Source organism: Fusibacter sp. A1 (assembly GCF_004125825.1).
Lineage (GTDB): Bacteria > Bacillota > Clostridia > Peptostreptococcales > Acidaminobacteraceae > QQWI01.
In genome coordinates this window covers 57,672-173,014 of the sequence record NZ_QQWI01000009.1, presented here as the reverse complement: position 1 = coordinate 173,014, position 115,343 = coordinate 57,672, and the positions used below count along the sequence as shown (strand labels likewise).

The window sequence follows — 115,343 nt, the reverse complement described above, 5'->3', positions numbered from 1 at the left end:
TCGACTTAAAGGACTGACGGGGCGACAAGGGGTGATCATTCCTCATCAAAATGTGAAGAACCTCTTGTTGGCAGAAGATGTGATAGAAGCTGTAAAAGCAGGCATGTTCCATATCTACGCCGTAGAAAGCATAGATGAAGGTATTGAGATTCTTACGGGAGTACCAGCTGGCAAAGCGACCAGCACCGGTGGATTTACCAGAGGAAGCATTCACTACAGAGTAAATCAAAGGATCAAACAACTTGCAAAGCCGATCAGAAAACGAGAGAGCGACGTGGAGAAGAAAGACTCAAAAGAACAGGAGAAGGAAGCGCCTGTAAAGAAAACTAAAAAGACAAATCAATAGACAAATCAATCAAAACAGAATCTGTCTAAGTTGCTTCGCGGTCATGCCCCCCTTCTGCTGTCAGCAGGGGGGCTTTTATTTGACGCATAGGTGCAGTATCCAATTGTCAATCGCCTTCAACAAGTGTTATACTGACTCTGGAAGGTGATTATATGAGTTATCGAATTTTAGTGGTTGAAGATGAAAAAGACATCAATGAACTTGTGAAAATGCATTTAGAGAAGGCAGGATTTGTCATCGATCAGGCATTTGATGGAGCTGATGCGGTGAACATGAGTCGGGAAACGGAATACGACATGTTCCTATTGGATTACATGCTCCCCTATATGAACGGTGTGGAAATTCTCAAGCGTATTCGAAAACACTCCGTTGCTCCTGTCTTGTTTTTGACGGCCAGGACTGAGGAATCTGCGAAAGTGGAAGCCTTCGGACACGGTGCCGACGACTATATAGAAAAGCCTTTTAGCGCCGTTGAGCTTGTTTACAGGGTGAAGGCGAGCATGAGAAGGTATACAGATTACCAAATGCCCAAAGAGCAAGTAACCTATCAGAACGGTTGCTTCACATTGCATCCTGAGTCCTATCTGCTATTCAAAGAAGGAAAAGAGATACAACTCAATCCAAAAGCCTTTAAACTGATGGAAATGCTGATGTCGTCACCCGGCAGGATCTTTACGAAAGAGCAGATCTACAAGCAGGTGTGGGATGAGGACTATTTGACCGATTCGAACACCATCATGGTTCACATCAGTCAGTTAAGGGAAAAAATAGAAGAGAACCCAAAAAAACCGAATTATATTGTCACGATCAAGGGACTGGGATATAGGATGGAGCAATTATAATGCTTAAAGAACGGTTTAAAACTCGAATTGCAACGAATTTGACAGGATATGTTTTGGGCTTGATGGTGGCAGTACTTTTAACGCTTGTCATCATGGTCGTGTCTGTCGTCAACATCATCGACCAAAGGATCTATACCCATAAGGGCTACAATATGGATACGATACTCAAGGACTACATCGATGAGGGGATGGATGTCGCTCTTCGCAATACGAACGGACTTGTGGAATATATCGAGTTTCTAAACGAGGATAAGAGGGTCAAGGACGAAGCTGGGAGTCCTCATGCGTTCGGATACCAGTATTCTCAAAAGGAATACGATGACTTGTTCAAGAATTATACCGAGTTTATCACCTACCATCCATTCAAGGATAAGGACGACCTGTTCGTGGTTTATGGACCGGACCTGATCGCTCCGCCCTTTATCATCGACATCATCATCTACCATTTCATCGTTTTCATCGCGGTGACAGCGGTACTGATGCTGCTGTTGACGTATTACTTGAAGTTGCATTTCGTCCATCCGATCCTGCTGATGAAAGAAGCGGTAGAAGGGATATCTGCCGGAACAGACGTCTCTGAGATTCCATTCTCATCTTCAAACGAACTTGAAGTTCTGAAGATATCGATCATAGACATGGGGCAAACGATCAATAAGCAGGTCAGTCAGCTGCAAGAAGCCGAGACTGAACGCAAGCGGATGGTGCTGAGCATGTCCCACGACATCAGAACGCCGCTTACGAATATTGCCGGTTATGCAGAAACCCTGATCAACGAACATTCCTTGTCGCCGCAGATGAAGAAGAATGCGGTCAACGTGATTCATAGCAACGCCATGCTTGCGAACGATCTGGTCAACGACCTGTTCGACTTTGCAAAATACGACAGCGAGCAGCTGGCGGTCGAAAACCGATCGCACGATGTTGCCGGTGTCTTGAGAAACACCCTTATCCAGTATTATCCCGATATCGAAGGGAGCCAAAAGCAGATTGAAGTGTTGCTTCCAGACGACGAGTGCCATGCGGTATTCGACGTGTCCCTTTTCAAGCGGCTGATCTCGAATCTTATCTCCAATGCGATCAGGTATTCAAGCGACGGCGGGACCATCACGGTCGAGCTTACTGAGCTCGACGAGACGGTTGAGATCATGGTGCAGGACGAGGGTCCCGGTATTCCAGATAGCATAAAATCGGACTTGTTCAAGCCTTTTGTCATCGGCGACGAAGCCAGATCCAAAGGTGCGGGAACAGGCCTGGGACTCACGATCGTAAAGAGACTTGTTGATAGGCTGTGTGGAACGCTCACATGGGATGAGACATATACAAGTGGGGTCAGATGGCTGATTTCATTAAATAAGGAACCGATAAAACAAGAGTCCTTCTGATTCTTGTTTTATCGGTTTTTTGGTATCGGACTGATATACCTAAAGAAGACCAATTATTTTGTAGCATCTGCCTTTGAATTTAAGTATACTGATTGTTAATAGTGTCGGGGCCAGACCTTGTGCAGGCCCCGACAAAGTATAAATTCGGATAGGTTGGTGATTTCATGAAGCGTTTCTTAGAGTTGTTCAAAGAAAAGATTGTCGTGCTAGATGGTGCGATGGGTACGATGATTCAGCAGTACAATTTACAGGAAGAAGATTATCGAAAAGTAGCATATGAGGACCATGAAGTGCCACTCAAAGGAAACCACGACGTCCTTGTAAAAACCAGACCCGATGTGATAGAAGCGATCCACAGAGCCTATTACAAGGCAGGCGCCGACATCGTGGAGACCAACACCTTCAATGCGAATCGGATCTCGCAGGCGGATTATCATCTGGAGCACGATGTCTATGAGATCAACGTTCAGGCTGTGAGAGTCGCCAGAAAGGCCGCTGAATCCATCGATACGGACAGGCCTCTGTTTGTTGCAGGAGCCATTGGGCCGACAAATAAGACGCTTTCGATCTCGCCCAAAGTGGAGGATCCCGGATTCAGGTCCATAGATTTTGATGAGATGGTCAGCGCATATGAAGAGCAGGCATTGGCCCTTATCGACGGAGGTGTGGACGCATTTTTGATAGAAACCGTCTTCGACTCCCTGAACGCGCGTGCGGCACTGGTAGCGATAGAGAACGCTTTGTCTGCAAAAAAACTGGATCTACCAGTCCTCTTGTCGGGCACCTTGACGGACAAGAGCGGCAGGAGCCTGACCGGTCAGACCATGGAGGCATTTTTCAAATCACTGGATCATCCCAGAGTCGTCGCTTTAGGACTAAACTGCTCTTTTGGAGCCAAGGAACTGGTCCCATATATCAAGGAACTTGCCCGAACCACTGAAAAGTACATCAGTGTCTATCCAAACGCCGGACTTCCGAATCAGTTCGGTGCCTATGACGAGCTTCCAGAAACCACGGTAGAGTTTTTAAAGGAGCTGGTCGGCGAGCAGGCGCTGAACATGGTAGGGGGATGCTGTGGCACGACACCTAGCCATATCGAGGCGATCGCGGACCTTGTCAGAGACGAGCGTCCAAGAGTGCCTGAAAAGCTGGATGAGCCGCTGATCCTAGCCGGTCTTGAGACGGTAGTCGTGGATCCCAGCAGAAATTATGTGAACGTGGGTGAAAGAACCAATGTCGCAGGATCAAAAAAATTCGCCAGACTGATCCGCGAAAAGAAATATACGGAGGCACTGGATGTCGCAAGGGAGCAAGTGGAGAACGGGGCTCAGGTCATCGACATCAACTTTGACGATGCGATGCTGGACGCCAAGGAAGAAATGGTCCATTTCTTAAGGCTTATCACGAGTGAGCCTGAAATAGCCAAAGTACCTGTGATGATAGACTCTTCGAAATGGGAAGTGCTTGAAGCAGGGCTTAAGGCGATACAGGGAAGGTCGATTGTGAATTCGATCAGTCTAAAAAACGGTGAGGCCGAGTTTATCGCTCAGGCGAGCATAATCAGGCAGTTCAATGCAGCTGTTGTCGTGATGGCATTTGATGAAAAAGGCCAAGCGGACTCCTATAAGAGAAAAATTGAGGTATGCGCCAGAGCCTATGAGATACTGACTGAAAAAGTTGGATTTGATCCAAAGGCGATCATCTTCGACCCCAATATCCTCGCCATAGCCACAGGCATCGAAGAACATGACAATTATGCGGTGGACTATATCGAAGCGACAAGATGGATCAAGGAGAATCTTTATGGAGCCAAGGTGAGCGGAGGGGTCAGCAACCTGTCCTTCTCGTTCAGGGGACTAAACCATGTCAGGGAAGCCATGCACGCTGTCTTTCTCTATCATGCGGTGAATGCCGGAATGGATATGGGAATTGTGAATCCTGGGATGCTCGAGCCCTATGACGAGATTGAAAAGAATCTTATCGAGATGGTCGAGGATGTGGTGCTCAATCGGAGCAAGGGAGCATTTGAAAAACTGCTTGAGTGGGCTCAAAACCATAAGGAAGACGCTAAATCGGGTGATGAGTCGGCAAGATTAGGCTGGCGGGAAGAAACCGTTGAAGAGCGGCTGAAGCATAGCCTGATCAAGGGTGTCACTCAATATTTGGACGAGGACCTACACGAACTCCTGGCGGCGGTGGATTCTCCGCTTGATATCATCGAGGGTCCGCTCATGTCTGGAATGCGTGTGGTCGGTGAGCGCTTCGGAGAAGGTAAAATGTTTCTCCCGCAAGTGGTGAAGACGGCGCGTGTCATGAAGCAAGCCGTATCCATCCTACAGCCCTACATCGAGGAAAGTCAGCAAAGCGAAGGGGCGCGTAAAGCCGGTAAGGTCTTGCTTGCGACGGTCAAGGGCGACGTGCACGACATCGGAAAGAATATCGTAGGTGTCATACTGGCATGCAACAATTTTGAGGTGATCGATCTTGGCATCATGGTTTCGGCAGAAGCGATCGTCGAAGCGGCATTGGAGCATAAGGTCGATATCATCGGACTTAGCGGACTGATCACTCCAAGCCTTGATGAAATGCGCCATATCATCTCGGAAGTCAGAAGGCACAACATGGACCTACCGATCATTATCGGTGGCGCCACGACATCAAAAGTTCATACTGCGGTGAGACTCGAACCGGAGTATCCCAAATACGTGTACCATGCGACAGACGCCTCCAAAACGGTGGCATATGCAAAAGAACTGATCAGCGATCGGCGTGATCTTTTCGCACAGGAACTTCATCTGCAGTACGAGACCCTAAGACAGACCTATTCGGAGATCAAGCGTCCCCTAGCGTCGTATGAGAAGACCCTTGAAGATGCGTTTCTGATGGATTATGAGGGATTCATACCACCGGTACCCAAAGTAAGTGAAGTGAGTGCGGTGAGCTATTCCATCAAAGAGCTTCGTGAAACCATCGACTGGACCTTCTTTTTCACCTCTTGGGGTATGCGCAAGAAGTATCCGGACATCTTAACAGACGACCATTATGGGCATGAAGCGATGAAGCTGTTCACAGATGCCAACAACATGCTCGATGAGTTCGAAAACGACGAGCGGCTGGTAACAAGAGGAGTGTTCAGCATCGCTCCTTGTAGCAGTAGTGAAGGAAAACTCATCATAAAGGATGCCAGTGGAGAACAGATCACCCAGTTCAATATCTTCAGGCAGCAGGAAGTCGGTTCTGAGCATAAGTCGCTTACGGATTATATCGCTCCCGAGAGTTCTGGAATCGTGGATTATGTCGGGATGTTCGCTGTGACCGCAGGCTACGGATTTGACGAGGTCTATCGGGAATGCAAGTCCGTAGGGGACGAATACAGGGCGATCATGACCAAGATGCTCGCTGACAGGATCGCGGAGAGTTTTGCTGAACGTCTACACCTTGATATCAGAAAAAAACATTGGGGCTTTGCAGTGGATGAAGCACTATCTGCAGAAGACCTCTTTAGGGGCAAGTACAGAAGTATCAGACCTGCGATAGGTTACCCATCGCTTCCGGACCATTCGGAGAAGGAGCAACTGTTCGAACTACTCGATGTGAAGAGACATACTGGTATGACACTGACCAGCTCATATATGATGCAGCCTGTGGCAAGCGTATGCGGTCTGATCTTCGCACATCCTCAGGCCAACTACTTTAACATCAGCAAGCTCGGCCAGGATCAGGTGCAGGCTTATGCGCATAGAAAAGAGGTTAGCCTGGAAATGATGAAGAGGTTGCTTGGGGGGTTTTTTTGAGGGTTGAGTGGTGATTGGTGATTAATGACTAGCGATCAGTGATTGAAGATTGAAGATTGAAGATAAGATAAAAGAGAAGGTCCCTGCCGGTGGCAGGGACCTTTTTGTTAGAAGAAGGTTAGGTTGGATTCTGTGGCGATGGCGTCGATGGGTTTGTCGTAGGATTCGACAGGGACCTGATCGATGACCTGCATGTCAAAGGCCAGAGCCATGACTCTTAGCTTGGACCTATCGGCCGTCTCTAGGAGCTTGTCGTAGAAACCGCCGCCATAACCTAGTCGGTAGCCCTTTAAGTCGAATGCGACTCCAGGTGACAGGATCAGGTCGATGTCGTCGATGCTTCTGACGCTCTCTTCGGTGACGATGGGCTCTAGGATTCCATAGCTGCTAAGGCGCATGTCAGACGTCAAGGAATGGATTTCGACGAGTGTGAGGGTATGGGTAGTGAAATCAACAACCGGCAGAACTACGCGTTTTCGGTGGACAAGCGCGTGCTCGATGAGGTATTCGGTTCTCACCTCATTCTTGTAATCCATATAGAGCATGACCGTGTCCGCATGCTTATACCATTCGCTTCGGATCACCGACTCGCAGATGCACCGGCTCTTATCGACTACCTCCTCATGGCTCAGGAGGTTTCTTTTTTGGATCATCTCTTTTCGTAAGTTAGATTTCATATTTGCTCCTCCTAGAAAACTAATATCTCTTTTCCATGACAAATTGCTTAATTTTCCTTCATTATAGCAAGTGTTGCGAGTATAATAAATAGAGTAACCCAAGAATTTGAGAATACAGGAGTGATACCTTGATAAGATTGATAGATGTATCGAAACTATATCCGAACGGCGTGGTGGCTTTGAATCACGTAAGCATAGATATTGAAAAGGGCGAGTTTGTCTTTTTAGTAGGTCAGAGCGGCGCGGGAAAATCCACATTTATGAAAATGCTATTGAAAGAAGAAGAGCCTTCTTCAGGCAAACTGATGCTTGATGGAGAAGATGTGACAAAGCTCCATAGAAGGCGTATCCCGTTTTTAAGAAGAAAGATGGGGGTCGTTTTCCAGGATTTTAGACTGCTTCCCAACAAGACGGTCTATGAAAACGTCGCCTATGCGATGGAGATCCTTGGCGAGAAGCCAAGGGAAATCAGAAGACATGTTCCTATGATCTTAAGTATGGTCGGACTTTCAGATAAGGCGAAGCACTACCCAAATCAGCTCTCAGGTGGAGAACAGCAGCGAGTGTCCATCGCAAGGGCCATGATCAACAACCCGCCTCTTCTGATCGCTGACGAGCCCACAGGAAACCTGGATCCGGATACGTCATGGGAAATCATGAAGCTGCTCAGGCAGATCAATCGCAGAGGGACTACGATTGTCATGGCGACCCACGATAAGGAAATTGTAGATACGATGCAAAAACGAGTGATCACCCTTGATAAAGGCAATCTGGTAAGAGACAACCATAAGGGGGGCTACGGTCATGAAATTTAGGAGCATCAGCTTTAGTTTTAGAGAAGCCTTTAAAAACCTGTGGAGAAACCGTTTGATGAGCGTCGCTTCCATTTCTTCTGTGATGGCGACCCTTTTGATTCTGGGACTGATCTTTATCCTGATCATCAACATCAACAGCTTTGTAGAGGGCGCGCAGGATCAGTTTGACGAGATAACCGTCTATCTGAAGGATGAACTGAGCGACAACGACATAAAAAAAACAGGTCAGGACCTGTCAAGCATCATTGGCGTGAAAGAGGTTTCCTATAAGTCCAAAGAAGAAGCCCTGAACCAGTGGCGTGAGGAGTGGGGCGACCAGGGATACCTTTTGGACGGACTTAACAACAATCCGCTGCCAAACGGCTATGTCGTGACACTTAAGGATATCGAGTATACGGACTCTGTGGTGGAGATCATCATGGATTTCGATGGAGTGGAAGAAGTCAAGTTCTACAAGGACATCATCGACAAGGTGCTTAGCGTATCGGAATTTATCAGGAATATCGGATTCGGGCTGATACTCGCACTACTTGCGATTTCGACCTTCATCATCACCAATACGATCAAGCTCGCGGTAAACGCGAGAAAGCGTGAAATCAACATCATGAAGTACGTGGGAGCTACCAACTGGTTCATCAGATGGCCCTTCCTGCTTGAAGGAACGATACTCGGCCTGATAGGCGCTGCGATTTCGGGCGGCATCATCTTCATCATCTACAGTTATATGTACAATTATTTCACCACCGAGTTCTATACGCTGATCGCATCGCATTTTGTTCCTGCGGAAGCGGTTCTTGAGGACTTGTTCGTGATCTTTGCGGTCCTTGGTATGGGGATCGGAGCGCTCGGATCGATGAACGCCATGCGTAAACATCTGAATGTGTAGGAGGATGCGATGAAAAAGTCGATAATCATAGCGCTGGTCGTCGCACTGCTGTTTGCGGGTGTGAACTCCTTTGCAAACTCGATCGATGATCAGATCAATAAGAACCAGCAGGAGCTCGATGACATTAAAAAGCGACTGAATGAGGGTGTTGAATCGCTCGATAGAAATGAAGGGCAGCAGACTGACATTGAGCGTGAGGTAAGTGCGCTCGAACGTGAAATAAGAGACAGAGAGGCGAAAATCGTCGTTCTCGAATCCGATATCGTCGATACCAAACTGGCGATTGAAGTGAAGGAAGTCGAACTGATCGAAGCCGAAAAAGAAGTGCAGTTTCAGAACGACCGAATGGAAAAACGGTTGAGGACGATGTATAAATCAGGTAACTTCGGTTATTTGGAAGTGATGCTTGGCGCTGCGGACTTTACCGATCTGCTCACTCGCGTCGATAAGATCCAGATGCTTCTCGATTACGACCAGGAAACGCTCCTGGCGCTGATCGAGGCGAGGGAGTTCGTCGTTCAAAGAAAAGAGGAGCTTGAAAACTACCGGCTCAAGCTTGAGGCGGACAAAGTAGAGGTTCAGCTTGAAAAGGTTAAACTGCAGGCGTCCGTGAATGTGCTCGAAGAGAAGAAGGTGCTTCTGCAGCAAGACCATAAGGCCCTGTCAAACCAGCTTAACGAACTGAACAAGGATGCCGACAAGATCACGAGCATTCTTAAGGACCTGGAGCTCAGAAAGAAATACGTCGGCGGAAAGATGATGTGGCCGCTCGACTTGAGCCATACAAGCATCAGTTCGCCATTCGGCGAGCGTATGCATCCGATCTTACTGACGCTTAAGCTGCACACCGGGATCGATGTCAGGGCTCCAAAAGGAGCGGCTGTCTATGCCGCCCAGTCAGGACAGGTCATTTATTCCGACTGGCTCGGAAGTTACGGCATGGCCGTGATGATCGACCATGGCGGCGGAATAATAACCCTATACGGTCACAACAGCGCCTTGCTTGTAAGCCCTGGAACGGAAGTCAAAAAAGGCGATGCTATTGCAAAAGTAGGAAGCACCGGCAGGTCGACGGGAAACCATCTGCACTTTGAAGTCAGGGTGGCAGGGGACTATGTCGATCCTTACGATTATGTGACCAACCCAAGCAATTAGATATAAAGGAGAATTTCACTTGAAGAAGAGTCTAAGAGTTGTATTACTGATCACGGTGATCGTGGCCGCAATGGTCACATCAAGCGTGTTGACACTTTATGCCCAGTTCAGCATGGGTGAGCGAAAAGTCGTTCTGACCAGCGAACTTGAAGAACTCAAGGCGGTCCAGGACAGGTATGCGAAAGCCGAACAGCTAAAGGCTTATATCGAGAGCAACTACTATCTGAGTACGCAGGATATCGATTTTGAAGAAGGCGTGATCGACGGAATCTTCAGCGCCCTCGATGATCCGTATTCAGTTTATTTCACGGTCGACGAGTTTAAGGCCTTCAATGAATCCACCTCTGGAAGCTACGGTGGAATAGGAATCGTCGTTGAACCTGGAAAAGACAATTACATCACTGTCGTATCCCCTATAGAGGATACGCCGGGTGAAGCGGCGGGTCTGATCACCGGAGATAAGATCTTGAAGGTGGACGGAGTGGAAGTTTTCGCCGAGACCATGGATGCCGCTATCAAGAGAATGAAGGGCGTGCCTGGGACAGATGTCATATTGACCATCTACCGTGAAGGCACAGAAACTTTCGATGTGCCGATCACTAGAGCGCAGATTGTCATCAAATCAGTGAAGTCAAGAATGCTCGATACAGAAGATCCTATCGGCTACCTAAGAATCACTTCTTTTGACGAAAAGGTCTTCACAGAATTTGTGAATCATTATAAAGCCTTGGAATCACAAAACATCAGAGGACTTGTGATCGACCTCAGAAACAATCCTGGTGGAAGCTTGTCCGAAGTCATAAAGATTGCGGACTATATCTTAGGTGAACAGGTGATCGTATCGACCAAAGACAACAAGGGACAGGAAGACTCGTTCGAATCTGACAGCGGCAAGATCGATCTGCCGATCACGGTACTCGTCAACGGCGGAAGCGCGTCAGCATCTGAGATATTGACTGGAGCGATCAAGGATTCTGAGTCTGGAACCGTGATCGGAACCCAGACATTCGGAAAAGGACTGGTGCAGACGGTCAGACCACTTAGGGACGGCGACGGCATCAAGCTTACCATAGCGCAGTACTTCACGCCCAACGGCGACTATATCCACGGCACAGGAATTGAGCCGAATATCATCCTTGAACAGGCTGAAGATTACGATGCCAAAGACGATGAGACGGATGTGCAACTGCAAGAAGCGATTCGCATTCTCTTGGATCAAATATAATAATCATTAAGATTTAGTAAGAATTCTTTACCTAAGGCTACTTAGTCAGTATACTGTGAGGAGGCGTTATTTCGGCGTCTTCTTTTTTTCATGAATAAGACCGGAAAATTGGGTATGAATAAAGCATTAGGTAAATTGTGATACAATATTATGAGAGCAAATAATGAATTTGCAGTGAGCACCTATGAAAGGACGACAGTATGATTATCCGTAAAGCGAATATATACGATACCAACGATATCGCACGAGTACACTATGATGTCTGGACAGATTTTTATGGAGACTTCGTATCTCCTGAATTCTTAGAGAAGCTGAGCTATGAAAACAGAAAGAAATTCTGGCTCAAGTATATCAATGAAGGCAGCATCGTTTATGTAATCGAGGAAAAAACAGGCGGAATCATCGGTTTCGCAGTGCCTCAGATCCATAAATCGAAGGCAGGTGAAAGTTACGGAGAGATCATCGCCCATTACGTCGCTGACAAGCATCAGCACAATGGCTATGGTAGCGCGCTACTTGTGGCTTGCGCCAAGTTCTTCAGAAAGAACCACCTGGATCAGATGAGAGTGTGGGTGCACAGGGATAACCCGTCAACCGAGTATTATAAAAAGTTCAAAGGTGTCGAAATGGACGCTAGACTCGATAGGATGGACAATAAGGATATCATCAAGCTCAACATCTCATGGCAGGATCTGGATACGTTTATCACAGAGCATGAGTTTGTTTTCGACAATATCATTAAAGAATATTAAATGAGTGATTAAAACATTTGGAGTTCTCTTCAGGTGTTTTTATTTTGTAGTTGTTTCATTTTAATGAGGAGGATAAGATGGATCGTGATTTAGCAATTAACCTTGTGAGGGTTACAGAGGCAGCAGCGCTTGCAGCAGCACGCTATTTGGGTCGTGGGGACAAAAATGCGGCTGACGGGGCGGCAGTGGACAGTATGAGAAAAATGTTCGATACACTTCATATCGACGGAGAAGTGGTAATCGGAGAAGGTGAGCTCGATGAAGCACCGATGCTTTACATCGGTGAGAAGATCGGGCGATCGGATATGGATTTTCCACAAGTGGATATCGCAGTGGACCCGATTGACGGAACCTCAGCCCTTGCAAAAGGTCTGGATGACTCGATAGCGGTAGTCGCACTCGCACCTAGAGGGAAACTGCTCAAAGCTCCTGACATGTACATGGACAAGTTGGCTGTGGGTCGTGAGGGGATCGGCGTATGCAGTCTTAATCTGACGGTTGAGGAAAACATCAAAAACCTTGCCAAAGCCAAGGGAAAAGCGATTGAAGACATGGTCGTCTCGACGATCGATAGGGAACGAAGCGACTACATCATAGAGGCGTGCAGAAACTTAGGTTGTCGGGTGAAGCTGTTTAAGGATGGCGATGTCGCAGCCGCACTGGCGACATGTTTTGACGATCAGAACGTGGATATGATGATCGCCAACGGAGGCGCACCGGAAGGGGTTGTCGCAGCTGCGGCGATTAAAGCCCTAGGTGGTTACTGCGAAGGAAGGCTGACGCCGATGAACGACGAAGAAAGAAAACGCTGCGTAGAGATGGATGCTCCCTACGATGTGGTTCTTACGATGGACGAGCTCGTATCCAGCGATGACATCTACTTCTGCGCCACAGGAATATCCGACTGCCAGATGGTCAGAGGAATCCACTATCAGGGAGACAACAAGGCGATCTCTCACTCGCTTGTGATCCGTGGCAAAACAGGCACGGTAAGATACGTAGAAGCACATCATAAATTGGATAAAAAACCGGAATATGCGCAAATCGAGAACATCTAATCATTTTTTAAGACAAAACCCGGTGATTCTTTGGTATAGTATAGATGATATCATCTAACATAGGAGGCGATTGTCTTGAATGCTAAAAATTTTCCTTATATAAGCGTGTTGCCAGCTGTAATCCTAGCCTTTATCGCATACAAATTCATCAACCAGATCGATGTGCTTTTAAACGGCATCTCATTTATCGTGTCCATACTGGTTCCGATCATATGGGCGGCCATCATCGCCTATCTTCTGAATCCGATGATGAAGGTTTTTGAAAAGCATTTTAAGATGAAGCGCACAGTGGCGATCCTTTGCGTCTATCTTTTGGTGATCTTCCTCCTGACGGGAGTCTTGACCATCATCATACCAAGGATTGTAAACAGTGTGTTTGAAATCGTTAAAGAGTTTCCGTCCTATGCAGAAACAGCGACGCTTTGGTATCAGAAGCGCCTGGTCGACATTCAGAGCCTCGAGAAACTGGCCAATACGTATAACCTCAGTCTGGAAAGCTTTTCAAATTTCGACTTTCAGGAACAGCTGCAGTCCTTGGCGGACAATCTGCAGACCTTCGCCCTGGGTCTTGGACAGGCGATCTTCGATTTCACCTCCGGTGTTTTCAAATTCATCATGGGGCTTGTGATCTCTGTGTACCTGCTTAAGGATAAGGAGAACTTCAACAAGGAGAGCAAACGGATGATGAGGGCCTACCTTGGACCAAGAAGAGCGGAGAGTCTCATCGAACTCGGACGGGAAATCGATTCTGTTTTGAGCAAATACCTGATAGGAAAAACCATCGATTCACTGATTATCGGCATGATCTGTTTTGCCGGACTGACCATACTCGGTGTTAAATATGCAGTGCTCTTGTCCTTCATCATAGGACTCACCAATATGATTCCGTTTTTCGGACCCTTCATCGGTGCGGTACCTGCGATCATACTCACCTTGTTCCATTCTCCGATCCAGGCACTTTGGGTGGCGATCTTCGTTCTCTTGCTGCAACAGCTTGACGGATACATCATCGGACCTAAAATACTTGGAGACAGCGTAGGCATGTCGCCGTTCTGGATCATTATCGCCATCATCGTAGGCGGCGGTCTGTTCGGTGTGATGGGAATGCTGCTCGGCGTACCCATGCTTGCTGTTGTCCGCAAGCTAAACGAAAAATATGTTACAAGAAAAATCAGTCAGCAGGATATAAACAACCTGTAAACATCTAAAGCCGTTCCGTTTGGGACGGCTTTTGCTTGTTTCCAGATAAATCAGGGTATAATAAACTATTGTAATTGACATATGATATCAAGAACGATAAAATTATATAAGCGAACAAACGTTCTGTAGGTTAAGAGGTGAAACAATGGATACGTTTAAATTAGTTTCGGATTTTGCACCGACAGGAGACCAGCCTGTAGCAATAGACGGACTTATCAATGGATTTAAGTCAGGAAACAAAAAGCAGACCCTACTTGGCGTCACAGGATCTGGTAAGACATTTTCTGTTGCGAATGTGATACAGGAACTTAAGGTTCCAACCTTGGTGATCGCCCATAACAAGACACTCGCAGCCCAGCTATGCAGTGAATTCAGGGAGTTCTTCCCGGATAATGCCGTCGAGTATTTCGTAAGCTATTATGACTATTATCAGCCCGAGGCTTACGTCGCGGCGTCGGATACCTTCATTGAAAAGGATTCTGCGATCAACGAGGAAATCGACAAGCTTCGGCACTCTGCCACAGCAAGTCTTTTTGAAAGAAAAGATGTGATCATCGTCGCGTCGGTATCGTGCATCTACGGACTCGGTAACCCGATCGACTACAACAGCATGGTCCTATCGCTTCGACCCGGAATGATCAAGACAAGAGACGAGATATTGACCAAGCTTGTGGATATCCAGTATGTGAGAAACGACATCAACTTCACCCGCTCGACGTTCAGGGTCAGAGGCGATGTGATCGAGATCATGCCTGCTGCCTCCTTTGATAAGGCGATCAGGATTGAAATGTTTGGCGATGAAATCGAGCGGATCGTAGAAGTGAACGCCTTGACAGGTGAGATATTAGGGGTTAGGAACCATGCTATCTTCTTTCCCGCATCGCACTATGTCACCCCTAAGGACAAGATAGAAGTCGCCATCGGCGAAATAGAAAGGGAGCTCGAGGAACAGATCGCCTTTTTCAAGAATGAAGGAAAACTGATTGAGGCGCAGCGTATCGAGCAGCGAACACGATATGACATTGAAATGCTAAGAGAAGTAGGCTTCTGCCAAGGAATAGAGAACTATTCGAGGGTCATGTCCTTAAGGCCTCCCGGCAGCAGACCCTATACGCTCATCGACTATTTCCCGGATGATTTTTTAGTGGTGATCGACGAGTCGCATGTATCCGTCCCGCAAATCAGAGGGATGTTTGGAGGCGACCAGTCAAGAAAGCGCAATCTGGTCGATTACGGATTCAGACTGCCGTCTGCTATGGACAACAGGCCCCTGAATTTTGACGAGTTCGACAGTCTTCTCGACAAGGTCCTCTACGTCAGCGCGACTCCGTCGGTATATGAGAAGGAACACTCCCAGCTGATCGTCGAGCAAGTCATCAGACCTACAGGACTGCTGGATCCTCCAGTGGAAGTAAGACCTGTCGAAGGTCAGATCGATGATCTGTTCAGCGAGATCACCGATAGGGTTTCTAAAAAGGAACGTGTGCTGGTGACCACACTCACCAAAAGGATGGCCGAGGACCTTACGGACTATCTCAAGGGACTTGACGTGAAAGTAAGATACATGCATTCCGACATCGATACGATGGAACGGATGGAAATCATCAGGGATCTCAGACTTGGTGTATTTGACGTGCTTGTCGGGATCAACCTCTTAAGAGAGGGGCTTGACCTACCTGAGGTTTCTCTTGTGGCTATCCTTGATGCCGACAAGGAAGGATTCCTGCGGTCAGAGACCAGCCTTGTCCAGACGATCGGACGGGCGGCCAGACATCTCAACGGTCGCGTCATCATGTACGCGGACAAGATCACCAATTCCATGAACCTGGCCCTTACTGAAACCGAGAGAAGACGGATCAGACAAGCCCGCTACAATCAGGAAAACGGCATCGAACCGAAGTCGATCAAGAAGAACGTGCGCGCGGTGATAGAAGCCACCAAAGCTTCAGAAGGCGACATCACCTACGACATCGGGCATGCCACAGGTCATATGACGATACCGAAAGATGAGATTGAAACGATGATCAGGCACTTGACCGATGAGATGATGAACGCTTCAAAAGCGCTGGAGTTTGAACGAGCAGCCGAGCTCCGCGATGAGATAAACGACTTAAAAGACATGCTTGAAAGCTAGAGGTTAGACATGATTAAACAATATATTGAAGTACGGGGTGCCAAAGAGCATAACCTGAAGAACATCAATGTGAAGATACCGAGAAACGAACTCGTCGTCATTACGGGGCTGAGCGGTTCTGGAAAATCTTCATTGGCTTTTGACACCATCTACGCCGAAGGGCAAAGAAGATATGTGGAGAGTCTTTCCGCCTATGCAAGACAGTTCTTAGGACAAATGGAAAAACCGGATGTGGAGTCCATCGAAGGATTGTCACCTGCGATCTCCATCGATCAGAAGACGACCAGTAAGAACCCAAGATCCACAGTAGGTACCGTAACAGAAATCTACGATTACTTCAGACTCCTATTTGCGAGAGTGGGAACGCCGCACTGTCCGATCTGTCATCAGGTGATCGAGCAACAGTCCGTAGACCAGATCGTGGACAGGATCATGGCGATGCCTGAACGTACGAAAATTCAGGTGATCGCTCCGATTGTCAGAGGAAAAAAAGGAGAACACAAAAAGGAACTCGAACGCATCAGAAAAGAAGGCTACGTCCGTGTACGCATCAACGGCGAGATCATGGAGATCGACAGTGACATCAGCCTCAACAAGACCAGAAAGCATACGATCGAAATCGTGATCGACAGGCTGATCATCAAGGAAGGCATTGAAAAAAGGCTGTCTGACTCGGTGGAGACTGCCTTAAGGGAATCTGACGGGCTATTGATCATCAACGAGATCGACAGCGTGGACCACACCTTCAACACTAGGTTCGCCTGCTCTGAACATGGAGTCGGTATCGATGAGATGGAACCGAGGATGTTTTCCTTCAACTCACCTTACGGCGCGTGTACCCAGTGCAAGGGTCTTGGACACCTTTTAAGCGTGGATCCGGACCTTGTAGTACCGGATAGGAAGCTGAGCATAAACGATGGCGCCATCGCACCTTTTGCAAACAGCGGAGACGGCACCTATTATCAGCAGCTGATCGAAAGCCTAGTAAAGCACCATAAGGGTTCCCTGGATAAACCCTACGATAAATTGCCGGATTCGCTTAGGCATGAGCTCTTGTTCGGTACCGACGGCAGAGAAATCGAGTTCACCTACGAGAGCAAGTTTGGCGGTGTGAGAACCTATAAGGCACCTTTTGAAGGCGTGGTCAACAATCTTGAGCGCCGCTACAAGGAGACCAACTCGGACTATATGCGAGGCAAGATCGAAGAGTACATGAGCCTGAATCCGTGTGAGGCCTGCCAGGGCCATAGGTTGAAAAAGGAAACACTGGCTGTGACGGTTGGCGGGCTTAATATTTCTGAGGTGACCGCCCTATCTGTCGAAGCCTGCCTTGATTTTTTTGAAAACTTAGAACTTGATCCGACCAAAACGATGATCGCTGAACTCATCCTGAAGGAAATTTTCGCAAGACTCAATTTTTTGATGAACGTCGGTCTCAGCTACCTGAACCTCTCACGTGCTTCAGGCACGCTTTCCGGGGGCGAATCGCAGCGTATTAGGCTTGCGACACAAATCGGGTCTGGACTATGCGGCGTACTTTACATTTTGGACGAACCCAGCATCGGACTTCATCAAAGAGACAATGAGAAGCTCTTAAAGACACTTCGAGAACTGACGGATGTGGGAAACACGCTGATCGTTGTAGAACATGACGAGGACACCATCAGGCGTGCGGATTATGTGATAGATATCGGTCCTGGAGCCGGAGAACACGGTGGTGAGATCATCGCCGAAGGAACCTTCGAAGAAATCCTTGCGAATGAGAACTCCATAACCGGCCAATATATCTCCGGCAAGAAGTTTATCCACGTACCTGATAAAAGAAGAAAAGGAAACGGACTCGCTATCGAGGTGCTCGGGGCGCGTGAGAACAACCTTAAAGGTGTGCATGCCACATTCCCGCTAGCGACCTTCACCGCTGTGACGGGTGTATCAGGCTCGGGGAAGAGTTCTCTGATCAATGAGATACTCTATAAGGGTGCTGCCTCAAGTCTTTACAGAACGCGCGTGAAACCTGGCAAACACGATAGCATTAAGGGACTTGAGCATATCGATAAAGTAATCGATATCGACCAGTCACCTATTGGACGGACACCAAGATCGAATCCTGCGACGTACACAGGTGTGTTCGACTTTATCAGAGACATCTATACCGCAGTGCCGGAAGCCAAAATCAGGGGTTATGCCAAAGGGCGATTCAGCTTTAATGTCAAAGGTGGAAGATGCGAGGCCTGCAAGGGCGACGGAATCTTAAAGATAGAGATGCACTTCCTACCCGATGTCTATGTGCCTTGCGACGTATGTAAAGGCAAACGCTACAACAGGGAGACGCTTCAGGTTAAATATAAGGGTAAGAACATTGCGGACGTTTTGGAGATGACCGTGGAAGAAAGCCTTACCTTCTTTGAGAACGTACCCAAGATAAGAAGGAAGATGGAGACTCTGAATGATGTAGGACTAGGTTATATCCGTCTAGGTCAGCCATCCACCCAGCTATCCGGAGGTGAAGCGCAGCGTATCAAGCTTGCGACAGAACTGAGCAAAAGAAGCACAGGCAAGACCCTGTATATCCTTGACGAACCTACGACCGGTCTTCATATGGCCGATGTCCATAATCTGATCCACGTTCTGGACCGTCTCGTCGAAGGCGGAAACACAGTCGTCGTGATCGAACATAATCTGGATGTGATCAAATCGGCCGACTACGTCATCGATATCGGTCCGGAGGGCGGCGACAAGGGTGGTCGAATCATCGCAACAGGAACACCTGAAGAAATAAGCGCGTTTGATCAATCCCACACAGGTTACTTCTTAAAAGCCTTACTCAAATAAATAAGTCGGGCTTTGTCGACGATTTAAAGCCAGGATTATAATTCCTGGCTTTTTATTTACCTTCACTATGGGTTATACTTATGCTAAGAGGAAAGGTGCGGACGATGAAAGACTTTAGTGAACAACTTAAAATGCTACCACAGCTTCCTGGCGTGTATATGATGAAAGACAAAGAAGGAAACATCATCTATGTGGGCAAGGCGAAAAATCTTAAAAATAGGGTCTCCTCCTACTTTAGGGGATTCAGCAGCCATATGCCCAAAACCCAGACGCTGGTGGTGAATATCGATGAGTATGAGTACATCATCACCGATTCCGAAGTCGAGGCGCTCATACTCGAATCGAATCTTATCAAGAAATACAAGCCAAGGTTCAACATACGCCTGAAGGATGACAAGGCATATCCATATATCAAGATCACCGCTGAAGATTATCCAAGAGTAATCAAAGTAAGAGCCATCAAAAAGGACAAGGCCAAATACTTCGGTCCCTATACGAGCGATTACGATGTGAACCAGACGATAGACGTCATTCAAAAGGTGTTTCCAATCAGGCAGTGCAACCGGGACATGACAAAGAAGAATCAACGACCCTGTCTCAACTATCATATCAAGCAATGTCTGGGACCATGTAAAGGGAACGTTCAAAAGGAAGAGTACGGAAAACTTGTGGAGGATATCAAACTATTTTTGACAGGAAAGGAAACCGAACTGCTCAAAAAGATAGAAAGCGAAATGCTGTCTGCCGCTAACAAACTCCAGTTTGAAAAAGCGGCCCAGTTGAGAAACCAACTTAAGATACTGACCCAGCTGACCATAAAGCAAAAGGTGACACAGACAAGCGGAATCGACCAGGATGTGATTTCAATCGCGAAAGTGGACGACAAGGCGTGTATCATGGTCTTCTTCGTTAGGGGAGGACTCCTGCTCAATAGGGAGAGGTTCATGTTCGACGATGTTCAGTTCGAGACGTCCTCACAGCTGCTTGAGCAGTTCATCCTACAGTTTTACGGCGGAACGGCTTTCATTCCAAAAGAGCTTCTTTTGCCAGAGCCCATAGCGGACCACAAGGTGTATGAGGAGTGGCTGAGTCAAAAGTCTGGAAAAAGGCTATATGTTCTCACTCCACAAAAGGGAGAAAAAAAGCAGCTGGTCGATCTTGTGACGACCAATGCCAAAGAGTATCTTGAAAAGCACTACGAAAACATCAAGGTCAAGGAACTGGCACAGTTGAAGGTCCTTACTGAAATGAGGAACCTTCTCGGACTGGGTGCGATGCCCTTAAGGCTGGAAGCGTATGACATATCCAATATCATGGGCGTCTTTTCCGTAGGCTCCATGGTGGTTTATGAAAAAGGCGACAAGAAGAAAAGCGACTACCGCAGGTTTAAGGTAAAAACTATTGAAGGACCCAATGATTACGGAAGCATGATGGAGGTTCTCTACAGACGATTTAAACGGGGACTTGACGAGCAAAAAGACGGTGCGTCAAGTCATCACAAGTTCGACAAGCTACCCGATGTGCTGCTCATAGACGGTGGCAAAGGGCATGTGAGTTCGGTGCTTGAAGTGATGAATGCCATGAAGGTGGATATCCCTGTCGTTGGAATGGTAAAGAATGAAAAACATAGGACGAATGCCTTGTATTATAACGGAGAGACTTATATACTGGATAAACATAGCGATCTGTACCGCCTGATCGCAGGCATTCAAGAAGAAGTGCATAGGTTTGCCATCAGCTACCATAGAAGTCTACGTGACAAAGCCATGTCGCAGTCGGTGCTGGACGATATCGAAGGCGTCGGGCCCAAAAGAAAACAAGCGCTCCTGAAGCATTTTAAGACGATAGACAAGATTAAAACCGCTTCCTATGAGGAACTCATCGCAGTGGAAGGTATCATTGACAAGACCGCGCTCGCAATCATCGATTATTTTAACGGAGGAAAGCAGTAAATGGATCAAAAATATGTTAGTCTGGATGAACTTATCAAAGACTTCAAACTGGAACAACTCAATCATGCGTCGACAAGAGAGATCAAGGTGACCTCACCTGAGCTTAATAGAATCGGTCTTCAGCTGACAGGATTTCTTGACTCTTTCGCCAATGAAAGACTACAGATCGTAGGTATGGTGGAGTGGAAATATATCGAACAGCTTGACGATCAGAGAAGAAGGAATGTGGTGGAGGACATCATGAAATTCGGTGTGCCGGGAATCATTTTCTCAAGAAACCTTCCGGTACAGAGTGAGTTCATCGAACTTGGAGACCAGTACAACATACCGATTTTCACGACTCCTAGAATCACGACGAACTTCGTGTCGGATCTTCTCAAATATATCGACAACAAGCTGGCTGAGTCGACGACGATCCACGGCGTATTGATCGACATTAACGGAGTCGGAACCCTCATACTGGGGAAAAGCGGGGTCGGTAAGTCAGAAACCGCTCTTGAGCTTGTAAAGCGTGGACACCGTTTTGTAGCTGATGACGCAATCGAAATCCATAAGGTGAGCGACAACACGCTCAACGGAAAATCACCTGACCTGATTAAGAACTTTATGGAGATTAGGGGTATAGGCATTGTCGATATGTCTAAGTTGTACGGTATAGGCTCTGTAAAGGATAACATGAACATCGACCTGATCGTTCAGATTGAAGAATGGTCGGCGCAATCGGATTACGACAGGTTAGGTCTTGACGAGAAATTCATGCAGATTTTGGACATCGACGTTCCAAAAATCACCTTGCCTGTCAAGCCGGGTAGAAACTTGGCTGTCATCCTAGAGGCCGCTGCAAGAAACCATTCGCTGAAACGAATGGGGTTCAATGCGGCTGCGGAACTGGATGCCAAGCTGCGTGAACTGCACACTGCCAAGTAAGTATTGCGGCATAATAAATTGAAGGACAACCGGAGTGGCCATTTGGCCACTTTTTTTATGTGAAACTTTGCTAAAGATTTTTCAAAGAAGAGAATAATTTTCACGATAAAGTTTTATGAAAACGTTTCCTTGAAGTCGTTGGAAATTCACGGTTTTAGCTAAAGTGCTAGATATATCTACGGTTGAAGGGGATTGTTAAAAAATATTTAAAGTACAGGTTAAAAAAAAATATGTTAAAATATAATTAATCTTCTGAATATACTGACTATTCGAACAAATAGAAACGAAAGCAGCGTATCAGAACTACCAGAGGGAGAGGTGTTTACAGTGGAAAAGGTGAAGTTGACGGTCAATGGACTGTCTGTTGAAGTACCGTCGGACGCAACGGTTCTTCACGCAGCAAGACAAGCGGGATTTGACATTCCAACACTTTGCTACATGAAAGACGTAAACGAAGTAGGGGCATGTAGGGTATGTCTAGTGGAAATCGAAGGAGCTAGAACGCTCCAGACTTCTTGCGTGACACCCGTTAGGGAAGGCATGCAGGTGAAGACGAATACCAAAAAGGTCCGTGAAGCGATCAAAGACACGGTGGAACTGATCTTGGCAAGCCACAACAGAGAATGTCTGTCGTGTTATCGTAATGGCACATGTGAGTTGCAAACGCTTACTGAAGAACTCGGTCTAGAAGATGTTGTTTTTCATGGCGAAAAGAAAGCGTACAAAATCGACGATCTGTCGCCGTCTATCGTTAGGGACTCAAGTAAATGCATCCTATGTGGTCGTTGTGTCAACACTTGTAAGGATGTGCAGACGATAGGTATTCTTGAATTTACCAATCGCGGGCATGAAACAATCATTGCCCCTGCGTTTGACAAGTCGCTAAAAGATGTACCGTGTATCTACTGCGGTCAATGTATCAACGTATGCCCGGTAGCGGCACTAAGAGAGAAAACGGATATCGAACGTGTTTGGGATGCGATTGAAGATCCGGATACTTATGTGATCGCCCAGACAGCGCCTGCTGTTCGTGCAGGACTCGGTGAGTCTTTCGGGCTTCCGATCGGCACAAGGGTGACTGGTAGAATGGTCACTGCGCTCAAACGGTTGGGTTTTGACAATGTGTTCGACACCAACTTCGCCGCGGACCTTACCATCCTTGAAGAAGGCACGGAACTTTTGACAAGAATAAAAACAGGCGGAACATTACCGATGATCACCTCGTGTTCTCCAGGCTGGATCAGGTTCTGCGAGTTCTATTATCCAGAGATGCTTGATCACTTGTCCACATGTAAATCACCTCATCAGATGTTCGGCGCCCTGCTTAAGACCTATTACGCGGATAAGATCGGAATCGATCCTAAAAAGATGTTTGTTGTTTCAATAATGCCTTGTACCTCCAAGAAGTCTGAAGCCGCAAGGCCTGAGATGGTAGTGGACGGAAATAGGGACGTCGATGCGGTATTGACGACACGCGAACTGGGTAAAATGATAAAACAGTCCCGCATGGACTTTGTAAATCTTCCCGATTCGGATTTCGATCCTACTCTTGGCGAGTACACAGGAGCCGCTGTAATCTTTGGAGCCACGGGCGGCGTGATGGAAGCTGCGCTCAGAACCGTAGCGGACGTGCTCACTGGAGAGGATTTAAACGAAATCGAGTATCATGACGTGCGTGGTACGGAAGGTTACAAGGAAGCAACCGTTAGAATCGGCGATCTCGACGTCAAGGCTGCTGTTGTGCACGGCACAGGAAATGCCAGAAGGCTTCTTGAAAAAATAAAATCCGGTGAAAAATCCGACTTGCACTTCATCGAGGTGATGGGTTGCGAAGGTGGTTGTGTGACCGGTGGGGGACAACCTCAAGTTAGCGCCAAGGTCAAGGAGATGATCGATGTCAAGTCAGAGCGTGCGAAAGCGCTTTACGAGGAAGACCTGATCATGCCGCAAAGAAAATCCCATAAGAATGAAACATTGATGAAGCTCTATGAGAACTTCCTTGAAAAACCGAATAGCCACAAATCGCATGAACTGCTTCATACGCATTATTATCGAAGGGACAAGTACCCCATTGATGCCAACGTATGCGGTTGTGACTGCGAAGAAAACAGGTAAGACCGACAAAGTCCCCATTCCATATAACTGGAATGGGGATTTTTATATTTTGTCGTATAGCCATTAGGGCCTAGGGTGTTGAGTACGGTTTGGCAATCTGCTATGATGAAGTTACTAAGAGACGATGGAGGTAGGTATGTACCATTTGGTCACAAAAGAAGAATATGGCGATTTGGCCAAGTTTTTATATGGTTCCCCTGAGCTCAATGTGAATTTCACCTCGCTGCTTATCACCCATGGATTTCTCAATCAGAGTATCACGACATGGGTGCGAAGTGCGGGCGGAAGGCTTACAGGAGCTTGCTCGATCTACGAGGGAGTCGCGTATGTGTTTGAGAGGGAAGGAATGGATCATGACCCGCTTTTAAGTCTTTTGATAGGACGCAAGCTAAGGGCGATCACAGGACCTTGCCACCTCATCACAGGATTAGCTGAAAAGATGGAGCATCAACGGGTGTGGATCACGCATCTGATGCGTCTTGACCATCTGAACGAACTTGGAGCGGTCGATTCGTGTCCGATCCAACCGCTCCAGCTTGAAGATATCGCAGGAAAGATACTCGTTCAGAATGACGCGTTCGAGTTGAAAATAGATCCCGAGGATGAAAAACAGCGCATGTTGTTTGATCTTAAACTGCTTAAGGGATATGTGGCCAAGATGGACGGGAAAGTCGTGGCCGCAGGCGAGTGGACATCTTCACATCCGATCTACGGCACCCTTGTTGGTATAGCCACGCTGCCTGAGTATCGGAGAAACCACTGTGCGCAGGCGATTTCGGTGCAGCTTTGCAAAGACATCATCAGTGCAGGTAAGACACCGGTTCTACGTTACGACAACCCTGCGGCAGGTCGCTTATACGAAAAAATCGGCTTCGTCTTTGTCGCCGACTATGCGGTGATGTTCTTTGACGAATAGACTGGAGAGGATTATTTATGAAATTTTTAGGGCTTCGTACGCTTAAATCAAGTATCGGTGTTGTGATGGCCATCTATGTTGCCACCATGCTCGGTCTTGATTTTCCGGTATCGGCTGGTTTGATCGCCATACTGAGCATTTTGGATACCAAGCGTCAAACGTGGATTGTTGCCGGAAAACGCGCATTGTCAGCGGTCATCGGTTTGTCGATCGCAGTGTCGGCATTCTGGATTTTCGGATTCCATATCTACACGCTCGGTATTTTCCTGATGCTCTTTATTCCGATCGTCAATTCGCTTAAGCTGAATGAAGGGACCATGACCAACATCGTCCTTGTTACGCATCTTTTGAGTTATGGTGAGATAACAGCCCACGCGCTGGTCAACGAATTCGCCCTGATGGGGATAGGGATAGCAAGCGGACTGCTTTTGAACATGCACATACCAAGCAAGGAAAACAAGGTAAGGACCAGTCAGCTCGAAATCGAAGAAAAGATAAAGAAAGTGCTTCAGGTCTTCGCGCTTGAACTGAAAAACGCCTGTGACTTAAGTGCCGGGGAAAATTCGCTGCAAGAACTGAGGCAGTCCCTTAGGGAAGGTAAGTCCTATGCCTACCAGTACATGAACAACTACTTTTTTATCGACAACAGCTACTATGTGGAATACATGGTCATGCGCAAACGACAGTATGATAGACTCAAAGCCATGTCATTGCATATAGACGGCGTGATTCTAACCCAGGATGCGGCAAAGGATGTGAGCGCTTTTACCGAACTCGTGGCATCTGGAATCAGGGAATGCAACACAGGAAAGGAGCTTTTAGAGCAGCTTGAAGTCCTACTCGACAAATATCGATTTGGCGAGCTTCCTCAGACCAGGCAGGCGTTTGAAGACAGGGCGAGGTTGTTCCTATTCATCAATGAGCTGCAGACCATGATACAGATCAAGGTCGAGTTTATGGAGGAATACGGAGATATCAAGTATTGCGACGCATAACAGAAAAAAACTAGGTGCTCATTAAATGAGACCTAGTTTTTACTTATCATCCTAATTGTATATACTCCTAAAAGTTAAACCTGTTTTCCACCACATTCCAGTCCACTAGCGACCAGAAGGCCTTTACGTAGTCAGCTCTTCTGTTTTGGTAGTTTAGGTAATAGGCATGTTCCCATACATCGATTCCAAGTAAGGGTAGATGTCCGTCTGAGATTGGATTGTCCTGATTGGGAGTACCGACGACCTCTAAGTTGCCGTCCGAAGTCTTAATCAGCCACGCCCAACCGCTACCGAACTGGCCCAGCGCCGCTTTTTCGAAGGCCGCCTGAAAAGCTTCAAAGCTTCCGAAAACTGCCACAATCGTAGAATACAGTTCGCCTGATGGTTTAGCTTGTCCATTTGGAGACATGGCGTCCCAGAAAAGGCTGTGGTTGAAGTGACCACCCGCATTGTTTCTAACCGTCCAGTATTTCTCTTGTGGAACGATTTCCAAATGCTTAAGCAAATCGGCAACGGGCATTTCCTTTAAGTCATCCAACGACTCGAGTGCTGCGTTCAAATTGTTTATGTAACCCTGATGATGTTTCGAATGGTGAATTTCCATGGTTCTTGCATCGATATGTGGTTCGAGAGCGTCATAGCTGTATTTTAATTTAGGTAATTGATGTGTCATGGTGTACCTCCTTGTGAGTCCTTATTCTATAGCCATTGCTGCCTATCTACTAATGAAAGTATATCATCATCGCTATTGATTATCAATATCATTTACAAGTGTTACGAAATATTAAGAAGTTTGAAAATGTGCTATATTCAGACTTTTCGAACGATAGGGATTGTTAGGCTTATACGTCTCCTAGCAGTGTGGTATAATAAATCTTGAATGCTTAATCATGTGCACGGCTTTAGCAAATTCTTATCGTTTCTAACTGAAAACGATTTTTTTACATCATGCTTGACAACGTTTTCACAGCGTAATCGCCCTATTTACATGCTTTAACTATTTGGTGTATGATATAATGGAAGAATATTGTTAATTCTTTAACTTTAACTTTGCTATTTGTAGCAAAACAAAGTCCATGTCAGGAGGACCACATGTTTTTAAGGGAAATCGCTGAACTACTTGAGTGTGAAGTGCTAACGGGAAAAGAGTCACTGGATCGTGATTATGAATACGCGTTCGGATCCGACTTGATGAGCGATGTGCTCGCATATGTCGAAGATGATACCATACTCATTACAGGTCTTGTAAATCATCAGGTAATACGAACGGCTGAAATGCTTGATTTAAAGGCAATCATTTTTATAAGGGGAAAAGAACCTACTGCAGATGTGGTCGCACTTGCAAATGATCACGAGATGACATTGCTGGCGACTAAATATACCATGTACACCGCATCCGGAATTTTGTATAGCAAAGGACTAAAAGGTATTTCGGTTTAAGTCACTGATAGAATAGGAGAATGGCATGCAAGAAAGCATGAAATATGAGTTTTCTGTCCCAACAATGGATTTTACTGTCGCTGGAGAAGCGTCAAGTAGCATAAAGAAAGTTCTTAGACAACTTGGTATTGATTCAGGGATTATTCGTAGGGTGGCGATTGCGACATACGAAGCAGAGATCAATATTGCTATCCATTCCAATGGTGGAAAAATCACTTGTCTGATATCGCCTGAATGGGTGAAAGTCATAGCAAAAGACAACGGTCCTGGAATTGAGAATATCGAACTTGCGATGACAAAAGGATTTTCGACGGCAACAAGTGAAATTAGGGAATTGGGATTCGGAGCAGGAATGGGATTACCCAACATGAAAAAATGCTCGGATGATTTTGAGATTACATCAGAGGTGGATGTATTTACACAGTTGGTGATGACACTTTATCTGTAAATACGATACTGAGGGAGAGTAGAGAATGAAAGCATATTGGCATTCGGTGTTTTTACACAAAGAAAAATGCACAGGCTGTACTAATTGCATGCACAAGTGCCCGACTCAGGCTATTCGCGTGATCGACGGAAAAGCGAAAATCATAGAGGAACGTTGTATCGATTGCGGTGAGTGCATCAAAGTGTGTCCTTTCCACGCGAAGGATGCCAAAACAGATGTCTTAAGCGATTTGGCAAACTACCGCTACAAAGTGGCGCTTCCCGCTACCTCTTTATATGGTCAGTTTCCGACAGAATACGATATGAATCGTGTGATGAACACATTCCTTCGACTGGGCTTTGATGAAGTATTCGACGTGTCTAGGGCTGCCGATATCATATCCGCCTACCTGAACGACTATGTCGATAACGCCGAAGAGGAAAGAAAACCTTTGATCTCCACTTATTGTCCGGCGGTCACAAGGCTGATCCAAATCAGATATCCGTCCCTAATCGACAATATCATTACGATCGAATCGCCTTCGGAAGTCGCTGCAAGACAGGCGCGACAGCTGGTGAAGGCAAAAACTGGCCTAAAGGACGAAGAAATCGGGATATTTCTTATTACCGAGTGTCCTGCCAAGGTTACCAGTATCTATAAGCCCCTAGGCCTGGATAAATCACAGATGACAGGTGCGGTCTCACTGAAGAGCATCTATCCGAGAATGCTGAAGCTCTATGACAGTATGACCGGCGACATGGTGGATATGCAAATGGGTAGCGGTGTAGGCATCGGCTGGGGAAGAGTCGGCGGTCAGTCCTATGCGGTTGATATCGATAACTATATCGCAGTCGACGGCATTGATGAAGTGACCAAAGTACTGGACAAAGTGGATCTTGAAATGCTCAGAGGTGTTGATTTCATCGAAGGCTATGCCTGCGTCACTGGTTGCTGCGGAGGACCGCTTAATGTGGAGAATCCTTTTATCGCAAAAAGCCGAATTAGAAAACAAGCGAAGAAGCCTCCGATTTTCTCCGATGAGGAACTAAAATCGATGTGCTCTTTTGAAAATATCGTTTGGACCAACAAGATTGAACCACATCAGATTCTAAAGCTTGATAAGGACTTTAAAAAGGCGATAGAAAAAATGACGAAGATAGAAGCCCTTCACAAATCGCTGCCTGGACTTGATTGTGGAGCATGTGGATCACCGACATGCAGATCTCTTGCAGAGGATGTCGTCTTAGGACGTGCGAAATTTGAAGACTGTATCGTAAGAAAGGGAGCAAAATGATCACATTACAAACACTGATAGATAACTTTGGATATAAGCTGTTGACTGACGGGGTGGATACTTCAAGAGAGATCAGATCTCTTGGATGTTGCGACCTTTTGAGCTGGGTGATGGCAAACGGCAAGGAGGATGAGGCTTGGATCACGGTTCAGACCCATACGAACATCTTGGCAGTTACTTCACTGCTTGATATGGCATGCATCATCATTCCTGAAGGGATTACAGTCGAAACAGCGACGCTTGAGAAGGCTAACGAGAAGAACATTCCGATCTTTTCGACCTCGGAGAGCCCTTATGCTATTTTTACAAGGTTTTATGAAAGTGGTCTGCGCTAGATGAAGGCAAGCTACGACCTGCACATACACAGCGCGCTGTCGCCTTGTGCGGAACCGGAGATGACGCCCAACAATATTGTGAACATGTCTGTGATCAAGGAACTTGATTTTATTGCGATCACAGACCACAACGCCATTGAAAATGTGCAGGCGGCACTTGAAGTTGCTGAGGAACTGCCTATCATAGTGGTTCCAGGAATAGAAGTTCAAACCAAGGAGGATGTTCACATCCTCTGTTTGTTTAAGGAGTTTTCTTCACTGAAATCATTTTATGAGGAACTGATATGTAACATTCAGAAAATCCCTCATGATACGAAAAAATTCGGGGATCAGAATATTTTAAATGCGGATGACCAAGTCATCGGAACGTTGACACACTCTCTTTATGCATCCATCCAATTGTCTGTGGATGAGATCATCGAACGCGCGATCGGATGCGGTGGCGGAGTGATTCCTTGTCATCTGGACCGCGCGTCATACAGTATGATTGCCAATCTAGGCTTCATCGCACCGGATCTTCCGATCAGGTCGGTGGAGTTCAGCCCGGCGTGTGATCCGATTGAGTTTACCAAAAGGCATCTGTATTTAAGAAAATATGAGATGCTTATCAATTCGGACGCCCATGAGCTGGTGAACATCTCAGAACCGGTGCACCATATCGATGTAGAGGAAAAAACGATAGAGGCCTTGTTTAAAGCCCTATTTGGAGGCAAATAGATGAAAGAACTCGCACTTCATATTCTAGATTTGGTGCAAAACTGCATCACGGCGGGAGCTGACAGGATCACGCTCGATATCAACGAGGATATGGAAGAGAACACATTGAGTATAAGAATCGAAGATAACGGATGTGGAATGGATGAGGAGACGCTCAAAAGGGTGATCGATCCGTTTTACACCACGAGAACCACAAGGTCTGTAGGACTCGGCGTGCCCATGTTCAAAGTTAATGCCGAAATGTGCGGCGGGGACTTCAATATCACGTCCCTTGTGGGCGCTGGAACAAAGGTGGATGCATGGTTCATGTATGACCATATCGACAGACCACCGCTTGGAGATATGCCCAATACGATTGTCGGAATCGTCTTATCGCTTGAATCAGCTGATTTGGACTATTTCCATACGAGAAACGGCAAGACCTTTTCGCTGTCGACAAGTGAAATGAGAGAAATGCTGGGTGAGGATGTCTCACTTTCAGAAGTGGATGTGTTGCAATGGGTAAAGGCCTATGTGACAGAGGGGTTGACTGAAATCGGGGTCGACAGCCAATGAAGAGGATAGGCGTATTCATCATCTTGATCACCATGGCGATCCTACTTTTTGTAAAAGGAATGCCCATGCAGGCGAATTTCTTTTTAGGAGCATTCGGCTTTGGGCTAGGAATCGTACTTATAGGAATATCCGGTGTCAAACACTTTGACGATATGTAAAAAACACGTGCGAAATCGCACGTGTTTTTTTGCATATGATTAGAGCTAAAGCGCATCAATCTTGGCAGCCATGATAAAATCCGATTCGGAAAGACCGTTGATCTTATGTGTGGTTAGATGAATAGACACATATCCCCACCCAAAACGAATATCGGGGTGATGACCCTGCTCTTCGGCTAAGTCGGCGATCTTGCAGACAAAATCGAAGGATTCTGCAAAGTTCTTGAATTCGATCATTCTTTTTAAAAGTTTATTCTGATCGACAATCCAGTCGTTATCGAGTTCAGGCAAATACCCTGCGATGTCCTCTTTTGAAAGCGGCGGGGTGCCTAAGCTGCACGGGATACATTTCTGATTTAATAACATGAAGTCAACCTCCTTTTTATCTTCTATACCCATGTGGAGTTAAAATCACCAATATGATATGATAGAACATGATTAGTTTTACTTAATATCAGATAGGGAGGCTTCTTATGAGTAAGTCGATTGAAGCATTTGAACGAATTAGATCCAGTTATGAGGCACTTGAAAAAATAGATTTGAGTCAGTTCAGCAAGGACGATACCGTATTGCTGATTACGGATATGATCAACGGCTTTGCGCATTTTGGCGCTTTGAGCAGTCCAAGAGTCTTAGCAATCGCTCAGCCGATTGCTGAGTTTGCCAAGTTATGTGAGGAAAAACAGATTGAAATACTGGCATTTGCCGACGCCCACACAGAAAAGTCACCAGAGTTCGGTTCTTACCCCACCCACTGCCTAAAAGGCACCGAGGAGAGTGAGATCGTACCGGAAATCGCAACTGCCGTTTCTTTTAAACGGATTGACAAGAATTCGACCAATGCCTATCTGGAACCTGAGTTCCAGAAGCTGCTTGAAGGGAATCCCAAGTGGAAGAACTTCATTGTCGTAGGCGATTGTACGGATATCTGCATCAACCAGCTGGCAATCACCTTAAAGACTCATTTCAACAGGTTGGATGAAAAGGTCAATGTGATTGTTCCAGTTGACCTTGTCGACACTTACGATTATGACCTGCATGAGGGTGACCTGCTTCATATCATGGGCCTTTATATGATGGAGCAAAATGGCGTACAACTGGTGAAGTGGGGATAAATGATGAAAAACTATAAAGATAATTTGACGCTGCTGACAGATTTCTATGAGCTGACCATGATGAACGGTTACATGCATCACGGCCTGGACGAGCAGATAGGATACTTCGACTACTTTTTCAGGACAATACCTGATGGAGGCGGATTCGCACTCACTTGCGGACTTGCACAGGTGATCGATTATATTAAGGCGCTCAAATTCACAAAGGAAGATATTGAATTTTTAAGAAGTAAGGACATGTTCGACGAGAAGTTCCTGAAGCGACTGGAAAGTTTTCGATTTAGCGGTGATATGTGGGCGATGCCGGAAGGGACGCCCGTGTTCCCTAATGAACCGATCATGGTTGTCAAGGGAACCATGTTCGAGGCGCAGCTGATCGAAACGGTAGTCCTGCTGCTGATGAACCACCAGAGCCTGATTTGCACCAAGGCAAGCAGAATCGTGAGGGCTGCAAAAGGCAAAGCCGTGCTCGAGTTCGGTGCGAGAAGAGCCCAAGGGGTCGATGCCGCAGTACTTGGGGCTAGAGCCGCATATATCGCAGGCTGCGTCGGATCATCCAACACGATGGCGGACAGGCATTTTGGCGTACCGTCTTCAGGAACGATGGCGCATAGCTGGGTCCAGCTTTTCGATTCGGAATATGAGTCCTTTAAGGCGTACACCGAGACCTATCCGGATGAATCGGTATTGCTAGTGGATACCTACGATGTCATCAAGTCGGGAGTGCCAAATGCCATAAGGGTATTTGATGAAGTGCTTGTCCCATTGAACAAAAGACCTCGTGGAATAAGGATAGACAGTGGTGATATCGCCTATCTTTCAAAACACGCGCGGGTATTGCTTGATGAGGCCGGTTACGAGGACTGCAAGATTTTCGCATCGAACTCGCTGGATGAGTATCTGATCAGGGACATGCATTTTCAAGGTGCCAAGCTGGATGCCTATGGAGTAGGCGAAAGACTGATCACGTCGAAGTCAAGTCCGGTATTCGGCGGTGTCTACAAGCTGGTGGGTGTTGAGAAAAAAGGCGAGATTATTCCTAAAATCAAACTCAGTGAGAATGTTGAAAAAATAACTACGCCCGCCTTTAAAAAGGTCTGGCGTCTGTTCGACAATCAGACCGATAGTCCTATCGCCGATGTCGTGACACTGGTAGATGAGCATATCGACGATACAAAGCCCTATGAGCTGTTCCATCCAGAATTCACATGGAAGAGGAAGGTTCTAAAAGATTTTTACGCAAAAGAGCTGCTGGTCCAGATCTTTAACGCTGGCGAATGCGTGTATGAGCCACCGACTATCGAAGAGGTAAGAAATTACTGTCTGACTCAGGTGGACAATCTGTGGGATGAAGTCAAGCGATTTGAAAATCCGCATAGGTATTACGTGGATTTGAGTCCTAATCTATGGACGCTAAAAAGAGAAATGATACAACAGGTCAAAACACAGCTGCATGCTTTAAGTGAAAGCGACAACTAGAATCGGAGGCATCATGCATTTACCAGAAAAATTCATCAGCCAAATGAAAGACGTGTTTGGCAACGATTTCGATGCTTACCTGGCCAGCTTCTCCTTACCGCGTGAAGCCGGCTTAAGAGTGAACCTGAATAAGATCACTCCAGAGGAGTTTGAGAAGATCTGTCCCTTTAAACTGGAGAGGATTCCATGGACCACGGACGGGTACTATGTGGACCCGGACCTACGACCGGCCAAGCACCCCTTTTACCATGCCGGACTCTATTACATGCAAGAGCCGAGCGCGATGGCGCCGGTGAATACGATGCACATAGAAAATGGAGAGCGCATCCTGGACTTATGCTCGGCTCCGGGGGGCAAAACACTGCAAATCGCAAACCGTGTCGGTGAATCAGGCCTTGTGGTATCCAACGATATCTCCGCGAGCCGTTTACGCGCTGTGGTAAAGAACATAGAACAGTTCGGACTTAAAAACGTCATTATCACTTCCGAGCAGGTGGATAAGCTGGCAAACCTTCAAAGGGAATTCTACGATAGGATCCTTGTTGACGCGCCGTGTTCGGGAGAAGGAATGTTTAGAAAAGATCCATCGATAGCCGCATCATGGTCCGAGGCGAGCAACGATGAATATCATGCGATTCAAAGCTCATTAGCTGAAGGTGTGCAGCCCATGTTAAAAGGTGGAGGCCAGTTTCTGTATTCGACGTGCACTTTTTCGCCTGTTGAAAACGAGTCTGTGATCGAAGGACTCTTGAATGCTCATTCAGAACTTACAATCGAGGACATCGACAGCGAGTATTTTGAAGACGGCATCGCAATCGGCGGCGACGAGCGCCTGAGGTCTGCTAAAAGACTGTATCCTTTCAAATTGCGTGGAGAAGGTCATTTTCTTGCCAGTCTCATCAAAGACGGAAGGCTTGAAGCAAATGTAAATCCACAGAAAGATCAACCCGCACCTGAAGAACTGCAGGCGTTTATGAAGGAAGTTCTACATGAACCGATTGTAGGTAGTTTCAGAGTGCATAACGACAAGATCCTATTAGATCCACAGGCGGTTCCGGACCTAAAGGGAATCCGCGTGCTAAGAAGAGGGTGGCTCCTTGGGGAGCTTGTCAAGGGACGGTTCGAGCCGGCACAGAGTTTTGCCATGGGACTAAAAAAAGAGTGGATAAAAAATACCATCACTTTTGGCTATGAGGAGATCGAGGTTGTAAAATACCTGAAATGCGAGACACTGCATGTCGATTATCCCAACGGCTGGTACGTTGTCTGCATGGGGGATTTTCCCCTAGGATGGGCTAAGGTTGTGAACGGTCAATTAAAAAACAAATATCCCGCTGCGTGGAGAATGGTGTAAGTGATTATGAGATTAGATAAATTTTTAAGCAATATGGGAATAGGCACTCGGACCGAAGTGAAAAAACAGCTCTTAAACGGTTGGGTTCGAGTAAACGGTATTGTCGAAACTAAAGGAAAAGCGCATATCGACCCTGAAAAGGACGTGATTCGCTTCGGAGACCAGGTTGTAGGCTATAAGCCCTTTATCTACATCATGCTGAATAAACCGCAAGGCTATATCAGTGCGACAGAAGACCGTTCAAAAGCGACAGTGCTGGATCTGATAGACGAATCCTACCTGCATTACGATCTTTTCCCTGCAGGCAGGCTTGATAGGGATACGGTGGGGCTGCTTCTCCTCACCAACGACGGTCAGCTCGCGCATAAGATGCTGTCTCCCAAATATCATGTGGGAAAAACCTATAAGGTCACTACGCGTGATCCTCTGACTATTGAGGATTTGGAGCAACTTGAAAAAGGCGTTGTGATCCCTGGGGAGTATTTGACAAAACCTGCGAAAGCCAAGCTTCAAGAAGGCGATCCCCATACCTTGTACCTGACAATCAGCGAAGGTAAGTACCACCAGGTAAAGGAGATGCTGATCGCCATAGATAATGAAGTGGTATTTTTGGAGCGAGTCACCTTCGGACCGCTTTCCTTAGATGCAGATCTCGAACGTGGAGAGAGCAGGGAGCTGAAGGAGGAGGAAATCATCGCCCTGATGGAAAGTGCGAAAGGGGTAAGCGATGAACAAGCTACTTAAAGGTGTCCTTTTAACGCTTTTAGCCATAGGCATTCTTGTCCTTAGCGCATGTGGCTCAAGTGAGACTGCAAACCAAAATGATGAATTGAAAATAGAGCCGTGGTCTGTGATGCTTGGGATCCGTTCTGAAGCAAATGGAATCGGCTATAAAACAGTAGTGATTAGTTATCAGGACGGCGAGTACGGACTGACCGACTATGATATGGGTCTTATGTATTTGTCGACAGGTCATATACAGCTGCTGCGCGGTTATGACGGAAGATCGACCGTGGAATCAAGAATCGAAAGCGGCCAGTACCTGACCAGCGACTGGTCGACGGTCGTATGGAATCGCTTGGGACAGGCACCGGGCCTAGTGGAGATACAAGCGGAAACGGGTGTATACACGAAACTTCAGTCCCATGAAACGATTGAGGCGGTTGTCGATGGCAGAGTATATTTAAGAGAAGACTACCATCTATCTAATTCGGATGGAAATGATATCATCGGTTATGATATCGTCTCATACGCATTGGAGGAGAAAAGAGGAAATCTTGTCGGCATACCGCTTAAGACCTTACTGGACGAGAATCAGGTGAGTCAGATCATGAGTGCGATCGATCTTGAAGAAGAGGCGATCAAGGGTACAAATGAAAGTGATTCTGGCATCGTCACAAAGGAGCTGCTTGCAAACAGGGAAGCATGGCTGCCAGTGCGAGTAAAGGGCGGCGTATTTGTCCAGGTGCCTGTGGATGAAGTGGTCACCTACAAGACCAGCGGAGAAACGACCAAACAAACGGATCATTACATCAACATAGGGGTCCAGCTTGACAAGGATACGAAGTCAGATGAATCTGTTGAAGACCTTCTTGATTATCTAGTGCTGGATGAGAACCTGACCATAGGCATCAACGATAAGTATCAGGTCGTAGTAAGGAGCCCAGAGGGAGATCGGGTGGTTTCCCAGATAGGTGCCTTTGAAAAAGTGCTGTATATGCAGTCGATAGACCCCAGCTTATATGAACTTGAGATCGCGCCCGAAATCGCGATAGCCAAAGGTTCGTGGGTGCTAAAGCATTCCGCATATAAAATGGTTGATGAAAGCAAGTTGAGTGCGCTGTCGCAAGAGGCGCTAAGCATAGCCAAAGCAGAAATACTGGCTAGACACGGTTTTACATTTGAGGATGAGGAGACGCAAACTTATTTTGACGGGCAGTCATGGTATAAGAAGCTGGCTTCGCCTACGGTGTTAAACAGCATTGAGAATGCAAATGTCATCGCCATAGAAAATGCGCTCCACGATAAGACGACAAAAGAAATCGATCTGGACTTTGATGGCGTCGTCGACCAAATCACCTTAAGAGGCCAAGGTGATGAATGGTTGCTCACCGTGAATGAAGATACCAAACCGATCAAAAGGGAATTGAATGAACATTCCTTGGTGATCGCCGACTTAGATGAGTCTGACGGAAGAATGGATATTCTGATTACGGTGTACGGACCGCTGCCCCAGGAGTATTTTACCCTTGTTTATCAAAAGGGCGAACTGGAGCTTGAGATGTTTGAATCCATTGAAGGAGTTTTCTACCACGATGAACGCGGTACGATCTGGCAGAGGCGTTTCTTACTGGATCCTTTTACGCATTTTGCGGAAATCGCTTGGCCGAGCGTGGAGGACAGACTGTTTAGAACTTCGTCGTTCCACAACGTGCTGTTGAGCTTTGATGCTTATACGACTCCTGACAAGACGGACCTTATCACGGTGCAAGCGGGACATTCGATAGAAATAATCGGTTCTGACGGTGTATCGACACTAGAGTTTACTACGCTTGAAGGATTAAAGGGATTTATCTACCTGGATCAAAGCGGAAAAATCAACGGTATCGAGATGCTTTTAGATGAAGTGTTAAGTAATATAAAGTGAGGAAACTATGAGAACATTGCATGTTATGGATTGCGGGCTGATGTCTTATGATAAGGCCCATGCTTTGCAGTTGGAAATTTTAAAAAAAGTGCAGGATGGTGAAATGCCTGATACGCTCATGCTAGTAGAGCATCCTCCTGTCATTACCATGGGAAGAAACGCGGTGGAAGGAAATGTGCTTTTCTCTGAAGACTTCTTACTGGAACAGGGAATTGAGCTTCGAACGATTGAACGTGGCGGTGACGCAACCTATCATGGACCGGGTCAACTGGTGGGTTATCCGATTTTTAACATTAAGGAAAGACATGGAAGAAGCATCAGGAGATTTGTCACGATTCTAGAGCAGGTCTTCATCGACTTTATGAAGGAACATCATGACATTACAGCGGAAAGAAACGAGATCAATGCGGGTGTGTGGATCGGTGATTCTAAAATATGTGCCTTGGGTCTTGCTGTAAAACGAGGTGTGACCTTCCATGGCTTCGCGTTCAATGTGAATCCCAACCTGGACCATTACGGCTACATCGTACCTTGCGGTCTTGTCGGCAAAAGCGTCACATCACTTGAGGCTTTGACCGGCCAGAAGCAGGACATGGATAATGTGAAGGGTGGAATCAAAGAGCTGTTTGTACGACTTTATGAGTTCGACGAAGCGATCGACGTGAAAAGCAGCTAAGTCGGTGTTGTTGAGTTGAAAAGTTAAAAAGTTTGCCCTACCCCTGCATTATTTTGTAGATCCATACGAAATAATGACAGGGGTTTAATTATGCTATTGACAAACTTATAGAAGGGGTGTAGAATCATGATATCTAATCCCGAGTTGTTTAATAGGAATTGCAATGAAAAAGGAAAGTAGTTATCATATGCTATCAAAGAGAGGGAAGCTTGCTGAGAATTCCCATAGTATGGATGATGAAGTGCCCTTTTGAGCACTGTACCGAATCAAGTAGGCTACAGCGGGCGCTCCCGTTACAGAGCACGCCAAGTGATAGCTAGAGTGGAACAGCAGAGCATATGCTTTGCCTCTATGTATGGGGCAAAGCTTTTTTAGTTGAAGGAGTGTTTTCATGACGAAGAAAGCATTACGTGAATTGATCGGAAATACGCCGGTTGTCGAGTTAAAAGGCGATTACGGCAATGAATATACAAAGATATTTGTCAAACTGGAAAAGTTCAATCTGGGCGGAAGCGTAAAGGACCGTGCCGCACTTGGCATGATCGAAGGTGCCTTGAACGAAGGTTTTTTAAGATCTGATGGTACGATTATCGAACCTACAAGTGGAAATACCGGAATTTCGATAGCCCTGATCGGTCAGCTGCTCGGACTCAAAGTAAAAATTGTCATGCCCGAAACCATGAGCAAAGAAAGAAGACAGTTCATAACCGCTTATGGCGCTGAGTTGATTCTGACTCCGGGTGACCAGGGCATGAAAGGTGCGATTGAAACTGCCAGAAGACTGGCAAGTGAAGACCATAGCTCCTTCGTACCCATGCAGTTCAGTAACCGTCACAACACCAGAATCCATTACGAAACGACAGGACCCGAAATTTTAAGTGCGGTTCCCGAGGTGACATGTTTTGTCGCTGGTGTTGGGTCTGGAGGAACGATTAGCGGTGTCGGCAAGTATTTGAAAGAATCTTTAAAAGAGGTTGAAGTAGTTGCTGTAGAACCGGCAGAATCCGCTGTTTTATCAGGAAGACAACCTGGAGCACATAAGATTCAAGGAATCGGTGCAGGATTCATTCCCGAAAACTTCGACCCGTCCGTAGTGGATAAGATCAAACAAGTATCCGATGAGCAGGCGGCTGCGACATGCAAACGGATCGCCAAAGAAAAAGGATTGCTGCTGGGTGTCTCATCTGGAGCGGCGATTTTTGCAGCAGAGCAACTAGCCAATGAGTCGAAAGACCCGATGACCATCGTCGTCTTGGCGCCGGATGGCGGTGAGCGATACCTGAGCTTGGGAATCTTTTAGGAGGTATGTATGTTTAAATCGATGAAAGCATATTTGGACAATGTCAAAATGAAAGATCCGGCAGCGAGATCCTATCTGGAGCTGTTGCTATTATATCCAACAGTCCACGCGGTCTTTTCCTATCGAATCTCGCATTTCCTATATGGTAAGAAGCTGTTCTTCCTAGCCCGTCTGATCTCGCAGCTAGCTAGACTCTTTACCGGTATTGAAATCCACCCTGGTGCTCAGATCGGAAAACAGCTGTTTATCGACCATGGCATGGGTGTCGTGATTGGCGAGACTACGGTGATAGGTGACCGTGTCACACTTTATCAGGCGGTCACCCTTGGCGGTACAGGCAAAGATATAGGAAAAAGACATCCTACCCTGGGCGACGACGTTGTGGTTGGTGCAGGAGCCAAGGTGCTTGGACCGATAATGATCGCTTCTGGCAGCAAAATCGGTGCCAACGCAGTGGTACTTAAGGACACGATCACGAACTCGACTGCTGTGGGCATACCTGCAAAAATATACAATAATAATTTTGAAGCGGTCGTACAGGTATTGAATAAAGACAATAAAAATATTAAAATAAATAATGATATGGTAATTTGAAATCAAGCTGTCTCGAGTAGGCAGCTTTTTACTTATGTGAGGATAAATCATGAAAAAAGTCATACTATTATTGGTCGCAATCCTTCTGGTAGGCTGCCAACCTTCAGGAACCAGTTTGGAAGGCCGTGTCATGGCATTTCAAGCCGCTGTTGCTGATGAGAGCAAAGATGTGTATCTGGAGATGTCCAAGGCCTTCAACGGACTAACTGATGACGAGATCACAGCCGTCATCGAAGAAGTTCCCTTTGAAGTAGTCTCTGAGTACACGGACAGGATCACTGAATCCCTCTCGCTTTTGGTACCGCACTGGAAGAGCTTTGATGGATTCAATATCAAATACCTGAAAAATAAAACGGTGCTTGAACAGAAAGAAACCGAAACGCTTGAATTCGACTCCTTTGAAATGACAGTCATCGTCGACGCGCCCACTTTGGAATCGCTCTATGAGGAGATACTCGACCAGCTCACCTTCGGCAACCGCCATGTAAAGGAAAACCTATATGTCGATGATGAGGACACTGTCGTCAGCTGGAGCTACCAAAACACAGCGCTCACTCTACAAAGTGCGGATGTTTTCGTGTTTGATTTTGAAACAGGAATCTATTATAAAATCAGATACGAGGATAAGGAGATCTCCTTTATTTCGGATAACAGGCATGAGCTGAAGTACGGCGCGGTATCGTTGGTTGAACTTGTAGGAACGACCTTGGAGTCGGATTTCATGGGACTGATTCCCCTAGAAATCGAATCGCCTGTCGAATTGACTTACGAGACAGCTGTGACATCAGGTTCTGAGGAAGGAACCATGATATACTATGCCGCATTCTCAGAGGACGGATATGTTCCTGTCGATGACGCCGCAGATAGGAAGGTTCAGGGAAGTCTGTTGATGAAATGGGTAATAGAAGAGGAGACAAGCAGCAGGATTTTTCTGCTCCTTAAATAAAAAAAATGGCTCACTTAGAGCCATTTTTTTGTTTGGTAATCATAGACCTTATGGTCGAGCAGGGGTAGGATGAACTGTCTGAACTTGTCGTCGAATGAATCATCGAGTCCAAGCGGGTTTCTGATGATATGCTCCAGTTCCTGTTCGAGCCTGACATATCGGTCTTTGGGTCTGCCTATTCTGGCCGAAGCCGATTCAAGCCAGGCCTCATACATTTTTGAGAGGTCTCTGATTCGACTGATCGCCTTTTCATCACTGGCATATAGGACAGACATGTGCGACAATAAAATAGTAACCGAATCGTATAGCGTAAACCAATCCTTGGTGAGATGATGCGGTGCTCGAGTGACAAGACCCGCATGATTCATGGCGGCAGTCAAATGTTCTGTAAATCGAGACTCGTAGTCGCCGACAGGCATGCCTGAAGGTCGGTCTTCGCGGTAGAGCGAAAGTATTTTCGAAGTCAGGTCCGGCTGATGCTGAGCTAGGACTTCGGCAAAATGGTCCTTGTTTTCTCCAGGTCTTAGTGTAAGCGAACCAGGTAGCACAAAACTGACACCCGCATCCTTGAGTCTCTTTAAAAAGGAGATCAAAGGTTGGTTTCGATCGTTCAAATAGGGAATGAAGGGCATTGCGGCCACTCCTACAGGAATACCTTCCTTGGTGAGCGTCTCGATGGCCTTAAGCCTGGCAGAAGCGCTGGATGCGCCAGGTTCCAACCAGCTTGTCAAGTTGTCGTCGTCGGTTGTAAGCGAAAACATCACCATCACCTTCTTATGCTGATGCCACGCCTTTAGGATGTCCAGGTCTTTGAGTATCAGATCGGACTTGGTGAGTACGACCGCCGCATGCTGCTTATGGTGGGGAAGAGCATTGATCAGGATGTTGCGCGTCAGATTGAACTTTTTTTCGATGGGTTGATACGCATCCGTATAACCGGAACCGATCATGATGGGTCCCTTTTCAGAGGCTGTCCTGATCTCGTCGACAAGCGAGTTCGCGCAGTCATAGCGCACAAACAGATCCTTGCCGAAGACTCCGTCGAAATAGTATTTCTCACTTCGACCGTCGCAGTAGGCGCAGTTATGTGAGCAGCCCGCATAGGGTGCTATCTTATATTTGGACATGAACCAGGTGTCCACGTCTTTTCTTTTATTCAGGTAACTTTTAGATTGAACCAATTGAATCATTATTTTCCCCTTTACAGCATCAGTAGCTTCATTTTAGCACATTAACCAATTGTTGACCAACGTGTTAGGAGGTACAAATGAAATACATCGACTTGCATTGCGATGCGATTATGAAAGCCTATTATAAGGGATACAGTTATGAGCGCAACGAGGGTCATGTTGATCTAGAGAAACTGATAAGCAGTGGATGTCTCATGCAGTTTTATGCGGTGTTTTTCAGCCTAGAAAATGTACCGTCCGCTTTTGAGCACTATCAGAAGATGAGCAATCATTTTCTTGCATTCTTAAAGGATAGGGAGGATATCGGACTCGTCAGGAACTACGGCGATATCAATCCGAATAGGGTGAATGCGGTTCTGACAGTAGAAGAAGGCGGAGTGCTTGAGGGTAACATTGATCATTTGAAAACCCTTTATGAGGATGGTGTCAGAAGCATCACGCTCACATGGAACTATGAAAATGAAATCGGATATCCAAGTAGCAAATTCATACATAGCGACAAGGGATTAAAAAAATTTGGAAAAGAAGTAGTGGAAGCGATGAACGAATATGGTATGATAATTGATGTGTCTCATTTATCAGATCAGGGAACCAAAGAGGTCTGCAAGCTATCCAAACAACCGATTATCGCAAGCCACTCCAACTCAAGGGCGCTCACACATCATGAGCGTAACCTGACAGACGAGCTGATTAGGGATATTGCGAATACGGGTGGTTTGGTCGGACTTAATTTTTATCCTCAGTTTGTAACCGGAACCGATCATATGGAACTTAAGGCTCTTGTTCGACACGCAGACCACATAAGGAACCAGGGCGGAATAGATACGCTTGCGATCGGATCTGATTTTGACGGCATTGGCGGAAACCTTGATATTAAAGACGCGAGTCAAATGTATAAACTCGCCGATGAACTCAAAAAATCCGGCTTTAGTAGGAATGAAATTGAAAAAGTGTTTCATAAGAACGCACTTCGTGTGTTTTATGAGGTGGTAGGTTAAGTAGGAGGAAGGCTATGGCAGTGTTCTTAAAGGCGTTTATGTTGATTTTCTTTGCTGAAATGGGTGATAAGACTCAAATTCTGGCGATGAGTCTGGCAGCAAAGTATCCACTGAGGAAAGTGGCGCTTGGAATAACAATTGGAGTCGTTGCAAACCACTCCTTAGCGATTCTTGTCGGTTACTTTCTGGGGCAGTGGTTTCCTGAGTTTTGGATGGGAATAGTCGCAGGACTCATGTTTATCGTTTTCGGACTCTTGTCGTTTAGAGTACAAGATGATGAGGAGGATGGCGAGAATAAAATCAAATTATCGATTGTGATGACCGTAGCTATGGCCTTCTTCTTAGGAGAACTCGGAGATAAGACCCAACTTACGGCAATCGCCCTTGCGACTGAAGGGGCTTTTCCTTTGATTGTTCTGTTAGGAACGGTCAGCGCCATGCTTGTGACAGCAGCGATTGGCATCGCCATAGGTCTTGTACTTGGCAAGAATGTTCCAGAGGTTCTGATTAAACTGGCATCTGGTGTGATATTCATCCTCTTTGGGGCATTTAAGCTGATAGAGGTGATACCGACGCTTCAAAGCATGGGAGTTCAGGCTCTGATGTTCGTACTACTCAGTCTGTTCAGTGGTGTTTTCTTACAACCGACCTATCAACTATGGAAAGACGGAGAGCTGTTGCCTATGCAGAAAATGGCAGCTCATCTGAAAGTGATAAAAAAGGAACTTTCAGAATTCAGTCAAGGAGCCTGCCTCGGTGAGGACAAATGCGGAAGGTGCGCGGGTGTGAATTGTGTGATAGGTCAGACAAAGTTGTTGATTGACGACTTGGAAAACAAGCGGTCCATCAGTTACAGTCTGGAACTCCTTGATCAAAGTCTGAAAAAGGGATTCAACACCACGCTGATCATCGGCGCATTGAATCAGATCCTTTTATATAGAAGGGAACATCCTGAAATTGTGGCAAGCAGGAGTAAGCAGTTCATGGAAATTCAAATGAGGTTTGAGTTGATCTTATTCGGCGAAAGTTCCCATACAGAATCAAGTGACGCATTTGCAGCATGGCTTAAATCAAGAAAAAAAGAAATTACAAATCGTATCATCGTATAGTAAATTGCAACTTCTTTTGTGAGGAGTTGCAATTTTTATTGCAAAAATTTGCGAAGTCGTCACGAATCTGCTATTCTAGAATAGAAAGATTTAGTGACAGGCACAATAACTTTCTATTCTATGGAGGTAGATCATGACTAGAGAAAAGAGATGTCATGTTCCAGGTGCTCTTTATTGGATTGAAGTGCAAGGGATAGCGGAGATACAGGCCTTCCCAGAAAAATCGGATTGTTGGTCCTATACTGATGATGTAATGACATATGCTCATAAATTCGGTGCCAAGGTACTTGCATTCTTAGTAGAAAGCAATTGCGCGCAGTTGTTGATCAGGGTAGGTGACGAAGCGCTTTCAAAGCCCATGCAGTGCATACAGCAGTCCTATTCGAGGAAGTTCAATAAGAAGTTCGATCGAAAAGGAGCGGTTTTCCAAACGAGATACCATTCAATGATGGTCAATCCCCAAATGGAGAAAGAAGCTGTATTATTAATGGCACAATTACCCATTATCGGTGACCTTAAAAATTCGATATGCTATCAAGGCTCGTTTTTCACTTTTTTGAAAGAAGGAACCGATTTGGATGTAACCAGTTATTTTGACAGTAGTATGTCATCGTTCAAAGCTCAGTTGACAGCCTTTCATAAGGAAATCATCAAAAGCTTAAACGCTATCGACAAGAACTCGTTTAAGTGGCACCCGGAAGCCGAATTGGAGCAGCAGCATGTCCAATTTATCGATATCGTAGACTTTTATGTAAAGGCTCAGAAAGTGGATATACAACTATTAAGGTCCAATACAAAACAAAAGCCATACTCCGATATCAGAAAAGCGATCATCCAGACCGCCCATCAGGAATCAAATAAAACACAATCTTTTATCGCCGATTATTTCAACATTTCGGAATCGACAGTGTCTAAGGTTGTACATGGTGATTACGTCGCGAATGACTATGTAAAGGCACTACTTGCATCATGGAAAAGGAGAGAAGCACATGACAACTTGGCAAGATAAATGGAAAGAAAACTATAACACGATAGACTCGTTAGCCAAGCTACAGACAACCGAAACTATCAAGGTACTAGAAGAAGTAGCTAAACGCCACCCCGTGAGCATTCCAGAGTATTACTTCAATCTGATCGACCAGGATGATCCCAATGATCCGATTAGACTACTCAGCTATCCCAGTCTCTTTGAAGCGGATCAGACAGGTGATTACGATACATCAGGTGAAAGCCAGAACACGAAGATGCCTGGTCTTCAGCACAAGTACGGTCCTACGGCCCTAGTGCTGACAACCAATGCATGCTTTATGTATTGCAGGCACTGTTTTAGAAAACGCATGGTCGGATACAGCAACGACGAGATCAGTAGAAGAATGAACGAAGCGATCGAGTATATCGATTCCCATCAAGAAATCAACAACGTCCTGCTCAGTGGCGGAGATTCGATGTGCATGTCCAATGAGCATATCAGAGCGTATCTGGAAAACTTATCTGGCATCGACCACTTGAGCTTCATACGCTTTGGTAGCCGTACGCCTGTTGTCTTTCCAGAAAGAATCTATGGTGACGATGAGCTACTGATGATGTTGAAGACCTATAATGAGAAAAAGAGAATTATCTTTATCACCCAGTTCAATCATCCCAATGAACTGACCGCAGAAGCAAAACTTAGCATCAAGGCGCTACAGGACATAGGCATCACGGTCAACAATCAGGCGGTTGTGCTTAAGAATATCAACGATAAACCGGAGATCATGGTTGAACTCTTGAACGGACTGACCGCGATGGGTGTCGATCCATATTATGTGTTCCACTGCAGACCAGTGAAAGCGGTAAAGGCAGGATTCCAACTTACACTAATAGAGACCTACAGGCTAATGGAAGCTACAAGACCTCATTTGAATGGTATCAGCAAGCGCTTCAGGCTGATCATGTCGCATATTCGCGGTAAAATCGAGATTATGGCTGCTGATGATGAGAACATGATCTTCAAGTTCCATCAGGCTAAAAGTGTAGAAGACAACGAGAAGGTCTTTATCAGAAAGATCGATTTCAATGGAAAATGGCTTGATGAGGATTTAGAGTTTATTAAATAGAAGTTGAGACAGGCAGGCGAAAGCCTGCCTTTATTATAGCGTTTAACTATTTCGCATATCGAAACAATATGATATACTTTGATTTAATAGAGATAGGAGAAATTATGGATAAGCGTGATTTAATACTTAAAGGGAATATCGGCAAGGCGATCTTGACCTTGGCGATACCGATAATGCTCAATAACCTGATACAGACTTTTTATAACTTGACAGACACGTATTTTGTCAGTAAGCTTGGAACCGTTGAAATGGCGAGCATGCAGTTTATCTGGCCGCTTATCTGGTTTATGATGAGCCTTGGCATGGGCCTTTCCATAGGGGGCGTGGCACTGATTTCACAATACTTTGGCGCAGGAAAATTCGTCAAGGCCAAGGAACATGCCGGTCAATTGATTACGATAGCCCTGATCGGCGGTACTGCCTTTGGACTGATAGGTGCGGTATTTTCTGATGTCATCGTAGCCTCAATGGGCGCCGAGGGAGAGCTGCTTGCATTATCGAGCACCTACTTAAGGATCATGTTCATAGGACTGCCCTCCGTTTTCTTATTCTTCGCATTTTCAGCGATAAAACAGGGCGAAGGAGACACGAAAACTCCGATGATCATCAGTGGATTGTCGGTAGTGCTTAACATCATCCTAGACCCCATCTTCATCTTCGGGTTCGGTTGGGGCATAGCTGGTGCTGCCATAGCGACAGTGCTTTCGAGGACCGTATTCTTAGCCGTGGCATGGGTGCTATTGTTTAAAAAACCGTCCGAGCATATGAAACTTGTCGCTCACGACCTGAAGCTTCAAGGACATATGGTAAAGTCTATCTTGAGTATCGGTATGCCTGCAGCAATCGGCCAGTCCATGACCTCGCTTGGCTTTGTGGTGCTCAACATGTTTCTACTTGGTTACGGAGAGGCGATACTCACAGCCTTTGCGATAGGAAACAGGATTAGTTCGCTGATCTTCATGCCCGCTGGCGGCATCGCCGGCGCCTTGACTGCGATCATCGGACAAAACATAGGCGCTGGTCAGATAAAAAGAGCGAATCAGGCGTTTTTAAAAAGCGTATGGTATTCTTCACTGATCATGGGAATAGGTGCCATCGTGATGTTCTTCTTTACAGAGCAGTCTGTGGAGATCTTCACAAAAGACCCTTATATCATAGAACAGAGCAGTTACTACCTTAAAATGATCTTAGTGACCATCCCCTTATTTGGGTTTTACAACTGCCTGATCGGATTATTCCAAGGATCGGGCCATACGATATCAGCAATGGTCATCATGATGGGCAGGTTATGGGGCTTAAGAATCCCTATGATACTCGTGATGCGAGCATTTGACTATAAAGAGGCCGTTGGCATATGGTATGCGATGATCCTATCAAATGTGATCATCGTTGTGATCGGACTTTTGATGTACCTGACAGGAAAGTGGAGAGAACCGGTTGTCAGTAAAAAAGAAGAAAGAATAAAGGCCGCGATTAAAGAAATCGGCTGATTTTTAATGAAAACACTTGCATGAAAGCGGACACTATGGTAAGATAATTCTTGTCCGTAACATGCCGAAGTGGTGGAACTGGCAGACGCGTTGGACTCAAAATCCAAAGCCTTTCGGGGCGTGCGGGTTCGATTCCCGCCTTCGGCACCAAAACAAAAAGAACTCATTCAACCGAATGAGTTCTTTTTGTTTTGGTGCGCCCCACGCCTGTATTTTTGTAGTACAAAATACGTTTAGTGGCTTAACCTCATTAAAGCAGTTACTCTCATTCAACCGAATGAGTTCTTTTTGTTTTGGTGCGACTGATCACAAAGTCCATTGAAAAGGTCATTGTCATATGAATGTTTTTAATTGATAGTCATTCTCAAATGCTTAATTATATGATATACTTTTATCATAGTTCTAGACATATTAAGATGGAGGCATTATGAATAATGTATGGTTTGCATTTGGTTTAACAATTTTTGCTGGTTTATCAACGGGTATTGGCAGTATGCTTGCTTTTTACACAAAACAAACTAACAAAAAATTTCTATCAGGATCTTTAGGTTTTTCAGCAGGTGTGATGATTTATGTATCTTTTATTGAGATTTTTCCAAAGGCAAAAGACTCACTCTCTATCGCTGTTGGACCAAGACTTGGTTATTTGTATACGACACTCGCTTTTTTTGCAGGTATCGCGCTCATCGCTTTAATTGATAAGTTCGTGCCATCATTTGAAAATCCCCATGAAATGATGGATGTCAATGATATGCAAAACGATGAAGGAAACAATAAAGCCCTTATGAGGATGGGTTTGTTTTCCGCACTCGCAATCGGTATACATAACTTCCCGGAGGGACTCGCAACTTTTATTGCGGCATTAGAAGACCCCGCACTTGGTGTCAGTATCGCTGTTGCTATCGCTATTCACAACATACCTGAAGGTATAGCCGTTTCTGTTCCAATCTATTTTGCAACAGGAGACAAAAAAAAGGCCTTCTTTTATTCTTTCTTATCAGGTCTTTCAGAACCTATTGGTGCCCTGCTGGGTTATTTCCTCCTTATGAGATATTTTAATGATATGATGTTTGGTTTAGTCTTTGCAAGCGTTGCAGGTATCATGGTCTATATCTCATTGGATGAGTTGCTACCAACTGCAGAAAAATACGGGCATCATCATATCGCCATCTGGGGCGTTATTTCTGGTATGGTTGTTATGGCTGCCAGCTTGCTATTGTTCGTTTAAGTAAAAAGTTCTATTGTTAAGAAGACGAGTAGATTATAATCGTAATAATCAAAATTCATCCTTTACCTCCACGCCATTCACTGATATAATCGTATAATACGATTTATGTAACCCTGTAGAGATTGGACATTTGTCCATTCCATAGATGGAGGTATGAATTGGATCCTATTACCCATGGCATGATCGGACTTGCAATTTCAACGTTTTCAGGAAAAGCCGTCAATCTGGACAACCCGATTGCGATAGGTTGCGCGCTAGGCGCGATGAGTCCTGACCTGGATACGATCACTCGTCTCTTTAAGGACGACGCATATTATCTTAAGCATCATCGAGGCGCGTCGCATTCGATTCCCATGTTGGCGGTGTTCTCAGTCGCTATCACGGCAGGCCTTTATTTCATCTTCCCTGGAATGGCCATTTGGCAAGTGCTGCTTTGGACCTTTATCGGCGCCTTGTCGCACACGGCATTTGATATCTTAAATTCTTACGGAGCCATGCTGCTTCGAAAAAAACGAAAGCTGAATCTTTTGACTTTATATGATCCGATCATCACAGGACTTGGAATTTGGCTGATCGCTCAAAGAAACGTAAGCGTATTGCTGAACGCCTCGCTGCTCGTGGTATTCGCCACTTATATGGTTTGGCGCTATTACATGAAGAAAAGGGCCGTATCGGATCTTGTGACCTTATATAATAAGGACTACCAGGTAAAAGAAGTGACTGTGCTGCCTTCACTGATGGCATTTTACAAGTGGGACTATATCGTAAAGACGAAAGACTATACCTTTGTAGGCAAGTACAATCAGCTAGTGAAACGCACAAAGCTGATCGAGCGGTTCGATGCTCAGGATGAAGATCTGAGGGCGATTTTCGATGACACTTCCTTAGGAGCCTATTTCAACGATTTCTCACCTAATCTTCACATCGTGCATCATGAGGATGAGGACCACTATAAGATGAGGATCATCGACCTCAGGTTTTATGTGAAAAACAGATTCCTCCACCATGCCACTCTCGAAGTGAAAAAAGAGTGCAAGGGTGTTGTGAAAAGTGAGTTGCATCCTTATAAACTAAATAAGAGAGTGAGTTTTACAGAAGCTAGTTAAAGTGCCCATCGGGCACTTTTTTTATTGTTTACCTTACTCGATTAAAAGGTATACATACAACAAAGGGGGAAATCCTATGGAAAATATAATATTTCAAGATGAAGATTTCGCAATTGTCGAGGTGGAAGAACATAAAAAAGGCAAGTACGTTAGGTATTTGCCAAGTGAAGGAAAATTTTCGGTTGTAGTTCCTTTTAAAAAGACAATGGGCAAATTTGTCTATTTGGCTAAACGGGAACTGGTTCTTGGCTGGGATAATCACCCTGACCTGTGCAGCATCAGCTTGCCGGTCAAGTATCAACCTGAGGTCAGTGCGGTACACGCACTTAAGGAGCTAACCGGCGTGGAGTTCAATCAGAAAGCGCTCATCCACCTGGGTGTCTGCGCTGCGTCTAAGAGAGCGGATGACACTTTCTATCTGTTTTCAATGGATTTAAGCCATTTTGAAGGCGAATTGGATGATTCCCTAATCTGGGTCGATGAAAAAACACTGGTCGAAGCGCTGGACGCTCAGCTGGTGACGGCGGTCGCCAGACTGAAATACATTGTATAGGATACTACCCGCATTTTTCATATTTAAAGCGGAGCCAGGCAGATGCCTGGCTCTTTGTAGGTTGAATGGCAAACCGGTGACGGACTAATCTGTTATAATGATAAAATATACGGGAACTTTTCGCAGACTACTTGCGTCAAAAGAATATAACCCAGTAAAAGAAGGGAGTGGCCACCTTGACAGATGCTGAAAAATTATTGCTTAAGCGAAGTCAACAAGGGGATGTGGTAGCGTTCGAACAACTCATCGCTAAACATCAGACCCTTGCCTATAACGTAGCTTACCGGATACTCGGTAACGAAGAAGATGCAAAAGACGCGACACAAGAAGCGCTAGTCAAAGTATTTAGAAACATCAATAAATTCAAAGGTGAGGCTAGTTTTGGAACATGGCTTTATCGGATTGTGGTAAATGCTTGCAATGACTACATAAGAAAACACAGAAAAGTCGTTACCTATTCCATGGATCATGATAAGGAAACAGAAGATGGCGCCGTGAAGATGGAACTTGCAGACGATGGACCGACACCTGAGTCGGCTCTTGAGGCGAAGGATCTGAAAGAGACCGTGCAAAAGGCGCTTGCAAAACTCCCGGAAGCCAATAGGATCGTCGTAGTGCTCAGGGACATTCAGGGATTCAGTTATGAGGAAATCGCTGAGATGATCGAGGTTCCTGTCGGAACGGTAAAATCAAGAATCAATCGAGGAAGAGACATGCTAAAGAAAATACTTATCAGTGATCAGACGTTCACGTTTGATCTGGCACGGTGAAAGGAGGCATAAGCGATGAAATGTAAATTGACAGAAGAGCAAATCAATGATTATCTCGATCATTTGTTGAATGAAGAAGAAGTGAAGCAAGTGGAAACACATCTCGCTGAATGTGATGATTGCCGTGAACTCGTAGAGACTGGTCAGATGGTGATGAAAGCGCTTAAGGAGCTTCCAATGAAGACGTTGCCAGAAGGATTTGAAAAATCATTACACGCAGAACTAGAAAAGGTAAGCAAAGAAATTAAAGAGACAAAATCGAAAGTAAGTCTTTACAGCAAGTTTAAAAACAACACAAAAACGTGGCAACGTGGATTATCCTATGCGGCTGCTGTATTCGTTGTCGGTTTTATCGGTCTTGGCACCTTGCCGGCACTGACTGGCGGTACTGATTTCAATATGGCAAAATCATCCAATGATGAGATGGACTACGCGATGGCAGAACCTGCCATGATGGACTCCGCTGCAGAAATGGAAAGCGGCGTATCGATCACCTTCAGTGAAGCGCCCATGGAAGAATCCTTCTTAAAAGACGCTGACGCATCCGACCGTGAGTATGGAGACGGTGGAGAGACGGTAACTTCAACATCCGAGACTAAAAGCGACATTCAAAACAGAAAACTGATCAAGTCTGGGCAGATTCAGCTCGAAGTGCTTGATTACGACCAGACCTTCGAAGCGATTACCCATCAGGCGAACTTGCTTGGCGGTTATGTGGAGAACAGTTACACCGGCTCTTACAGGGAATATTACAGGGGTGAGGAACAACAGCTCAAAGAAGGTTATATCGTCATCCGCATCCCTCAGGACTCGTTTGACAGCGCATTTACCGAAGTAGCAGGTCTTGGTGAGGTGATCAGCAAACAGCAAAGCGTCGAGGACATCACCAGCATGTACAGGGACACCATGAATGAAGTGAAAAACCTTGAGGTTCGTGAGACCGCACTACGAGAAATCATGAACAAGGCTGAAAACGTCACTGAAATCATCGAAGTGGAACGCGAACTCAGCAGAGTCAGAAACGACATCAACCGTCTCACTGGCAATCTGCAGGCGTGGGACCGTTTGGTATCTCTATCAAGTATCCACATAGGCATTAAAGAAGTAAAAGATCTTACTTCATTTGTAGAACCGGTGGACCCGACGGTCTTTACTAGAGCAAAAGAAGCCTTTATCAAATCGACCAATCGACTCGTCGAGTGGCTTGAGAATACCTTTGTAGGATTTATTGGCTTATTACCAATACTGCTTCCAGTAATCATCCTTGGTGCAGTAATCGCAGTAGTTCTGACTATTATCAGAAAAAGGAGGAAGTCTAAATGAAAAAAATATACCTAATCGCACTCACTATACTCCTTGTGGTCGGCCTAGTCGTCACCATCGACATGCTCGATCTTACCGGCGCTAAGATAAGTGCCGAAACAACGACTGACCAACTAAACATCGTATCGGTCGGCGGAGAAGGCGTCATTCTCGTCAAACCTGACTTGGCTTACATCAATGTTGGAGTACAGACAAGACACGAGGACGCATCTGCAGCGCAAGAAGAGAATAGGATGAAGATGACAGCTGTCATCGAAGCCCTAAAAGAAGCGGGAATCAAAGAAGCTGATCTTGTAACCACCAACTATAACATCTACCGCACCTATGACTATAATAAACCATTCATGGAAGGTCAGGAGCAACCGATGTTCTACCAAGTGGACAACTCTGTACGTATCACAATCAGAGACGTCGACACGGTGGGTGACATGATCGATGTGGCGTTCGCTGCAGAAGCCAACAACATCCATAACATCCAGTTCGACATCTCCAACCGCGCCGAGTATTATGACGACGCACTGGTACTGGCAATGAACAACGCCAAAGACAAGGCGACAGCCATTATGGGTACCTTCGGTGAAAAGCCTGACAAACCTCATCGAGTAGTAGAATCCATGTACACTTCCGCTCCTTATACAAACACCTATTATGAAGCGGCAGATATGAAAGCTTCAAGCACGCCCGTAGAAGCTGGAGAGCTTGCTATCAAGGCGAATCTGACAGTTGAATACAGTTATTAAACCAAAGTCCGCGCAAGCGGACTTTTTTATGCAATCAAGCATGTCAGGGCATCATCCATCATTAAAATGAATCGATTTTGTGTTACAATAGTACTACTAATGACTAACAGAAGGATGAATAGGAGTCAACTATGCAAAAGAGAGCATTGATCATAGACGGAAACAGCATCATCAATAGAGCCTTCTTCGGAATCAGAAACATGGCTACGCCAGACGGGTTCCCGACGAATGCCCTTTACGGATTTTTAAGCATCTACCAGAGCGTCTCAGCAGAGATCAAACCAAGCTATGTGGCGGTCGCCTTCGATTTGAAGGGGCCGACATTCAGACATAAGACCTTCGAAGCCTATAAGGCGGGGCGCAAAGGAATGCCCGACGAACTCAGAATGCAGATGCCTGTGCTTAAAGAAATACTTAAAGCCATGGGGATTGAAATACTCGAACTTCAGGGATTCGAGGCGGACGACCTGCTAGGTACCGCATCAAAATTTCTAGGAGAACACGGAGTGCACTCCTACGTGCTCACAGGTGATAAGGATGCCCTGCAGCTGGTGGATGAAACCACTTCGGTCTATTATCACGGAACAAAAAACAAGGTCATCTACAATCCCATGCTCGTCGAAGAGGACATGGGTGTGCCACCTAACAGGGTCATCGACCTGAAAGGCCTCATGGGGGACAGCTCGGACAACATTCCAGGTATCCCTAAGGTGGGGAAGGTGACAGCTAATAAACTGCTCGAAGAATTCGGTACGGTCGAGAACCTGATCAAGAACTCATCTGAGATCAAAAACGCCCGCATCAAAGGACTGGTGGAAGAACATGCGGAGCTGGCAGTGCTTTCTAAAAAGCTGGCGACCATCGTTCGTGAAGTGCCGGTCGAGATGGACCTAAGCGAGTTCGAGATCGCAGAACCCAACATGACAGAACTTGTAGCGCTCTTTCAAAAGTACAGCCTGCATAGTTTCTTGCAAAAGTTGGGTGTGGAGCACGCCCAGGAAATTTCGCATGTAACAGAGGCAGAAGACGCATTTTCAGTCGCACAGACGGCGGATGAAATCGACAGTTTCTTTAAACAGATCAACATCAACGAGGAGCTCTACCTGTCGATCCTTTACGATAAGGTGACCCTTGTAAACGACGAAATCAGCTACATCGGAATCGCCCGCAAAGACGGCGAGGGAATACTCGTTCACGGCGACCTGGTCAATGATGTGGTATTCGCACTCAACTCCCTTGCGCTTAGCGGTACCATAAAGCTTGCAGGGCATGACATTAAAAATGAGATGCTGATCCTTAGAAGATATGGAATCAACAACATAAAGCCCGTATTTGACGCGCAGATCGCCATGTACCTGGTGGATGCCAACCGTAAAAGCTACGAGCTCAACGACCTGACGCTCGATCTTTTGGGCAAATCGATGGCGACACAGGAGGATGTGCTCGGAAAAGGCGTCAAGAAGGTCACCTTCAAAGAGGCGGATTCAGAAAAAGCCTTGTCCTTCATCAACGAAAAGCTAAAGGCCGTGAAGGTCATTCATGAGATCCTACTGGATAGGATGCAGGAACTGGAACTGATCAAGCTCTTTGATGAAGTGGAAATGCCCCTTGTAGAAGTGCTGGTTGACATGGAATACGTCGGCTTCAACATCAAGCCCGAAGTGCTGGATGTGTTGGATGTCGAGCTTAACGAGCTGATCGCAAACCTACAGTCAGAAATCTACGAGGCAGCGGGAACAGAGTTCAACATCAACTCGCCAAAGCAACTGGGAGTCATTCTTTTTGAAACCCTGGGCCTACCGCCCATCAAAAAGACAAAAACCGGTTATTCCACAAGCCACGACGTGCTTGTCGAACTGATCACAAAACATAACATCATCGAAAAGATCATCGACTACAGAACCTATGCCAAACTGAAATCAACCTATATCGACGGCCTAAGAGCGGTGATCAACCCTATCACAGGACGCATCCACTCAAGCCTCAACCAGACGGTTGCGGCCACAGGAAGGCTATCAAGCACCGAACCCAACCTTCAGAACATACCGATTAGACTGGAGATGGGCAGAGAGCTTAGAAAAGTGTTCATCGCAAGTCAGGGTAACGTACTGGTGGACGCCGACTATTCGCAAATCGAACTGAGAGTGCTTGCGCACATGTCGAACGACCCTATGCTAAAAAAAGCCTACACAGAAAACATCGACATACACGCGCTCACCGCATCACAGGTGTTCGAGACACCACTTGACGAGGTGACACCCGATTTGAGAAGCAGGGCCAAAGAAGTCAACTTCGGAATCGTCTACGGCATGAGCGACTTTGGACTGTCAGAGACACTTAAGATCACAAGAAAAACGGCAAAAGAATATATCGAAAACTATTTTGCGAAATATCCTAACGTAAAAGGGTATATGAATGAATGTAAGGAGTTTTGTTCAAAGACAGGGTACTCCGAGACCATCCTAGGTCGAAAGCGATTCATCCCTGAAATCAAGAACAAGAACTTCAACATCAGACAATACGGAGAGCGTATGGCGATGAACACCCCGATACAAGGAAGCGCCGCAGACATCATCAAACTTGCGATGATCAAAGTCTACAACGCCTTAAAAGAATCGGGTCTTAAAAGCCAACTCATCCTACAGGTACACGATGAACTGATCATCGACACCAAAAAAGACGAAATAGAAAAAGTAGAGGCATTGCTCGAAAAATGTATGCTCGAAGCAGTCGAACTGTCAGTACCCCTGAGCATAGACATGCATACGGGAGACAGCTGGTTTGACGCGAAATAGAGGTGCTCAATGAAAATCATAGGACTCACAGGAGGAATCGCTTCCGGTAAATCCACGGCATCAAGGTATCTCGAACACTGCGGCATACCTATCATCGACGCCGACCTGATTGCAAGAGAAGTCGTACAACCTGGAAAGCCTGCCCTAAAGAAGATTGTGGATAGTTTCTCAGAAGACATCCTCTTACCCACAGGCGAACTCAACCGAAAAAAACTGGGTCAGATCGTGTTTTCTGACCCGGTAAAACTAAAAGAGCTGAACCAAATCGTACACCCCAGCATTCGCAGCGCTATCACCCAGCGCATCGTGCATTTCGAAGACGACCGCAGCTGCAAAGCCGTCATCATCGACGCCGCGCTTTTAATCGAAACCGGACTGCACGAGATGGTAGACGATGTTTGGCTCATGGTTGTGGATAAGCGGGTACAACTCGACCGCCTGATCTCAAGAAACAACCTAAGCGAAGAAGACGCCCAAAAGATGATTGTCACACAGCTGACCCTAGAAGAAAAAAAGAAACTCGCAAGAGTCTACATCGACAACAACAGAGGACTCGCAGACCTCTACCACCAACTCGATGAACTCGTTATCACCATCACTTAAATAAAGCTCCAGGAGGCGCATGTGACACCACGGACAAAATTCAGAACGCTCATACTATGCATGCTTCTCTTCGCACTCACAAGCGCAGGCTACCTAGGTATCAGATCCTACTACCCCATCGGCTACGAAGCATTCATCAAAGAATCCGCAAGCTACCACAAAGTAGACCCAGTGCTAATCGCAGCAGTAATCAGAACAGAAAGCCGCTTCAGAGAAGAAGTCGTCTCCTCAAAAGGCGCCCAAGGACTCATGCAGCTCACAGAAGCCACCGCAAAATGGGCCGCCGTACAAAATGGAATCGACCCAGAAACAATAAATATCCTAGACCCAAAAACCAACATCAACCTGGGTAGCTGGTACCTGTCCTACCTCATAAGGCTATACGACGGCGATATGGTAAAAGTCCTCAGCGGCTACAACGCAGGCACAGGCAACGTCAAAAAATGGCTATCCGACAAAACCTGCTCCAACGACGGCCAAACCCTAAGCAACATCCCGTTCGCAGAAACAGAAAACTACATTCAAAAGGTCCAAAAATTCGAACACTGGTACAGTTATCTGTATTCAGAAAAATTAGAATACAAAGACATTAGCGCATTACAAACCAAAAAATAAAAAACTATTGACAGCAAAGCCCGATGATTATATACTAATCATTGTGACGCGGATGTGGTGGAACGGCAGACACGCTACCTTGAGGGGGTAGTGCCTGTATGGGCGTGAGGGTTCAAATCCCTCCATCCGCACCAAAAAAAAGAAATGACTGATCTAACGATCAGTCATTTCTTTTTTTTGGTGCGGATGCTATGAATGTAGTTTATTCATAGATGCCCCGCGCCTGTTGGTTTGTATTGTAAACAACGTTTAGCAACTTAAATCTCTTAAATCAGTGTTCGCGGAATTATTCAGCATGAGCGAACGTACTATGTTCACGGGACCCCCACCGGACAGGATAACGTATTTTGTTATTCCGAAGAGGCGCCGCCGGAGGCCTTAAACCTAAGTATCTAACTCTTTCAACAACCTATCCTTCCTCAAAAACCTCACTAATCCGCAAAGCATACAATCATACCTCTATTCGCCCCCAAACCATCTCAAATCGTCAAAATTAAGTTGAGGCAAGGGTGGCAGATATATGGCTTTTGATAATTAATTTCGACTACATCCTGTCCAACATTCCCATCAGTGTCTATATTCGCATTAAATAGAACTCATTCTTTTATAATACGAACCCATACTTCATTTCTTCTAAGCATCGGAGGTGTAAATGGTGCATTGTAAAAGGCAAGCATATAATTTGACTGGGTTGTATAACCATTTTCTTTGATCCATTCACTGAGTTTCTTTTGCATTTTTATTTCTTTTTTTGTATTCGAAAAACCTGAATACTTTATTACACCAAATAATCCTTTATTGAACTTCCTCACAGATAAATTTGCATTATTTGGTTCTGGTATCTTGTCTCCGAATTTACTTGGAACGACAAAAGCCATTTTCTTTTTACCTTGAGATATTTCTTCAATTACTGGTACAGTCATTGAGATTTTTTCTTTTTCCTTATTATCACTCGAAATATAGCTAAACAAAGAACCAAAACCACTCTCAATTTCGGGGTCATTGTTATCATCATATTCGATGATAAAAAAATCGATGTACTCTCTAATTTCAAAGGGGTCATCATTTAAAATAACCTTATAATCAGGTGATTCATACTTACTCACTAAATCACTCCTTTAACATCCATTTTATTAAAGCTGGTTTAACAACACAATTAACTTATACCCAGTCAGTGTAATTCAATTATGATTTTTCTAGACATACGAATCAAGATGAACTTTCATTTCAGTCAATGATTTATTCTAAAAATATCGGACGAGCAAATGAACTTTAAACTACTTGAAGATAGGAATTTTTCTAAACCTATTTCAGGTCAAGCGGTTTCATCTTTTGGAAGCAATATGCAGCAATTTGCATTATCGCTATATGTGCTTCAACACACAAGCGTGTACACCACACCTTGGTGACAGTCACTGAGGTGGAGACCGGTTTTAGTACATTATAATTTTATCAAACCACTATATTTAATTAGGGTGTTAAGTCAGTCTTGATTTGAGTGACTGTCACCAAGATTTTTTTTAACCACTTTAACTTATCAGAATGATATTATCCAAGTACTGAAAACTGACAAAAATCAGCAACAGGTTAGAGGGGTACTTCTAATCCACAACTCCATGGGAATTGGAAATTACTAATATAATAATTTTAGCCGTTTTAATCCAATAAATAATGGGGTATAAAAAATATTTAAGTTGATTTTTAGGTTGTAACCATTGCAAATACACAATATTAGAGGAACCTTAACTAAACCTTAATTTTCTGAATTTTCTATATATAATATTTACAATACGGTAATTAATGGATAGAATAGGAATGCATCTAGCTTGTAAGTGAAATATGGGGTTTCACTAGTTGGGATGTAAAGAAACTTTAGGGGGAACGAATGTTTAAAATGAGTAAAAAAGTTTTAGTAGTGACATTAGCCATTATGATGATATTCAATATGTCATTTGTAAGTGCAATGGGTAACGACAAGCAAATGTCTATGGAAGAGTTTGCAGCCCGTTATGGTAATACGATCGATTTAACGGGAAAACTTGAGACTCTATCAAAAGATGAAGCATTCATCAAGAAAATTGAAGAGCAACTTAGAGCAGCTGCTGCGAACATTAACTTCGATGAGGAACCGGTTGCTGAAGAAGAAGCAGATGGTGAGTTTACAGAAAACTTTGGTTCAAAATTATTTGCTGTAGATTTTGACTTTACTACCTATCTTGCTGATTTCAAAACGTTCACTTTGAGAAGCATAGGCGACCATATTGAAATATGGGTTGCTAACGACTTAGGATTTGCTGAAGGTGATGAAAGACCTGCTCATGTTATTACTCAAGAGCAAGTTGATGAAATGAGAGATTCCTTTGAAAGTACAATTTATCCAAAGGACACTGAATTCTTTGGTACGCCTGATAGTCACATGGGCAGTAATGCAGTTTTATCCTATTGGGGTGACGTACCGGGAGACTATTATACTTCAGAAGATGGAAATGACAAAATCATCCTGCTTGTTGACAATGTAAAAGACGAGAATTATTTCGATAAGAATTATCCATTCTACGTTGCCGGTTTCTTCTGGGGAACACTTGAGCAATTAATGGATAGAAACATTATTACAATCGACTCTGCTCGTTGGGATAGAGACCTTGAAGATATCCAAGGTACTGTCGCGCATGAGTTCCAACATCTGATTCATAGGGATAACGATGGTTCGGAAGAAACTTTCATCAATGAAGGTATGTCTGACTTCGCTGAATACCTATGCTTAGGTAATCACCCAATGGGTCATGTCAATTACTTCTTAGACCACCCAGAAAACTCACTAGTAACTTGGGATGAGTATAAGAATGCTGGATTAAAGCCTGAAACTCTTTCGGACTATGGTCAAGCTTACCTATTGACACTTTATATGTATGAGCAATATGGCACTGAGTTTGTTAAAGCTCTTGCTACTGACGGTGAATACCAAGGAATTGCAGCAATTAACCATGTCCTAGATGAGTTTGGCACTGGTATTGACTTTGAAGAATTGTTCAGAAGATTCTCAGTTGCTGTAGCAGTTGACTACGAAGAGTCAGGTATTTATGGCTTTGAAACAATCGATGTAAGAGTTAACATGGAAGCTGCTCTTGAAGCTGATAAAGATGGCGTTCCAGCATGGGGGGCTGACTACAAAGTAATTAATCAGTTCAACAAGGTGGATAACATCGTTATGGATGGTATTGATTTCTTACCGATTCCACCTACTCCATGGCAAGTTGTAGCTGATCCTCTTGGTTCAGACAACAATGTATTCTGGGGGAACGAAGGTGATGATAAGTCAAACACTTTAGTTTTCGAAGCTGACTTAACAGGTCTTGACACTGCAACACTTAAGTTTGATAACTTCATCGATATTGAAATAGAATGGGACTTCGGTTTTGTTGAAATTTCTACAGATGGCCTGAACTGGACTACACTAACTAACGATAATACGACTAACGCAATTGATCCTGATGGTGCTTTGCCTATCAAGGAAAAACTAGCTGACGGTGAAGGTTTCTCTGGCTATTATGATGATTGGACAGTAGAGGAATTTGACTTGACTCCATATGCAGGGTCAAAAGTATACATCAACTTCCATTACATGACTGATGGTGCATACAATGACACTGGTTGGTTTATCGATAACATCGAAATTCCAGAAATCGGCTACATGAACACTAGTGATTCTACTGATGGTTTCATAACGCTTCTAGATCTCAATAAAATAGAAGTAAAGTACCAAGTAACTTTTATCAACGAGAAAAAAGCACTTGGCAAAGGCAATGAAAAATCTGAATACACTGTACTTAGCTTTGACCCAACGAATATCTCTGAAGCTGAAGCGATGATGCTTAAAGGTTTTGGTGAAGCGGGTAACACATACATGATCGTATGGTACGCTGCTCCTGAAAGAGTGACTACTCCAGTTGAATTTTCTTACGAAATCATTGAAAAATCAATGGCAGCTAAGAACAAAGGCAAAGGAAATTCTAAAAAGAAATAGTATTAAGTAAAAAAGGTTTCATTTAGATTTAAAATGGACCCAATAGAGTAGACACTTATAAAAAGTGCCTCTTTATTGGGTCTTTTTAGTAGAATTAAATCAAGGTGTACATCATGAGTAGATATTCTTATAAATTAGAGATTACGGCTAACGACTTGAAGCAACTTTAATTACTTTATATGTTATACTAGTGCAATCAGCTTTTAAATTGCAAATATGGAAGAATCTAAGATGGCGGTATTGCTAGGGGAAGGTGTTCACAATGATTAAAGTAAAAGAAGAGGAAAAGAAAAAGTATTTTCATATGTTTGAAGAGTTCACTCATAACATACCGGTTATCTATTCATCATTAGAAGGACAATATGATGGTAGCCTATACGTTGACGATGAAGTAGATCCAAAAATTGCAGTTCTGTTTACTCAATTTGCCTTTCATTTCATTGCAGGCGATTCGAGTGCTCAAAATGTAGTCGATCTTGTCGACGATATGATATTCAAGCAGTACCTTTATACTTCTAAAGAAAAAGAAGCAATCGTGTTTAGCCCAAGTCAAAGCTGGAATGGCGTGTTGGATGAAGTGTTTAAGAGACACAATGGCATAAGGGATGAGCGGGTTTTGTATAAGTTGGATAGGAAAAAGTTTTATGAAAGGTATGAAAATAGAAGCGAAAGTTTGAATACTGAGAAGAAGATCGCCTTAGAGAAAGAGAATGGGTCAAGTATCGAATATCCTATCTGCAGGGTTTTTGTAGAACAAACTTGTGTAAGCTTTTGTTCTGGATTCATGTTAGGTAACGGGCATGCTGAGATTGATGTTGCCACTGAAGAAGAGTATCGTGGTTTGGGATACGCAAAAGAGGCTGCGTTTTCATTGATTAATGAGTTGCTAAAGGATGATATCGAACCCAATTGGTGTTCGTGGGCATGTAAAGAAGGCTCAAGAAGATTGGCTGAATCACTAGGGTATGATTTTGCAGAAGAAATCCCCGCTCATATTTGGGTTGAGGATGAATGCGGTAAAATAGTTTGAGGAACATACAAATGGAAAGCGAGTTTTAGTAAATAACTTGAAACTCAGATAATTAATGCATATACTACCTATCACTCCCAACAGCAACATCATAAAGTAACTGATCAAGCAGAATCTGATCCTTAAAGACTTCTACAATCTGCGAAGGTGAAATCCTTCTGTTGTCTTTGATCCATTGGATAAGCAGGGCGACGGCGATGGCGGTTCGGACTTCGACAAAATAGTCAAAATAAGGAATGTCGACTTTGGGATAAAGGGCTTTTAGTTCTGAAATCATATGTTTAAAACCCTTGCTGATGATGTCTGTGCGATCGACTGCTATAAGGGTTTCGATAATCGCAAAGCGGCTACTCCAAAACTCCAAAAAAGGTTTGATGAAGGTTTCTTCGGGGGCATATCTCTTTTCGACAACTACCATATGATGCATATAGTCACCACATTTTTCGAAGCTTTTGTCACAGTGATACTGTAGAATGTCCTCGATGGAATCAAAACACCTGTAAAAGGAGGTTCTACCGATACCAGCCTGCTTGACCACATCTGAAACCGTGATGTGTGTCAGGCTTTTTTCTTTTATTAAGACAAGAAGAGCTTCATAGAGAAACTTGGCTGAATTTTTTGAGCGTTTGTCGTTTGAAATGTGGTACATAGTATCTCCTTGTGTTCCGTTTATGGCTATAAGATTGACTTTAGAAATAGTATACCATATATTGATTTTATGTTACATGTGTTCCGAAATTAAACTTATGGGAGGGTATTATGAAGTCTCAAGTAGCAATTGCTAAAGCGACAACCGCACAGGAAATGGTTAAGACGGCGCTTGACCTTTTAGGCGGTGTGGAAAAATGTATTCCAAGCGGCATGACCATTGTCTTAAAGCCAAATGCCGGACATGAAGGTGGCCCAGAAACCGCGATCAATACAAGCCCTGAGTTTCTACGTGCAGTCATTCAAGAAGTGAAAAAGACGAATCCTAAATCAATCATCATCGCAGAGGCGTCCGCTGTCGGATGTAAAACCATTGATTGCCTGGAATCAAGCGGCATTGCCAAAGTTGCACGAGAAGAAGGCGTTGATCAGCTGATTGACATTAAGAGCTATAAAAACCTAGTGACTCAAGCTGTGGATAATCCGACATGTAGCATTACCCATGTGGACTTGCCTGACTTTCTTTTAAATGAGGGCCATTATTTTATCAATCTACCGATTTTTAAATCGCATACTTCAATGGTCTTTAGTTGCGCCCTTAAAAACCTTAAGGGAGTGGTTCAAGACAAACACCACGTGGTGATGCATACCACAAATCTGGCAGGAGCTGTCGCGGACCTTGGATCGGTCGTTCAGCCCGATTTGACGATTGTTGATATGATCAATCCGATGGAGGGTTACGGTCCGCATGCTGGAACACCAATTCACATAGGGTGTGTGTTGGCTGGTAAAGACATGGTCGCACTCGATGCGACGGCTTGCAGGATTGCGGAACTACCAATTGAAAAAATCGACTATTTTGGTGCTGTTGCCAAAAGAGGCTTAGGTGTGTACAAGGAAGAGGAAATCGAAATTTTAGGCACACCCATAAAGGATGTGAAGAAGAAGCTGTGGATGCCATACCTTGAAGGCTTCGAAGCTTTTCCGGAGTATGACGTACATGTCGGCATGGCCTGTTCGACTTGTCAGGGACTTACATCATTCAATCTTGTGAGGATGAAGTCATTAGGGTATTATGAGAAGTGTGCCGGAACTCAGGTAATTGTTGGAAGCTACAAGGGGCGCAAGATTCCAGAAGGCGTGGATCTGGATCAACCCGTTCACCTGATGGGACGGTGCGCAATGGGATTAAAAGCTACAATTGAAGCAGAAGGTGGTACAGCCTACGCGACACCAGGCTGTCCACCGGTAGAACCACTGCTTTCGTGGAATATCATGGATGGCAAAGAGAACACAATCGGCAATCTTTATGGAGAGAAGAATCCGATCAAGAGACTTGGAGTCGCACTAAAACTGGTGCTTGCAAGGTTACGTATGAAGAAAGAGACCAAACCGTTTATGAACTGGTTGAAGAATCAAGAAAGATAAGATTGTGGTGGCACTTGCTAGAAAATGATATAATAGTAAGAAAGCAATCCGCTCATGATGATCAAAAAAAGGAGATCGAGTTATGGGATTCATAATCTTAGCTGCTGGCCTGTTTGCATTGATTTGCACAGTGATTAAACCGTCGTTTTATTGGGAGAGCAGAAAAGCAAAGAGGATGCGAAAGTTGATGGGGGATGGGATCACAACGGTGATATACCTTGTAATAGGTAGCGCGATCACGGTTGCCGGCCTACTTGAGATTTTTGGCGTCATCAACTTGAAGTAAACAAGAACATTCATACTTAAATCATAGTTTTTTAATAAATTAGACCTAATATATACGATATACTTAGTAAATATGTGTTAGGTGTATTTATATTTTTTGGAGGGTTTGATGAAAAAAGCTGTAGGATTAATTTTATGTGTAGTGCTGGTATTCGGTAATCTGGCATTTGCGGATTCTGGGATGAGCAAGCCGGTGGAAAAGAAAACCGAAACGATCGTAGTGGATGGTGTTACGAAGACCGTGACTGTAGTCTGGGCTGATTTAACGGATAAGAGTGTTCGAATCAATTCGGTCGCGGCGAAAGATAAGATCGGTCAGACCGCTCCTTTAAAAGAGATAGTGGATTCGGTCAACAGCGAGCAGGAGACCGCCTTAGCCGGTATCAACGGGACTTTTTTTAGCGCATACACCGATATGCAGGCGGAAGGTACAATCCTTAGCGATGGTGTTGTAGAGCATATCTCAAATAAAGGCTCGATGTTCACGGTTGACGGATCGAATCATGCGGATGTGATCGACGGCAGAATGTTTATTGAAGGCAGTACGCAAGACCAGTGGTTGTGGCCTTTCAACTGGTATGCCTGGAACATCAACCATTATTACGGAAGCGCCGATACGGTGATGCTATTTGATAAGGACTATGACGGTCCAAAACCAACTCACGATTTTACCGCTGTGAAAGTTGAAAAGGGAATTGTTACAGTCATTAGTGTAGGGGCTTTCGATATTCCAAGTGAAGGATTTTTGGTTTTGACGAAAAACCAAAATGTGCTGGATGTGTTTAAGTTGGGCTACACTGCGGATTATAGAATCAGATATGAAAATAGCGACAAGGAACTACTTAACTCCTATTTTGAGACGGTTAGAACGGGCGTCGGAGCCGGTCCTATTCTTGTTAAAGACGGAGTAATCATCGCTGATGCGAAATCAGAAGGATTCACCGAGACGAAGATCACTGAAAACAAAGCCGGCAGAAGTATCATCGGTGTACGGCAGGACGGTGTGGTAGGCATGGCGGTGCTGTCGAATGTTACAGTGCTGGAAGCTGCGGAAATTGCAAAGGCGCTTGGCATGGTCGATGCCATCAACCTTGATGGCGGTGGATCAAGCGCGCTTTATGCAAGTGGAAGCTATGTCGCAGGGCCTGGCCGCAATATCAGCAATGCGGTGGTTGTCAGCCAACTGAAACAGCCATTGATCACGATCATGCTCAACGATGCGCCGTTGTTTTTCGATGCGGAGCCATTTGTTGAAAAGTCGGTAAACAGAACGGTAGTCCCACTTAGAGGAATCGCCGAGGCCTTAGGCGCCCAGGTGGGATGGGACCCAGCGACATCATCGATTACCCTTACCCGTTACGGTACAGTCATTAAAATGAAAATGGGCAGTAACGAGCTTGACGTGAACGGTGAGATCACCATCATGGATATGCCGGTGACAAAGCGCCTTGGTAGATCCTTTGTACCGGTTCGCGTGATCACCGATCTGTTTGGCGGTGAAGTGGGGTGGGATGCGACCACGAAAACGGTATCGCTTAAGATCGAGCTTGTCGAAGACGTTCTGGCATCTGCCAACAGCGACTTCAATTCTAAAAATTACACGGCGGCAAAGCAGACTTACGAAAAGGTTTTAGATCTTGATTCCAATCAGATTACCGCAATCAAGAACTTGGCGTATATCCACAATGTGGTGGATAAGAACTATGCCCGTGCGATAGGATATTACGAAAAGGCACGAACTTTTGATAAAAATGATTCTGCCACTTTAGGTGGTCTGGCGTGGACCTATTACTCGAACACCGACTACACCAAGGCGATCGAGGCGTTTACTTCGTTAAACGAACTGACTCCGGATGCTGCGACCGGTTATTACGGAATTGCTCTTTGCTACAGCAGTTATTCGGTGCAAAACGTGGAGCAGGCAAAAGTATATTTTGAACTTGCTCTTGAAAAAGGATTGAACGACGAACAGACGAAAAATGCGCAAAATTATATTAGCAGTCATTAATACTTAGTAACTAGCCGCTACATCAAAATGCGAAAGTGATATTTTGGGTAGCGGTTTTTTTGTAGTTGAATACACCTTAAATAATGAAATTGTCAAGGGTGAATCGTATATATCTGGGTATCAAACGATATAACCATAAATAACAGGATCAATTTAGGAAATGAGGGCTTATGAGTACAAGGGCGAAAGACTTAATCTATTCATTTATCCAGTCCATCGATCTCTTCAATTTTTTGCTGAAGAATCATCACCGTCGTGTCGCAATCATCTCGTGGCATATCGGACGGAAGATGAAGTTGTCGACTGAACAGCTAAATAGGGTAGTCCTGGCAGCATCGCTTCATGATATCGGTGCGCTAAAAATCAGTGAACGTGACAAATTGATTCAGATAGACATAGAAAACCCACACCCGCATGCGAGATTGGGATCATACATGCTGGAGTCCTTTGATCCCTTTAAGCCTCTTGCGAGAATAATCTTCTACCACCACTGGGCATACAGCGATGACGGTCGATTCCATAAGGAAATTGGACCTGTTCCGATTGAAGCATATGTGCTTCATTTAGCGGACCGGGTGGATATTGCAATCGATCAGTCCAAGCCGGTCTTGCTTCAAACGATGAAAGTAAGAGAAGAAATTACAAAACGGTCCAAGGACCTGTTTCACCCTGAAGTTTATAAGGCCTTTATGGAGGCGTCCAAACCAGACCGTTTTTGGCTGGATATCGATAACACCTCTATGCGTGAGGTGCTTGAAAAATTGGATCCTGAACTCTTATCCTTTGAGATGAACACAAGCGTCTTGTCTCAACTGGCATTTACGATCTCTAAGATCATCGACTGCCGCAGCGAGTTCACAAGTGCGCACTCCTATGGAGTCAGTCAAGTCGCATTTAAAATAGCGCAACTAAGTGGAAAAGATGAATCCACATGCGAGAAGATCCAAATAGCAGGCTTATTGCATGATATAGGTAAAATAGGTATCAGCACTGAAATTTTAGAAAAAGAAGGTCCGCTGACAACAGAGGAACAAAAACATATTCAAGAACATGCCTACTACACCAATAAGATTCTTTTTATGCCAAAAGAGTTAAACGAGATTGCGGAATGGGCATCGCATCACCACGAAAATCACCAGGGTAAGGGGTATCCCGATAATTACACAAAGGGTGAGATAACGATAGAAATGGATATCTTATCTTATGCGGATGTGTTCACTGCTCTTGCAGAAAGACGACCTTACCGAAAAGGGTTGTCACTAGACAAAATTATTGAGGTTCTCAGGCGGGAATTTGTTTATAAGCATGGATGTACGGTATTCGACTTAATTGTTGAACATCAGGATGAAATCTATAATACCTGTATCTCCGCTTTGAAAACCGGTCATGAGAGATATGATAAATATGTGAAGCTTGCAGATAAATTTGAGGATGAAAGCAGATAGGGTAAAGCTAAAAAAAAGAAATGACCGATCCTAGGAGCGGTCATTTTTAATAGCGTTCGCGCGATACAATCAGATGGTTTTTTTCTGTATTTTCCGAATAATTCGATATATAAATGGTATTATGTAAACAGAGGAATTGAAGAGTGTAGAGGGGAGAAAGAAATGCCAAAATTGATTAAGTTGAAAACCGCCGTTCTTATACCATTGATGTTCATTATGCTGGCAACCCTTCTTACTTTAGTAATCACCTGGAAATCGGATTATGATTTTTTAGCGGAAGAACAAGGGACTAGAATTGTTCAATTATTAAAAGAAAACACAGATGAACGACTAAAGGCATTTATGATTGAACCCCATCAGATGAATGAAGTGGTGGGGCTGAGAATAAAGGATGCCATCCAGATGGAAAATGACGACTATGAAAGAATTCAGTCCGTCTATTTGGAGTTTTATGAGAAAATGTACGACAAATTCCCTCAGGTATCTGTTATCAGTTTTGGAGATGAAAGAAAAAACTATATCGGGGTTCGGGTCAATGAGGATATGACCAAAAGTCTAATGTTAAAAGATATTCGAACGGACTATATGCTAGATATTTATGCTGGAGAGACGATGGATACTGAGCTTTTAGCAAGTTATGAAGGCTATGATCCGACGATAAGGCCTTGGTACACACCAGCTGTTGAGACAAAAGAACTTACATGGTCTCAAATCTATATCAATGCAGATGAGAAGGCGGAAACTACGATTTCTTCTATCAATCCAATCCTATCGGATAAAGGTGAGCTAATCGGTGTCGCCGAGTTTGATATAAAGCTGACTGGTATCACAAGTTTCTTAAAAGAAGATAAGACAAAAGGAACAGGTGTGATTTACATCGTTAACGACAAAGGACAAATCATATCTCAGTCATCGGAAAGTCCTTTTCTTATGATTGATCTGGAAGCTCAGACTGCGGACGCTATCGATGCGAAGCAAAGTGAAGATCCTTTAATTAAGAAGAGTGCCGGTTATCTGAGTAACGATGCGGTCGTTTCAGGCAGTATCAACCGAGTTCGTTTGGATGGCGATTATTACTACATGATGACATCGGAAATCGCACCGGAAATCGGGCTGGATTGGCGGATAAATATTGCTGTTCCCGAATCGGATATTATGGGAACCGTTCAAAATAGGCAGCTTGTCACGCTCTTGGTCGTTTCGGCATTTATCTTGCTTTTGGTGTTTATTGGCATGTGGTTCTTAAGCCTAGTGACTGCCCCCATATTGAAAGGAGCGGATGCGGCGCTTAAGATGTCTGAAGGAAATTGGGATATTGAACTGGAATCTGGGCGCATACCACTCTATGAAACATATGAGCTGGTAGATGCGTTCAACAATATGGCGAGCCACTTGAAAAAGTCCTTTGAGAACTTGGAGATATCAGAAGAAAAGTACCGGATGCTTATCGAAAATTCAGAAGATATGATTTACAGTCTCGACAAAAACGGCAATTTTGTTGCCGTAAATAAAAAGTTTAAAACGGTATCCGCACTTAAAAGTGATCAGATTGTCGGAAAGCACTTCAGTGACCTGTTTTCTACGCAAACGAATATTGAAGATGCTACAAGTGCGTTTGAAAAGGTGGTTGCGACCAATCAGCTGGTAACCTATGTCATGAAATTCGCTACTCAGAGCAATATCACAAGAATCCTGAATGTGACCTTGATACCACTTTGTGACGATGACAATGAGATAAGGCTGATTATTGGAACCAATAACGATATTACAGACTTAGTAAACGCACAGACAGAACTATCGGAACTGCATTTAAACGAGAGACTGAGGCTTGAAAAGGCGATTGAAGAAAAAACACTCGCACTGGAAGAAACGATGAAAGAGCTGATGGACCGTGAAAAAATGGCTTCTTTAGGCAGCTTGGTATCTGGAATCTCCCATGAAATCAATACTCCCCTTGGTGTGGCGATTACCGCTACCTCGTTTATGGGCTATACCAATGACAGCACGATGGAATCGCTAACTAGCGGCAAGTTGACCAAGCAATCATTTAACAGGTATATCGAAACCATGCAGGAGAGCGTCCAGATTATCGAAACCAACTTAAGCAGGGCTTCTGACCTAGTCAATAGTTTTAAAGAAATCGCGATCAGTCAGACCAACGAGGATGCGGTAGAATTTAACCTTGGTGAGTTTATCCATGCCGTAATTTTGAGCTTAAAGCATGAATACAGCCGTACCGATCATGAGTTTGACATTAGGTGTGAGTCAAACGTTATTCTTAAAAGCTATCCGGGCGCATATTCACAGATTTTGACCAACTTAATCATGAATACCCTTAAACACGGTTTTACAAGTGAGATGAAAGGCATCATAAAAATAGAGGTTCAAACCGACAATGACATGTTGGAATTGATCTATTCGGACAACGGTAAAGGAATCTCTGAATCGAACTTAAAGAGAATATTCGATCCTTTCTTTACGACCAATAGGCAACAAGGCGGCAGTGGTCTTGGTCTTAACGTCGTCTATAATATAGTGACGGGAAAATTGAATGGCAAGATAAAATGCGAAAGTGAAATTGCAAAAGGAACCACCTTCACCATAGAAATACCAAGCAGCTTATAAAGGTCTGCTGCAACCGGTCCTGTAATGACCAGTTGCGCGTTTAAGACTGGTAAATACAAAGCACCTTGCTGTTCTAGTTGAGTAGAACAGCAAGGTTTTTAATTGATTAGACCTACACATTACTATCAGAATAGGATTTATATTACATTTATCTTAAATCACCCACAAACGATTTTAAATTTAGTAAGCTGAAAAGGTAGCAATTGATTTGGGCAAAAAAGCGTGTCCAGAGAGAACTTAATGAAGCTGCGACAATTACTTGGGGGGTAAGATTGATGAAAAAAAAGAAAAAACTTACACAAGTAGCTTTGCTACTTGTTTTAATGTCACTTGCAGTCTATGCTTCGGCAACGACCGTGCTTTCATGGGTTGTGGATGAAACGACCGCTTACGATCAGATATTAAATGCTTACCCTTTGGAAAAGATGGACTTGAAAGCCAAAGACCAGGGAATTACAGTGACAGTTGAAGGCCTTGTGACAGATGAACTAAATACCTATGTCTATGTAACGGTAGAAAGCGAAGACGACAGCTACTGGAAAGTGGACTACTCTGAACAGGGATTTGAAGTTTTGAATCACGCTGAACTTTTTGATCAACCGGAATGGGACTATATTGGCTATTACCGCGCAGGATCTGCCGATCTAGTGTCTGCCAGTAGCAGTGTAAAAACTAGACGAATACTCTTAAAATTCGCCCCTATGATGCTAAGTCAAGGAGACTTCAACTTAAGGATCGGTCAGCTTGTTTCAGATGACGGTGAGATGTTAAAGGGCGACTGGAGTTTTACGATTCCCTTTGAAAGGCTGAATGCCGAAAGCTATCCGCTTGACATTAAAAAAATCATTGAACTTCCGTATGAAAATCATAAAGCGAATCTCACCTTTGATCGTTTGATCCTAGCCCCAACAGAAACAAGGCTGATTTATGATATTGCCATCACAAAAGACGGGGTAGATACTGTTTCGAGCGCGAGTACCAAGCAGTTTGAGAATCTTGCGTTAAGACTTGGAGAGTTAAGCATCAACGGACATGAACTGCGTGAGGTCTTCTTAGGTAGCGGCTGGCAAGAGGACGGCATCTACTTGTCTTACTTTCCTGTAGCTTTTGAAAAACTACGTGAGCTGAGCTTTGACGGTGCCGTATTAAACATCAGAGAGCCCAAAATTGTGGTAGAGGAGTTAGAAGGAATTCCACAAAGAATACCCTTTTTAGAAGGGGAGTTGCTGGTTGAAAAAATAAGCGATAAGCCTGTGAAGCTTAAAATTACCGACCTTAATTATAAGGATCAGCCTTATGAGCATTTGGAGTATGAATGGCATTTTAACAGCAATCATGTGCGTAGCAAGTGGATCGACAATGAGGTGGTTGCGATTGATGATAAAGGTGAGTATCATGAAGTGGATCCTTCGGTCCTATGGTTTCTTGATAATGACTGGAGAGTGAAGACCATCTCGTATGTGGATGAAATAGAAAGCTATTATCCACCTAATTCAAATGAGCCTTCGAGTGATTTTGAGAATGGGACATGGAGACTTCAAATCAACGCAGTCAAGTACTCGATGAAACTAGATAGGCCGATTCATGTGAAGGGGTGGTGGTGATATGTTGAATACATTTTGTTTATCAGTTTTATTCTTGGTATGATTAGCTTGCAGATCCACTGGTCAAAGGCACCTAAAAAAGGTAAAGGGTTAATCCTACCGGTAATCTTTCTTGCAATTTCTTTGCTAGTTGTGGCGGCTTTGGTTCCTTACAGCTCAAGCGGTACGATGGAAGTTTTTGATGAAGATGGACAGTTGGTATCGTCGGTGACGACTGAAACTACCCGTGATGTCAATCAGAACTTCGCAGCAAGCACGCTTGTTGTATTTTTAAAGATGAATATCCCGACATTCATCCTATTGGTTATTTACGGCGTTGTCAGAATCCGTATGAGCAAGAAGACATTTGAAATCGAAATGGATGATTTTGATTTGGAGTAGGCTATCTTTTTAAAGGCGCGAAATATCTTCACAATCATTGACTTTAACGTAGTGTCAAAGTTTATAATGAGATTAACTATAGCGCATAGTTTAGGAGCATGGGATGGAAAAACTATTTTCGATAGGCAATCTTTCAAAACGGACAGGGGTGTCCACAAGGAGCATAAGACATTATGAGAGTCTTGGCTTATTGTCCTGTGCGGCTGTAACTGATTCGAACTACAGGATGTACAGCGAGAAAGAGATGAAAAGGTTACAGCAGATCTTGCTGCTAAAAAATCTAGGCTTTTCTTTGAATGAAATACTTGAAGTACTTTCTGTTGAGGAGAGTGTCAAGGTAGCGGCACTGTTTGAAGATAAGCTTAAGGCTCTTGATCAAGAGGCCAAACGAATTACTAAGAGAAAAGAAATGTTGGAGGCCGTAACGAAAATATACAAGAACAATGGCTATGAATACATCAGCAGTTTTCACTTAATCAAGGAGATGGTTTCAATGAATACGAGATTTATAAGGATATTTAACCGATTGAAGGTTGAGACTCAAATAAAAGTGCTCAAGGAACTGTATCAAACAGGAACGTTATTACCGCAGACCCTAAAAGAAATCGGAGAGATGGATGGACATCTCTTTTTAGAAGAGTTGCATTTGATTCTTGTGAAGTCGCTTCTTAACGGCGTTGATTTTCAGACCGAAAAGAATATCATGGAAACCCTACGAGAAAGCGACCCAGAATTCGCGAAAGTCACGATGAAAGCGATGTTCACCTTTGACGATTTTGCCAGGTTGCCGGACTCGGTCATCAGGACATGGGCATCTAAATGTGAGGATGGACAGCTCGTCATCGCACTAAAGGACAGCAACAATTACTTGACCAATAAAATACTGATGAATATGCACTCAGATAGGGCGTTGAAGCTTAAAAAGGAACTGGAAAACGATGAACTGGTCAGCTTGGACAAGTCGTTTGAAGCAATGGAAAACCTGATTAACCTACTGAGAGAACTTGAGAAAAACGGCGAGGTTGTGATTGATCGCTTGGATTACTGAATGTTAGGTGCAGTGGGTTGATACGGAATCAGTGGTGCCTATAGTGTTTTTATGCGTGTCTCTTTGAACACATTGCTTAAAGAGGGCGACCGCAAGGCCAAAGAATGTAGTTGTTCAAAAGGCTACTACGAGAGAATTTGATATATGAAAGAACAAAGGCCACTTTCTTGGACTTTGTTAACAGTCTCAAGCCTGCATATTGCAGGCTTGTTTTCATCTATGGACAGAAGACCGGATTAATCGAAGTGCCTATTGCTTAGAGAAGCTAATTTATGCTTCTTTAAAGTAGGGGATGACAAGAAGGGTGTTTTGCGCAATTCTGAAAACTTATTGTTGTGTCGTTTATGTGACAGTATAATTTAAGGAGGATGTTTATAATTGAACCATAACAGATAGTGCACTAGCTGTTCGACCAATTGTCTTGTTATCGGGGGAAACTATGAAAAAAATGACGTTTTGGATGTGCATGTTCATGGCCATAGGTAGCATTATCGGAGCTGGAATTTTCGCCAGAACTCCTTTAGTGATTAGACTTGTTGGAAATGGGCTTGTGTGGGGATTTTTCCTAGCAGCAATTTTTGTGTTTTTTAAAACAGTACCAGAAGTTATTTTAAGTTCGGCATTACCTGCAAATGGTGCCAGCTATATGCATTTAACCAGGCTTTTACACCCTGGACTTGGAGCGATTCATTCCTACAACCAATTGGTTCTTGGTACTATGAATGTCGCAATCCTGTCATTGACCTTTGCAGAGTACTTTGTAGTGCTTGTGCCGAGCTTGTCGGTGCCTTTTGTCGCCGTGAGCATCGCTCTGCTCTTCACATTTATCTCCACCTTTGGTGTAAAGGTAAGCGGCTGGGTGCAGACTGTTTGTGTTTGGCTGCTACTTGGCGCTTTGGGATTGTTCATCTTCAAAGGGATGCCATCTGTTGCCATAACACTTCAAGACGTTTTGGTACCAACCGTAAAACTGACACGGATCTGGGCTGCGATGGGATTACTTCACGGCAGCTTGATAGGTGCGAATGTCCTTATGTATGCAGCGGATGAAATTGAAAAACCAGAACGTACGATTCCAATTGTGTTTGTTACTTCTACAATCATATGCTCGGTCTTGTTTGCGGTGGTTGGCTTTGTGTCACTTGGGAATATTCCACTTGTACAGTGGAACGATTTTGCAACCAATTTGGCTACCGCGGCTCAGCAGTTCTTAAGTCCGCAATTACTGTCATTATTCATCGTTGCCGGACCTTTGCTGGCAGTTGCCACAAGTATAAACGGCATGATTCTTATGTTTTCAAGATCACATTTTGTCGCTGCAAGAGATGGCTTGCTACCAGTTGGGATCAGCAAGCTGAATCGATTTGGAGCACCGGGGATTTCGATCTGGTTCAATTCATTAATCGGTATTACAGCGATCGTTGCAGGATTCAATTTAGGTGATGTAGTCCTTATGGTTTCGGTGCCAGGACTACTGCTGAATCCAATTGTCTTCTTGACGGTATTTGTTTTACCAAAGCGGTTCCCGCTCAGTTATAAAAACTCGTTTTTAAAGATTCCTCATTGGATTGCACAGGTTATCGTTGTAATTGCAGCAGTTTTAAGCTATGTTCTTGGCGCTTCGGTGGTTTCGAAAATGACACCCAAAACATGGCTTGCAATGGGAGTTTTTTATACAATGGCACTCATATACACCATCATCAGAAGACAGTATCTAATAAAGAAGGAAGGACTGGATATCTTCGAAAAAATGCGAACTCCATATCAGCCGTGGGTGGATAAGGAAAACGCGTTAAGTCTAGTAGAAGAGATAGCATAAGAAATTAGCACATGGCATCAGTCATGTGCTTTTGCTATACTATTTACATGAAGAGAGGTTGAGATGAACAGACTGAAAATCAAAGAAGAATTGAAATGCCAAGCGATGTTTGGCCATCTTGGCGAGGAAGATATTGAACTGCTGCTTGACCATTCCGAGCTTGTTCTTTTGGAACCAAAGGACTTTGTGTGTAGAAAGGGTAGGGAAGCCCGTCAAGTGTTTATGGTACTCAGCGGGACTGTCTCTGAATATGCGATTGATGGAAACGAATTTACCATAATGATCAAAGAGGGTGGAAAACACGACTGCTTCGGTGAACTTGCAGTACTGCTGGAAAAGCCTTATATCACGTCGGTAGTCGCCTTAGGAAAAGTCAAAGTACTTGCAATTAATGCGCACTTATTTTCTAGAATTCTCTGGCAGAATAAATCTGCGATACAAGAAGTGCTTGCTCTTTGCATTAAGCGACTTCAGCTATCTGCTCAAAAGTCCATTTCGTATACACATTTTAACGCTGAAGGAAGACTTGCCTACATTTTGCTGATGATGCAAAATGAAAAACGAGATATGGAGTATATCAAGGCTACACAAGAAGGTTTGTCAGAGCGGTGCGGGATAGCTAGGCAAACCGCCTCTGTAATCTTGAATGAATGGAAACGTGATGGTATCCTTTCTATCGGTAGGGGGAAAATCAGGATCCACGATGAAGAAGCGCTTACGGAAATCGCATTATACAGCGCAAAAAATTATTAATTTCATTGAAGTGTCGGGTAAGTGACAGATATAATCTGTCACTTATTTTATTATGAAGTCATAGGATAAAGGAGGCAGCATATGAGATTAGATGAGTTTCAAAAAAAGAGCGGACTGGAAAAAGTGCCAGTCTATTGGGACAGAAGGTATACAAAGAACTTGGACCAGTTGTCTAAACCCTTGTATACCGTGGAGTTAGAGGAGAATGTCGCGATTACTTTAAGAGATGGAGTTGTGCTTTATGCCGACATATATCGACCTAAGGAACTGGAAAAGTCACCTGCGCTGCTTGCTTGGTCCGCTTATGGAAAAACGATGCAAGCGATGAAGCGCGGCGCACTGCCGGGATCATCAAACTATTTCGATCATAGTCTCGAGGCAGGCGATATCGATTTCTTCGTCCAAAGGGGATACACCTTTGTCATTCCTGACCCAAGGGGAATCGGCGTTTCAGAAGGTGAGTTCTATGGCATTTACAATCCACAGGAGCAACTTGACTGTTACGATGTGATTGAGTGGTTAGGCTCTGATTACCCAGGATGTGATGGAAAAGTCGCGATGGCTGGCTACTCGTATTTCGGTATCATTCAGATGCTGGTTGCGGCACTGAAGCCACCTCATCTGACTTGCATCATGCCACTCTCTTATACAGATGATTACTACCAACACGGTTATTATGGCGGGGTTGCGAATACGTACATGAGCATGTACTGGGAACTTTGCCCTTCGCATACTCCAAGGCTTTGGTCAGAAAAAATGTATAGTGAGAAAGAGCTGAAAGAACGTATGAAGGAAGTTCAAAAAGACCCTGATATTGCGATTATCTCCTACTTCAATAAGATGTTCAATACTTGGCCGCCGAGGTATCATACGTTTTACTTGGATTACTTATTACATCCACAAGATGATGAATTTTGGAAGCAACGCTCCGCGAAATTCATTTACGACCAGGTGGAGGTCCCTACGTATTTCAAATGCGGTTGGGCGCCTACTGGAAGATGGTCTGCGCCTGTATTTAACGCTATGAATTCCAAAGAGTTAAGTTGCGTCAAACGAGCGGGTGTTATGGAGTCTTATGGTGGTATGGAGCTACCATATCGTTTTATGAACGAGGAATGCTTAAGATGGTATGATCACTGGATGAAAGGTACTGATACCGGAATACTGGACGAACCTCCATTTAAAATGAACATCATTGGACGTGGTTACCGTTATGAATCTGAATATCCACTTGCAAGAACAGATTTTAGAAAACTATACCTTAGAACTTTTGGGCAGCTCAGATGGGAAAAGGACCCCGAAGGTGCACTGCCGCCCGATAGCTTCACTCACCGCCCGCCTAATATAACGAATGACGTGGAAAGACTTGTCTATAGAACAGATAGATTCAGCCGTCCTACAGAGTTTACAGGTCCGATCGAGTTGCGGCTGTTTGCTTCAATCGACGCTGAAGATGCGAACTTCATCGTTAAATTATGGCAGATTACGCAAGGTGGTACCAGAATGCCACTGTGCAGAACGGGTTCTTTAAAGGCGTCACACCCTTATGATGCTGAAAAGTCAGACATTGGACGTCCTGTACATGACCATAGTAGAGTGGTAAAAGTGGTTCCTGGTGAAATTAACGAGTACATAATCGAAATTAATCCGATCGGCATGGTATTTGATTCCGGAACGAGTTTGGAAATTGAGATTAAGGCAATGGACAACTTTGAGCATCAAAAGGAAGCTTGGCAAGGTAAACTCGGTCATTTAGGTCCGATTCCTAGCGCCAACACAATCAATTACAAAATCTTTCGAGATGCGGATTATCCTTCGTATATTTTACTACCCGTCATTCCAGAGACGCCGTCTGAAAACTGGCTGCAACCTATTGTTGGCAGTGGTTCCTTTAGCGGAAGTGGAAATGGAAGTACACACTAAGAAGCTTTATGAAAGAAGGGGAAACCCTTCTTTTTTTAGGAGGAGACATGACCTATACGTTTGAAGTGGCATTAACGGTATTTTTAGTAATGGTAATTATTTCTCAGCTAATCGCTGGAATGACTAAAATGAGATTAGGCTTGCCGCTCGTGCTTGGAGTTTTGGGGGTTGTAGGATTTCACTATGGATGGATACCAAAGGATATCGCCGAACTTTCCAACATGAAAGCGGTGGGCTTCATCGCATTCAATGTTTTAGTCATACATTCAGGTACGGCCATAGATCGTTCAGATTTCAGGCGTTATAAAAGGGAGTTTGCGTTTTTACTTTCGGTCGTAGCGCTTAGCTTGATGGCGGTCTATATGGTAAGTGCGGTAATCTTCACAAAGGAAATAGCGCTTATTGCATTGGGGCCAGTTTTTGGAGGCGGTGCCACTGCCGCTATCACTTCAGTGGCATCGCTTGCAACACATAAGGAGTTGTCAGCAATCCCGTGGTTGATTTTTATGCTTCAAAGCGCAGTTGCGATACCGATTTTGGAGATTGTTCTAAAAAAAGCGATGCAAGAAACGAATACATTGAATTGCAGTAAATTTGAAGTAAACGAGGAAAAGAATGCGCTGATTGATCGAATCCCAACGCATATGAAGTCACCAGCGTACTATTTAGGTGGAATTCTTGTGTTTTCATTAGTTGCTAAGTGGATTCATCTGAAACTATTTGCAGGAATAGGAATCCATTTTGCAGTGGTCGCATTGTTTTCTGGTGCGTTGTTAGGTCATTTTGGCATTTTAGATAAAAAACCGCTGGCGCGTGCCGACTCCTATGGGTTACTCTTGCTTGGATTAATGTCCCTGCTGCTAGAAACATTAGCAAATACTCCGTTAAAAGCAATTATAGGACTATTGATTCCTGTAATAGTCATCCTACTAGTTGCTGTTATGTCCTTGGCAATTTGTGCTGTCATACTTGCACCGCTATTTGGAATCAAGACCTATCATTCACTGGCAATTGGCTTGGCTTGCATGATAGGCTTTCCAAGTGTCGATTATCTACTTAATAAGCGTGGTTTGAAAAACGAGGAGTTCATTAGATTGACCAATCCTTGGATAATCAATGGACTTTCCATTATGATTGGAGGTATTGTGGCAGCATTGCTTTAATGATAAATCTTGTGAGTTTGAACACCATATGTTGAACTTACTTTAGATAATAATCCATGGTGGATGTCACATAAAAGCCACTCGAAATATACAGCTGAAGCGCGTTGTCGTTTTGTGCCTCCACCTGTAGGAAAACATCGCTTGCCTTCTTAGCAAGGAGCTCCTGAACCCCCAGTCTTAAAAGCTGCTTTCCGTAACCTTTGCCCCGATAAGCTTCAAGTATGCCTAGGCCGTAAATTGAGCCCACGCCGTCATAAAGGGCTAGATGAACCTTTCCGACTACGGTGGAGCCGCATTCTGCGATGAAAATGGTCATGCCATTTGCTTCTTCCTCTTCTGGAATAAGACGCTGCACCTCGTCGATGGGGCACCCGAAGTAGACGGCGTTTTGCCTTGCTATCTCATCGGTGTCTTGATTGGAAGCCTTTCTTAGGGTGATGACAGGTTCGATCGCGGGCAACTGATCAAGCGTTTTTTTATCAAGGTACATTTCGAACTCGCTGTGATGTAGGCGGGCTCCTGTGTTTTTTACAAAGGTCGATCCTGAAACCGAATCCCTGTCTGTCAAAAGAAGCATATGGGGCTGGGGCGTCTTGGAACACTCGTAGGTAGCCTGAGCGTAGAGTCTTTTGAAGATGCCCTTTCTGCGGTAATCGGGATGCACCATGCCGTTGAGCTCCGGTTCGAAACTGCCGAAGTTGCCTATTCCCAGGTATCCGACAAGTGAGTCGTCCTCAAAGTACATGATCTCACTGATTTCATCGAGTCTGGGATCTGCACCGGCTGAAATGCTTGCTTTATATTCGAGTTCAAGCTTTAGCGAGGTCTTGTCATGTTCCTTGCACAGTTGTTCAAGTGTCTTGATCGCCTTTATGTCGTCTTTGTTTAAATAGCTTTTCAATAGGATATGCGGATGATTTTTCATAAGTCTCCTTTATGGTTGATCTTCTTAAGTTGATTATACTAAATGATAGGCGGTTTTGCCTGCTAGGAAATACCTATAATAAACCAATCCGATTATTCATGACCTACATCATGAATAGGACAGCTTATCCTCTCGCGGCAATACCAGCGTTTTGACATCTTTTTTTTGGCATATTCTTTAGACTATGGGGTATGTAACAAGTATGGTATTGGCGGACTACAGCTATTTAAGGAGGTCATTTATGAAGAAGGATAGATGGCATGGGATAGATATCGATCAGTTGCAGTCGAATGAAGAGGGTGAAAGAATCGCCTTTGACGAAAAGGGCAAGGAGATCTACCACGCGTATCCGGATGGTTCTTATAAAAAATGGTCCTATGACGATGTCGGGAACGAAATCTACTTTGAGTATTCCAATAAGGAACACTACTGGTCTAAAAAGCGATACGACGAAAAGGGTAACATCATCTATCATGAAGATTCTCACGAGTACTGGGAAGAACATACGTATGATGACAGTAACAACCTTATTTTCTATAAGGACTCGCTAGGGCACTGGGAAAGATGTGTCTTTGACCAGCATGGCAATGTGATCAGCTTTGAGGATGCCGAAGGTGTTTATGAAGAATACAGCTATAATGATCGAAATGAACGGACGGAGACGATCGTGCTTAAAAAAGCAAGAAAGACTAGCGACTAAAGTGGTTGATTGAAAAAAACTTCAATGTAAATTGAAGTTTTTTTCAATTTATAGCTTGTTCAGTTTTAATGATCCCCCCTTGTATCAGTGAAATGCCTAAAATGATGTCAGAATTTTCTGGCACGCGACTTGCAATATCTATTACTATCTAAATAAGGAGGAGATTAATTATGAAAGTTAGAAAACCGCATTTTTATGAGGCGCTATTGTCATTTGGCTGCCTGATGCTCGTGATGGGGGTAGGTATTGCAGTGTTCGGTGCCAATCCTCACATCCCGATGCTCATCGGGACTGCAATCGCGGCTGTCATCGCGCTGAAGATCGGCTATGACTGGAAAACGATTGAGGAAAGCATGTTTGATGGTATCAGGCAGGCGCTTCAGGCTGTCGTTATCCTAGCCATCATAGGTGTATTGATTGGAATTTGGATCTTATCGGGTGTTGTACCGTCGATGATTTACTATGGGCTAAATATTTTGACGCCTAAGATCTTCTTAGTCGCCGCTGTCATTATCTGTTCAATTACATCTTTAGCTACAGGAACATCATGGGGAACTGCAGGTACGATCGGTATCGCGCTTATGGGGATTGCCCAAGGAATGGGAATACCTGCGCCTGTTGCAGCTGGTGCGATTATTTCGGGGGCTTATTTCGGCGATAAGATGTCACCGCTTTCTGATACGACCAATCTAGCTCCTGCGATGGCTGGAACGGATGTGTTCACCCATGTTAAATTCATGCTAAGACCGACGATCGTGGCCTATACGATCACGCTTGTGTTCTTCGGCATCATGGGCGTGAAATATGGTGGGGCCAGCGCTGACTTGTCTGCGATCATTACGATGAAGGAAGGGCTTATGGCGAACTTCACCATATCTCCTGTGCTGCTGATCCCACCGATTGCAGTTATCGTGGCTATCTCAAGAAAAGTACCTGCGATTCCTGGCATCTTCTTAGGAATCATCTTAGGAGCGATTTTGGGTCCGATCATGCAAGGTGTCGATTTTGGACAGATACTTTCTGCAGCATATGATGGATTTATCAGCGAAACCGGCGTTGAAGCCATTGATGACCTGTTAAGCGCGGGTGGTCTTAGCAACATGATGTACTCCATTTCACTTACGATTCTTGCAATGATGTTCGGTGGAATAATGGAAAAAACGGGTCAGCTTGAAGTAATCGTAGAAAAACTTCTAAAGGGAATCAAAACAGCTCACGGTCTGGTCGTCTTGACCATCGCCACTTGTTTCGGAAGTAATCTGACAATGCCCGAGCAGTATATCGCTATCGTGCTTCCGGGGCGCATGTATGCAAAGGCTTATCGTGAAATGGGCTTGCATCCCAAGACGCTGTCGAATGCGCTTGAATCTGCCGGTACGTTGACATCGGCACTGATTCCTTGGAACACATGCGGTGTTTTCCTGCTAGGCGTACTGGGAGTGTCCACACTTGAGTATGCGCCATACGCAATCTTCAATTATACGATGCCGCTGGTTGTCATTGTAATGAGTTATTTCGGTCTTGTAATCGCAAGAATCGAAGATGAACCGGATACGGTTTTGGAATCGGCTTAAATCAAATTATGTTATACTTGTAATGGAATCGGCGCCTGCTGATTCCATTACTTATTTTATTGAAGCGGCACAAACTAGAGGTGAAAAACGGATGAAACTTAAAATACTGACACTCATAGTCACATTCATCATGATGTTCGGCTTGTTTTTCAACCAGTTGATCCATCTTGAATACGATGTTTCCATCTTTGAATATATCTATTATTCATTGCCGCCTAGTGAAGACGATTTAGAGTACCTTCAAGCTAAATCGAAACTCATTTATGGGGGCAATATCAGCGAACCGCCACTTGGAATTATGGAGTCGGAATCCGGACAGTACATGGGGCTTGTGGTCGATTACATGAATGCGATCTCCATTCAACTTGGCGTGCCGATCCTTTCTAAGCCGATGGTTTGGAATGATGCGCTAGAGGCGCTGTCACAAAAGAAAACAGACTTATGCGATATGGTTCCTTCGGTCTCAAGAAGTGAATTTTATGATTTTTCAAATCCCCTTTACGATCTTAAAGGGGCACTTGTAGTCAAGGCGGGGACTGAGGAAGAAGGGCTCGCCGAGGCGATAGGTGGAAAAACGATCGCTGTTCAAAAAGGGGATTATTCCATAGAGGTGATAAGGTCCAGATACCCTTTGGTGGATATCGTAGAAACCGATAATGTCGGAGATGCTCTGGTGCTCCTTCAGAATGACGAGGTACAGGCCGTGCTTGGTGACGAACCGGTGATCTGGTATTACCTTAATGAATTGTCGGTGCTGAATCAGTTTGTCTTCATCAACGAATCCGTCTACGACCAAAGCTGCTCGATTGCCGTTCCAAAAGGTGAAAAAGAACTTCTAAGGAGTGTGAACAGGGCGATCTTCGAATTAAGAAAAAATGGAACTCTCGACAAGATCAATCAGAAGTGGAGCGGTTATTCACTTCTTCTTAATAGAAATACCGATACTGAAAAATTGAAAGTAGGAATCTTCATGATTACCGCCCTTCTAGGAATTTTTCTGAGCCTGATCATGTACGGTAACATGAAGCTTAAATCACTGGTCCAGTTCAAAACCAGAGAACTGCAATTCGCATTCGACAGCTTAAAGAATTTTATGATTGTGATTGATGAAAACAAGCTGATTACGAATGTAAATCTAGCGCTTGTGAATTACCTAAGTGTAAGGAAGGAGTCGCTGCTTGGCAAGCACACCTATGAGATCGATCTGTTGAACCGTGCCATGATGGCACTTGCGAATGACAGTAATTGTGAATTTCAGTGCGAGGGAAGACTCTATCAGGTAAAGTTTGAGCATGAAAGAATGCTGTTAATCAGCGACATAACCTATGATAAGATTAAGGAACAGCAGATGATCCATAGCAACCGCATGGAAGCTATCGGGCAACTTGCTTCGGGTGTCGCCCACGAGCTTCGAAACCCGCTTGGGGTGATAAGAAATTCGACATTTCTGCTAAATGATATGGTCACAGACAGCGACCCGGTGGTTGTAAAATCGATCAACGCCATCAATTCATCGGTCTTAAGAGCGAGTAGGATCATTGACAATCTACTCAAGTTTTCAAGGTTTGATGGCGTCGAATCCGCTGAAATCAATGTGATACCTATCATTGAGGAGATTCTTGAATATTTCAGGACAACTAACAAGAATGAACACATCTCCTTTGAACTGATCTGTGAACCGAGCCTGATCTTTCGAACGAACGAGCACTCCTTAAGGCATGTGATCATCAACCTGGTGAGTAATGCCTGCGATGCGCTAAAGGGAGCTGGCGAGGTCAAAATCACCTGCGACCTTCATGAGGAAGGTGGCATTCAGATCACAGTATCCGATAATGGAATAGGGATTGAGCCAAGCCATCTTAGCCGGCTGTTTGATCCGTTTTATACCACGAAGGCGCCGGGTGAAGGCACAGGACTGGGACTTTATATCGTATATACAGAACTAAAAAAAATAAATGGTGCCATAAAAGTTGAAAGTGCTCCAGAGTGTGGTTCAACATTCATTATCACGTTAAAAGAGGCAGTGTAAGGAGTAATGGAATGACTAACTTGATGAAAATATTGATCATCGACGATGAGCTGGACTTTAGTGAGTTGTTGAAGATCATCCTTGAAAGAAGAGGGTATTCGATTCGCATCGCCGAATCGGGTGAAGAAGGAATTCGGCTGATCGATCGGGAAAGCTTCGACCTGGTGCTTTCAGACCTTAAAATGTCTGGAATGTCGGGTATGGATGTGTTGAGTTACATCCAGGAGAAGGACGATTATGATGATTTTAGACCACACTGCATCATGATCACAGGTTTTGGTAGTATCGAAAACGCAGTGGAGGCAATTCGAAGAGGAGCTTTTTCTTACTTTATCAAGAGCAATAATCCCGAAGAGCTTATTTTTGAGATCGAAAAGGTAGAAAGCCTCCGCTCGCTGAAGCGTGAGAATGAGCTGTTGAAAAAGGAGTTTGCTCAGACTGATTTTATGTTGAGGTCTAAGAGCGGCGTTTTTTCAAACACGATCAAAGCTGCTGAAAAAGTCGCTCTGACGGATGCCAACGTTTTGATCTTAGGTGAGTCGGGAGTCGGTAAAGAGGTGATCGCCAGATACATTCACCTATGCAGTAAGCGAAAGCACGAGGTATTCCTGCCGGTGAACTGTTATGCGTTCTCGGAGTCCATGATCGAGGCTGAGCTCTACGGCCATGAGAAGGGAGCCTTCACTGGATCGATGAATACAAGAATCGGTCGATTCGAGGCTGCCAACAAAGGCACCCTGTTTTTAGACGAAATCGGAGACATTCCACTTTCGACTCAGATCAAGCTGCTCAGAAATATCGAAACCAAGGAGATTGAACGTATAGGAAGCAATCAGCCGATCGCAACGAATTTTCGACTGATCAGCGCGACAAACAAAAACCTGGAGCAAAGTATCCTAATCAAGGAGTTTAGGGAGGATCTATATTACAGGATCAACACGGTGATACTGGAGATGCCTCCGCTTAGGGATAGGAAAGAAGATATCCCCTTACTTATCGACTACTTTTTTACAAAAGCGAAATTTGAAATGAAGAAGAAAACATTGGGTTTGACAGATAACCTTTTAGATATACTGGTTGAGTACAACTATCCTGGCAATATCAGAGAGCTTAAGAACATTATCGAACGCCTACTTGTCTTTAGTGAGGGTGATTATCTGACGGTTGATGACTTGAATAGAAACCGAATCATCCCCTCGGCGGATTATTCAAGTAACGGGATAAAAGAATCCCAGGCTTCAACAGATGAAACCCTAAAGGGTGTGCGGATGCAGGCCGAGAGGGAACATATCACAAGCATTCTCGAGAGGGTGGGCAATGATATGGACAAGGCGGCAGAAATACTTGCAATCAGTTCGAGGCAGCTTTACAACAAAATCAAGGAGTTCAAGGGATTAGGCTCATAAAAACGCATCGTCACCTTGGGTTTTGTCGGCAGTCTTTACACGGAGCGTTTACCAGTGTCCTTTGAGCTCAATTTTGATGTGTAATCGTCATCTAAGTATGGTAATTATAATAAAAAGCGATTATATGATATAGTGATTTTGCGGACTTTGGAGTAGATGGTCTTAACGATAAGGGATGATGGGAATGGATAGAGATGCCTGAAAAAAGTAAAAGAAGAGAAGCCAATAGGTTAAAACGAAGCCAGTTTTTAAGCGATGCGGAAATCTGGTGGGATAAACTTGATAATACAGCACATATTTTTCCTGTAATCGCAGGTGAAAAGATGTCCAATGTTTACCGCATGAGCATGGTTTTAAAGGAGGAAGTCGATCCTGAAAAGCTTCAGACGGCCTTGGATATGATCCTGCCTCAATTCAAAGGATTTAATGTGAGGCTGCGTCAGGGTATTTTTTGGTACTATTTCGAGAAAAACGGAAAAGCGGCACCTAGGGTCAAGGAAGAGTCCACTTACCCATGCCGCTATATCGTACAGAACAAGAATAAGCATTATCTATTCAGAGTGAGTTACTATAAACGAAGAATCAACCTAGAAGTCTTCCATGCCTTGACAGACGGAATGGGCGGAATGAACTTTTTAAAGGAGCTGACCTACCAGTACCTGAGACTTGTGCATCCCGTTCTACGTGATAAGCTGACAGATGCTCTGAGCAGCGACACGTCGATGAACAGGGAAGACAGTTTTTTGAGTAACTTTAAAAAGATGCCTGTAAAACGTTACCAGTCGCAAAGGGCCTATCTTATGAAAGGTTCCAAACTGAAAAACGGTGAGTTTGGAATCATTCACGGTTACATGAATGTCGGACAACTAAAGGAAGTATGCAGGAAATACGGCGCGAGCATCAACGAATATCTGGTTTCGGTGTTCGCATGGAGCATCTACATGGAATACATCAAGGGGCAGATCGAAGACAAACCGATCCGAATCGCCGTGCCGGTCAATCTGCGAGGATACTTCGATTCCATTACAACTAAAAACTTCTTTGTCATGGTTTCTGCCGAGTTCAAGGCCGACAAAGAAAACTACGGATTTGAAGAGATAGTGGAAGTCATTAAGGAAAGCCTCAGGGGACAGATCACTAAGGAACGCTTGGAAAAGATCATTTCTTACAATGTGTCCAATGAAAAAAATCTTCTGATGCGGGCTATTCCGCTCGAAATCAAGAAGCTTGCGATCTATTATGTCTATAGGCTCGCCGCACGTGCAAACACTTCTACGGTATCCAATATCGGAAACATCGTGCTTAAGGAGGAATATGCGCCTTATGTTGAAAAAATCAACGCCATCGTAGCCATGTCCAAAGGGCAGAACCTAAAGGGTTTGATCTGCTCTTATCAGGATACGCTGGTATTTACCTTCAGTTCCTATTTGGCAAACCCATCCGTTCAGCGCAGGTTTTTTAGAAAACTTGCGCAGGAAGGCATCGAAGTGTCGATAGAAAGCAATGGTGCATATTATGAGTAGATGCAATCAGTGTAAATTGGAGATAAAGGATGAAGTTACCCTATGTCCACTTTGTAAATGCGTACTGGAAAAGTCACAAGATGTTGAAAATATGTATCCAGATGTGAGGTTGATCTCGAAAAGACTTCATTTATGGGTTAGAATCTATGCGTTTGCAGCGATTGTGGCTGAAACGCTATTGATGTATCTTAACTACAAGACATTTGAAGGATCGCTCTGGTCTGTGGTCACAGGAGTGGTGCTCTTTTATGTCTTTATCGTCTTTAGGCTTGCCCTGAAGGATGATTTTGAGTATGTCACAAAAACAATCATGCTGATCCTTACTGCTATTTTAGGAATCATCCTCATCGATGTGCTGACCGGATTCGATGGATGGTCATTGAACTATTTTCTACCAGGGGGGATCATTCTGCTTAACACAGGCATTGTGGCGATGATGTGGATCAACTGGCGTAACTGGCAAAGTTATATGATGATCGAGCTGCTTGCCATCCTTTGGAGCGCCTTGCCGTTTATTCTTCATAATATGGGTTATCTCACCAATATCAATATGAGTCTCATTGCTTGCGCCTATTCGGTCTTCTTATTCCTTGGAACACTGATTATCGGTGGACGGCGGGCACTGACAGAATTGAAACGTAGATTTCATGTGAGGTGACTATATGTCAAAAGGTAAGATCAGCATCAGGGGGAAAATCGCTCATCGCATGATCACGAAGATCACTTCAAGCCGTCTATTCGGTAAGAAAGTGAGAAGGGGAGAGCATCTTACCAAAGTGGATGAACCTCAGTGGAAATGCCCTCGAGGCTATGAGTGCGAGATTATCGTTCGAGAAAAGTTTATTCTGGAGTTTATAAAAAACTACCGGCATAATCAAAAGCGTGTCGTGCTTCAACTGCATGGAGGCGGTTATATCGGTAGACTTAGAAACGTACACCGCAATATGGCCAAACTATACAGTGAGTATGGAAACGGAATCGGCGTGCTTACTCCCGATTATCGTGTCGCTCCGGACGATCCTTATCCTGCGGCGCTGGAAGACGCGCTGGACTCTTATGAGTGGCTTTTGCAAAACGGATACAGTGAAAATCAAATAATCGTAGCAGGCGACTCGGCTGGAGGTGGTCTTGCGATGGCGCTTTGTTTGTATCTGAAGACGCAGGCTAGAAAGCTACCTTGCGCGATTATCGCCATGTCGCCATGGACGGACATGACCGCCAGCGGGAAGTCGTACGACTTTAATTTTGAAAGAGATCCCTTGTTCGGCAATACAAGGGATTCGGTGCTTTACAATAGGGACTATCTGGGTGATGAAAACGAGGAAAAACCATATGTCTCACCGATGTTTGGCGATTTTTACGGATTTCCGCCTATGCTCATACAGGCCGGAAGTTATGAAATGCTCTTGAGTGATTCGATCAATGTCGCTAAAAAGGCGAAAGAGTCCGGTGTGAGCGTCAAGCTTCATATCTATGAGGGGATGTTTCATGATTTTCAAATGGCAATGGAGTTTCTCCCCGAAGCTAAGATGGCCTGGACAGAAGTAGGGGAGTTTATCGACTCGCTTGTCGAATAACAGTGGTTAAGCTTCATCGGTATAGTATTTCGATGAAGTTTTATGATGATATGACAGAGGTAAGGTAATTGAAAAAGTTTAAACGAATTTTTATTGAGATCTCAAATGTTTGCAATCTTGCTTGCAGTTTTTGTCCACCATCTGACAGGGAGGGCAAGACCATGTCTGCAGATGATTTTGAGACGGTGTTAAAAAAATTAGAGGGACATGGGGAACATGTCTATTTGCATATAAAAGGAGAGCCGCTGCTTCATTCCGATTTTAAGAAGATACTTGATCTATGCCGAGTTTATAAGAAAAAAGTGAATATCACAACCAATGGTACATTGCTTGATAAAGAAGGACAGGCGATTTTAGATAATCCAGCGGTACGGCTTGTGAACATTTCGCTTCAGAGCTTCGAAGAAATGGACAACGAATCCTCTTATGAGGCTTATCTGAAAAAGGTGCTTAGTTTTGTAAAAAAAGGACTGCGAGACACAAAAATTCTCTTTGACCTGAGGTTATGGAACTTTGACGACAGTAGTCTTACTGCAAGCAAAGAAAATCAAAGGATGCTGGATCATATCGAGGCTTTCCTGGACTTGCCGGAACCCATCACGGTTACTGATTCTAAAACAAAGGGAAATAAGCTCAGCAGTAACGTTTACATCAGCAAGGGATCTGAGTTTGAATGGCCGAGCATGAATCGCGAAGAGGTTGCCACAAGGGGGACCTGCTACGGGTTAAGGCACCAGATCGGCATACTGTCCACTGGCGTCGTTGTTCCATGTTGTTTGGATGCTGAAGGCGCTGTGCCCCTAGGCAATATACTAGAGGATGATTTTGAGAACATTGTCACATCGGATAGGGCGACAGCAATAGCTAGAGGCTTTGAAAACAATAAATTGGTGGAAGCGCTGTGTAGGCGATGTGCTTACAGAGAACGGTTCTTCTAAAGGAGCATAGGTCTTTTAAATAAAGGATCTGTGCTCCTTTTGTCATACCCTATGTTTGCTAATAAATGCTTTTTTTATGGATTTAGCGGGTATACATGCATCAAGGTGAGCTAGAAGACCTGTTATTGGAGGACGTGGCATGAGAACGATTCACGAAAAAATAAAAAGCATATCAAAAGATATGAGCCTGCGTCAGAAAATAATGGTTATGATTTTGAGCATCTTGGTGGTCATGTTCGCGTTAATCACCTATTATAAGATCAGCAGTGCGACAAAAAATATTACAGCTGACTTTGAGATGAAGGTGTCATCTACTGGCAACCTAGCTGGGGTGGCCTTATCCGATGTCATGTGGAACTACGACATAAAAGGAACTGAAGTGATTGGTGAATCCCTGCTGATTGATCGTGAAGTCGCCTTTGTTTTGATATCGAATGAAAACGAAATATTTAAGAAGATATTGGATGGACGCATGTATTCTGAAAAATACATCAGGACAATGCAAGTGCCTATTTTAAAAAACGATCGTGAAATTGGTCTTGTAACGATCGGTTTTACCGATTACTACAGACACAAAGCCATCTGGCAAGAAGTCCGGGCGACGTTTTTCATACTTGTCCTTGCGGCCGTGTTCATCTGGGGGATGATCGTACTGCTGATCAGAACGCTTGTGATCCCGATCAAGCAGCTGGAACTGGGCGCAAAAAGGTTGGCGAATGGAGATCTTTCTGAACGGATCGAGGTGGAATCGAATGATGAGCTTGGCGCGCTGGCAATCGAATTCAATCTGATGGCAGACAGTTTGCAAATCATGATAGCTGAACGTGATGAGGCGCTACAGGAACTGACGGTTTCTAAAGAGGAGATAAGACAGTCCAGGGATGATCTCGAAATCAAGGTTGGGGAACGTACGATGGAGTTAAGTGCGATGAATCAGGAACTTATCGCCATCAATAATGAACTGGCTAGCACTGTCGACACTCTGCAAGAGACGCAGTCGCAGTTGGTTCAATCAGAAAAAATGGCTGCTCTGGGGAGTATTGTGATTGGAATCGCACATGAGATAAACACTCCGGTTGGGGTGTGCCTGACTGCGGCATCCTATATGGACGAGATTAGCAGAAACGCCAAAAACAAGTATGAGCTATCGACCTTGACCAAATCAGCCATAGAGGAATATTTCACTCAATCGGTTGAGGCATCCTCTCTCATTCTTGTCAATGCTGAAAAGGTAGCCGTACTCATCGACAAATTCAGAAGGATATCAACCGAGCAATCCATCGATTTCAAACGGTATTTTAACGTTAAAGAGAACCTGCTTCTTATAGCGGATACTTTGAGACCTATGCTGGTTAACAGCAAACTCACTCTACGAGTGGAATGTGATCAAAACGTAATGATTGAAAGCTATCCAGGGACGCTTTCTGAAATTTTGACAGATTTGGTGACCAATTCAATTACACATGCGTTTGGACCTGATGATGTAGGGGAAATTATAATTGACTTTGAAAGGCAAGAAAGCACCTGTGTTTTGGCTTTTTCTGATAATGGATGTGGCATGGAATCCTCAGTGAGCGATAAGATATTCGAGCCGTTCTTTACAACAAGACGAGGAGCATTAGGTGGCTTAGGACTGGGACTTCACATCGTTTACAATTTAGTGACGCTGCGACTTAACGGAACGATTGAATGCAGTTCTAAAGTAGGGGAAGGTACGACTTTTATCATCAAGTTCCCAATGGATGAAGAGGAAAAGGTGAACTGAATGAAAATCAATCGAATAATTGTGTTTTGTATATGCTTGCATTTGATCGCCAGTCTTGTCGGTTGCTCTGAAAAGGGGACAACAGATAATTCTGTGCATAATGTGACTGAGGGGGTTACCGAAGAAGTAGAAGTTATTGATGATGTGACGAGTAAGAAGGTAATCAACGTTGTCGCAAGCACGTGGGAACCGTATGAATATGAAGAGGACGGTGAGGTGAAAGGTATTGGCCAGGATGTTATTAAAGAAGCGTTCGAGCGTATGGGATACGAGGTGAAGGTACAGTTTGTCCCTTTTAAGCGCGCTCTCGAGTTGATTGAACTTGGGCAAGCCGACGTGCTGACCAACGTGAATAAAACGGCTGAAAGAGAGACGTTTGCGACATTTTGTAATGTTTCGGTCTTAACTAGCCAAACCAACCTATTTGTTTTGAAAAATTCAAGGATAGAGTATTCGGGAGATATTTTGGCTATGAAGGGATATACAATAGGTATCAATCGAGGGTATACCCATGGAGATATTTTTGATCAGGCTGTTAAGGATGAATTCTTGACTGTCGAAGAGGCTGAGGATACTGAGCATAATTTATTGAAGCTAATAGACAAACGGATTGATATACTAATGGAGAATAAGTTATCTGTGCAGGCGCTTGCCAAAAAACTCGGATTGCAAAATGACATTAAGTTCTTGGAACCTGAATATCGTACCGCAAACCTTTATACGATGTTCAGTCCGAAAAGTAGTGTTATAGAGCTTATAGATGAGTTTGATGAAAAGCTAATCGAACTCAGAGAAGATGGAACGCTTCAGAAGATTTTGGACAGTTATGTAAATTGATCTGTATAGGACAAGTGGTAACTGGGCAAATTAAATTTATAAATAATGGTTGACGGATGGTAAAACACGAACTATACTTAGGTAATACTAAAAAAGGAGGAATACCATGTTTAAATTTGACTTAACTAATCAGAAACTAGTTCGTTTGAATTCAAAAATGCTTTTCACAAATGCAAATAGACATGTTTGTCATGTTCCTCTTATCATAGGCTTTGTCAATACAAGAACGTCGGTATGCTGTACCGCTGTTTTATGAACGCACACATAATGGTCGCGTCATAAGGCGCAATGAATAGCATAGTGAAATTTAGGATATCCAGATCCCTTGTACTGATTAAGTATAAGGGATTTTTTATTGTTTCGCAAAATATGTAAAATATATGTTATAATGGCATTTAAATTCATAAAATGAAAATAGTATAAAAAAACGCTTGACAGTCGACTGGTTATCGAGGTATGATGATTGTGATGGCGAAAACGATTTACGGACATTAAGCGCTGATTCATATGAAAAGTTCGTATATTTTGAAATCAAAAGTAAGGAGAGGCTTCTGTGGCGAAAAACAAAGCAGTACTGAAAGCAGCAGGCGACAATGGCAATAAGATGATTATTGACACAAAAAAACTGATGATGAATACTACCGGAAAATTAGGTGCTCACGAAGGCCAAGTGAAATCGGGTTGCGGAGTACATCAGTCAAAAAAGCACTACACAAGAAAATCGAAACACAAAGAGCTTATGTACAACTGATAGCATATCATGTCAGTGATGGATTATCAGTTGTACATAAGCAACAAGAAGGTTGGACATACTCCTATAAAGTCCTAGGCGATCATGCTTTGTTTTAGAGCGATTGTCAAACACCGTGATGAGTGCGGTGAATAAAACAGAATGGGTAGGACAGACCGCTACAAAGTCCTAAACAAGATATTTTCAAAGTAAGATGTGTTGTTGAACGCTGTGATGAGTGCAGTGATAAAGGGTAGGACAAACCTCTATAAAGTCCTAGGCAAAGTAACTAGCAACTTCGCGTTTGCCGAATGACGTGATGAGTACGGCACAGAGTCTTGGTGCAAGACACCCAACAAAAAAGTACATGAGTGCACGATGCGCTTTTCCTTGCATCTGATACAGAAAGGCTACCGATTACGGTAGCCTTTTGTTTATTTAATAGACAGATTGTAAAAAGACGTTCTGCATAAAGAACAGACTGACATAAGAAAGAAGTAAGGACATCAAAGGTGTCAATAACCATCCTAAGGAGATTTCACGAAGTTTCTTATAGTTGATGTTACGATCGCCCTTTGCTATCCCGATGCCGATGACAGCTCCCACAACTGCCTGTGAGCTTGACACCGGAACAAGAGGCAGAGTCGGAAGGTGTAGAGAAATGAGCAGCCCTTGAAGTGATGTTGAAGCGAATAGAAAAAGGACAAAGGAACTTGAGAGCACTACAATCAGCGCTGTAGCAGGAGAGATGTTGTAGATGTTGTTTGCCACAGTGGTCATCACATTTTTCGAGTAAGTGAATATTCCGGTTGAGATTGCAAGTCCGCCTAAGAAGAAAAGGACTTGAGTTTTGCTGATTGAGAATATAAAGAGATCGACTGATTCAAAATGAACTGCATTTGTGAAAACACCCATGACATTTGCTATGTTGTTCGCTCCAAGGGAGTAAGCGCCGAACGAGCCCACGAGAATCAGTCCGACTCTGATATAGTAGTGTCTTAGAAATAAGTTGGTTTTAATTTTTTGTGTGCTGAATTTGAACAGTTTGTAAAAAAAGATGGAAAATAGAGCTGCGAGCAGCGGGCATACAATCCAGGTCAGAACAATTTTTGTGAGTGTGCTTAGACTTGTCGGGTTTGAAGAAAACAAGTTCCAGCCGATGATGGCGCCGACGATGGACTGCGAAGTAGAAACCGGTAGACCGTACTTTGTCATGACAAAGACCGTTATGCCAGACGCGAGAGCGACGATAAAGGCGCCTTGCACCGAATGGATCGCACCAAGTTTTCCGAGGGTGTGGCTAGCGCCGGAACCGCCGATGACTGCGCCCAAGATGACAAAGACGCTCATGATAATCGCGGCGGTTTTGAATTTGACTACCTTCGTCCCTACTGCTGTTCCAAAGAGATTGGCTGCATCATTGGCACCGAGAGACCATCCCAAGAAAAGTCCACTAACGATATATAGAACACTGATATCCATAGCGTCACCTATATCTCTCTTTTGATATTGAATATGGCGAGTTTTTCACCGATCAGTTCGGATTCGTCGGATATGCTTGTGATCTTGCTGACAAAATGCTTCAATTGAAGCTTTTCGGCGAGTCTTGTGATCAGATTGCCATTGAAAATCGCGTTGTTAATCTTGTTTTCCAAGAGGTCGGCCTCATGCTCGTAAAAATTGATATGATTGATATGCGAAGATACCAAATGCGCCTCGCTGAAAAATGATCTTACTGCAAGAAGGAGTGAGTCTGCTGAAGCGATTGTGTTTCTGGTGAGTTCGAGAATGTCATTGTTAAGGCTTGCAGGAAATTCAGGGTGCTGGATGTGGAAGTCTTTGGTGATCTCCTCGGTGATGTCGATGATGTTGTCTAGGCTCTTGATCAGTGAGAGTACGTCCGCACGTGCATCAGGAAGCAGCATGAACCTGTAAAGACTGATTTTTATATCGCTTCCCAGTTGGTCCGCTTCTGTTTCCAAGTAGCTTATCCTTGCTTGGATTTCTTCGTAAACGATTGGCTCATCGGATAAGTAGGCCCTGACGGCCTTATCGAACAGCAAGAGGCTGTTTGAGATCACATCTAGGAATTTTTCAATTTTCTTATTGAGTTCGATGGACCTCTTAAAGATTGTATTCATTTACATCACCTCCTATCTAATTGATACCTTATCGAAGTGGACCTAAACGTCGGGATACATAAAATGACAGGCATTTATAGATATAAACGCTTAAAACATGGTATCATGGTTTTACGTTTAACAAGTACGGGAGGGAATCATGAGGCCGAAACAGAGTGACCTACATATAATTACGCTTTCTATCCTGGCAGTTGCGATTGTTTTTGTCTGCAACCAGGTCTTGAGCCTGAACTACCTGTGGGCTACGGTACTTAAAGTGATAGCATTCGTGCTCGTCCCCGTAGGCTGGCAGTTTTTAACTAAGAGAAGGCTATTTCTTGTTCCAATACATCATAGGATCAAGGATGTCTTAGCTGGATTAATGCTGGGTTCTGCATCCTTTGTCGTCTTAATCTCCGCATATTTTGTGTTAGGACGGTTTATTGACTTTAGCGCTATTCTTTCAGAACTCAGTCTGAAATCTGAAATCGATGCGACGAACTTCTTATGGGTGGGGCTCTATATCACTTTGGGGAACTCTTTTGTCGAGGAATTCTTTTTCAGAGGCTTTATTTTCTTAAACCTTGAGGAGAGCGGTCATCTCAAAACCGCCCATGCCTATTCCGCGACCCTATTCGCAGTGTATCACATCGCAATCTTCAAATCCTGGTTCAGTCCGCTTCTGATGACGGTTGCGATAGTCGGACTGATGGTGATCGGTCTGGTTTTCAACTATGTGAACAAAGCATCGAAAAGCATTTTAAATTCTTGGCTTATTCACATTATGGCGGACAGTGCCATCATACTGATCGGCATGTGGCTGTTTCGTCTGATGTGAGGGACTATGATAAGAAGATGTACTGAAGACGACATAGACAGAGTGGACCCTAATGGATCCACTCTGTTTTTATTTCATCTTATGTTCTTTCTTTACATGATACATGGCTTGGTCCGCTGCGTTTATGAGGCTGTCCACGCTATGCCCGGAGCCTTTTGTGTAGGTGGCTGACCTCGCTTGATTTTCATTGGTATCCGGAAGAAGGATAAGAAACTCATCTCCTCCGTACCGCACTTTTTTAAAGGATTCCAGCGATATGGACCCAGAGATGGCTCCAATCAAGCGGTCGTCATGATCGAGTATGGGAACAACCAATAGGATGCTAGGGATATTCTGATAACTGTCGATAAAAGGCTCTGAAATGATATGATCAGGAACGTCCTTGATAAGCTGCTTGTAGAAGTCATCGTCTTGAGTGGTCTGAAACTTATCAATACCATATAATTCAAATATACCACTGGTTAGTCTCGCTTAAACAAGGTGTGATGGAAGTGACATTACTTAAAAGATATAAAACAAAGCATAAAAACAACCCGAATCATGTAAAATCTTATATACTGGATAATAGGCCATATAAAATCAATTAGGAGAAATGAAATGTATCAGTATAAATATGTAAAAACCACACTAGGTAGTTTTTTTGAAGATGCCAACCATCATGAGATCATCAACTCTCACGCAAAAGAAGGCTGGCGTTTTGTACAGGTATTAGCCAACCACTACAACGGACATGGTAAACCTGCTGAATTTGAGATCATCTTTGAAAAAACGGTGCTGAATGATGATAAGGCTTGAAACGGACAGGCTGATCATCAGGGATCATGTCAAAGAGGATCTGCAAACGCTGCATGGACTGATCTCCGATAAGGAGATCATGTTCTATATTCAGGACATCATGACAGAAACTATTGAAGGATCACAGATGAACCTGCAAGTCGCCCTAGAGGAGAACGAACACCCTGATAGAACCAAGTATTTTTTTGCGGTGATCGAGAAATCGTCAAATGAATACGTGGGCGAGATCGGCTATACAAAGCTGCTTGAAAACAGTGAAGGAAACGTCATGGAGCTAGGCTATTTCACCAATAAGAGATTTTGGGGAAAGGGCTACGTGACAGAAGCTGCAAAGGCGGTTGTCGACTATGCCTTCGCGGAGCTTGACACCCTTAAGATAGAAACGGGATGCAATGCTCAGAACAAAGGTTCTGAGGCAGTGATGATCAAACTTGGAATGAAGAGGGAAGCTTATCTGAAGAGGCATGTGCTGATTGACGATATCTACTACGACCGGGTTGAATACGGACTGTTAAAAGAGGAATGGAAGGACTTATGCCGCTGATAATCAATGAAAAAAACTCACACTATAAAAAGAACGACTCTCCAATTGGCGAATTCGAATGGTTTTCGTCGATAAAGCTTGCACACATGCCCCAGTCCGAGCACTTGAACTTCAAGCTGATGAAGCTTCAGCCGGGTAAGTTCTCCTATCCCTATCATTTTCATCATAACGCCGAAGAGGTTTTTGTAATCCTATCCGGTGAGGCGACGTTGAGAACCCACAAGGGGATGGAAATCGTATCACAAGGCGATGTGATCTTCTTCGAGAAGGGTCCTAAAGGAGCTCATCAGCTCTTCAATCACTCCGAAGGGGAATGCCAGTACCTTGACCTGCAGACTAACTTGGGATTTGACGTCTGTGAATATCCGGATTCTGAAAAGGTGAATCTGTTGCCTGATCGGGAGATTGTCCATAAGGGAAAATCTGCAAATTACTACGACGGTGAAGAGGCAGTGCTTGAGAAATGGATAGAACTCAATCAATAGATTTAAGATAGATTTAAGGTTTTATTTCCAAAAAATGTGATAACATGAGACAAATGAGATTACTATTATGGGAGGTCGAGATGAAATCAAGAGGTCTGAATGTTTATCTGGTAGCGATTATTGTCATTCTGAAACTGGTCATCATGGCGGGACTTTCGAGTTCTGTGACAGCAAGCGATACGTTTCTAGTAACTGGACTGTTGGATACCGTGCGGGATGATTACAAAATAGTCGGATCTGATCTCATCTCGAACTATAGCACAAACTACCAGTACGACATCGTCTATAGGATAAAAGGAAACAATGCCACTGCAAGATTGGTGGTAGCCGGTGACTTTAAGGCAATCGAGGTGGACGGCAGTGTTGTCGCCAGATCATCCATGAAAGCCGATTTTACCAATGCGACCAGTGAAGAGCGCCTGTTGACAGATTCCGGCGGAATCACGTTGAACGGTTATGTGATACGGAATACGCAAGAAATTGAAGTTCCTTTGGGTGAGCAAAACGAATCGGTCATCGTGATTCGCGGTGCGTCCGATTTTAAGGCTTATCAGGATGAACGGCTGATCTTTCCTGTAAAGAACATTCTTCTTGCAAACATCGACCCTGCGGCGGTCAAAGCTTCGAAGCTGTATGAACTTTACCGTGATGATTCGCTTTCGCTCTTATCAAAGGAGATGCCCAGCGTGTTTAATCGCCTTTGGATCTTGTGGGCGGTTACGGTAGTCGTGATGGTTGCTTTAAATAGCCTGTTGAAAAAAAGGATGAGAAGGCTTGAAAGACATACTCTTATTCTTGCGACATTTATTGCTGTAATCTGGTATTATCCGGGCAGTACTATGTTTTCAGTTCTCGGCGTTTTTGGAATGCTCAGTTGCGTTTATCTTGTACTTGTACCTGATGAACCCCTACCAGAAAGCAAAGTCACCTGGAAGTTTGACAAATCCGGACATTTGATCGATTGATGAATTTAATTCTGACAAAACTCAAATAAAAACTTATAATTAGTATAGTGAGGTGTAATCATGGATGAAAAAAACACTGTACTGATAAGTGAAATTGTGGCGTCGTTTGATAAGATATCTGGAGACCGGATGGCTTATGTCAATATCCACACGGGTGAGCTTAAGCTGCTCACTACAGATGATATCTACAGGTCCGAAACGATAAAAAGCGTAGACGACGACAAAGAGACCTTAAGCAAAGAAATAATTGAAGCCATTCTCTATAGCGATGATTATCTTCCGCTTCCTGCCGAAGATGATATAAACGATTATGAAATCATGATCGATTTCATCTACACCATCAAAGAGGACGAGGTGAGGAACACCTTATTTAAAAAAATAAGGGGCCGTGGAACCTTCAGGCGATTCAAGGCCATGATCAGACACTACCAAATCGAAGAGGATTGGATCACCTTTAAAAAAGAGGCCTTTCACACCTTGGCGATCGATTGGTGCGAATTGAATGGACTAGACTACAAGGAAGACTGACTTTTGTGAAAACTAAAAGTAAAGTCTTCTTTTTGTTTACATTTGAGCAGTTTGTGGCATAATTAATATAGATAACGCAAATCATTTGCAAAAAGGAGAATAAAAATGATGAAAAAAACATATAAGATAGCAAGTGTGCTATTAGTCATAGCTTTGGTTCTTGTAGGGTGCGCGCCGTCGCAAACCTCGAGCGACTCTGAGGGGAAACTGCTTGTCTATACGACAATCTACCCCTTGTACGAGTTTGCTTCCCAGATTGGTGGAAGTGACACAGAGGTTCGTCTGATGGTTCCTGCGGGGTCTGAACCCCATGATTATGAACCTTCTGCAAAAGCGGTAGGGGCGATAGAAAATGCCGATATCTTTATTTATAATGGTTCAGGCATGGAACCCTGGGTAGATTCCTTATTGGGATCTGTCAGTAACGATGATCTGCTGATCATCAATGCGACTTCAACGATGGATCTTTTGAGCATTGTTGAAACTGAGAATGACCACGAAGACGGTGAAGAGGAAAGTGATCATCATGAAGGTGATACCGATCCCCATGTCTGGTTGGATCCCTTAAGGGCTGTACAGATGGCTGAAGCGATCTACGATGGAATGGCCGCTATGGATCCAGAAAGGACTCAGGTCTTTAAGAAAAATTATGATGAACTGGTAGATGCACTTAAAGAACTTGATGCTGCTTATGAAAAAGCGCTGATGAATCCGTCAAATGCAAATATTGTAGTTGGACATGCCGCTTTTGGCTATCTGACTCAGAGATACCACTTAAACCAGATTGCGATTGCTGGAATCTCTCCGCTTGAAGAACCTAGTGCGGCTCAACTCGGCAAAATAGTCGATGTGGTAAATGAACTTAAGATCAACACGGTCTTCTACGATGCGCTGACCAGTGGAAAGCTATCGAATGTCATCGCAACTGAGACTGGTGTGGCTATGGTTCCCTTACATCCTTTAGGGAGTGTAACTCAGCAAGACCTCGATGCTGGAAAAACCTATTTCACAATCATGTACGACAATTTGGAAGCACTTAAAAAAGCAGTTCAATAGGAAGTTGGTAAAAAAATGAAACTTGTCGATGTAAAAAACCTAAGCTTTGCTTATGACGATCAGTATGTACTAAAAGATGCGAATCTAATCATTGAAAAAGGCGATTATTTTGGCGTGATCGGTCCTAACGGATCGGCTAAAAGCACACTTTTAAAGCTGATGTTAGGCATGCTCGATCCAATCAAGGGCGATGTGGAGCTGTTCGGCGAACCGATAAAAAAATTTAAGGGCTGGAATAAGATAGGCTATGTCTCTCAAAAGGCAAATGCCTTCAATACAAGTTTTCCCGCTACTGTCAATGAAGTGGTGGAGGCCGGTCTTTTTTCATCACTTGGTCTATTCAAAAGAATTGGTAGGAAACACAAGCAAGAAGTGGAGCGGGTGCTCGGTATCGTAGGCATGCAGGAGTTTGGTACAAGGCTTATCGGTAATCTTTCGGGTGGACAACAGCAAAAGGTGTTTATCGCCAGAGCGCTTATCAGCCAACCGGAGATCATCTTTCTTGATGAACCCACAGTTGGTATAGATGCGAAGTCACAGCTTGAGTTCTACGACTTGCTTGAGATACTCAATAAAAAGTATGGAATGACCATTGTGATGGTATCCCATGATATAGGAGTCATCACCGAAAAGGTCTCTAGAATCGCTTGCATGGCTGATGGGAAGATAGTTTGCCATGATGCTTGCTGCGCGGTGCCGCCTGCGGAGTTCATTCAGGAGGTCTATGGCGAGCATATGCACCTACTGCTTCACGACCACGACCACCATCATGTGAAAGTGACCGACAAGGAGGACAGACATGCTTGAGATGTTGTCATACGGCTTCATGCAGCGCGCGATGATCGCAGGGATCATGGTCGGTATCATATGCCCTCTTATCGGAATTTATCTGGTGCTTAGAAGAATGTCCATGATCGGTGACAGCCTTTCCCATGTCGCATTGTCAGGCGTTGCCGCAGGAATGTTGACTGGAACCTACCCGGTGGTCACAGCACTTGGTTTTTCGGTAGTAGCGGCACTGGCCATAGAAAGACTACGAAGAAGCTTTGCAGAATATGCCGAGCTTGCGATAGCGATCGTGCTATCGACAGGTATAGGGCTTGCCGTTGTACTGATAAGTCTCGCGAAGTCATTTAATGCGAGTCTATACAGTTACTTGTTCGGTAATATCACTACGGTGATGCCTCAAGACCTATGGCTGATCCTCGCCCTTGGAATCGTGATAGTAAGCGGGGTTTTCCTGTTATATAAGGAACTGTTCTATATCGCATTCGATGAGGTGAGTGCGACCTTGTCCGGAGTGCCTGTCAAAGCGATCAACCTGGTGTTTATCGTGATGATCGCGGCGAATATAACCTTGTCTATGCGGATTGTCGGGATTCTGCTGGTCTCGTCCTTGATGGTGCTACCTGTAGCGGCCAGTCTGCAACTGGCAAAGAGCTTTAAACAAGCGATGCTGTATGCCGTCTTGCTGGCTCAAGGGGCGGTTTTGTCAGGCATGGTCATCGCTTATCAGTTTGAACTCGCTTCAGGTGGGACAATCGTACTGATGGCTGTCTTTGAACTGCTTGTGATACTGCTATTCAAACGTCTGAAGAAAGATGCCTTGCGAAAGGTGATGATGTGATGACGATCGACTATGTTTTGCAGAGACTTAAAGAAAAAGGATTTAAATTGACGGACCAGAGGGAACTGGTCGTTCATGCCCTTGTGGAACATCAAGACAGGCTGATGACGGTTGAAAACCTGCTCGAATGGGTAAGAGAAAAGCATGTCAAGATGAATATGACGACGATCTATAGGAACCTTGAAGCTCTGGAGTCGATTGGGATCCTTCATAAGACGATGCTAGATGATCAGACGTCCTACTATAAGCTTACTTGCGGAGGAGAACACCACCATCATTTTATCTGCATGAGTTGTGGAAAAATCACCAATATCGATTATTGTCCGATGGACATCATCGACACTCTGGCAGAGCAAAATGGATTCGATGTGGAAAGCCATAAGCTTGAAGTATACGGTCTGTGCAAAACTTGTAAAAAGTAAATTTGTTTTTATCAGACTCTTATTCGACTCTAATCGGATTCTAAAGATTATTGGGTAAGATGGTTGTAACATCAAACAGAGATAGGAGTGTTGACAATGAAAAACAATCAATTTTCACAAGAGAGAATCAATGAAGTGTTAGGCCAGATAGGTAGTGCGATCAATCAGGTGGTAAAAGGTGTCACAGAAGCGGTAACGGGAAGTGGAAATCTTATTTCAGAAGAAATCGAGGTGGGGGCTTTCACAGGTGTTCATGTCAAAGGCATGTTTGAAGTGACGATCAAAGAGGGCGAGTACGGTCTTGTGGTGACGGCGGATGATAATTTGATTCCTAAGCTTAAGATCGATACAAAAGGAAGTGTGCTCGTACTGGATCTGGAACCGACCGTTTCCCTATTGAAAACGACACTTAAAGCTGAAATCACGGTTCCTGCCTTAGACTATTTAAAGGTTTCAGGAATCAGTAATGTGCATATTGAGCCAGTCAGATGTCAGACACCCATGCAACTGATTGTCGGTGGCGCGTCGCAGTTTTATGGACCGATTGAATCGGAAAGCCTTGAGTTGACAGTCACTGGTACTGCTAAAGCGAAAGTGGTCGTCAAAGCAAGCGAGCTGGATGTGGATGTGTCTGGAACCGCCAACTTAAAAATGAAAGGTGAGGCCAAGCATGCTAGAATTTCGACAAGCGGCACGTCGAACACCAAAGCCGACAAATTGCTACTTGAAGATTTGGTCGTAAGGTCTGATGGAACCTCCGTCTGTCTGGTGACAGTGAACGGAAATGTAAAAGCAAAGGCATCGGGAACCGCTGTCATCACCCTTGCTGGTGACGCGACAGTCGTTGAACGTAATGTAAGCGGCCTTGCGGTCATTAAGAAAGCCGAATAGGGTAATAAAAGAAGAAAAAGCTAAGGCGAGACGCCTTAGCTTTTTTTTGGACTTTTTAAGATCAGATTTCGAATTTTGTCTCACAAACCTTAGTAAGCAAGTGGATACCAGCTTCGATATCTTCTTTAGAGCAGGTCTCGTGGGCGCTGTGCGCATATCTTGTAGGTATGGACAGACAGCTTGCAGGAATTCCTTCGCGTGTCAGGCTGATCGCTCCAGCGTCTGTTCCGCCGAACTCAAGCACTTCCATCTGATGCTTGATGTCGTTTTCTTTACAGAGGGCTTTGAGCTTATCGTTGACAGCAGGATGCGACAGAAGCGAGTTGTCACGGACTTTGATTGCGACACCTTCATGTAGCTTGATGGCAAATCGTTTAGAACCTGGTGTGTCGCCAGATGTCGTGATATCTACTGCAAGTCCCACATCAGGATTAATGGCGAATGCGGTCATCTTACCCCCGCGTGTACCAACTTCTTCTTGTACAGTGAAGACAAAATAGCAGTCGTTGTTTACAGTGTCCAGTCTCTTTAGAGCCTCAATCATCACAAAACAACCGATACGATCATCCATCGATGCGGTTGAGACGGTGTTGTCGCTTTCGTTGAAGACCGGTGAGTAGACGCAAATATCGCCTATGGCAACAAGTTTTTCAGCTTCCTCTTTGTTCTTGGCACCGATATCTACAAAAACTTTTTCTAGCTTCAGTTTGGCCATATCCGCTGTGGCTTCGTGGTATGCGATGCCGATGGTGCCGTTTTTAAAGAGCAGTCTTTCGCCTACTGTGACAAACGGATTGATACCGCCTATGTTTGTCAAACGAACGAATCCTTTGTCGTCGATATCTGTTACCATCATGCCGATAGAATCCATATGACCAGCGATCATCAGTTTTGGTCCGTCTCCCTTTTTTCGGGCGATGACATTACCCATCTTATCGATGGTCACCTCGTCGACAAAGCCTTTGATTTGCTTTACTATGAAGTCGGAAACCTTTGTCTCGTGGCTTGACGGACCGTAGATATTGGTTAGCGCGCGAAGTCCTGAACTGTTAAATCCCATAAATGCCTCCTTAAATTGCTGTCGAAATTACTTATCTTATTTAATGCTAGTGCAAATTGATAGATTCGTCAATCCTTAGAGCGGTGAAATATTAATGATTCTCAATGAAGTTTATGGGTATTAATGAAAATACTAATTAATTATGTAAGGAGTATGTCATGCAAATATGGATGGAGAAAAGGCAATCAACACGTCAGTTTAAAACTGAAAGTGTTGCGAATTCTGTTTTTGACAGGATAGACGATTGGAAGAAAAACTTTGAGTTTCCACACCATGAATCGATCGATTGGAACGCTGCAGTCGTTAAAGAAGGGGAGATCATTCACTCTACCTTCACCGGACTGGTCAGCAAATACATCAGAGTCACCGCTCCGCATTATCTGATGCTTTCAAGTGAGCCTAACGATAAGGATAGTTTTCTAATCGGATTTCTCGGGGAATCGTTTGTAAAACTGATGACAGAACTCGGTATCGGAACCTGCTGGGTTGGGCATAGCCTTTCGGACGAGTTTGCCAAGGATGATCTTGGTATGCCTCCAAACCACAGGTATCATATCATCATCGCATTCGGTATCCCTCAAACGCTTGAGATCCGTAAGAAAATACGAAAGACAAAAGAAGAGACGATAAGCGATTTAAAAGATGGGGACAGGTGGCTGGTAGACGCGCTTCGCTCTTCACCGTCGGCAGTGAATTCGCAGCCTTGGTATCTGTATTACGATGAAGGCTGCTATCATTACATGATGAGACGCCCCAAGGTGCTCGGGCTCCTTTTAAAGGATAAGACAATAATTGACATGGGTATCGGGTTTTATCATATCTATGATGTGATAAAGGCGAAGGGCTACAGACTGACGTGGCATTTTGAATCCAATAAGAACAAATATGGTGAACAGATTTTGACCTTCAAGTATTTCGAATAGCATGTTCCTAACAAAAAAAGCTAAGGTGACTTAAACGCGCCTTAGCTTTTTTGTGTCTTGAGCCTTCTATTTGATTGAAGACACGGCTTTATCAGTAGTGAATTTTCGAGATGACGATATCGGTTACTTTCATCAAATCGATCGCCTTATTTTCCAACGTTCTTAGTTCGTTGTTCACCTTTTGCACGATAGGGCGCAAGGGGAAGTTGGGGTTGTCGCCTATGACTAGATGAATCTCGCCGTTGCTTAGTTCGACCAAGGTGCCGATAGGGTATGGATTGACCTTGCGTGAAAAGATTTCAACAACATTGAAGTCGAAGCACGACCCGGCGTTGCCCATGATGTACTCGAGCGCCTCATTGACAGGAATTGCAGCTTGCTGGGGTGTGTCGGATACCATCATGTCGTAGGTGTTGCAGACCGCGACGATTCTTGAGAAGATATGAATGCTGTCGCCTTGCATGCCTTTTGGATAACCGGTACCATCGAAACACTCGTGATGCTGCAGCGAGATCAGGCGGGCAGGCGCTTCGAAGTTGTAATTCTCCTTAAGGTACTCATAGCCCATTTCGGTGTGCCTGTCGACCGCGCTCTGCTCTTCCACGCTATATGGTTCGGACTGCGAGATGAGGTTCTTATTGATGAAGAGTTTTCCTATGTCATGAACCATCGCGCCTAAGAATAGATTGTAAAGCTGATGTTTGTTCAGGCGCATCTCAAGTCCGACCACTGTCGAAAGAATAGCCACGCTAAGGGAATGCTCATATAGATAATTGTTCAGATTTTTGATATCGACAAGGTTGATCATCAGCTGTCTGGAGTTGGAGATGTCATCGACGATGAACTCAGCGATGCCCTTGAGCTTGGAGACATACTTGCCCATGCTTTTCATTTGAATCTTTTTGCTGAAGGAGTCCACTTGGCTTTCCAGCTGCTTGTTGTAGTTTTCGATTTGCGTAAAAGTCTCTTTGATCGCCTTCATGGCTTTGAGCCGTACTTCGGGCTGAATGATATCCACGATTTCGTGATCGGTATACCCGTCGTCGATATAAACGGTATAGACACCGTTATCGACGATACGGTCGATAAGATTCTTAGTGAGAATCACCCCTTTTTTTAAGAGTATGTCACCGTTTTCAGAAAAGATATTATTGGCAAGTACAGAGCCTGAAGTTACACTATTTATTGGTACTATTCGCATAGTTAGCCTCCTAATTAAAAAAGCTTTATTGATTATCGATATCATTTTAAGCCCTGCAAACACTAGTTATTTTTCTTTTAATCGCACCAGGTTATGTTATAATGAAAATGTTGCAGCGTAAAATGTGAATAAATTGATTGATAGAATTCGTTTTGTATACAATATACTTAACGGACATCGAAATAAATGAGTGAATTTTGGAGCGGGTGATGACAGTGAAAAAACGTAAAAACAAACAATTTTCTATATTTAGCATATTATTTTTAGTATTACCCATTTTGGCGGTGATTATCGGTTTTTTTGGAACCGATTTGATCCTGAAAGTGATGGATAAACCCAAAACAGAGTTGGAGCAAGGTGTTGAGGTTGAAGTTGTGGAAGATCAAAAGCCGCAAGAAGTGACCGCTAAACCTGATCCTGAAGAAGTGGTCAACGACTCGCTTGATAATTCCACCTCTTCAGATAGTAATTCCAATGACGTTTTAAGTCAATCCATCAATTTACCTAGCTTGACTGTGTACGGCATGCAGTTTGGGAGCTTTGCAAATTATGACAACGGTGAGAAACTGATGCTGGATCTTGCGAAAAAAGGAGTGCCGACAGTCGTAAGTACCCAATCCACCTACAAAGTCCTGTCCATTTCATCTGTGTCAAAGGAATCGGTTAAAAAGAGCATCGATTCAAGGGATTGGGATGGAGCAAACTATTTTATCGCCTCATTCTCATTTAGTCCGGTACTCAACTCAGTGAACGCCGATGTTGACAAAGAAGAGATCACGGCTATTTGCGATGGGATCAAATCGATTTATGAGAGTCAAGGCGAATTTGCTTTAGGGCTTTCCTATAAGGAATCAGAACTGGATAAGACACATGAATATGGAGAAGTGCTGATGGCTGATGTCGCAAAGGTCAGAGAGTTACTTGACGCACTCGGAGATGAATCCATAGAAGACTTTTCAATCGTCGCTTATGCGATACTTGACGAGTTGACAGAATATGCGACAGTTTTACAGAATGCTAGGACGGTGGACTTGAATATCGTTTGGGATCAATATCTTGCAGCCCTTTTCGGCTATGAAAAGTTAGGAAAGTAACAGAGGTAATTGCCAGGTGAGACGACTGGTTGTTATAAATGGTCTAGAGAAAGCAGCTGCAAGGCTGCGAGGCTTATATTAAGGGGTGAATATTTTATGGGAGTTCTGTCTTTTATAGGCGGTATCCATCCTCCACATGCTAAGAAATCAACTGAGCATAAGGAGACTGTAGTTGCTGTAGAACCAAAGGTCGTAACAATTCCCTTAAGGCAACACATTGGCGCTCCGTGTGATCCAATGGTTAAAAAAGGCGATGTTGTGGCAGTGGGACAAATGATAGGCGAGGCGACTTCATTTGTATCAGCAGCTGTACATAGCAGTGTGTCCGGTGTCGTACTGGATGTGGCTAAAAAGCCGACTGCTGGAGGAATGGATGTCTGTGTTGTTATCGAGAACGATTTTAAAAACACAGTGCATGAATCGGTAATGCCAAAAGGTGATCTTTCAGCTCTTTCAGGAAGCGATATCATTGGCATTATCAAAGAGGGCGGTATTGTCGGTATGGGTGGTGCTGGTTTTCCACTACATGTCAAATTGATGCCACCTAAAGAAAAAACGATCGACACCATTATTTTAAACGGTGCGGAATGTGAGCCGTATCTGACTGCAGACCATCGTTTGATGCTTGAAACACCTGATCTTGTGGTTCAGGGATTAAGGGCGCTAATGAAAGCGCTTGATGTGAAAACAGGCTACATCGGCATTGAGGACAACAAACCTGACGCTATCAAAGAGATGAAAAAAGCTGCGCAGGCATATTCAGAAATTTCTGTGGTCGGCTTACATACAAAATATCCCCAAGGTGCGGAGAAACAGCTGATTTACGCATGCACAAAGCGCCAAGTTCCATCGGGCGGACTACCAATGGACGTTGGTGCCGTGGTGAGCAATGTCGCTACTGCTGCTGCGGTGGCTAGGTTGATACAAACCGGTATGCCGCTTGTGGAGCGTATCTGCACTGTGACGGGTAGTGCTATCAAAGAACCGAAAAACCTCTTGATCAAGGTCGGTACACCGATCAACGAACTGATCGATCAATGTGGCGGTTACGCTACAGAACCGGGCAAGCTGATCTTGGGCGGACCTATGATGGGAATGGCGCAAGCGATAGACACGGTTCCTTCAACTAAAACGACTTCGGGTATTCTTGTGTTTAACAGACAGGAAGGCAAACTTGCAGAGCCCGAGCAGTGTATTCAGTGTGGAAAATGCGTCAGCATTTGCCCTGCTTTCCTGCAACCTTGTTATATCAGCGCCTACGCGCTAAAAGATGATTTTGAGAAGGCTCAAAGCCTACATGCGCTGGACTGTATCGAATGTGGTTCATGTTCGTTTGTCTGTCCATCGAAGAGACCGTTATTGCAATCGATTAGAGTAGCAAAACGTGAAATCTTAGCGAAACGCAGACGTTCTAAATAGTTGGGGAGGATAATCATGCAAAATAAACTGTTTGTTTCATCGTCGCCACATATCAGGTCTTCAGAAACTGTTCAATCAGTGATGAGAGACGTGACGTTAGCACTGCTACCGGCGACGATTTTCGGCATCGTGACCTTTGGTACACGCGCCTTGATACTGGTATTTTTAGCGGTTCTTACCGCTGTCGGCACTGAAGCTTTTGTACAAGTGGTCATGAGAAAGCAAAAGGCGACTATTAAAGATTTAAGTGCTGTTGTTACAGGTCTGCTGCTTGCGATGAACATTCCAGTGACAGCGCCATTCTGGTTGGTGATCATCGGTTCTATTTTTGCCATAGCCATCGTAAAACATGCTTTTGGCGGACTCGGTCACAATTTCATGAATCCGGCACTTGCGGCTCGTGCGATGCTGATGGCGTCCTGGCCTGTTGAAATGACATCCTGGGTGGCACCTGGTGCTGACGCGGTCGCAACGACAACGCCTCTTGGAATCATCGCAGAAGGGCTTCCCTTATCGGAACTTCCTTCATTACTTCAGTTGTTTATCGGTAATGTCGGTGGTTGTATTGGAGAAACCTCTGCTGGACTGATCATCCTTGGTGGGTTATACCTGCTTTTCAGAAAAGTGATCAACTGGAGAATTCCTGTAGTATACATCGGCACGGTATTTGTATTCGCGTTTATGTTCCAAGGTTTCGACAGTTATATGGCTATGTTCCACCTACTTAGCGGCGGATTGATGCTTGGCGCCTTCTTTATGGCGACAGATTATGCGTCTTCACCGGTAAGTGCGAAGGGGCAATTGATTTACGCGTTCGGATGCGGTCTTTTAACCATTCTGATCAGACAATTCGGAGCATTGCCAGAAGGTGTGTCGTATTCGATTCTTCTGATGAACGTAGCGACACCTATTATTGAAAAATATACTGCGCCACGCGTATTTGGAGGTGCAAAAGCATGAAGGAAATTATAAAACTAGGCTTGATCTTACTAGTCATATGCCTTATCGCGGCTGTCAGCCTTGCGTACACGAACGGCGCGACGGCCACTAGAATCGAAGAACAAAAGGCCATTAAAAGTGAACAGGCAAGAAAAGACGTCTTACCTACTGCCGATACCTTTGAACTGATGGATACTTCAGACATGAAGACGGTGAAAAGCTCTACTGGAATTGATGTGGTTGTAGTTGAGGTTTATAAAGGATTAAGCGGATCTGAAATAGCTGGATACGTAGTGAAGACACTTCCACAGGGCTACGGTGGTGGCCTCGAAGTGGTTACAGGTATCGATCTTGACGGTGCGATTGTAGGCGTCAGAGTCGGTAAACATACAGAAACACCAGGACTTGGCGCCAATGCCACGCTTGAAGCCTATTATTCACAGTATGACGGAAAACAGGCGACGGGGATCACGGTAAACAAGACGCAGAGTTCTGATACTGAAGTACAGGCGATTGCAGGAGCTACGATCACATCGAAAGCAGTCACATACGGTGTGGACGCATCTGGTAATCTGGTCGAATCACTAAAGTCTAAGTAGGGGGATATCATGAATATCAAAACATTAACGAATGGTATAGTGAAAGATAATCCCATCTTTGTACAACTACTTGGGATGTGTCCGACACTTGCGGTGACCACATCAGCAGAAAACGGACTGGGTATGGGGCTTGCCACAATGGCGGTACTCGTGCTTGCGAACGTGGTTATCGCATTAATAAGAAAACTTATTCCATCAAAGATAAGGATTCCTATCTTTATCGTTGTAATCGCAACGTTTGTAACGATTGTGGGCATGTTGATGGAGGCCTATGTACCACCGCTATACGACGCGCTTGGACTATTCATACCGCTGATCGTCGTAAACTGTCTGATCCTTGCACGTGCTGAGGCCTACGCGTTTAAAAACAGCGTGGTCAACTCAGCGCTTGACGGAATCGGAATGGGTGCCGGTTTTACGCTTTCACTTGTAATACTGGGCGCTGTAAGAGAACTTTTCGGCAACGGATCGATATTCGGTCTTACGCTGCTTGGTGGAGGTTTCAAACCTGCTCTTATCATGATTTTACCGCCAGGGGCGTTTTTGACACTTGGCTTATTGCTTGCGGTTTACAATGTCGTTAAAACAAAGAAAGCTTAGGGAGGTATGACCATGGACTTTGGAGGTTTATTTGTAATCTTAGTCGGTGCGATTTTGGTCAACAACTTCGTACTGAGCAGATTTTTAGGTATTTGTCCGTTTTTAGGCGTTTCAAAACAAGTTGAAACAGCTGCTGGAATGGGTATGGCGGTTACGTTTGTCATGACCATGGCCGGAATCATCACATGGATTGTTCAAAAGGTTATTTTGGAGACTTTACACCTTGAATACTTGCAGACGATCGCTTTTATTCTAGTTATCGCCTCACTTGTACAATTCGTGGAGATCTTCTTGCAAAAGGTTTCTCCAACGCTTTACCAGTCACTTGGCGTGTTCTTGCCGCTGATTACAACAAACTGTGCCGTACTTGGTCTGGCACTTTTAAATATTCAATTTGAATACAACTTGCTTGAAACAATAGTACACTCCATTGGAGCGGCTGTCGGTTTCTCGCTTGCGATCATTCTTTTTGCAGGTATCAGGGAAAAACTTGAGATTTCAAATATTCCTGCGCCTTTCAAAGGGTTTCCGATCGCGCTCATTACTGCTAGCTTAATGTCGATGGCGTTCTTCGGATTCGCTGGTCTTGTATAGGAGGTTATGATGGATTTTCAGAACATTTTATATGCGGGACTGAGTCTTGGAGGAATGGGTCTTGTATTTGGTGCGGGTCTTGCGTATGCCTCTCAAAAGTTCGCGGTCGAGATCGATCCGAGAGCGCTTGCAATAAGGGACGCCCTGCCAGCTGCCAACTGTGGTGGTTGCGGCTATCCTGGATGTGACAGCTTTGCGAATGCGGTTGTGGCTGGTGAGGCACCGATTAACGGATGCCCTGTTGGCGGATCGGACTGTACTGCGAAACTTGCTGCCATTATGGGTATTGAAGCGTCTGATGAGGCGAAACAAGTCGCTTTTGTCTTATGTAAAGGTGGAAAATCGAAAGCGACGATGAAGTTCGACTATTCGGGAATCAACGACTGTCGCGCGGCGCATATGATTGCGGGCGGTGACAAGTCGTGTGCCTTCGGCTGTTTAGGCTACGGAACTTGCGAACGAGCTTGTCCTTTTGACGCGATTGTTATGAACGAGCAAGGACTTGCCGAGGTGGATCCGGATAAGTGTACCGCATGCGGACTGTGCATAGAGGCTTGTCCAAAAGACGTGATCGCCTATGCGCCGTATGGTCAGGAAGTGGTCGTTGCCTGCAATAACAAGGATCGCGGCGGTCATGTGAAAAAAGAATGCGCAGTCGCTTGCATCGCTTGCGGAATCTGCGAAAAGAATTGTCCGTTCGATGCGATTCATGTGGAAAATCAAGTGGCGATCGTCGATTACGACAAATGCACAAGCTGTATGGTTTGTGTTGAAAAATGTCCTACTAAGGCAATCACAGGCGATTTATCCAACAGGAAGAAAGCTGTGATTATCGAAGATAAATGTATCGGATGTACGATTTGTGCAAAAAAATGTCCTGTAGAAGCGATTACAGGAGAGTTGAAAGCACTTCATCATGTAGATGAGGAAAAATGTATCGGATGTGGCGTATGTGAAGAAAAATGCCCTAAAGATGCGATCGTAATGAAATAGTGTTAATCATGATGACCGCCTTTGGCGGTCATCAGACTGTTGACAAAGCCCAATTTCTGCGTCATTTCAAAAAAGCAGCACGCTTATGTATGTCTATATACACTGCGCCCGCTGCTTTTTCTCATTCCTTGAACTTGAACTTTGTCAACAGTCTGCGATTTTGTTGACTTTGTCAACAACCTCATGACCGCCAAAGGCGGTCATTTTTTTATTGTGGAACAGACTTGGTACTTAAACTTTAATTACAAGGGCTTCACTTACTTGAAAATTGACACTTAAAGTGCTACACTGGGGGTAGTCTTTTTTAGTAAGATATTTGACGAAAATTCGGGCATTTTGACTGTATAATACGTTATCTTTAGGATAGCGTATTTCTATTGTGTAACGATGTATGGAGGTTGAGCTTTGAAGAAGAATCCAATTGTTTTACTCGTTTTTATGCTGGTCGGCCTCGTAATTGGGGGCATTATCGGGGATCTTCTTGGGGGTCTTGTACCTGTTCTGAACTATAGCAAATCGATAGGAGTCGATCCGTTCACCCTTGATATGGCAATTATGACCTTAACACTCGGTTTTAGAATGACGATCAACCTAGCGGGTGTGATCGGATTACTGATAGGACTATTTATCTATTCAAAATTTTAAAGAAAGCAGTGATGATTATGAGATTGGTTTTGGCATCAAAGTCACCTAGACGTAAGGAGCTGTTGGGGCTTATCGCTTCGGACTTTATTGTGAAATCCGCTGAAACACCGGAGATCATACTTCCGACAGACGAACCGCACATTGCCGTGATGGCCCTCGCATTTGAAAAAGCGAAAGTCGTGCAAGAAACCTGTGAAAAAGATAGTCTTGTGATTGGTGCCGATACGATCGTCTATTGTGGCGAGTATATGGGAAAACCAAAAGACAAAGAGGATGCAAGACGCATGCTTAAGCTTTTAAGTGGAAACGTTCATCGCGTGCTCACAGGATTTTGTGTGTATCAGGCCGGAACAAACAGGAAAATCGTGGATTACAGTGAAACGACTGTGCGGATGAAAGTTTTGAGCGATGCTGAGATCGATGGCTACATTGAATCAGGAGAGCCGATGGATAAGGCGGGCGCTTACGGAATTCAAGGTAAGGGCGCATTGTTCATAAAACATATCGAAGGGGATTTCCATTCGGTGATGGGACTACCTGTAAACAAGTTATACGAGACGCTCAATAGACATTTCAAGTAGCGACGGTTAAGAAGGTGGGCGATTTGTGAAGGGAGCAAATCATGCACCAACGTATAAAAGACCTACACGGCGAAGATAAGCCGCGCGAACGCCTTATGAATAACGGAGTCAAGTCACTTACCAATTCAGAACTACTTGCGATCATCCTTAGGACCGGCACAAAGGAAAAGTCCGCACTGGCGCTTTCCTCAGAGCTGCTTAAGACACTTGGAGGTCTCAAGGGTTTAGCCATGGCTGATGGTTCGGAGTTGAAAAAAATCAGTGGAATTGGAGACAGCAAAGCTTGCCAGCTGATGGCCAGTTTTGAACTGGCAAGGCGCTATGACTGCTCCAAGATTAAATCGGATTTAAAATTCACATCACCAGAAGATGTGTTCAACTATGTACACAAAGAACTTAAATTTGAAGACAGAGAACATTTTTTGGTGATTGGACTTAACACAAAAAACAATATCATCGGGAGACATGTTGTCTCTGTAGGTACCCTCAATCAAACCCTTGTCCACCCAAGAGAAGTATTCAACTGGGCGATCAAGAAATCTGCGGCTTCTGTGGTTTTAGCACATAATCATCCTAGCGG

General features: G+C 44.4%; 106 protein-coding genes, 2 tRNA genes and 1 other annotated feature (2 of these 109 cut by a window edge). Of the genes, 97 read left to right on the top strand and 11 right to left on the bottom strand.

Features of this window, described 5'->3' with window-relative positions:
* The 4 genes from DWB64_RS14065 to metH form a co-directional block, all read left to right on the top strand.
* On the top strand, nt 1-346 hold the end of the coding sequence (locus DWB64_RS14065) for a Lon protease family protein (RefSeq protein WP_129488887.1). It extends 2,120 nt beyond the left edge of the window; the window shows 346 of its 2,466 coding nt (coding positions 2,121-2,466); its start codon lies beyond the left edge, outside the window; the stop codon is at nt 344-346.
* Between the two features lie 152 nt (nt 347-498).
* Entirely contained in the window at nt 499-1,188 is a 690-nt protein-coding gene (locus tag DWB64_RS14060) for a response regulator transcription factor (RefSeq protein ID WP_129488886.1), read from the top strand.
* Nucleotides 1,188-2,570: a HAMP domain-containing sensor histidine kinase gene (locus DWB64_RS14055; protein WP_129488885.1), complete on the top strand. Its 1,383-nt coding sequence runs from the start codon at nt 1,188-1,190 to the stop codon at nt 2,568-2,570. Before DWB64_RS14060 ends, DWB64_RS14055 begins: the two co-directional genes overlap by 1 nt.
* A 164-nt stretch (nt 2,571-2,734) precedes the next feature.
* On the top strand, nt 2,735-6,364 hold the full coding sequence (gene metH / locus DWB64_RS14050) for a methionine synthase (protein WP_129488884.1): 3,630 nt from the start codon (nt 2,735-2,737) through the stop codon (nt 6,362-6,364).
* A gap of 107 nt (nt 6,365-6,471) precedes the next feature.
* Here metH and DWB64_RS14045 read toward each other — a convergent pair whose 3' ends face one another.
* Nucleotides 6,472-7,041: a 5-formyltetrahydrofolate cyclo-ligase gene (locus DWB64_RS14045; RefSeq protein ID WP_129488883.1), complete on the bottom strand. Its 570-nt coding sequence runs from the start codon at nt 7,039-7,041 to the stop codon at nt 6,472-6,474.
* Between the two features lie 128 nt (nt 7,042-7,169).
* Here DWB64_RS14045 and ftsE point away from each other — a divergent pair, with 128 nt between their 5' ends.
* The 14 genes from ftsE (at nt 7,170) to DWB64_RS13975 (ending at nt 26,003) form a co-directional block, all read left to right on the top strand.
* On the top strand, nt 7,170-7,856 hold the full coding sequence (ftsE, locus tag DWB64_RS14040; RefSeq protein WP_129488882.1) for a cell division ATP-binding protein FtsE: 687 nt from the start codon (nt 7,170-7,172) through the stop codon (nt 7,854-7,856).
* Entirely contained in the window at nt 7,846-8,742 is an 897-nt protein-coding gene (gene ftsX / locus DWB64_RS14035) for a permease-like cell division protein FtsX (RefSeq protein ID WP_129488881.1), read from the top strand. The genes ftsE and ftsX overlap by 11 nt, the downstream gene beginning before the upstream one ends.
* A 9-nt stretch (nt 8,743-8,751) precedes the next feature.
* Entirely contained in the window at nt 8,752-9,897 is a 1,146-nt protein-coding gene (locus DWB64_RS14030; protein ID WP_129488880.1) for a murein hydrolase activator EnvC, read from the top strand.
* A 19-nt stretch (nt 9,898-9,916) separates the two neighbouring features.
* Entirely contained in the window at nt 9,917-11,122 is a 1,206-nt protein-coding gene (locus DWB64_RS14025) for a S41 family peptidase (RefSeq protein ID WP_129488879.1), read from the top strand.
* A 200-nt stretch (nt 11,123-11,322) separates the two neighbouring features.
* Entirely contained in the window at nt 11,323-11,874 is a 552-nt protein-coding gene (locus DWB64_RS14020) for a GNAT family N-acetyltransferase (RefSeq protein ID WP_129488878.1), read from the top strand.
* A gap of 77 nt (nt 11,875-11,951) precedes the next feature.
* Entirely contained in the window at nt 11,952-12,932 is a 981-nt protein-coding gene (gene glpX, locus DWB64_RS14015; protein WP_129488877.1) for a class II fructose-bisphosphatase, read from the top strand.
* A gap of 75 nt (nt 12,933-13,007) precedes the next feature.
* Nucleotides 13,008-14,132, top strand: coding sequence for an AI-2E family transporter (locus tag DWB64_RS14010; RefSeq protein WP_164980424.1), 1,125 nt, complete (start codon nt 13,008-13,010; stop codon nt 14,130-14,132).
* Nucleotides 14,133-14,277: 145 nt separating this feature from the next.
* Nucleotides 14,278-16,266, top strand: coding sequence for an excinuclease ABC subunit UvrB (gene uvrB / locus DWB64_RS14005; RefSeq protein ID WP_129488875.1), 1,989 nt, complete (start codon nt 14,278-14,280; stop codon nt 16,264-16,266).
* A gap of 9 nt (nt 16,267-16,275) precedes the next feature.
* Nucleotides 16,276-19,098: an excinuclease ABC subunit UvrA gene (gene uvrA, locus DWB64_RS14000; RefSeq protein ID WP_129488874.1), complete on the top strand. Its 2,823-nt coding sequence runs from the start codon at nt 16,276-16,278 to the stop codon at nt 19,096-19,098.
* A 104-nt stretch (nt 19,099-19,202) separates the two neighbouring features.
* Complete coding sequence (uvrC, locus tag DWB64_RS13995) at nt 19,203-21,050, top strand: excinuclease ABC subunit UvrC (protein WP_129488873.1); 1,848 nt, start codon at nt 19,203-19,205, stop codon at nt 21,048-21,050.
* The gene (hprK, locus tag DWB64_RS13990; RefSeq protein ID WP_129488872.1) at nt 21,051-21,977 is read left to right on the top strand and encodes an HPr(Ser) kinase/phosphatase; all 927 of its coding nucleotides are present in this window, start codon (nt 21,051-21,053) and stop codon (nt 21,975-21,977) included.
* Nucleotides 21,978-22,304: 327 nt separating this feature from the next.
* Nucleotides 22,305-24,092 carry an NADH-dependent [FeFe] hydrogenase, group A6 gene (locus tag DWB64_RS13985; protein WP_129488871.1) on the top strand — a complete coding sequence of 596 codons (1,788 nt, stop codon included), beginning with the start codon at nt 22,305-22,307 and terminating at the stop codon, nt 24,090-24,092.
* 136 nt (nt 24,093-24,228) lie between these two features.
* A complete protein-coding gene (locus tag DWB64_RS13980) occupies nt 24,229-25,008 on the top strand; it encodes a GNAT family N-acetyltransferase (RefSeq protein WP_164980423.1) in 780 nt (259 codons plus the stop codon).
* Between the two features lie 17 nt (nt 25,009-25,025).
* Nucleotides 25,026-26,003 carry an aromatic acid exporter family protein gene (locus DWB64_RS13975; RefSeq protein ID WP_129488869.1) on the top strand — a complete coding sequence of 326 codons (978 nt, stop codon included), beginning with the start codon at nt 25,026-25,028 and terminating at the stop codon, nt 26,001-26,003.
* Nucleotides 26,004-26,070: 67 nt separating this feature from the next.
* Here the strand turns inward: DWB64_RS13975 and DWB64_RS13970 are convergent, their stop codons facing one another.
* A complete protein-coding gene (locus DWB64_RS13970) occupies nt 26,071-26,676 on the bottom strand; it encodes a superoxide dismutase (RefSeq protein WP_129488868.1) in 606 nt (201 codons plus the stop codon).
* 419 nt (nt 26,677-27,095) lie between these two features.
* On the opposite strand from DWB64_RS13970, the gene DWB64_RS13965 reads away from it, so the two are divergent.
* From DWB64_RS13965 to DWB64_RS19300, 7 genes are read left to right on the top strand one after another with little or no spacing between them, the layout of a single operon-like run.
* Complete coding sequence (locus tag DWB64_RS13965; protein WP_129488867.1) at nt 27,096-27,443, top strand: DRTGG domain-containing protein; 348 nt, start codon at nt 27,096-27,098, stop codon at nt 27,441-27,443.
* Nucleotides 27,444-27,468: 25 nt separating this feature from the next.
* A complete protein-coding gene (locus DWB64_RS13960) occupies nt 27,469-27,891 on the top strand; it encodes an ATP-binding protein (protein ID WP_129488866.1) in 423 nt (140 codons plus the stop codon).
* 25 nt (nt 27,892-27,916) lie between these two features.
* A complete protein-coding gene (locus DWB64_RS13955; RefSeq protein WP_129488865.1) occupies nt 27,917-29,164 on the top strand; it encodes a [Fe-Fe] hydrogenase large subunit C-terminal domain-containing protein in 1,248 nt (415 codons plus the stop codon).
* Entirely contained in the window at nt 29,161-29,499 is a 339-nt protein-coding gene (locus DWB64_RS13950) for an AraC family transcriptional regulator (RefSeq protein WP_129488864.1), read from the top strand. Before DWB64_RS13955 ends, DWB64_RS13950 begins: the two co-directional genes overlap by 4 nt.
* On the top strand, nt 29,500-30,216 hold the full coding sequence (locus DWB64_RS13945; protein WP_129488863.1) for a PHP domain-containing protein: 717 nt from the start codon (nt 29,500-29,502) through the stop codon (nt 30,214-30,216). It begins immediately after the preceding gene.
* Nucleotides 30,217-30,771 (top strand): ATP-binding protein, encoded by a 555-nt coding sequence (locus DWB64_RS13940; RefSeq protein ID WP_129488862.1) that lies wholly within the window; start codon nt 30,217-30,219, stop codon nt 30,769-30,771.
* A complete protein-coding gene (locus DWB64_RS19300) occupies nt 30,768-30,929 on the top strand; it encodes a hypothetical protein (protein ID WP_164980422.1) in 162 nt (53 codons plus the stop codon). The genes DWB64_RS13940 and DWB64_RS19300 overlap by 4 nt, the downstream gene beginning before the upstream one ends.
* A 45-nt stretch (nt 30,930-30,974) precedes the next feature.
* On the opposite strand, the gene DWB64_RS13935 is transcribed toward DWB64_RS19300, so the two are convergent.
* Entirely contained in the window at nt 30,975-31,295 is a 321-nt protein-coding gene (locus tag DWB64_RS13935; protein WP_129488861.1) for a 4a-hydroxytetrahydrobiopterin dehydratase, read from the bottom strand.
* 107 nt (nt 31,296-31,402) lie between these two features.
* Between DWB64_RS13935 and DWB64_RS13930 the strand changes: the two genes are divergently transcribed.
* From DWB64_RS13930 to DWB64_RS13890, 9 genes are all read left to right on the top strand, one after another.
* Nucleotides 31,403-32,044, top strand: a complete 642-nt coding sequence (locus DWB64_RS13930) for an isochorismatase family cysteine hydrolase (protein ID WP_129488860.1) — start codon at nt 31,403-31,405, stop codon at nt 32,042-32,044.
* Nucleotides 32,045-33,523: a nicotinate phosphoribosyltransferase gene (locus DWB64_RS13925; RefSeq protein WP_129488859.1), complete on the top strand. Its 1,479-nt coding sequence runs from the start codon at nt 32,045-32,047 to the stop codon at nt 33,521-33,523.
* A 13-nt stretch (nt 33,524-33,536) separates the two neighbouring features.
* A complete protein-coding gene (locus tag DWB64_RS13920) occupies nt 33,537-34,877 on the top strand; it encodes an RsmF rRNA methyltransferase first C-terminal domain-containing protein (RefSeq protein ID WP_129488858.1) in 1,341 nt (446 codons plus the stop codon).
* A gap of 6 nt (nt 34,878-34,883) precedes the next feature.
* The gene (locus DWB64_RS13915) at nt 34,884-35,621 is read left to right on the top strand and encodes a pseudouridine synthase (protein ID WP_129488857.1); all 738 of its coding nucleotides are present in this window, start codon (nt 34,884-34,886) and stop codon (nt 35,619-35,621) included.
* Complete coding sequence (locus tag DWB64_RS13910; RefSeq protein WP_129488856.1) at nt 35,605-37,524, top strand: YARHG domain-containing protein; 1,920 nt, start codon at nt 35,605-35,607, stop codon at nt 37,522-37,524. The genes DWB64_RS13915 and DWB64_RS13910 overlap by 17 nt, the downstream gene beginning before the upstream one ends.
* Nucleotides 37,525-37,531: 7 nt before the next feature.
* Nucleotides 37,532-38,200 (top strand): lipoyl(octanoyl) transferase LipB, encoded by a 669-nt coding sequence (gene lipB / locus DWB64_RS13905; RefSeq protein ID WP_129488855.1) that lies wholly within the window; start codon nt 37,532-37,534, stop codon nt 38,198-38,200.
* Between the two features lie 154 nt (nt 38,201-38,354).
* Nucleotides 38,355-38,554 (top strand) — a binding site (T-box leader).
* Nucleotides 38,555-38,591: 37 nt separating this feature from the next.
* A complete protein-coding gene (cysK, locus tag DWB64_RS13900; RefSeq protein WP_129488854.1) occupies nt 38,592-39,500 on the top strand; it encodes a cysteine synthase A in 909 nt (302 codons plus the stop codon).
* A gap of 9 nt (nt 39,501-39,509) precedes the next feature.
* Entirely contained in the window at nt 39,510-40,094 is a 585-nt protein-coding gene (gene epsC / locus DWB64_RS13895; RefSeq protein ID WP_129488853.1) for a serine O-acetyltransferase EpsC, read from the top strand.
* Nucleotides 40,095-40,143: 49 nt separating this feature from the next.
* Nucleotides 40,144-41,040: a hypothetical protein gene (locus DWB64_RS13890; protein ID WP_129488852.1), complete on the top strand. Its 897-nt coding sequence runs from the start codon at nt 40,144-40,146 to the stop codon at nt 41,038-41,040.
* A 14-nt stretch (nt 41,041-41,054) separates the two neighbouring features.
* Here the strand turns inward: DWB64_RS13890 and DWB64_RS13885 are convergent, their stop codons facing one another.
* The gene (locus DWB64_RS13885) at nt 41,055-42,230 is read right to left on the bottom strand and encodes a radical SAM protein (protein WP_129488851.1); all 1,176 of its coding nucleotides are present in this window, start codon (nt 42,228-42,230) and stop codon (nt 41,055-41,057) included.
* Between the two features lie 77 nt (nt 42,231-42,307).
* Here DWB64_RS13885 and DWB64_RS13880 point away from each other — a divergent pair, with 77 nt between their 5' ends.
* The 16 genes from DWB64_RS13880 (at nt 42,308) to DWB64_RS13805 (ending at nt 57,790) form a co-directional block, all read left to right on the top strand.
* Nucleotides 42,308-43,228: a dipeptidase gene (locus tag DWB64_RS13880; RefSeq protein ID WP_129488850.1), complete on the top strand. Its 921-nt coding sequence runs from the start codon at nt 42,308-42,310 to the stop codon at nt 43,226-43,228.
* 14 nt (nt 43,229-43,242) lie between these two features.
* Nucleotides 43,243-44,337 carry a TMEM165/GDT1 family protein gene (locus DWB64_RS13875; protein ID WP_129488849.1) on the top strand — a complete coding sequence of 365 codons (1,095 nt, stop codon included), beginning with the start codon at nt 43,243-43,245 and terminating at the stop codon, nt 44,335-44,337.
* Between the two features lie 133 nt (nt 44,338-44,470).
* Entirely contained in the window at nt 44,471-45,346 is an 876-nt protein-coding gene (locus tag DWB64_RS13870) for a hypothetical protein (RefSeq protein WP_129488848.1), read from the top strand.
* Nucleotides 45,327-46,433: a KamA family radical SAM protein gene (locus tag DWB64_RS13865; protein WP_129488847.1), complete on the top strand. Its 1,107-nt coding sequence runs from the start codon at nt 45,327-45,329 to the stop codon at nt 46,431-46,433. The genes DWB64_RS13870 and DWB64_RS13865 overlap by 20 nt, the downstream gene beginning before the upstream one ends.
* A gap of 104 nt (nt 46,434-46,537) precedes the next feature.
* A complete protein-coding gene (locus DWB64_RS13860) occupies nt 46,538-47,923 on the top strand; it encodes an MATE family efflux transporter (protein ID WP_129488846.1) in 1,386 nt (461 codons plus the stop codon).
* Between the two features lie 63 nt (nt 47,924-47,986).
* Nucleotides 47,987-48,073, top strand: a tRNA-Leu gene (locus DWB64_RS13855).
* 277 nt (nt 48,074-48,350) lie between these two features.
* A complete protein-coding gene (gene zupT, locus DWB64_RS13850) occupies nt 48,351-49,151 on the top strand; it encodes a zinc transporter ZupT (RefSeq protein ID WP_129488845.1) in 801 nt (266 codons plus the stop codon).
* 158 nt (nt 49,152-49,309) lie between these two features.
* Nucleotides 49,310-50,257 carry a metal-dependent hydrolase gene (locus DWB64_RS13845; RefSeq protein WP_129488844.1) on the top strand — a complete coding sequence of 316 codons (948 nt, stop codon included), beginning with the start codon at nt 49,310-49,312 and terminating at the stop codon, nt 50,255-50,257.
* Nucleotides 50,258-50,333: 76 nt separating this feature from the next.
* Nucleotides 50,334-50,810 (top strand): hypothetical protein, encoded by a 477-nt coding sequence (locus tag DWB64_RS13840; RefSeq protein WP_129488843.1) that lies wholly within the window; start codon nt 50,334-50,336, stop codon nt 50,808-50,810.
* A gap of 176 nt (nt 50,811-50,986) precedes the next feature.
* A complete protein-coding gene (locus tag DWB64_RS13835; protein WP_129488842.1) occupies nt 50,987-51,580 on the top strand; it encodes an RNA polymerase sigma factor in 594 nt (197 codons plus the stop codon).
* Between the two features lie 15 nt (nt 51,581-51,595).
* On the top strand, nt 51,596-52,903 hold the full coding sequence (locus DWB64_RS13830) for a DUF4349 domain-containing protein (RefSeq protein ID WP_129488841.1): 1,308 nt from the start codon (nt 51,596-51,598) through the stop codon (nt 52,901-52,903).
* Nucleotides 52,900-53,643 (top strand): SIMPL domain-containing protein, encoded by a 744-nt coding sequence (locus tag DWB64_RS13825; protein ID WP_129488840.1) that lies wholly within the window; start codon nt 52,900-52,902, stop codon nt 53,641-53,643. Before DWB64_RS13830 ends, DWB64_RS13825 begins: the two co-directional genes overlap by 4 nt.
* 131 nt (nt 53,644-53,774) lie before the next feature.
* Nucleotides 53,775-56,438 carry a DNA polymerase I gene (gene polA, locus DWB64_RS13820; RefSeq protein ID WP_129488839.1) on the top strand — a complete coding sequence of 888 codons (2,664 nt, stop codon included), beginning with the start codon at nt 53,775-53,777 and terminating at the stop codon, nt 56,436-56,438.
* Between the two features lie 9 nt (nt 56,439-56,447).
* The gene (coaE, locus tag DWB64_RS13815; RefSeq protein ID WP_129488838.1) at nt 56,448-57,041 is read left to right on the top strand and encodes a dephospho-CoA kinase; all 594 of its coding nucleotides are present in this window, start codon (nt 56,448-56,450) and stop codon (nt 57,039-57,041) included.
* A 21-nt stretch (nt 57,042-57,062) separates the two neighbouring features.
* Nucleotides 57,063-57,656 (top strand): lytic transglycosylase domain-containing protein, encoded by a 594-nt coding sequence (locus DWB64_RS13810; protein WP_129488837.1) that lies wholly within the window; start codon nt 57,063-57,065, stop codon nt 57,654-57,656.
* Between the two features lie 48 nt (nt 57,657-57,704).
* A tRNA-Leu gene (locus DWB64_RS13805) sits at nt 57,705-57,790 on the top strand.
* Between the two features lie 462 nt (nt 57,791-58,252).
* Here DWB64_RS13805 and DWB64_RS13800 read toward each other — a convergent pair.
* Complete coding sequence (locus tag DWB64_RS13800) at nt 58,253-58,762, bottom strand: heme-binding protein (RefSeq protein WP_129488836.1); 510 nt, start codon at nt 58,760-58,762, stop codon at nt 58,253-58,255.
* Nucleotides 58,763-59,541: 779 nt separating this feature from the next.
* Between DWB64_RS13800 and DWB64_RS13795 the strand changes: the two genes are divergently transcribed.
* On the top strand, nt 59,542-61,680 hold the full coding sequence (locus tag DWB64_RS13795) for an immune inhibitor A domain-containing protein (RefSeq protein WP_129488835.1): 2,139 nt from the start codon (nt 59,542-59,544) through the stop codon (nt 61,678-61,680).
* 262 nt (nt 61,681-61,942) lie between these two features.
* Complete coding sequence (locus DWB64_RS13790; RefSeq protein ID WP_129488834.1) at nt 61,943-62,710, top strand: GNAT family N-acetyltransferase; 768 nt, start codon at nt 61,943-61,945, stop codon at nt 62,708-62,710.
* Nucleotides 62,711-62,774: 64 nt separating this feature from the next.
* Here DWB64_RS13790 and DWB64_RS13785 read toward each other — a convergent pair whose 3' ends face one another.
* The gene (locus DWB64_RS13785) at nt 62,775-63,359 is read right to left on the bottom strand and encodes a TetR/AcrR family transcriptional regulator (protein WP_129488833.1); all 585 of its coding nucleotides are present in this window, start codon (nt 63,357-63,359) and stop codon (nt 62,775-62,777) included.
* Between the two features lie 110 nt (nt 63,360-63,469).
* Between DWB64_RS13785 and DWB64_RS13780 the strand changes: the two genes are divergently transcribed.
* From DWB64_RS13780 to DWB64_RS13725, 12 genes are all read left to right on the top strand, one after another.
* On the top strand, nt 63,470-64,786 hold the full coding sequence (locus DWB64_RS13780; RefSeq protein WP_129488832.1) for a DUF362 domain-containing protein: 1,317 nt from the start codon (nt 63,470-63,472) through the stop codon (nt 64,784-64,786).
* Nucleotides 64,787-64,868: 82 nt separating this feature from the next.
* Entirely contained in the window at nt 64,869-65,072 is a 204-nt protein-coding gene (locus DWB64_RS13775; RefSeq protein ID WP_129488831.1) for a hypothetical protein, read from the top strand.
* A gap of 108 nt (nt 65,073-65,180) precedes the next feature.
* Entirely contained in the window at nt 65,181-67,079 is a 1,899-nt protein-coding gene (locus tag DWB64_RS13770) for a stalk domain-containing protein (protein ID WP_129488830.1), read from the top strand.
* A gap of 170 nt (nt 67,080-67,249) precedes the next feature.
* Nucleotides 67,250-68,524 carry an HD-GYP domain-containing protein gene (locus DWB64_RS13765; RefSeq protein ID WP_129488829.1) on the top strand — a complete coding sequence of 425 codons (1,275 nt, stop codon included), beginning with the start codon at nt 67,250-67,252 and terminating at the stop codon, nt 68,522-68,524.
* A 162-nt stretch (nt 68,525-68,686) separates the two neighbouring features.
* On the top strand, nt 68,687-71,149 hold the full coding sequence (locus tag DWB64_RS13760) for an ATP-binding protein (RefSeq protein ID WP_129488828.1): 2,463 nt from the start codon (nt 68,687-68,689) through the stop codon (nt 71,147-71,149).
* Nucleotides 71,150-71,424: 275 nt separating this feature from the next.
* Entirely contained in the window at nt 71,425-72,753 is a 1,329-nt protein-coding gene (locus DWB64_RS13755; RefSeq protein WP_129488827.1) for a DUF4179 domain-containing protein, read from the top strand.
* 15 nt (nt 72,754-72,768) lie between these two features.
* Nucleotides 72,769-73,134, top strand: a complete 366-nt coding sequence (locus DWB64_RS13750) for a hypothetical protein (RefSeq protein ID WP_129488826.1) — start codon at nt 72,769-72,771, stop codon at nt 73,132-73,134.
* Nucleotides 73,135-73,237: 103 nt separating this feature from the next.
* A complete protein-coding gene (locus tag DWB64_RS13745; RefSeq protein WP_129488825.1) occupies nt 73,238-74,182 on the top strand; it encodes a FliG C-terminal domain-containing protein in 945 nt (314 codons plus the stop codon).
* Nucleotides 74,183-74,621: 439 nt separating this feature from the next.
* Nucleotides 74,622-76,001: an APC family permease gene (locus DWB64_RS13740; protein ID WP_129488824.1), complete on the top strand. Its 1,380-nt coding sequence runs from the start codon at nt 74,622-74,624 to the stop codon at nt 75,999-76,001.
* A gap of 63 nt (nt 76,002-76,064) precedes the next feature.
* Nucleotides 76,065-76,754: a Crp/Fnr family transcriptional regulator gene (locus DWB64_RS13735; protein WP_129488823.1), complete on the top strand. Its 690-nt coding sequence runs from the start codon at nt 76,065-76,067 to the stop codon at nt 76,752-76,754.
* A gap of 81 nt (nt 76,755-76,835) precedes the next feature.
* The gene (locus tag DWB64_RS13730; protein WP_129488822.1) at nt 76,836-78,677 is read left to right on the top strand and encodes a CocE/NonD family hydrolase; all 1,842 of its coding nucleotides are present in this window, start codon (nt 76,836-76,838) and stop codon (nt 78,675-78,677) included.
* Nucleotides 78,678-78,724: 47 nt separating this feature from the next.
* Nucleotides 78,725-79,840 (top strand): hypothetical protein, encoded by a 1,116-nt coding sequence (locus DWB64_RS13725; protein WP_129488821.1) that lies wholly within the window; start codon nt 78,725-78,727, stop codon nt 79,838-79,840.
* Nucleotides 79,841-79,877: 37 nt separating this feature from the next.
* Here the strand turns inward: DWB64_RS13725 and DWB64_RS13720 are convergent, their stop codons facing one another.
* Nucleotides 79,878-80,765, bottom strand: coding sequence for a GNAT family N-acetyltransferase (locus DWB64_RS13720; protein ID WP_129488820.1), 888 nt, complete (start codon nt 80,763-80,765; stop codon nt 79,878-79,880).
* Between the two features lie 241 nt (nt 80,766-81,006).
* Here DWB64_RS13720 and DWB64_RS13715 point away from each other — a divergent pair, with 241 nt between their 5' ends.
* The 11 genes from DWB64_RS13715 (at nt 81,007) to DWB64_RS13665 (ending at nt 93,865) form a co-directional block, all read left to right on the top strand.
* Nucleotides 81,007-81,465: a hypothetical protein gene (locus DWB64_RS13715; RefSeq protein ID WP_129488819.1), complete on the top strand. Its 459-nt coding sequence runs from the start codon at nt 81,007-81,009 to the stop codon at nt 81,463-81,465.
* A gap of 170 nt (nt 81,466-81,635) precedes the next feature.
* Nucleotides 81,636-83,039, top strand: a complete 1,404-nt coding sequence (gene nhaC, locus DWB64_RS13710; protein WP_129488818.1) for a Na+/H+ antiporter NhaC — start codon at nt 81,636-81,638, stop codon at nt 83,037-83,039.
* A 91-nt stretch (nt 83,040-83,130) separates the two neighbouring features.
* The gene (locus DWB64_RS13705) at nt 83,131-85,068 is read left to right on the top strand and encodes an ATP-binding protein (protein WP_164980421.1); all 1,938 of its coding nucleotides are present in this window, start codon (nt 83,131-83,133) and stop codon (nt 85,066-85,068) included.
* An 11-nt stretch (nt 85,069-85,079) separates the two neighbouring features.
* Nucleotides 85,080-86,474: a sigma-54 dependent transcriptional regulator gene (locus DWB64_RS13700; protein WP_243118988.1), complete on the top strand. Its 1,395-nt coding sequence runs from the start codon at nt 85,080-85,082 to the stop codon at nt 86,472-86,474.
* Between the two features lie 194 nt (nt 86,475-86,668).
* Nucleotides 86,669-87,997: a hypothetical protein gene (locus DWB64_RS13695; RefSeq protein ID WP_129488816.1), complete on the top strand. Its 1,329-nt coding sequence runs from the start codon at nt 86,669-86,671 to the stop codon at nt 87,995-87,997.
* Nucleotides 87,990-88,655 (top strand): DUF6320 domain-containing protein, encoded by a 666-nt coding sequence (locus DWB64_RS13690; RefSeq protein ID WP_129488815.1) that lies wholly within the window; start codon nt 87,990-87,992, stop codon nt 88,653-88,655. The genes DWB64_RS13695 and DWB64_RS13690 overlap by 8 nt, the downstream gene beginning before the upstream one ends.
* A gap of 4 nt (nt 88,656-88,659) precedes the next feature.
* Nucleotides 88,660-89,574, top strand: coding sequence for an alpha/beta hydrolase (locus DWB64_RS13685; RefSeq protein ID WP_129488814.1), 915 nt, complete (start codon nt 88,660-88,662; stop codon nt 89,572-89,574).
* 68 nt (nt 89,575-89,642) lie between these two features.
* On the top strand, nt 89,643-90,512 hold the full coding sequence (locus DWB64_RS13680; protein WP_129488813.1) for a radical SAM/SPASM domain-containing protein: 870 nt from the start codon (nt 89,643-89,645) through the stop codon (nt 90,510-90,512).
* Between the two features lie 139 nt (nt 90,513-90,651).
* Nucleotides 90,652-92,277, top strand: a complete 1,626-nt coding sequence (locus tag DWB64_RS13675) for a sensor histidine kinase (protein ID WP_129488812.1) — start codon at nt 90,652-90,654, stop codon at nt 92,275-92,277.
* Nucleotides 92,278-93,114: an ABC transporter substrate-binding protein gene (locus tag DWB64_RS13670; protein WP_129488811.1), complete on the top strand. Its 837-nt coding sequence runs from the start codon at nt 92,278-92,280 to the stop codon at nt 93,112-93,114.
* Nucleotides 93,115-93,667: 553 nt separating this feature from the next.
* Entirely contained in the window at nt 93,668-93,865 is a 198-nt protein-coding gene (locus DWB64_RS13665; protein ID WP_129488810.1) for a hypothetical protein, read from the top strand.
* Nucleotides 93,866-94,282: 417 nt separating this feature from the next.
* On the opposite strand, the gene DWB64_RS13660 is transcribed toward DWB64_RS13665, so the two are convergent.
* Together DWB64_RS13660 and DWB64_RS13655 are read right to left on the bottom strand one after the other, a co-directional pair.
* A complete protein-coding gene (locus DWB64_RS13660) occupies nt 94,283-95,326 on the bottom strand; it encodes an inorganic phosphate transporter (protein ID WP_206736682.1) in 1,044 nt (347 codons plus the stop codon).
* An 8-nt stretch (nt 95,327-95,334) separates the two neighbouring features.
* On the bottom strand, nt 95,335-95,985 hold the full coding sequence (locus DWB64_RS13655) for a DUF47 domain-containing protein (protein WP_129488809.1): 651 nt from the start codon (nt 95,983-95,985) through the stop codon (nt 95,335-95,337).
* A gap of 139 nt (nt 95,986-96,124) precedes the next feature.
* On the opposite strand from DWB64_RS13655, the gene DWB64_RS13650 reads away from it, so the two are divergent.
* The 11 genes from DWB64_RS13650 to DWB64_RS13600 all read left to right on the top strand — a co-directional run bounded on the left by DWB64_RS13650 (nt 96,125) and on the right by DWB64_RS13600 (nt 104,115).
* Nucleotides 96,125-96,802 (top strand): CPBP family intramembrane glutamic endopeptidase, encoded by a 678-nt coding sequence (locus DWB64_RS13650; protein WP_129488808.1) that lies wholly within the window; start codon nt 96,125-96,127, stop codon nt 96,800-96,802.
* A 597-nt stretch (nt 96,803-97,399) separates the two neighbouring features.
* Nucleotides 97,400-97,597, top strand: a complete 198-nt coding sequence (locus DWB64_RS13645) for a DUF4177 domain-containing protein (protein ID WP_129488807.1) — start codon at nt 97,400-97,402, stop codon at nt 97,595-97,597.
* Nucleotides 97,584-98,141 (top strand): GNAT family N-acetyltransferase, encoded by a 558-nt coding sequence (locus DWB64_RS13640; protein ID WP_164980420.1) that lies wholly within the window; start codon nt 97,584-97,586, stop codon nt 98,139-98,141. Before DWB64_RS13645 ends, DWB64_RS13640 begins: the two co-directional genes overlap by 14 nt.
* Complete coding sequence (locus DWB64_RS13635) at nt 98,132-98,626, top strand: cupin domain-containing protein (protein WP_164980419.1); 495 nt, start codon at nt 98,132-98,134, stop codon at nt 98,624-98,626. The genes DWB64_RS13640 and DWB64_RS13635 overlap by 10 nt, the downstream gene beginning before the upstream one ends.
* Before the next feature lie 80 nt (nt 98,627-98,706).
* Complete coding sequence (locus DWB64_RS13630; RefSeq protein ID WP_129488804.1) at nt 98,707-99,591, top strand: hypothetical protein; 885 nt, start codon at nt 98,707-98,709, stop codon at nt 99,589-99,591.
* A 60-nt stretch (nt 99,592-99,651) separates the two neighbouring features.
* Nucleotides 99,652-100,119 (top strand): UPF0158 family protein, encoded by a 468-nt coding sequence (locus DWB64_RS13625; protein WP_129488803.1) that lies wholly within the window; start codon nt 99,652-99,654, stop codon nt 100,117-100,119.
* Nucleotides 100,120-100,224: 105 nt separating this feature from the next.
* Entirely contained in the window at nt 100,225-101,175 is a 951-nt protein-coding gene (locus tag DWB64_RS13620; protein ID WP_129488802.1) for a metal ABC transporter solute-binding protein, Zn/Mn family, read from the top strand.
* Nucleotides 101,176-101,190: 15 nt separating this feature from the next.
* Nucleotides 101,191-101,982, top strand: coding sequence for a metal ABC transporter ATP-binding protein (locus DWB64_RS13615; RefSeq protein ID WP_129488801.1), 792 nt, complete (start codon nt 101,191-101,193; stop codon nt 101,980-101,982).
* Nucleotides 101,975-102,802, top strand: coding sequence for a metal ABC transporter permease (locus DWB64_RS13610; protein WP_129488800.1), 828 nt, complete (start codon nt 101,975-101,977; stop codon nt 102,800-102,802). Before DWB64_RS13615 ends, DWB64_RS13610 begins: the two co-directional genes overlap by 8 nt.
* Nucleotides 102,802-103,224, top strand: a complete 423-nt coding sequence (locus DWB64_RS13605; RefSeq protein WP_129488799.1) for a Fur family transcriptional regulator — start codon at nt 102,802-102,804, stop codon at nt 103,222-103,224. Before DWB64_RS13610 ends, DWB64_RS13605 begins: the two co-directional genes overlap by 1 nt.
* A gap of 96 nt (nt 103,225-103,320) precedes the next feature.
* The gene (locus DWB64_RS13600; protein ID WP_129488798.1) at nt 103,321-104,115 is read left to right on the top strand and encodes a GIN domain-containing protein; all 795 of its coding nucleotides are present in this window, start codon (nt 103,321-103,323) and stop codon (nt 104,113-104,115) included.
* Nucleotides 104,116-104,176: 61 nt separating this feature from the next.
* Here the strand turns inward: DWB64_RS13600 and DWB64_RS13595 are convergent, their stop codons facing one another.
* Nucleotides 104,177-105,175, bottom strand: coding sequence for a M42 family metallopeptidase (locus DWB64_RS13595; protein WP_129488797.1), 999 nt, complete (start codon nt 105,173-105,175; stop codon nt 104,177-104,179).
* A 158-nt stretch (nt 105,176-105,333) separates the two neighbouring features.
* Between DWB64_RS13595 and DWB64_RS13590 the strand changes: the two genes are divergently transcribed.
* A complete protein-coding gene (locus DWB64_RS13590; protein ID WP_129488796.1) occupies nt 105,334-106,098 on the top strand; it encodes a nitroreductase family protein in 765 nt (254 codons plus the stop codon).
* Between the two features lie 91 nt (nt 106,099-106,189).
* Here the strand turns inward: DWB64_RS13590 and DWB64_RS13585 are convergent, their stop codons facing one another.
* Nucleotides 106,190-107,299: an HD-GYP domain-containing protein gene (locus tag DWB64_RS13585; RefSeq protein WP_164980418.1), complete on the bottom strand. Its 1,110-nt coding sequence runs from the start codon at nt 107,297-107,299 to the stop codon at nt 106,190-106,192.
* Nucleotides 107,300-107,508: 209 nt separating this feature from the next.
* Between DWB64_RS13585 and DWB64_RS13580 the strand changes: the two genes are divergently transcribed.
* From DWB64_RS13580 to radC, 10 genes are all read left to right on the top strand, one after another.
* Nucleotides 107,509-108,393, top strand: coding sequence for a hypothetical protein (locus tag DWB64_RS13580; protein ID WP_129488794.1), 885 nt, complete (start codon nt 107,509-107,511; stop codon nt 108,391-108,393).
* Nucleotides 108,394-108,489: 96 nt separating this feature from the next.
* Nucleotides 108,490-109,812, top strand: coding sequence for an electron transport complex subunit RsxC (rsxC, locus tag DWB64_RS13575; RefSeq protein WP_129488793.1), 1,323 nt, complete (start codon nt 108,490-108,492; stop codon nt 109,810-109,812).
* Nucleotides 109,813-109,827: 15 nt separating this feature from the next.
* On the top strand, nt 109,828-110,772 hold the full coding sequence (locus tag DWB64_RS13570; RefSeq protein ID WP_129488792.1) for an RnfABCDGE type electron transport complex subunit D: 945 nt from the start codon (nt 109,828-109,830) through the stop codon (nt 110,770-110,772).
* Nucleotides 110,769-111,350 (top strand): RnfABCDGE type electron transport complex subunit G, encoded by a 582-nt coding sequence (locus DWB64_RS13565; RefSeq protein WP_129488791.1) that lies wholly within the window; start codon nt 110,769-110,771, stop codon nt 111,348-111,350. The genes DWB64_RS13570 and DWB64_RS13565 overlap by 4 nt, the downstream gene beginning before the upstream one ends.
* Before the next feature lie 6 nt (nt 111,351-111,356).
* Complete coding sequence (gene rsxE, locus DWB64_RS13560) at nt 111,357-111,950, top strand: electron transport complex subunit RsxE (RefSeq protein WP_371682607.1); 594 nt, start codon at nt 111,357-111,359, stop codon at nt 111,948-111,950.
* 12 nt (nt 111,951-111,962) lie between these two features.
* Nucleotides 111,963-112,544: an electron transport complex subunit RsxA gene (rsxA, locus tag DWB64_RS13555; RefSeq protein ID WP_129488789.1), complete on the top strand. Its 582-nt coding sequence runs from the start codon at nt 111,963-111,965 to the stop codon at nt 112,542-112,544.
* 9 nt (nt 112,545-112,553) lie between these two features.
* Nucleotides 112,554-113,537: an RnfABCDGE type electron transport complex subunit B gene (locus DWB64_RS13550; RefSeq protein ID WP_129488788.1), complete on the top strand. Its 984-nt coding sequence runs from the start codon at nt 112,554-112,556 to the stop codon at nt 113,535-113,537.
* A 405-nt stretch (nt 113,538-113,942) separates the two neighbouring features.
* Nucleotides 113,943-114,182 (top strand): DUF4321 domain-containing protein, encoded by a 240-nt coding sequence (locus DWB64_RS13545; RefSeq protein ID WP_129488787.1) that lies wholly within the window; start codon nt 113,943-113,945, stop codon nt 114,180-114,182.
* Nucleotides 114,183-114,199: 17 nt separating this feature from the next.
* Nucleotides 114,200-114,763, top strand: a complete 564-nt coding sequence (locus DWB64_RS13540; RefSeq protein ID WP_207713465.1) for a Maf family protein — start codon at nt 114,200-114,202, stop codon at nt 114,761-114,763.
* A gap of 41 nt (nt 114,764-114,804) precedes the next feature.
* Nucleotides 114,805-115,343: the 5' portion of a DNA repair protein RadC gene (gene radC, locus DWB64_RS13535; protein ID WP_129488786.1), read on the top strand. The gene runs 142 nt beyond the window's last position; the window shows 539 of its 681 coding nt (coding positions 1-539); its start codon is at nt 114,805-114,807; the stop codon falls past the right edge of the window.

Bases quoted from the DNA above. Each gene is read 5' to 3' on its own strand.
- DWB64_RS13770 (WP_129488830.1), top strand. From the start codon at position 65,181: ATGAAAAAAGCTGTAGGATTAATTTTATGTGTAGTGCTGGTATTCGGT.
- DWB64_RS13780 (WP_129488832.1), top strand. From the start codon at position 63,470: ATGAAGTCTCAAGTAGCAATTGCTAAAGCGACAACCGCACAGGAAATG.
- hprK (WP_129488872.1), top strand. From the start codon at position 21,051: ATGGATCAAAAATATGTTAGTCTGGATGAACTTATCAAAGACTTCAAA.
- DWB64_RS13685 (WP_129488814.1), top strand. From the start codon at position 88,660: ATGTCAAAAGGTAAGATCAGCATCAGGGGGAAAATCGCTCATCGCATG.
- DWB64_RS13650 (WP_129488808.1), top strand. From the start codon at position 96,125: ATGAGGCCGAAACAGAGTGACCTACATATAATTACGCTTTCTATCCTG.
- DWB64_RS13615 (WP_129488801.1), top strand. From the start codon at position 101,191: ATGAAACTTGTCGATGTAAAAAACCTAAGCTTTGCTTATGACGATCAG.
- cysK (WP_129488854.1), top strand. From the start codon at position 38,592: ATGACGAAGAAAGCATTACGTGAATTGATCGGAAATACGCCGGTTGTC.
- DWB64_RS13655 (WP_129488809.1), bottom strand. From the start codon at position 95,985: ATGAATACAATCTTTAAGAGGTCCATCGAACTCAATAAGAAAATTGAA.
- DWB64_RS13715 (WP_129488819.1), top strand. From the start codon at position 81,007: ATGAAGAAGGATAGATGGCATGGGATAGATATCGATCAGTTGCAGTCG.
- DWB64_RS13875 (WP_129488849.1), top strand. From the start codon at position 43,243: ATGGCAGTGTTCTTAAAGGCGTTTATGTTGATTTTCTTTGCTGAAATG.
- DWB64_RS13595 (WP_129488797.1), bottom strand. From the start codon at position 105,175: ATGGGATTTAACAGTTCAGGACTTCGCGCGCTAACCAATATCTACGGT.
- DWB64_RS13725 (WP_129488821.1), top strand. From the start codon at position 78,725: ATGACCTATACGTTTGAAGTGGCATTAACGGTATTTTTAGTAATGGTA.
- DWB64_RS13675 (WP_129488812.1), top strand. From the start codon at position 90,652: ATGAGAACGATTCACGAAAAAATAAAAAGCATATCAAAAGATATGAGC.
- DWB64_RS13620 (WP_129488802.1), top strand. From the start codon at position 100,225: ATGATGAAAAAAACATATAAGATAGCAAGTGTGCTATTAGTCATAGCT.
- DWB64_RS13635 (WP_164980419.1), top strand. From the start codon at position 98,132: ATGCCGCTGATAATCAATGAAAAAAACTCACACTATAAAAAGAACGAC.
- DWB64_RS19300 (WP_164980422.1), top strand. From the start codon at position 30,768: ATGAAGAGGATAGGCGTATTCATCATCTTGATCACCATGGCGATCCTA.
- DWB64_RS13825 (WP_129488840.1), top strand. From the start codon at position 52,900: ATGAAAAAAATATACCTAATCGCACTCACTATACTCCTTGTGGTCGGC.
- DWB64_RS13965 (WP_129488867.1), top strand. From the start codon at position 27,096: ATGTTTTTAAGGGAAATCGCTGAACTACTTGAGTGTGAAGTGCTAACG.
- DWB64_RS13645 (WP_129488807.1), top strand. From the start codon at position 97,400: ATGTATCAGTATAAATATGTAAAAACCACACTAGGTAGTTTTTTTGAA.
- DWB64_RS14030 (WP_129488880.1), top strand. From the start codon at position 8,752: ATGAAAAAGTCGATAATCATAGCGCTGGTCGTCGCACTGCTGTTTGCG.
- DWB64_RS13920 (WP_129488858.1), top strand. From the start codon at position 33,537: ATGCATTTACCAGAAAAATTCATCAGCCAAATGAAAGACGTGTTTGGC.
- DWB64_RS13880 (WP_129488850.1), top strand. From the start codon at position 42,308: ATGAAATACATCGACTTGCATTGCGATGCGATTATGAAAGCCTATTAT.
- DWB64_RS13570 (WP_129488792.1), top strand. From the start codon at position 109,828: ATGCAAAATAAACTGTTTGTTTCATCGTCGCCACATATCAGGTCTTCA.
- DWB64_RS13755 (WP_129488827.1), top strand. From the start codon at position 71,425: ATGAAAAAAAAGAAAAAACTTACACAAGTAGCTTTGCTACTTGTTTTA.
- DWB64_RS13860 (WP_129488846.1), top strand. From the start codon at position 46,538: ATGGATAAGCGTGATTTAATACTTAAAGGGAATATCGGCAAGGCGATC.
- DWB64_RS13550 (WP_129488788.1), top strand. From the start codon at position 112,554: ATGGATTTTCAGAACATTTTATATGCGGGACTGAGTCTTGGAGGAATG.
- zupT (WP_129488845.1), top strand. From the start codon at position 48,351: ATGAATAATGTATGGTTTGCATTTGGTTTAACAATTTTTGCTGGTTTA.
- DWB64_RS13760 (WP_129488828.1), top strand. From the start codon at position 68,687: ATGCCAAAATTGATTAAGTTGAAAACCGCCGTTCTTATACCATTGATG.
- DWB64_RS13740 (WP_129488824.1), top strand. From the start codon at position 74,622: ATGAAAAAAATGACGTTTTGGATGTGCATGTTCATGGCCATAGGTAGC.
- DWB64_RS13610 (WP_129488800.1), top strand. From the start codon at position 101,975: ATGCTTGAGATGTTGTCATACGGCTTCATGCAGCGCGCGATGATCGCA.
- DWB64_RS13910 (WP_129488856.1), top strand. From the start codon at position 35,605: ATGAACAAGCTACTTAAAGGTGTCCTTTTAACGCTTTTAGCCATAGGC.
- DWB64_RS13660 (WP_206736682.1), bottom strand. From the start codon at position 95,326: ATGGATATCAGTGTTCTATATATCGTTAGTGGACTTTTCTTGGGATGG.
- DWB64_RS13915 (WP_129488857.1), top strand. From the start codon at position 34,884: ATGAGATTAGATAAATTTTTAAGCAATATGGGAATAGGCACTCGGACC.
- DWB64_RS13790 (WP_129488834.1), top strand. From the start codon at position 61,943: ATGATTAAAGTAAAAGAAGAGGAAAAGAAAAAGTATTTTCATATGTTT.
- DWB64_RS13975 (WP_129488869.1), top strand. From the start codon at position 25,026: ATGAAATTTTTAGGGCTTCGTACGCTTAAATCAAGTATCGGTGTTGTG.
- DWB64_RS13830 (WP_129488841.1), top strand. From the start codon at position 51,596: ATGAAATGTAAATTGACAGAAGAGCAAATCAATGATTATCTCGATCAT.
- DWB64_RS13690 (WP_129488815.1), top strand. From the start codon at position 87,990: ATGAGTAGATGCAATCAGTGTAAATTGGAGATAAAGGATGAAGTTACC.
- uvrA (WP_129488874.1), top strand. From the start codon at position 16,276: ATGATTAAACAATATATTGAAGTACGGGGTGCCAAAGAGCATAACCTG.
- DWB64_RS13970 (WP_129488868.1), bottom strand. From the start codon at position 26,676: ATGACACATCAATTACCTAAATTAAAATACAGCTATGACGCTCTCGAA.
- DWB64_RS13955 (WP_129488865.1), top strand. From the start codon at position 27,917: ATGAAAGCATATTGGCATTCGGTGTTTTTACACAAAGAAAAATGCACA.
- DWB64_RS13980 (WP_164980423.1), top strand. From the start codon at position 24,229: ATGTACCATTTGGTCACAAAAGAAGAATATGGCGATTTGGCCAAGTTT.
- DWB64_RS13585 (WP_164980418.1), bottom strand. From the start codon at position 107,299: ATGCGAATAGTACCAATAAATAGTGTAACTTCAGGCTCTGTACTTGCC.
- DWB64_RS13795 (WP_129488835.1), top strand. From the start codon at position 59,542: ATGTTTAAAATGAGTAAAAAAGTTTTAGTAGTGACATTAGCCATTATG.
- coaE (WP_129488838.1), top strand. From the start codon at position 56,448: ATGAAAATCATAGGACTCACAGGAGGAATCGCTTCCGGTAAATCCACG.
- epsC (WP_129488853.1), top strand. From the start codon at position 39,510: ATGTTTAAATCGATGAAAGCATATTTGGACAATGTCAAAATGAAAGAT.
- DWB64_RS13785 (WP_129488833.1), bottom strand. From the start codon at position 63,359: ATGTACCACATTTCAAACGACAAACGCTCAAAAAATTCAGCCAAGTTT.
- DWB64_RS13605 (WP_129488799.1), top strand. From the start codon at position 102,802: ATGACGATCGACTATGTTTTGCAGAGACTTAAAGAAAAAGGATTTAAA.
- polA (WP_129488839.1), top strand. From the start codon at position 53,775: ATGCAAAAGAGAGCATTGATCATAGACGGAAACAGCATCATCAATAGA.
- DWB64_RS13950 (WP_129488864.1), top strand. From the start codon at position 29,161: ATGATCACATTACAAACACTGATAGATAACTTTGGATATAAGCTGTTG.
- DWB64_RS14020 (WP_129488878.1), top strand. From the start codon at position 11,323: ATGATTATCCGTAAAGCGAATATATACGATACCAACGATATCGCACGA.
- DWB64_RS13705 (WP_164980421.1), top strand. From the start codon at position 83,131: ATGAAACTTAAAATACTGACACTCATAGTCACATTCATCATGATGTTC.
- uvrC (WP_129488873.1), top strand. From the start codon at position 19,203: ATGAAAGACTTTAGTGAACAACTTAAAATGCTACCACAGCTTCCTGGC.
- DWB64_RS13630 (WP_129488804.1), top strand. From the start codon at position 98,707: ATGAAATCAAGAGGTCTGAATGTTTATCTGGTAGCGATTATTGTCATT.
- DWB64_RS13935 (WP_129488861.1), bottom strand. From the start codon at position 31,295: ATGTTATTAAATCAGAAATGTATCCCGTGCAGCTTAGGCACCCCGCCG.
- glpX (WP_129488877.1), top strand. From the start codon at position 11,952: ATGGATCGTGATTTAGCAATTAACCTTGTGAGGGTTACAGAGGCAGCA.
- DWB64_RS13580 (WP_129488794.1), top strand. From the start codon at position 107,509: ATGACAGTGAAAAAACGTAAAAACAAACAATTTTCTATATTTAGCATA.
- DWB64_RS13925 (WP_129488859.1), top strand. From the start codon at position 32,045: ATGATGAAAAACTATAAAGATAATTTGACGCTGCTGACAGATTTCTAT.
- DWB64_RS13865 (WP_129488847.1), top strand. From the start codon at position 45,327: ATGACAACTTGGCAAGATAAATGGAAAGAAAACTATAACACGATAGAC.
- DWB64_RS13885 (WP_129488851.1), bottom strand. From the start codon at position 42,230: ATGATTCAATTGGTTCAATCTAAAAGTTACCTGAATAAAAGAAAAGAC.
- DWB64_RS13930 (WP_129488860.1), top strand. From the start codon at position 31,403: ATGAGTAAGTCGATTGAAGCATTTGAACGAATTAGATCCAGTTATGAG.
- DWB64_RS13695 (WP_129488816.1), top strand. From the start codon at position 86,669: ATGCCTGAAAAAAGTAAAAGAAGAGAAGCCAATAGGTTAAAACGAAGC.
- DWB64_RS13945 (WP_129488863.1), top strand. From the start codon at position 29,500: ATGAAGGCAAGCTACGACCTGCACATACACAGCGCGCTGTCGCCTTGT.
- nhaC (WP_129488818.1), top strand. From the start codon at position 81,636: ATGAAAGTTAGAAAACCGCATTTTTATGAGGCGCTATTGTCATTTGGC.
- DWB64_RS13840 (WP_129488843.1), top strand. From the start codon at position 50,334: ATGGAAAATATAATATTTCAAGATGAAGATTTCGCAATTGTCGAGGTG.
- DWB64_RS14055 (WP_129488885.1), top strand. From the start codon at position 1,188: ATGCTTAAAGAACGGTTTAAAACTCGAATTGCAACGAATTTGACAGGA.
- ftsX (WP_129488881.1), top strand. From the start codon at position 7,846: ATGAAATTTAGGAGCATCAGCTTTAGTTTTAGAGAAGCCTTTAAAAAC.
- DWB64_RS13940 (WP_129488862.1), top strand. From the start codon at position 30,217: ATGAAAGAACTCGCACTTCATATTCTAGATTTGGTGCAAAACTGCATC.
- DWB64_RS13640 (WP_164980420.1), top strand. From the start codon at position 97,584: ATGATAAGGCTTGAAACGGACAGGCTGATCATCAGGGATCATGTCAAA.
- DWB64_RS13670 (WP_129488811.1), top strand. From the start codon at position 92,278: ATGAAAATCAATCGAATAATTGTGTTTTGTATATGCTTGCATTTGATC.
- metH (WP_129488884.1), top strand. From the start codon at position 2,735: ATGAAGCGTTTCTTAGAGTTGTTCAAAGAAAAGATTGTCGTGCTAGAT.
- DWB64_RS13565 (WP_129488791.1), top strand. From the start codon at position 110,769: ATGAAGGAAATTATAAAACTAGGCTTGATCTTACTAGTCATATGCCTT.
- DWB64_RS13720 (WP_129488820.1), bottom strand. From the start codon at position 80,765: ATGAAAAATCATCCGCATATCCTATTGAAAAGCTATTTAAACAAAGAC.
- DWB64_RS13730 (WP_129488822.1), top strand. From the start codon at position 76,836: ATGAGATTAGATGAGTTTCAAAAAAAGAGCGGACTGGAAAAAGTGCCA.
- DWB64_RS13765 (WP_129488829.1), top strand. From the start codon at position 67,250: ATGAGTACAAGGGCGAAAGACTTAATCTATTCATTTATCCAGTCCATC.
- DWB64_RS13600 (WP_129488798.1), top strand. From the start codon at position 103,321: ATGAAAAACAATCAATTTTCACAAGAGAGAATCAATGAAGTGTTAGGC.
- DWB64_RS13540 (WP_207713465.1), top strand. From the start codon at position 114,200: ATGAGATTGGTTTTGGCATCAAAGTCACCTAGACGTAAGGAGCTGTTG.
- DWB64_RS13775 (WP_129488831.1), top strand. From the start codon at position 64,869: ATGGGATTCATAATCTTAGCTGCTGGCCTGTTTGCATTGATTTGCACA.
- DWB64_RS13700 (WP_243118988.1), top strand. From the start codon at position 85,080: ATGACTAACTTGATGAAAATATTGATCATCGACGATGAGCTGGACTTT.
- rsxA (WP_129488789.1), top strand. From the start codon at position 111,963: ATGGACTTTGGAGGTTTATTTGTAATCTTAGTCGGTGCGATTTTGGTC.
- DWB64_RS13590 (WP_129488796.1), top strand. From the start codon at position 105,334: ATGCAAATATGGATGGAGAAAAGGCAATCAACACGTCAGTTTAAAACT.
- uvrB (WP_129488875.1), top strand. From the start codon at position 14,278: ATGGATACGTTTAAATTAGTTTCGGATTTTGCACCGACAGGAGACCAG.
- DWB64_RS14045 (WP_129488883.1), bottom strand. From the start codon at position 7,041: ATGAAATCTAACTTACGAAAAGAGATGATCCAAAAAAGAAACCTCCTG.
- DWB64_RS13625 (WP_129488803.1), top strand. From the start codon at position 99,652: ATGGATGAAAAAAACACTGTACTGATAAGTGAAATTGTGGCGTCGTTT.
- lipB (WP_129488855.1), top strand. From the start codon at position 37,532: ATGAGAACATTGCATGTTATGGATTGCGGGCTGATGTCTTATGATAAG.
- DWB64_RS13870 (WP_129488848.1), top strand. From the start codon at position 44,471: ATGACTAGAGAAAAGAGATGTCATGTTCCAGGTGCTCTTTATTGGATT.
- DWB64_RS13890 (WP_129488852.1), top strand. From the start codon at position 40,144: ATGAAAAAAGTCATACTATTATTGGTCGCAATCCTTCTGGTAGGCTGC.
- DWB64_RS13745 (WP_129488825.1), top strand. From the start codon at position 73,238: ATGGAAAAACTATTTTCGATAGGCAATCTTTCAAAACGGACAGGGGTG.
- DWB64_RS13735 (WP_129488823.1), top strand. From the start codon at position 76,065: ATGAACAGACTGAAAATCAAAGAAGAATTGAAATGCCAAGCGATGTTT.
- rsxC (WP_129488793.1), top strand. From the start codon at position 108,490: ATGGGAGTTCTGTCTTTTATAGGCGGTATCCATCCTCCACATGCTAAG.
- DWB64_RS14060 (WP_129488886.1), top strand. From the start codon at position 499: ATGAGTTATCGAATTTTAGTGGTTGAAGATGAAAAAGACATCAATGAA.
- DWB64_RS13960 (WP_129488866.1), top strand. From the start codon at position 27,469: ATGCAAGAAAGCATGAAATATGAGTTTTCTGTCCCAACAATGGATTTT.